Here is a 95792-nt window from a genome sequence, read left to right as displayed (position 1 = left end):
GTAGAAGCTCTCCTTGACGAAGGCATAACATGTGGTAACCAACCCACGGATAGCAGCGTGCCAACCGTCGCTCGCATATGGACCCCCGCGCTTAGAGCTTAGGGCAAAATCGCAGCATTTTTGTGTTGGGCTTGACTAAAACGTTCATAGCAACGATCTCAGATGAGCTTATTTGCATGATTCTGAGTCGTTTGAAATTCTAACGATCCCCAGAGAGCTTATTTGGGTCAAAATGGAGGAAATTGTATTATTTTTATAATAAATGATTGAAATAAGGTTCCCTGAGATCGTTAGAAAATAAAATGGGTGAATACGTGCCAAATAAGGCTTCTCATGATCGTTAAAAATTTTACCACTTTGAATACATGGGGAGTAGCGCTGAATAATGCTGCTTCGTCAAAACTGCGTAAGATCGTAGATCGGGTTAATAGAATGTACGACGGTTGCGTGGATGAGCTGGGTTGATGGTACGATGTTGGGTTGATGGTACGATGTTGGGTTGATGGTACGATGCTTGGATTGAGGGAGTCAGGTGGATAAGTAGGGTTATGGCCGCTGCAACGTATCCAGATTGGTGTTACGTCAGACAAAGGGTGTTAATGAGGTTGCTAGCTTTATAAGTTCGTCGAACATCCAAAAGGAGCCTGCCATGATCTCGATGGGGCTCCTTTTGGATATATTTATACTATAATGTGGTGAACATTTAAACGTTTATGCTTTTGTTTGTATGATCATACCGTGCTGGTTTGTTTACATCATATTCCTCACAGTGCGTCGATGATATCTCCTGCCATCAAGGAAGACGGATCACCGCGTAGCAGTGCTGCTCGTTCGGCAGCCTGTCCGTGCAGGTATACACCGAACGCGGCGGCTTGCTCCGCGTCTAGCCCTTGGGCAAGCAGACCGGCGATGATGCCGGTCAACACGTCTCCGGCGCCGCCCGTTGCCATGCCGGCGTGGCCCGTGGTGTTGATGTACGCCTCGCCGGAAGGCGTTGCAATGACCGTTCGTGCTCCTTTGAGCACAAGGGTCACGCCCTGCTCGCGGGCGTACCGTGCAGCGTGTCCAATTCGGTCACGCTGCACTTCGGGGGTCGACATGCGCAGCAGTCGGCCCATCTCGCCAGGGTGCGGCGTCAGTATCGTCGCCGCACTGCGCTGGCCCCAGATGCGTGGCCCATCCGGGCCTGCATCTGCCAGCATGTTGAGGGCGTCCGCGTCGATGACGAGCGGACGATCCGTCTGTTGCCACAGACGGCGCAGCCAGTCGGTGTCGCCTTTGAAGCGGCCGAGGCCAGGGCCGGTCGCAAGCACGTCGCGGCTTTGCGCAAGGCGCAGCACCGCTGCGGCGGAAGCCGCGTTCCATTCGCCGCTGTCGCCATCGGCTGCAGCGGCGAGCATAAGCTCGGGCACAGTGCCGATGACATGCGGCAGCAGTGCCGCGGGCAGTGCCCATGTGGCAAGCCCGCAGCCTGCGCGCAGCGCAGCTTTGGCCGAGAGCAGGCCAGCGCCGCTCATCGGCATGCTTCCTGCGGCCAGTAACACATGGCCGTAGGTGCCTTTATGGCCGTCCGGTGCCCGGCGACGGCCTGTGTCCACGCGCAGCGCATCCCGCAGCACCTCGTCCGTCAGCAGACGGACCGAGGGGCCATGCTCGGGCGCAAGCCGCGCGGGAATGCCGATGGCGCGCACGACGATGCGCCCCGCGGCAGAAGCGCCAGGGTACTGCACCAGCCCGCGCTTCAGCAGCGCAAGACACACAGTCACCCGGGCTTCAATGCACGGCTCGTACACCTCACCGGTGTCTGCGTCCAGCCCGCTTGGCACATCGGCAGACACGACCGGCTTACCGCTGTCGTTCGCCGCGCGAATCAACGCCGCGTACGCTCCACGCGGCGCTCCACGGGAGCCGGTGCCCAGCAGTGCATCGACGATGCCTGTGCACCGGCTAAAGTCCACGGCTTCGCACCCGTGCACAACGGCAGGCATGCCGAGCTTCGCAGCGGCATCCCGTTGCACTGCGGCTTCACCTTGCAGTGCCTCAGGGGCATCGGCGTAGACTAACGTCACGCCCAGCCCCGCTTCAACCAAATGGCGCGCCGCCACCAGCCCGTCGCCGCCATTGTTGCCCTTGCCGATCAGCATGTACCAATGCTGATCCCCTGGATGCGCCATCACCAGCGCCGGATCGGCGAGGATGTCGCTCCCGTAACACGCATGATCGCTCGGCCCCGTGTGTGCCCGCCATGCCTCTTTCCGCTGGCCATGATCAGGCCAGCCGTAACCCCCAACATCGCCCTTCCCCTGACCGTTTCCGTGCGGAATTCCATCGCCTTCGCCCTGACTGCCTGCACCCTGAGCTTCCCGGCACAGCTTGATGACTTCCTCGGCGATCGCTCTGCCTGCGTTCTCCATCAGACTGACCGCAGGAATGCCCAGCTGCCGGATCGTATACTCGTCTACAGCCCGCATCTGATCAGCGGTTACGATAAACAACACTCATCCCTCCCCGGTCGCTTTATGAATAGCAATCCTTATAACATCAAACTCACAGGCTTTCCATGCTTATTCGTTTTTGATCATTCATGCCGCATGTGTTTTACGTTCATTCATATATCGTTAATTATCATTGCACTCATGATTTATCCCGTTCCATGTTCTGCCTTTAGAGATACATCGTCTTACCTACTCTGCGCTGAGAACATGTCTATCTATGTGTTAAAATATAATATTTCCTATACTAACCTACGATCCCACTTACCTATATATCCTGATCTACCTCACTTGCCATGACATACGGTCTAATCACAATTTCCACATTAATTGTCCACACAGATCACGTATGCTTAATACCCCACCGTAAACCGTGCTTGAACAAACTGCGGATCATCCAGCTCATCGACCAAGGCTGCGGCAAAATCACCAACAGAGATGCTGCTTTCACCCAGATCATCTGTAATGACACGATTCATGCCAATCCGGAATTGACCTGTTCTCCGCCCTGTCGTGATTGTTGCTGCCGGACTCATATACGTCCAGTGAATATTGGATTCTTCCAGAAGCCCATAAGCATCCGCATGAGCCTGTGCAAGAGGTTTGATTTCCTCCGGGAATCCAGGAGTATCCATCAGCATCTCACCCGAATCTGTCAACAGACTGCCTGCTCCGCCAACAACAAGCAGACGCCCGGCATTGGCACGGCGCACGCCCTCAATCAGTGAACGTGTTACTTCAAGCAGTTCTTCCTCCTCACCAAACTTTGGCCCATAAGCACTCACGACCGCTTCTTGACCTGCTGAAAAATCAGCAACCTGATCCGGGTTCAGCACATCTCCCTGCTCTACACGCAGGCGTTCATGCACCATCTCGACTTTGGAAGGGTTACGCACCACGGCCGTGACCTCATGCCCACGGTCCATCAATTCCCACAGAATCGTCTTGCCAATCGCTCCAGTTGCTCCGAAAATCGCTACCTTCATATCCGAATCCCTCTTTTCTATTGATGTCATCTCATCCGCTATACCGTTATTTTAATACTTAATCCTATTGTTATATACCTTAAACGGCTCACGCCATCTTAAACCGGATAAACTGACTTGTAAACTCGAATCTTCATTAACGTTACCAACACCTCAGCCGAGCACCCCCAGTCAATCACGCATGACAGATTTCTTCACAGAGTTTCTTTCCAAGTTTCTTCCTGTTCTCTACCTCAGATCTGTTCTCTAATTCCTTTATTAACCCCCGCTCTACTCCCTCTAGTCCACTTCTCTCTTCCCTTATCTAAAAGAATAGCTCCACGCACGCCAAAAAAGCCGCATCGGCGGCTTCAATAGATCATCCTGTCTATCTCGGTTACTTATTCTTCTTACCTTCGTTGCCTTTCTTAATCGCTTACCCTGGCTGAGTCACCCTGTTTCGGGTTAAAAAAAGAACTGACTGTTCCGCCCAGATTCGCTCCGCATAAACCTCATGTTGCAGCTCATCAATGATATGAAGCTCAAGTTGCCTGTCGGTCACCTCTGCAGACTCCTCCCGATACAATATCTCCCGATACAAGTGCTCCGTCTGTTCCACCGGGCAAAGCTGATCGTTCCGGCCGTGAATGAGCTGTAGATTCACCTCGCGCAACGCAGATGCGTAGGTTAACGGACTTCTCTCCCGCAGTGCAGATTCATCCTGTAGCAATCCTCCAATCTCCGTCTGCAAAAATGATCTTAGCTTCGCCCCACCACCCGCATACAAGCTGCTCAGATCCGTAAAGGGCGCACAAGCTACAACGGCGCTCCACAGCTTCGGATTCCTTCCTGCAGCTAACAGTGCCAGATAAGCTCCATAACTGACGCCGTACAATGAAACTGCTGAATAGGAGCCTAATACCTGCTCCCGAATAAGCCGAATAACATCCGCATCCACGCCGCCCCAATCATTCTGAATACGTTGCTTATACTCAGAACCAAACCCCGAGCTGCCCGGATAATTCAGCCCAATTACCCTTACCCCAGCCTCACACAAACGTGAAATAACCGGGCTGTAACTGTCTAACAGGCAATTATGCGGCCCTCCATGAAGATAAATCACTGCCTGTTCCTGACCTGTTGGGTGAATGTCCATATAAGGAATGAACCCGTTACCGTAACACAGTTGCCTGTATTTTATCTCCGGCGGTTGCACAAGATCACTCACCATTGCCTCTCCATGCCTCACCGAAAGTGGAGCAATCGTACCAAACGACCCCGATGTCCTACACTTGGCGGGCACCGGGGCAGTCACAATGGACTCGAACTTACCAATGAGACTCTGCTTGTCCCTGCTGTGAACCGCTTGTGTTAACGTCCCCGGATAATCACACAGCCCCAATGCGGGTTCTCCATCCAGCGTATACTGAACATATTGCCACTTACCATGCAATATTCCCTCGCATAAGATATGCTGCTGATCCACATCCAGCTGGATACGAATTAGCTCAGAGAATGGCTCTCCTTGTTCCAAACATTCATAAACAACCTCTTCCTGAACACTCGTCCAGCCAGGCCGAAAGCCCTGTTCCACTGGAATGCACACAGCAATTCGATCACCCTGCTTGTCCATCACCGGATAAGCATATTCTCGATACGGGATATCCACAGATGATCCGAGATCTTGCCCGTAGGAATACACTCTGCCGACTCCACCCACATTAACACCAATTTCTCGCTCAGGCTTCGCCCAGAATACAAATTGCGGATGATGCAGTTCTGGAGTAACCCATTCGGCTTTTTCTTTTTCCGGTTCAAAAATCCCGATTTGCACCATCCCTGAACGATGCCTAACCGCAAAAAGCAGTTGGAGCCGTTCGTCTTGACAGGCCACCTGCATCACCGGAAACGGTAGCTTTAGAGAGAGCGTTTGAATCAGCCTGATGTGCTCCCGTTCCTTCTCGAATACATGAATCCATCTCTCCGTCTTCTCCCGGGTGATTGCGGCCACTTGGGCTGTACCGATGAATTGAACATGCTGCACAGTCTGACCCCGTGCTGTCCAATCATCGGAAAGAGCGTGTATACCTTGAACATCGCCAGCCTCGTCAAGCTCACACCAGTTACATGTCTGGTCGTCATAACACAGGATCATGCTTGTCCGATCCCGGTTCACACTCATTCGGTTCAGGAATGGATTGCCCAACCGGATTCCCTCCCCTCATGCCAGTGTTTGAACTGCTCCCAGGAATCAAGCTGCAATTCCAGCTTGAGCGTAAGCTGCTGCAGTGTCGCCGTTGCTGCTGGACTTTCTGTTCCCAAACCACTTAACGATTGCCGGATCAAACGAATTTGCTTCAGGCTGGCTGCTGGCAAGCCCGCGATCAAAAGGCGATAAACCTCCGCTGCCCGTTTCTCTTCCCCCTGCCGGATCAAGTCCCCGGCCAATTCAATTGAACGTTGCAGCAATTTGGAAGGAATTGAGCCCGTCTTCATCCGCAGCACCTGAATTAACATATTGTATTCTAACTCCTGTTCGCCGAGCTGCTGATATACCGACATTTTGAATTGGAGTATATGCCCCAGCCATCCCGAGTACACACCTGTACAGAGCTTCTCGGCAGCTATTAGTGTCGTTTCAGCATCCATGAGAAGTCCTGCCCGGATTTGCAGCCCTGCAATGTTTAAAGCCGTCTGAATCTGAAACACATGCCGGTCAGGACCAGGAGGAAGCTGGCGAATGCGCATGCCCGCACGCTTCTCCAGTTCAATGGCACGTGAGATATGGCCTTCTTGCAGCTCCACCAATGCTTCACCATTATCCAGTGCGGCTTCCTTTCCTATGCGATAGACTTCATTTAATTCCTCATGCTCCAGAACGGCACGAGCTTGGGCATAACATTCTCTTGCCGTGGCATATTCATCCCCATTTTTGGTTAATAGCTGACCCAGTTCAAACCATAGAATAGCCTGCTGGGCTGACGACAATCGTTGGAATAAGGAATTGCGATGAAAAAAATGAAAACAAGCCTTGTACCGGAGAGGATTATCCGATTTGCACAACAAAATCCAGGCCAACCTGTTGTAAAGCGCGAGTGCTTTGCGTTGAATTCTATGTTGGGATTTGCCTTGGACGTTATCTTGGATTTTATCTTGGACGTTATCTTGAGTTTTACTTCGGACTTCTTCGACAGGTTGCACTGCCGCTTGCGCTTCCCCTCGCCTCATCTCCTCTTCTGCCCCATCGTCCCTACCAGCCATTCGTAACTGTTCATTTAACAAACGCCGGGTCTGTTCGGGTGTATCTCTCACCAGAGAAATGGCCAGCATTGGCACATTTTGCGAAGGGCTAACTCTCACGGGATATTGATGAAAAAACAACACTACGCTAACGTCCTTTAGTTTCTGACGATAGAGCAGATGATGAATGGCTCCAAGGTCTGCAGCGTGCAGACCGGAGACCACCTCGATCAGAATCCATTTGCGCGGCCCCGGGGCCCAGCCTGCCCGTTGAAATCGGAGCAATGCATTTTTGCAGGCCACAAGATCATCAATAGGATGAACCGGGTTCAACTGATAAATGAGCGGCAGCGTATGGTACGTATCATCAAGCAGAAGGCGAAGCGCCTGATCCTGCCAATGCATACTTAACTTTTGAAGCTCATGCCGCACGATATCCGAACGTCCTTCAATCACAAATAATCCTGGCTCGTGGCTTGCACGAAACCATTGGCTTCTCAGATCGTGATAGTCTGTACTTTCCAGCAATACAGGTTTCATGAGGATTCCCCCTCTTTCCTGATCCGGCATACATGTATAGGCTCAGGCACCTGCTGTAACGGCAATGCACTCATCAAGCGATAGCTGCTTTGGTTGTTAGCATCAAGAGAAGCTTTGATTCGCTGTTGCGGATTGGAACTACACTGATGGAGACCATAGGCAACAAGCCACCGTGCCCAGCCCTTGCGTTTTACCGCAGGTATGGTGAATATATGTGATAGAAGTATGCTACCAAACTCATCACTTAACAGACAGCCTCCGATGTTCATTCCTTCCAGCTCCACAAGTCCCGATCCCTTCAGCAAACGTCCATATACCCCCTCATAGATATCATTCACCGCTTGGCGAGCAGCTTGTATTCCAGGACACGTTGGATCACTGCTCTGAAGCAAATGGGCCATTATTTCCTCCCGTCCTTCTGCCGGCAACCACTTTCCAGCATAATTCGGCATAACCGGAACAGAAATTTGCTTCAGATCACCGTGGAACCGATATCGCCGGGCAAGCACATCTGCTTTATACCCGAGCCTTTCCCATGGAAACGAGGCAGGTGCAGTTACATATATAGAGGAATAGGGCAACATGTCCAGCAAAGACATGATCCGCCCTTCCCAATATGCATAAGATGTAGCGTCACTCCACAAGTCAATCATATATTGACCTGCACCATGGTCGATCACCAGAATCGAAGAGCTCTCTTCTCTTTTTTCAGGCTCACTTGCATAGTAACGATCCCCGGCCTTTCCAGGTTCATGCTTACATTGCGGCAAGATATCAGCTATGCATGCCTGCATCATCCACCTGCACCTCCCTGGTCTGGTCGAAGCCTGAATACACCATTGGCTCAAAAGAAACCGCAGGATAAAATCGACGAAGCAGAAAAGAGTAAATCCCCATGTAGCCTGTCATATAGTCCGGGGAGAATGATTCCATATCCTCTAGTGGCCACATCCACGAATCTTCCTGACCATCACTGCGAAGCACGTATAGACTCCGTGTATACTCCTTCAGTTTGGCTTCGTATCTGCCAGGGAAGCACCGATTCGCCATGATCAAAAAGTCTCCATTACCCGCGATCCCGTGACACTGGCTGAAAGAAGCAAAAATAGTTGACCGGGCTACCGCATCTGCTGCCTGCTGACCAAGTCTGAAGCATACCGGATCTTGGAGAACCTCGGCTGCGGTCAGTAGAAACCGTCCTATACCCGCTGAACCATTGCACCAATGAACCCAGAGAGCATCCGGCTTTTCAGGAGAAGCGGGCCATAATCGTTCACCGTTCTCTCCTTCATAACTCGTACGTTCCAGCGTGTACACAATGCGCTTCACCGCCGAATAATACTTGTCTTTCCCCGTCAGCTTCGCTAAGGCAAGCAAGAAATAACCGATTCCTGCAATACCATGTGAAAACCCATACGAGTGATGGCTTTGTTTACCCGACTTCTCCTTCACTTCCCACATACTCAGCCCATCTTCTGTTTGCTTTTCCTGGTGCAAAATCATATCACCGAGCTCATCAGCTCTTGTCAAAAGCTCGGTGCAGCCTCCAAGATGGTTTACCTCCAGCAGCATTAACCCCAAACCTGCCGCGCCATGACTGATATTGGTTTGAACTGGGTCCTGCCTCGTGATCTCCAAGGCAAGATTTTCAGCAATGCAAAGTAACGGTTTATCATCCAGCGCAGCCGCTGTCTGTGCCAGCGCCCAAGGAACAGCACCATACCCGAAATAAAGGCTCACTGGCGTTGCTTCATGAACATACGGCGTATAATTTAATATCCATTCCAGCACTTCACGTGCATACTGATGATACTGTCTATTCTGCGTGAGCTGACCAATTTGATGAAAACCGTAAGCCAGCCCCGTCCAACCAAAATTGAAATTGGCCGGGTGGAACATCTTGCTCAACCTATTTTCGGGATAAAGTTCGTGAGCATGGTTGAAATCAAGGGCTTGATACAACTTGTTAGCCATACGTTCGGCTTGATGAAGCACTTCTTCTGCCGTCATGCCCGCTTCACTCATACGTAAGGATCGCTCGCTCCCTGTTAAATCGGCCTGCTCCTGTTCACTCATACGCATTAGCTGTTCACGTATCTCGAGTGAATCGTTATATCGTCCAGACATGATCTCGATCCCCAGACTTCCCAGCCTAAGAAGCTGTCTATGATTGAGATTGTCCAAGTATGCTTGTCCAGCAGACAGATGCGACTGTCTGTATTTCAGATAAGGGTCCATGGAGGTTGCCATGTAATAATAAACGGCTCCCAGCGCGTAGAGATCATCCACGTATTCCGATCGCTGGCTATGCTCTCTTCCCCGAAGCACATAACCAGGCGTGTGCCCTGTTAATGGTTTTACCTGACTTTTGCTATCTTTCACATAAGCTAACTCCAGATCAATCAATCGCACACTTCCATCAAGCAATACCACAAGGTTGTTCGGCGTGAGGTCATTGATGACAATACCTCTATCGTGAAACTGCTGTACAATATCCAGAATATTCAAGCCGATGCGTTGTAATTCTGCCTGATTGTAATCAGCAGCTACATGTCTGCGATGGATGTACTCGCGCAAGCTGACGCTCTCGAAATATTCCAGAATAAGATACCGATTCCGTTCAGCGCTGAACAGATCAATTGGACGAGGAGTATGCCCCGTATCCTTCATCAGATCAAGCACATGATACTCGTTATCCAGATAATCATGGGCAGAACGTCCGGCACCATCCACACGCATGAGATGAACCGCTTCTTTCATGACAGCTTGCGCATGCCGGGATGTGGAGACAAGAAATACGCCTCCCTTACCTGACTTTTTGAGCACCCGCCTCACACGAATTTTACGTATTCCAAATTCATTGTTACTAGAATCAGATGCAGTACCTGCCGCTTCATTTTCATTCTTCCACCCGGTCTGTATGCTCACCAGTTCTTCCGGCTCATCTACCCATTCGGGTTTATATCTGCCAGGTGTTCTTCGGTCCTCCTCCAGTTCACCTTTTGCATTCTGGATGGCATATACTTTTGCGCCAGAGTAACGATCATAATAGAACCGGTCGACAAATGCGCCATAGCGATAGAATACACATGAACTTCCCCGATAAGCCCGATCCGTAGGGATTGCCGGGCCCTTTAGATCACCCGTACATGCATACATCTCCTCAAGTAACTGCATAAACTGCTCATCATTGCGTGCATAGATGGTTACACACTTCCCCGTCTGAGGCAGCGGATTAGAACCATTGGATGCTTCAATTAATTTGAGTCCACTGCTCACCGCTTTCCACATCACACCATGCGTTGTCAGAATGGGCGTAATTCGGCGCAGCAATTCAGTTCCCTCCACAGGTATAACCGATAAATGAATCTTCCAGCCCTGTGCAGGAAGCGTTAATTGCTTCGGTTTAAAACAAATCCAATGGCCGTCATTCGACCATTGGATGGATTCGGGTAAAGCCCGGATTATATTTTGCAAAGCGTTCTCATAGGCGTCCTTCTTTTCAATCAGTCTTGCTGATTTCAATGAGAATCACTCCTTTTTGAAGTAGAGTAAGAGGGGGAGGTACAATTATTTTAGTTTAGTAATACGAAATCAAAGACTTATCTTAAGAATCATTCAGTGGTCCGAGACGATGAAGAGTTCTAAGCCTCTACAACGATCGTTTGTGAGCTTGTCCAGCTACACACGGTACACAAGCTAGTTTCTTCGAACATGTTGTTATCCTCTTCAACCTCCAGAGCCATCAAATCCTGTACAGATAAAATTTCCTTGTTTTCCATGATAAATTACCTCCCATTTGTCTCCCCCTCTTAATAAACCAAATTCTACATAAAATTTTAATTTCCTTCTTTTTAATTGAAATTTTTTACATAAATTATTCATTAAATCCATATATAGTTACAACTCCTGCCTTAACCCTTGTTTTTCCCTTAAAAAAAGGGGGAATCTGACATCAAATTTCAGACGAAATCGAGGATTTCCTGTGTAAGGTATGTCCTGCTCGATCTTCTCGAAAAGGTCTGACGAACAGGCTTGCCGTGCCCATAAAAATAACAAACATGCCGATTCCCATGTAAACCCAGGATGGACTATAGGCTTCAATGAACCATCCTCCGAGTAACAAGCCCAGCGGGTTGCTAACACCACTCATAAGTACGCCCATACTGTTCATAACACGTCCTCTTTTTTCTTCCGGTGTAGATAGCAGAATGGAAGTGACTAGCGGTACATTCACAAGAGCAAGTCCCAGCATTAACAGGAAAGAGCAGACGATGGCAAAGTACAAGTTAGGATACATCGGCATCAACAGCAAGCTTGCACCCGAGGTAAGATAACTGACCAGAAACCAATGGGCGAGCGACAGACGCTTGGCATATTTTCCACTAAGCAGAGAACCGACGATACTACCGGCGGCAAAGGCCGATTGAAGTAAGCCGTATCCTTGTGGCCCGGCCTCAAGCACCATATTGGCAAAAATCGGTGTGAAGATATGCAACGGTGCACCCGCAAAATTGATAATGGCTCCAAAGATAATACAGCAGGCCAGAACTTTGTTTGAGAATAAAAAGGTGATGCCCTGCATGCTGTCTTTGACAAAACCTGAAAATCCTTTTTGTTTGACCACTTTGGTCACAGGGATTCGAATAAAAGCGATCGCAAGCGCGGATAACAGAAAAGTGATCGCATAGATGAACAGGATGGACTGTAAGGAGATGAAGGCAATTAAAATCCCCCCTAAGGCATAACCCAGCAGTTCAATCGTTTTGGAGGAAGAGTTCAATAGCGCATTGGCTGGAGCGAGCTGCTCTGCCGGTTTGGGCAGAATCGCCGGAATCACCGTCTGAGTGGCAGGGTTGAACATGAATCCGAGAATCGCAATCAACAGATTGGCGGCATAGATATGCCATGGAAGCATGCTATCAGTCAGAAATAGAATCGCAAGAATACAGGCAATCACGGCTCGCCATATGTCTGTCCAGATCAGCAATTGTTTCTTTGGCAAGCGGTCACTGATCGTAGCCAGCGGGATGCCCAGGAAAGCATAGATCAAGTATGGAAGCATTGGAATTAAAGCAGCAGCAAGCGCGGATTCAGTTAATTGAAGGATGTACCACATCGTGGCCATGGAAAATAAAATCTGACCTGCACCTGAGACAAGCCTGCCCAGAAGTAGCACTGTAAAGGAAGGTATTCGTAGCACGGCAAGGTAGCCGCCTTCGCCACTCTTATTCGTTTTATTTGTTGCTTTCTGGTTCACTTCCATCGCCTCCAATCGGAATCTCTCCACGTTCACCCGCTTGTTTTAATTGAGCAACTAGGCCCGATTCTTGTAATCTTCGCTGCATTTTGGCTTTGACTTGTTCCAGTTCTGCCGTGTACTCCTGCATCTCGTGAAATAACGTCTGGTGAGTGCGAATCCCTTCGCGAATCAGCATCGCTGTCGCATCCGAACGGTTTTTGGCAAGTTCCAAAAAAACCATCTGGTCGATCACATCAATCTCCTCCTGACTTAATCGAACGGAAACCACGCCCTTGGTACCGGAAAGATTTTTGGCAGCCTGCTCGATGGATCGCTCCACCATTTGATTGAACTGTATTTTTTGATTTTTGTTCATCATACATCCTCCATTCTCGTTGTAGATTGCTGGCATAGATCATGAACGACTATACGGTAGCTTTGTAGTACGTAGTTTAAGCAGTTGAACTCGCATGCAGAATTCGTATTATGTAATTCGTAATTCGTAAATTGTATTTATTTTACATTATCATGTAAAAATATGGTTGTAAAGCAAATAACCTTTGGTTTCCCAAAGGTTTGCGGCGGTTCTTATATAACATCTTCTGTTGTGTTCAAGGGACATGAGCTTAAATTCTACTCCCCCTGTCTCCACCACATGCCTTCCGATCTCGGGCTCGTGTATTCAAAGCCAAATTGAGCATACAGTCGATCCGCAGGAACATCAGCCAATAGACTGACCAAGCCCCTCGCAGGTACAGCTTCACGCAGATAGTTCATGATTTCAATCATGATCAGTTTCCCGTATCCCTTTCCCTGAAGATCAGGATGTACTGCGATATCGACGACTTGAAAAAAACAACCCCCATCGCCAATGACACGTCCCATCCCGACGAGAACATCGGATTCTCGCAAACATACCGCAAATAAGCTGCGAGGTAGCCCTATCTCAGCCCCCTCCCGGCTCATCGGGCTAAGTCCGGCTATTTGCCGCAGCGCCAAATATTCAACCGCAGCCGGCGGTGCATGTTCAATTTTCACCTCGTGCATCGGTTACTCCCCCTCTCTGCTAAAATCCTCTAGAACCAGAAATCATTCTAAGCCTTTGTTCGTAATCCTTCATAACCTATTCCATTATTGCTGATTATTTGATCACATGCCAGAATTCCTTGTAATAATCCAGCTTCATTTTCCATCACCCGGTGATCATCGTTTTCCCTTGATGCACAAGTTCTCTCGCATCGTCATAGCTATCCACTTGTCCTTTGTTGCGTTACATCTCTTTCATCTCTCCATTACAATCAGAAGCAAGCTCATTTTTCTCAATCTAACGATTCGACTGCTTGAATTCATCGACTTCCTGTGTAATAGTGAGAGAAAGCTTGCGTAAAGCGTGTCTCAGATACGGCAAGTTGGTTGTAAAGGAGGAAAAGTTGTGTTTCAACATTGGTTGAATGACCTATCATTGTATCCCGACACTACGTTTATACTACTAGGTGTGCTTGGCTTGCTTCTGGCAGTTTATCTATGGTCGGCCACTGAAATTCGGCGCAGCCATGCACGACGCATGCAGAGTTTACGAGATACATTATACATAAGCACAGGACTCTTGGGACAGCTCGCCATTTGGGAGCAAAGGAACCATGAATCCAACCAACAGGAACATAACGAATTGTTAAAAGCAATGCATGCCTGCAAATCAGCCTCATATCTCTCCCCGCAGCTTCAGGATCAGATTCGTGACTGCATCAAAGACCACGATACCGCCAGAATTGCCCTGATGCATAAAGCATTGGAACGTGAATGCACCGCACTGTCAGAGGAACTTAGCCGGAGTAGTCATTCGTTACACTGGGGAAGATCACTCTGGACCATTATTCGCCCAGCCGCAGAACCTGTCGCACTCGCAGCCACAGCACTACTGCTCGGCCGTCTCGTCAACAGGCTTCAGAGAGAAGGTATACATCTGGATTCCTGGCAAGGGCTTCTACCCTGGATACAATCCGTGTCCCTCATGCTTACAATCGTATACGGCTATCTGCTCTGGGCCAGCACAAGGCGCGGTACATCCGGCACATTGATCAAATGGCTGTCGCTGCTCATTGCGCTGTGTTCGCTGCTTCATCTGATCGGACTTGAGGCAGCTCCTTATGTTCTTGCCTTGCAGTTGATTCTGTTTGCCTCTGGCTTCAGCTTAACTGGATCACGTTCCCGCAGTGAACGCCCCTATGCCGGACATACCGATAGCGAGGATATCAGCAGCGTTAATGAAATCCACTCCACAATCGAACCTGCGGAAGAGGAAAAAGGTTACCCAGACAGCACTCACAGAGCCGGTTCCGACAAGTCACATGCTTGAGTTCAAACGACCGGAGCTGGCTCATTCTCAGCTCAACGTATCATAACCGAAGCTTCGGCTGGGCTTGGGTTACATCCTTGAGTTCAAGCTCCGGTTTTGCTCGATTAAAGCCAACACTACAAGGGCTGTGCCAAGGTCAAAACGTATACGTTCAGCATCTGGACGCACAAAAAAGCTGTCCTCTAGCCACATCTGTGACTTTCAAGGACAGCCTTTTATTATGCGTATCATGTCTGGTATGTCACTACGTCTGTTATATCTGCTACGCTTGGTACATGGTCTACACTATTCATTTCATACATCAAACGCATATTTGACTACCCTTTGGCACTCGCGTTTGATCCACGAACGGAACGGGCGGAGCTGCTTCTAGCTGTATTGCCGGATTTGGAGGCGCTGCCTGAGGACGTATTTTCAAAACGCTTGCGCTCGGTTCGCTCCATCTGCACAATCTGTCCCTCATGTACCACGATGTGCAATGAACCAAATTCCATGTCATCCAGCTGCCCGGCAATTCGGTTTAACCATACCTCATCCACTTTTAACGGCTTAGCCACTTGAGCCGCCTCCTCTTCTCGGGCTATCACCCGTTATTATCCTGTACGCACCTGTATTTCAAGCGTTGAATTATAATTCATTCTTATCCAACCTATATACTTGGTTTATACAATATCAGGGCTTCCAGCAGCTGTCAATTGATATTTTACTCCACACTATGCCTTTTCCGAAACAGCTTTATGACCAAGCCAGCTCTTGAGCAGCAGCGTAGCCAAAGCCAAGATTAACAGCAGCGAAGCAACGGCAAATGAGGCCGAAAACTGATATTCGTTATACAGAATCTCGACATGCAGCGGCAAGGTATTGGTCTCTCCCCGGATATGCCCGGACACCACTGACACTGCTCCAAATTCCCCCATCGCGCGTGCGTTACACAGAATAATGCCATATAACAGACCCCACTTAATGTTAGGCAATGTCACACTCCAGAAGATACGCCACCCGGAGGCTCCAAGCGTTACAGCCGCTTCTTCTTCCCGCGTGCCCTGATCCTCCATCAGCGGAATGAGCTCTCTCGCCACAAAAGGAAAGGTAATAAACAACGTCGCAATCACGATGCCCGGCAATGCAAAAATGATTTTGATATCCTGCTCGGCTAGCCAGGGGCCAAACCATCCGTTTGAGCCAAACACCAGGACAAAGATCAGACCGCCCACAACAGGCGAGATCGAAAAAGGCAGATCTATCAGTGTAATGAACAGCCCTTTACCCTTAAACTGGAACTTGGTGATGACCCAAGCTGCTGCCACGCCAAAAATCGTATTGAGCGGAACGGTTATTGCGGCAACCAGCAGGGTCAGCTTCAGTGCAGACAAGGCATCCGGCTCCGTCAACGCAGCGATATAGACACCCCAGCCCTGTTTCAAGGCTTCCATGAGCACGATAACCAGCGGCAGGATCAGCAGCCAGATCAGGACAAGGCTCGCCAGTCCGATGAGCAGCCATTTTACCCATGGCGCTTCTGTGGTTGCACGGTTTGTACTTCGGCCCGCTTTTACAGGTGGAGCTGAACTCGGACCTAGAGGAACTGCACCTGCCATAACATACACCTCCTTCGGTTTGGGTGAGTGTGCCGCGGAGCGGCGGTATATCCCGTCCGGGATGCCTTGAGTAGACAAGCCGCTAAGCGGGACGTGAGGTTATAGTGAAACCCTTTTTCCCTAAGCTTCGCTTCGCTGCTCTGCTCTGCTTTTCTTCTCACCGGATCCCCTGCCTTAATCACACTCTCCCCGCCTTACGACTCCAGCGCTGGAGAGAGTTGATGATGAGCAGCAGGATAAACGAGATCAACAAGAGCAGTAGAGCAACAGCCGTAGCTCCTGCATAATCAAACTGCTCCAGCTTGGACATGATGAGCAGCGGTGCGATTTCCGTTTTCATCGGCATATTGCCCGAAATAAACACAACCGAGCCATACTCCCCAATGCCTCTGGCAAAAGCCAGTGCAAAGCCGGTCAGCAGCGGCGGGATCAGATCAGGCAGCAGAATTGTACGAAAAATCCTCCATCGCCCCGCACCCAGCGTTGCCGCGGCTTCTTCCACCTCAGCCTCAAGCTCTTCCAGCACCGGCTGTACCGTACGCACCACAAAGGGGATGCCGATAAACATAAGCGCGAGTGTAATCCCCACCTGTGAGTATGCCAGCTTAATGCCTAGCGGCTCTACAAATTGTCCGATCCAGCCATTCCCGGCATAGATAGCTGTTAGAGCCACCCCGGCAACTGCTGTCGGCAGCGCAAACGGAAGATCAATGACCGCATCAAACAATCTTTTGCCGGGAAATTCATACCGAACCAGCACCCAGGCCAAGAGCAGGCCCAGGAACAGATCAATGAGCGCCGCCGCACCAGCTGTCAGGAAGCTGACCTGGAATGAAGCCAGCACCCTTGGATTGGTAGCTACCTCCAGCATCGTTGCCCAGGTCAAGCCCGTAGAGTTAAACAGCAGTGCGGTCAGTGGAATCAATACGACCAGACTCAGATACAGCACGCTATACCCCATCGTTAACCCGAATCCCGGTAATGTACGTCCCGCCGCCCGGACCGCAATTGCCTTGCTCATGCTTATCCATCCTCTCTGCCGTCAGCCGGTCAGGCTGGTTGGCCGCGTACAGCCTAATGTCTGATTTGATTAGCTGCCCGGCACGTAAATCTGGTCGAAGATACCTCCGTCATTAAAGTGTTTGGCTTGGGTATCCCGCCAAGTACCAAATACATCTTTTAACGTAAACAGCTCCAGCTTCGGAAACTGATCTTTGAATTTCTCCTTCACGCTGTCTAGCGTAGGACGGTAGTAATTTTCGGCAGCAATCGTCTGGCCTTCTTCGCTGTATAGGTATTTGAGATAAGCATCCGCCACGTCGCGGGTGCCTTTTTTGTCTACATTTTTATCCACGATCGCTACAGGAGGTTCAGCCAAAATGCTGATGGAAGGCACGACAATATCGAATTTGTCTGGCCCTAACTCCTTTACGGAAAGGAACGCCTCATTCTCCCAAGCCAGCAGTACATCGCCAATGCCGCGTTCCACAAATGTCGTTGTCGCACCACGGGCACCCGAGTCAAGCACCGGGGCATGTTTGAACAGCTCTGCTATAAACTGCTTTGCCTTCTCTTCGTCGTTGTTGTTATGCTTCAGCGCATAGCCCCAGGCTGCCAAATAGTTCCACCGCGCTCCGCCTGATGTCTTCGGGTTCGGCGTTATGACCTGCGTATCTCCTTTGATCAGATCATCCCAATCCTTGATGCCTTTCGGATTACCTTTGCGCACCAGAAACACAATTGTAGAGGTGTACGGCGAGCTGTTATGCTCGTATTTATCCTGCCAGCCTGCGTTAATCAGACCTTTATCTTCAATCGCATCAATGTCATATCCAAGGGCCAGCGTCACCACATCTGCATCCAATCCGTCAATTACGGAACGACTCTGTTTACCCGAACCTCCGTGAGATTGTTTAATGGTCACTTCCTGACCTTTCTCCTTCAACCAATGTGCGGCGAATGCCTTGTTATATTCCTCATAAAGCTCCCTTGTCGGGTCATAGGAGACATTGAGCAGTTCAACCGCTTTGCTGCCTTCCTTATTCCCATCGGTCCCTGTCCCTGTTCCTGTTGCTGCACCTGCTGCACCCGACCCGCTGTTATCTGATCCGCAAGCCGCCAGCACCCCCGTTAATACCAATGCCAGCCCAACCAGAATTCCTTTGTGAACTCTCTTTCTCATCCTCTTACACTCCCCCCGATATAAACTTGCATGATCAACTACAGGTCGGTAGAACAGCGAAACGCCCCGGAAAAAGCAAAAGACAGAGGAACCCCTGCACGCTCCCTCCTTATCAAGTCATGCCGACCCCAAGGCCGTGTATGCTTCATCCGGTAAGATACGCTGCGGTGTTCCTCCGTCCATACGGTGAGAACGTTACGCTGTTCAATTGTTCGAATACATCATCTGTCTGTCATGACCGAATTCACAAAAGCTCAATCATTTTTAATTATTCCTACCTGTTTAGTAAGTTATATACGTATAATAAAGGCAGTCTATGGGACTGTCAAACCTTTTTTTCCGCTTTTTACCGAATATCTATTTGAAAAAGCTTGCTATGATTGCTCTCTTTCGAGCAAATCACAGGAAATACTGCTTTCGCAAGAGCATAGGAAGCCCGAAATTCAAGTAACAATGTTAAGCACAAACTTTACACACCAATTTCTAACGATCCGCCTTCCCAGACCCAGCCCCAAATCCGTCCCCAGCCCGGCGGAAATCCCAATGATTGTCGGGTACATGCTCGGTCTGCTTGCCTATGGACCTTATGCCTCTGGCGCAGATAACGGTGTCATGAGCAGTAAACAGACAGAAGAGCATTCCGTGCAGTATATGCTGGAGCGCCTGGAGAGCGGGGTGACACTCAAGGAGCTTGCGGCTCAAAATCCAGCATTCCTGCCGATATCTCGATTTTACAGACTGGACCGTCAAGCAGATCAGCTCCGAGTTGGGGTTCAGTGACCCGTATTATTTTTCAAGACTGTTCAGCAAAATGATGGGACGCTCACCAACCGATTATCGAAATCAATCCAAAGGCTAATGTAAAGGAAAATTCAAGCAACCTTTTGTGCAGAAGGGTCGTCTATAGGTTCAAATCACTTTAAAACAAAGGGAAAAGAACTTCCCTGGAAAAGCGAGGCGACACCGACATGAAGAAAAATATTATTGCTGCTCTCACCGCAGGAGCTCTGCTCTCACTCACATTAAGTGGAGGGCCTCTCCATGCTGCGCCATCCAAGTTTACCGATATTCAGGGCTTACCGGGTGCAGACAAAATTGAATCCCTCCATCAGGATGGATTGATCAAGGGGGTTAGTGAGCATTTGTTTAAGCCTGAGGAGCAGTTGAATACAGCTCAAGGGGTTCAACTCATTGTGGACGGACTGGATCTCAACCTGAATGCGATTCGTTTTATCAAAATGCCTGTGCCCAGCGATTATTTCAAGTCAGTCAAAGATGGTGTATGGTACAGCGATGCTTTTATTCGTGCACAGTACAACAGCATCAAGCTGCCACAAGATATTGATCCATCCAAACCGATGACGCGGGAACAATATACCCTCTTCCTGATGCAAGCGATTGAGGCTAAAGGGGGGCTGCCTATGATCAAAATTCAGCCAGTAGACATTGCGGATGAGAAAGAGCTCACACCCGAGTACCAAGGTGCCGTACAGCGCTCTCTTGTGCTGAAGATCAGCGCATTGGATTCGAAAGGACAGTTCAATCCGAAACAAGCCATCACCCGCGCTGAAGCTGCGGTAATGATGTATAACGCGATTGAGCATATGAATTCCTTCACGACACCTAAGATTCCAGAAACGCCGGAGAAATAAACCGTACACGTAAAAAAGCGGATGGTTTCTGTACAGAGACCATCCGCTTTTTATGTATAGCTTATCGGTTTGTATCACTATGCATGTCTACAAACCATCTCAACAGCCCCTCTTACAGCTTCTCGTTCCATGACGGTTAAAGCTATTACATATAACACAAAGAAACCGTCTCGTTTCAAATGGTCGTATCACTTCCATTTTACTAAGGAACGGTTTCTTTGATTTTATTGCAATCCTGCTATGGGCAGGCTTAGAAAGAACCTTTTACAACCACTTCGGACAGTGGGAAACGGCCTGACGGACGAGCCGGCTCAGCAGCTTTACCTACTGTGATCAGCAATGTTGGCACAAAACGTGCAGGAATGTTGAATGCTTCGATCAACTGCTGCGGATTGTATCCACCCATTGGGCAAGTATCGTAACCGAGGGAACGTGCCGCGAGCATGATGTTCTGGGATGCAAAGGATGCGTTGCGAATCGCTTCATCACGAGCAATTTGCGGGTTTTGGTAAGCACCGTTAATTTGACCCACCAATCCATCACGAACTTCAGCAGGCAGTGCGCCAGCTTCAACAGCTTGATCATAGATGAATGTATTGCGGTTTGCTTCCAGGTCACCCAGAACGGCAATCGTTACAGAGCTGTCAGCTACTTGTGTTTGACCGTAAGCAATCGGAAGCAATTTGGCTTTGTCTGCCTCGGATTCAATCACAAGGAATCTCCAGTGCTGCAGATTCCATGAAGAAGGAGCTTCGGATGCTGCTGTCAGAATGGCATTCAGGTCTGCCTCAGGCATTACAAATCCTTTTTCATACTTTTTAACCGCGTGGCGTTCGCTGATGACGCGAAGTGTTTCATTTTTTTCAATAACCGACATGTGTTCCACTCCTTAATTCTGTTTGGTTTATATATTTTTTTACGTTCGCAAAGCACGCCTTGAAAGCCAATACGCTCCAAGCACAGGCCTTCCGAAAATAACATCAGCGCAGACGAACGCTCCTCATCTGTGTTCACGTTATGCCCGGAATGACCGCCATTCAAATTCACCTTATACCGAGCAAACGCCTGTCCTACAAATCAATTATAGAAATGACCTTGGGCAGGATCAGCTACCATCCACATTGTTCCCTTAATATGTGAGTCCAACCTCAACTTGTCATGACTTCTCTTGCTCTTGCTTTTGCTCTGAACATGCCTTCATGGACAACGGACTTTCTCCACGCTCAATGCTTTGCTGCACGTCAAAAATTGAAATGCGGTCGAAATAAGCACTCAGCGCTTCTTCCCCTCCATCGTATATAGCACCCATGACCCCTTGCATATTGGAGGACACTTTACACGGTGAACCCGATTCACCTGAACACCAGCTCGGACCAAGAGAACCGCCAGCTACGAGCCTGTACAGCTCCCCAAGCTTGATCTCCTCGCTCGGACGGCTGAGCAAGTATCCACCATGAGCACCTTCCTTTGTTGTCAGGTAACCATGCTTACGCAGAACACTAAGTACCTTGCGGACTCTGGCGGGATGTGTACCCACACTCTGAGACAGATCTTCACTGTTGGCCATGCACTCGCTTCTCATGGATAGAAAAACAAGACAATGCACCGCAATGGTAAATTCGCTGTTCATAACTTACTCCCTTCCCGGCCTGCTGCACCGATAAACTTCAATCCAAGGTAAGTATAACTGTCATTATAGGAGTAACAGTTATGTTTGTCAACTCCTGCACCCAGATATGCTTCAGGCATGAATATGCCTGATATATCAATACTTACAGCCTCCCTGCGATCTGCTCGAAACTGCTGAAAACTTCCTCCAGATTGCTGCGCTGGGAGGCTCTTTACACAAAAAAGTGAGCCTTCCGCTACGCGAAGGGCTCCAATAAGATAGACATATGAAAGGGCTTACGTGATTATTATAATCGGTAAATCAGATTTTGAAAACGCTTTTTTTGTAAAGCGTGAATTTATTCTGTTTTGACGCATGGATGAGCTCATTTTATACGCATCGGCAAGATTTCGAACAATCTCCAGCAATGCTGAAATGAGATGATCATCCGTAAAATCAGGTTCTTGGAGATCGTTAGTCGCCGGAGCACAGATGCATCACCGAATAAACCCTCACTGCGCGGGAACAATAATACATATTTTTCAAATCACAAGTAGGCTTGTGAACAACCCTTCAATCAGAAGATATACATTCTAGCGGGCACAGAGGTTTGTGCTATAATAGGAACTGAAAAATCCGGTTAAACCAAACACATTGAGAGTTCCGGATTCCCGAATAAACATCTCATTCCAGAAAGAGGGCGTTTACGTGGCTCAAATCTCTCCGTTTTATCTGCAAATCGGAGCGACCGTTGGCATGCTTGTTATGGCTCTGCTGGCCATCTTCATCCGTATGAAAGCCAGCCACAGGCCGGTCACGATCCGTAAAATATTGATTCCACCGCTCGGCATGAGCACAGGCTTTTTTATGTTCGTTGTACCCGAGACCCATGTTCCGCTATTATGGGCACTCATCGCATTGCTGGTGGGCTGGTTTATTTTCTCGTATCCGCTCATTCGCAGCACCCGGTTTGAGCGCGTAGGTGAAGAGATTTTTGCGACGCGCTCCCGCAGCTTTGCCTTTATATTGCTGGGACTGCTGGCTGTAAGGCTCATCCTGCATGAAGTCATCCAGCAGTATGTCACCATTCCGCAAACGGGCGGCTTGTTCTTCCTGCTGGCCTTTGGCATGATTGTGCGCTGGCGTGTATATATGTACAAGCACTACAAGGAAGTGCTGGCTGTTCAGTCATAGACACATATACAGATGCTTTCCAAACGACTGACAGATGCGTGAAGCTTCAGATGCATACAGCAAGAGCTACAAATAAAGACACGTCCGCCGCACCCGCCGTGCGCATAGAACGTGTCTTTTTTCCTGTTGCTTATAGCTTTTTATCACATTTTCAGGTTGAGGATTTGCACTCTAACTGTCTGCAACTTAGAGCATTTGCACTGTTCTGTGCGCGCCTACGAGCCGACATTCAGAGTCTCCTTCGCTCCCCATCTCTACTCTGGATCAGCAACCTTCACCAGCTGCTTACCCAGATTGTCGCCTGAGAAAAGACCCATGAAGGCTTCCGGGGTGCGTTCGAAGCCTTCCACAATATTTTCCTCATATTGCAGCTTGCCTTCCTTGATCCATTTCCCCAGCTTCGCCCGGCCTTCCTTGAAGGATTTCGTGTAATCTCCCAGCAGAAAACCTTTCATCAGCGCCGTGTTGGTTAACAGTAGCGTTTGCGGACGCATGCCGATATCCGGCTTTTCCAGATTGTAAGACGAAATCTGCCCGCATAACGGAATACGCGCATTACGATTAATATGGCGCAGCACCGCATCCGAGATGTCGCCGCCAACGTTGTCGAAATACACATCAACCCCGTTGGGGCAAGCTTTTTCAATCGCTGCCGACATATCGTGCTCCGTTTTGTAGTTCAGTACAACGTCGAAGCCCAGCTTTTCTTTTAGATAAGCACATTTTTCATCCGATCCTGCGATACCGACTACACGCGCGCCGACAATTTTGCCAATCTGCCCCGCAATCATACCCACGGCGCCAGCCGCACCGGAGACTACAACCGTCTCGCCATCTTTGGGCTTGCCGATATCCTCCATGCCGAAATATGCAGTCAGCCCCGTCAGCCCCAGGGCACCCAGATAAGCCGTAATCGGAGCCTCATCTGTATCAATCAACGCCAGATCACATGTATTCACAGCAGCATATTGCTGCCAGCCCCACATGCCTGAAACCAGATCTCCTTTACGCAGGTTGGGCTCGGATGATTCCACCACCTGACCAATCGTTCCACCTTTGATCACTTCGTTCAGCGCATATGGCGGAGCATAGGATTTCGTATCCTTCATTCGTCCCCGCATGTACGGGTCAACCGACAAATATAGTGTACGCACCAGCACTTGTCCGGCTTCCGGCTCAGGAAGCGGCGCTTCTACGAAGTTAAAGTTCTCTCGGGTAGGAGCACCTTCCGGGCGGGACGCCAGCACGATCTGTTTGTTTACTGTCATCAAAAACAACCTCCTGATTACCCAGCGGTCCTATGTCAGCTTAATCAAGCTGTCATACAACAACGTACCGCTGGCTCGATGTCTAACCTGCATTGTTCAAATTTCAAACCTTCATAATAGTTTAAACCGAAACAGGCGGATCACAAACGTGGGCCGCCCGGAAATATGAAAATATCATCACATTATCGCTTTTTTCAAACCTCTTAAACAATCCCTGGCTTATTGTGCTGTCAAAATAACAGGCCCCTCTGCCGTGATCGCAATCGTATGCTCATATTGAGCAGAAAGACTTCCATCCAGCGTACGCGCAGTCCATCCATCTGGATCGAGCTTGCTGCGGAATGTTCCGATGTTCAGCATCGGCTCAATCGTAATGACCATGCCTTCCTTGAGACGTGGTCCGCGATGCGGCGGGCCGTAATGAGGCACCTGAGGCTCTTCATGCATCTTCTCCCCGATCCCGTGGCCGATAAATTCACGAACAACAGACAGTCCCTCCCCTTCAGCATATACCTGAATGGCATTGGAGATATCTCCGATCCGATTGCCCACAACGGCAAGCTCAATGCCTTTATACAGAGCGTTTTTGGTCACATCCAGCAGATGCTGCGCTTCCGGGGATACATTACCTACCGCATACGACCAAGCTGAGTCAGCCAGCCAGCCGTTCAGGTTAACGACCATGTCGATGGTAACGATATCGCCGTCTTTCAGCACGTATTTTCCCGGAAAGCCGTGACAGATCACGTCATTAACCGACGCACATGTCGCATAAGGATAGCCGTTATATCCCTTTTGTTCCGGCGTGGCGCCATGTTTCTTCATAAATGCTTCGGCAAACTGATCAATTTCCTGTGTTGTAATCCCCGGACGAATCATTTTGGCAATTTCACGATGGCATGCAGCCAGAATCTCGCCAGCTTTTCTCATATGTTCAATCTGTTCGTTCGTCTTAATAATAATCATTCCAACTACTCCTTGTCCGTTATGATCATATCCTGTCTTCTATTGTAACGCGAAACGCTGAAAATAAAAAATTCAGTGGATGAAGCAAGCATCCTATTATACGCCAAGCTGCCCATGGATGAATACTCTTTTCTCATCAAAAACACGAAACCCCGCCAAGACAAACTGCGTATTAGCCTAAAACAGCTGAAGACGAAAGGATGAACACTCATGTTCAAGAAGATCATAGGCAAACTTATGGACTCCAAATCCTCTTCTCACCATAAACGCTACAGCTCCTCAGATAGACGCTCTTACAAAAAATACAGCAGCTCCTCCGGGAAACGTTCCTACAGGCGCTACTCCTCTTCAGACATGAAATACAGGGATCAGCGCCACGGTTCCGGTTATTACAAGAGCAGGAAGTACAGCTCCAGCTAAACAAGATCAAGACATGCTCCTATGAAAAAAAAACATCTCCTGCTCGTGGTCCTGTCACTCACACTCAGACACAACAAAGGAGTGTCCCCTGCACCGTCTACATACGGTCAGCGGAACACTCCTTTTGATAATCACCGCACATACTTCGTATCGTGCATGGCTGTGTCACAAGCAGATCGCAACGTGCTCTCCGTTCACCTTCAAGCACGCTGCTTCACTCCATGATGATGCCGGAGCACACTTGAATCCTCTGTGTGACCACTCACTTACAGGAGCAGCCTCAAACGCTCCAATTCGCACTGCAGCTCTTCTGCTCCCCCCTCATAAGGGGGACGCAACCCGAGGAGCCGCTCCAACAGCTCTAATAAAGCAGGTGTAAGCTGAAGCTCCTCCTGCCAGCTGGCTGGCTCATGGCCTTTCTGCGGTTCATACGATGAATATAACAAAAAAAGCAGAAAATGACCGATATCCTGCAAATCCTGATCCGGTGTAGCTTGCTCATCTTCGGGCTCAAGCACATCCTTGATCCGACGTTTCAGTTCCGGCAACAACGGCTCCCCCAAGCGTCTTGCCAGGCCAAAGTCGATCAGGTGCACCTGCCCCTCCCGTAAAATAACGTTAGGAATCCGTACATCCCCGTGAATGTATCCCCGTGAATGCACATGGGCCACCGGGGCCAGCAACTGAAGGGCAAGCTCTACACATTCCCGTTCTGTATATTGCTGCTCCTGCTCAAAAATCAACTGCTCCAGCGTCTGTCCACGGACAACCTCGGTCACCATATAATACCGTCTTCGGACTGTGAACGTGTGCAGCAGCTCGGGAATTGCGGGATGCTGTAGATGCCTGAGCACATCCGCTTCCCGATGTAGCAGCCGTACAGCAAGCTTCCCCTTGCTCGGCTTCGCTTCCTTCAGAGCCACTTCCCCTCCCGTCTGTATATCCGTACACCGATAGGTTAGCCCATAACTCCCCATGCCAAGCAGTTCCTGTATCACATAACGGTTTCCTACTATCGTTCCCTGACGACCAGGACGGTCTGTCCATAGGCCAATCCACCTTTGCCAGCCTCGACGCAACTCCACATTGCCTCCCACGCCAGCTTGCGAACTCTGTTCCCTTTTCTGTACTTGTATACGAATCAGGGGCTGGACTTCATGTTGTATTGGAGCCATTATATCAGGCTGGGCAAGGAATATCACGATGAACAATGAATAGTGCCTGACACCCGTTTTCTTCTACCTGCTTATGCTTCCTTATGTTTTTTGGGCAGCAGTCCAAATAACATGCGAAGGGAGGAGATTTTGGACTTTCGCTTCCTGCCCTGATAACTGCGCAGATTGGTCACAAGCTCGCGATCCCGCTCCTCCTCCAGCTTGTCGTTCATCCACTGGCGCTGCTTCTCCATCTGCTCCTGAAGCGCAAGATGGGTTTCGGCAAGATGCTGAAGGGTCAGCTCCAGTTCATCTACCCGATGCTGCAACAGTTGCATACGATCGTCCTGTTTGGGTTCTACGGCACCATAGGTGACTTCGCTTACAAGCTGACCGAGCCCTTCGTAGGATCGAAGCTGTGCAAGCTGATCCAATCCTGACGGAGCTAACATATCTGACGAGATGGTTGCTGACGGTTCCGACACCGAGCCCTGCGAAGGTGTTGCCACAGGAGGCAGATCACTGGCGGCTGCACACTCCTGCTCCGATCCTGCCCCCAGAACTTGCTCAGATGCCCCCTCCTTCTTCCCTTCTGCCGGAGACAGCACAGTGACCACCGCATCCACCAGCGGCAGATTATGCTCTCTAAGCTCTGTCATTAGACGTTCAATACACTCGATATCATCGGATTTGAATAATCTGGATTTATTCGCAGACCGTTCGAAGCGATACCCCTGCTCCTCCAGTGCTGCCGCATATTTACGAAGAGTGCTGGCGCCTATTCCCAGGCTCTTGGCCGTTTCCGTTGTTGCTCCTGCTTCTTCAATCATCAATAATTCCCTCCCGTAATGAAGTGTTTGGGCCTGCTTCCCTGCAACGAACTGTCATCGGATCGGGTGACCTTTCTCTTTCACACGAATTGACTTGGGTTCATCGAATTTCCCGCCATCCATACGTGCAATTCTCTTGCATGTCGGTATGTATTCGTTAATTCACCTGCAGAACCCTTTGACGGTTTAGTTCTATTTCTGCGGATTGGTAAGAACTTTTGTCAGGTATATATTTCGCACAAAAAGCTCTTCATCCGACAAACTGCAGGAATGCTGTCATGTCGAAAAGGGGCTATGCAAATGCCGTCTAAATTTCAGTGCATGTATTTGATGTCAATATTGTTAACCTCAACACTCCAACACGCTCCCGCGACAGAGGAATTCATTGCTGTATTGCTTTTCCCTGTGTTATCTTATGTAACGTAGAATTGAATATCAGCATAAAATAAAGGACTATACTTAACATAATAATGATCAAGTAACGGATAAAAACCAATGTAAACGGAGGCTGAAGGCAGTGTTAGGCAAATCAGGTAAAGTAGCGGTGATCGGGGCGGGGCTTGTCGGTTCAAGTTGTGCATATTCAATGATTAATCAATCCATCTGCAGAGAAATTATGATGGTTGATCGGACGTATGACCGGGCTGTTGCACAGGCTCTGGACTTTTCCCATTGCATGGACTTCACCCATAATCGAACCAAGGTGTACGCGGGCACGTATGCTGATTGCGGCAGCATGGACGTTATTATCATGACCGCAGGGGCTAATCCGAAGCCGGGACAGACGAGACTGGATGTTCTGGAGGAAGCAGAATCCATTGCTAAAGATATCGTGGTTCCCATTATGGACAGTGGCTTCAATGGTATCTTTGTGATCGCCGCCAATCCTGTGGACATCGTGACGTATATGGTATGGAAATTATCCGGGCTGCCGCGTGAACGTGTGATTGGAACCGGAACCTCCATTGACTCCTCACGGCTTAAAACACTGCTCTCAGAGGTATTCTCCATTGATCCACGAAGTGTGCACGGGTACGCACTCGGGGAACACGGGGAGTCCCAGTTCGTGGCCTGGTCCCATGTGACGATCGGCGGAAAACCCATCCTGCACATTCTTGAGCAGCACAAGGAGCGCTTCAAACATCTCGATCTGGAGGATATCGCCAAAAAAACAAAGGATGCCGGCTGGGAGATTTTTACCCGCAAGGGCTCCACGCAATTCGGCATTGGTAATGCCCTCGCCCATATTACACGCTCCATCCTGAACGATGAGCATAAGATCATTGCCGTATCCGCGATTCTGGAGGGGGAGTATGGACAACGCAATGTCTGTGCAGGTGTTCCAGCCATCATTGGCGAAGGCGGCATTCAGGAGATTATTGAACTGAATCTCGATGGGGCGGAATATGAGAAGTTTAATCGCTCCTGTGAAATTTTATCGGGAAATATCAACCGCCTGACCATCGCCTGATTCCTTCCACTTCCAGCCTGAATGCCGAAAAAGAAACTGGCTAATCGCCTGGGATGTATCTCTGATTAACCTTCTGCTATCCGGGATTGGCGTAGGTTCACATCCAAGCTATCGCCCTTTTGGGGCACACACCAAAAACAACCTCAATATTCACTAACACCGTTAGTGGATACTGAGGTTGTTTTATTACTCTTATCAATTCGGAGCAAGCCGCGGTTCATCAGAAGGGCCCCATTGCTGCAGGACACGCTTCAACTCACTGAGCATTACCGGCTTGCTGATAAAATCACGCATACCGATTTCCAGACAAGCCTCCTTGTCTTCGCGTTTCGTATTGCCCGTTACGGCGATAATCGGTGGAATCCGATCCTCCGGAATCAGTCGGTGTAATAGATTCGTGGCCTTGAGTCCATCCATTACAGGCATATGAATATCCATCAGTACGATATCATAAGCATTCTGCGAGATGGCGTCAATGGCTTCTACACCGTTGGTGCACACATCGGCCTGATAACCCAGCTTCTCCAGATATTCCTGCAAAATCTTCCGATTGACCGGATGGTCCTCCGCCACAAGAATGCGCATGGCGACCTTGTCACTTTGACGTGTACGGTCATGATAGAACTCACTTGCCGATTTCTCTCCAGAGGCTTCGACCTGAGCGGCCGGAATGGCGAATCGGAAAACAGAACCTTCTCCCTCTGTGCTCTCCACAGTGATCGTTCCGCCCATAATCTCCACAAGTCTTTTGGAAATCACCAGGCCCAGACCTGTACCGCCATACTTGCGGTTAATGACCGGATGCAGCTGGGAGAATGATTGGAACAGCTGATCCAGCTTGTCCGCAGGAATCCCGATGCCCGTATCCTCCACAGCAAAATCCAGCACCGTATCCTCTGGTCTACCGCCCTTGATCATATCCACGGTCACATCAATACTTCCCTGATCGGTGAACTTGAGCGCATTGCCAACCAGGTTCACCAGGATCTGGCGAATTCGCATTGCATCCCCTGCCATGTAGTCAGGAATGCTTGGATTCAGACGGAAACGAATCTCCAGATGTTTCTCATCTGCTCGCGGCTTGAACAGCTCTGCAACCTGCTCCAGCATCTTGCGCAGCGAGAACGGCTCATAGGCCAGCGCCATTTTACCAGACTCCAGCTTACTGAAGTCAAGAATATCATTCAGAATGTTCAGCAATGCATCGCCACTCTCCTGAATGATCTGTGCGTACTCGCGCTGCTCCTCAGACAAATCGGTGCCTACCAGCAGCTCGGTCATACCCACGATGCCGTTCATCGGTGTCCGAATCTCATGACTGACAAGTGAAAGGAATTCCGATTTCGCCTGTGCAGCCAGCTCGGCTGTCTCCTTGGCACGAACAATCTCACGCTCTCCTGTCACGTCATTGAATACAACAACTGCACCGCGAATCTGTCCCTCATCAATGATCGGAGTGACCTGATATTGAACAAGGAAGCTGCTGCCGTCTTTACGCCAGAACACATCCTCCGTCACTGAACGTGCATGCCCATCCAGCACCGTCATATGGATCGGACATTCCTCTTTTGGGAAATAGCTTCCATCGGCACGGGAGTGATGAATAATGGGGTGTGAGCTTTTTCCAATAAACTCATGGGCTTCATATCCAAACATCGAAGCTGCTGCCGGATTCATAAACATCGTAATGCCATCTGCATCCAGGCCATAGATTCCCTCCGTAACCGTGTTCAGAATCAGCTCATGCTGCTTGCTCAGCTCCTGAATACGCTCCGTATACTCCTTGCGCTCTGTAATATCGGATACTATGCCGTAGACACCCACCATTTCCTTATCTACAATAATCGGTACATTGGTTACCGACACTTCAATCTTGCGGCCGCTTGAATTCACAACCCGAGTCTCGTAATATTGAGGCTCTCCCTGCTTCACAAGCTCAAAGCAGGCCTCTCCTTTATTCATCTCACTCTTGTCCAGATTCAACAAGAACGATTGTCCGATCAGCTTGTGACGTGCGATATCAAGCATCCGCACCATATTGCTGTTCACCGCACTGTACTCCCCTTTGAGGTTCAGAGAGTACACTGCAGCGGGGTTATACTCGAACAATGACTTATATCTTTGGCGGCTTTCGCGAAGACGTCGGTCTGCATCCTTATGCTGGGTGATATCCCGGCTGATGCTGACAATCTGATTCACCTCGCCCTTCTCTCCGGCTACCGGCTTCGCCAGTGTCTCCATCCAGATATAATGCCCATCCTTATGCAGCACTCTCATCTTGCATCCATTTCCAATACTCGAAAGCGCCAACGGATCAGGATAATCTCCCGGATAACAGTAGGACTTAAACGATTTTCCCGTAACTTCCTCCGGCTCGTACCCAAGCAACGTATACACCGAAGGAGATACATATAACAACGTACCGTCCGTGGTACAGGTTGTAATCAGGTCTTGTGCATGTTCTGCCAGCACCTGATACTTCTCCTGTGTCTCCTGCAGTTCCTGCTCGATTTTCACCTTGTCCGTCACATCCTTGGCTATGCCGTAAATGCCGACAACCTCTTGACCTTCGGTGATGGGTATATAGGTAACCTGTGCATGCTTCACAGAACCGTCTTTATGATAAAACGCCATCGGCTCACTGACTGAAATTCCAGCCAGCACCTTTTTAATGAATTGCTCTCGTCGTGTCTCACTTTCAGGCGGGCTGATGCGATCCCGACTCACCCCTGCAAGCTCTCCGATCTTGTAGCCGGATAACCGTTCAAATGAAGGGTTTGCATCCATATGGTTCCCTTCAATGTCCATGACATAGATGGCATCCGGGTGGTTAAAAAACAATGATCGGTAAGAGCTTCCCTCAGAAATAATTCGTTTCAGGGTTTCCGTTTTATTATATTCCAAAGGCCTACCCCTCTTTTCTCAGCCAAATCTTCTTCACCTTCACTTCAATATGCGCCACTCTTGGCTGTAACAGGCTTACCCTCGAATAACCATGTAAGACTCACTAGAAACAGCTTTTTTCATTTTACCAGATTCTTGTCTCATTTTACCTATATCATATGATAAAATTCATAGCCACAATGGATGAAAAAGATGGAATTGGTCGGATAGCCCTTAAATTAAAAAATCTCCCGAGATCGCTGGCAACCGATTACCGATGCCGCAGTCCCGAGAGAGGGTATTGAATTTATTTATACTTCCTTTTTGGAAAAATAGATCATGCCCATGGCAATAATCAGTACCGCACTGCCCCCAACAACCGACAAAAGTGTACTTAGCGGAACATTGTATGCTCCAAATCCAGCTCCCTCGATCGGAACCATCAGAATCATCGGCTGAGCCCATGGATAATAAGGTCCGTACGTAGCCGAGTTCACCACCAGAATGTTCGGAATGGTCAGCGCAAAATTCAATGCCAGTGGAGCGGCGAAGCTGCTCCAGATCAGAGAAACAAACATCTGCAATGCAGCCAGTGGTACACATGCTACAAGCCCGAGGAATAATCGGCCCAGAAGGAATCCCCATGGCACTGGTCCTGCCATCCCCTGAACCATGCCTGTCAGCAAAATGCTACCGAGAAGCAGCAGCTGTGTTCCTGCCACCAGCGTCATTACAATGGTGAATTTGCCCCAATATACACCTGCTCGTGTGAGCGGGAGAACCAATAACTGTTTCCAGCCACCCCCTGCATGCTCGAATCGGCATACAAACGAAGTGAAGACACCTGTCAGCATCGGAAGCAGCAGCAGACCGTGCAGCGTAACCATCACTGACATCAAACCATTCCAATCCTTCGTAGAGGACAACAGACCGATTAGCAAGGAAATGAGGGGGCTGATCAGTACGAGTAGCCACACAGGCGATTTGGCCATTTTCAACCGTTCAGCAGAAAGAATACGAAAGTATGTCATCGTAAAGCTCATGTCAGGCCACATCCTTTCTACTGAAGTGCATCATGCCCGTCAGCATAATCAGAATGCCCAGACCTGCGCCCATGCCCGCGTACAAGTACGGATTCGGTGAGCTCCACGCCATCTGAGCCCAAGCCAGTGGAAAGTTGGGAGAGAGGGTCAAGGAGAACATGCCTGTAATGGCAAGAATAATGCCAAATGTAACTGGAAGCGCCTGATTTTTCGATACCAGGGTGAACCATAATTCAATGGACAATACCGGGAGCGCCCCTGCCAGCGGCATCAGCCCGAGCTTTAGCGCCTGTGCCCACGGTATCTCTCTGGCATCGAAGCCAAGCACAAGGCCCAGTCCAATGATACCCGCAGTCAGGAGCAGACAAGAGATCATAAGCAGTAGACAGGCCAGCAGGAACTTCGCCAGATAAACGGCTGGTCTTGAGATGGGCATCGCCAGCAATTGCTTCCACGAGCCCTGCTCATGCTCAATTCCGGCAATCATAGAACTGAGGATGGTCGCGCCCAGCATGATAGCAAGCGGTACAAAAATAATCACGTTGCCCAGCAAGCCGCCCCACAGATTGTCCGCATACTGCTGCTTCAAATCATCCAGCCGCAATCCGAAATTCAGTGCCTGCATGGCCGTTAATCCGAGCGGGGCCAGAAATACGAGAAACCAGATACCTTTGCCACGTATCTTGAGCCAATCCGCCGATAATGCACGCCCCGTCATACAGAAGCCCCCTCGCCAATAACACGCAGGAACAGATCCTCCAGAGACTGACGATGCTCCTCCACCCGATAGATGTCATGATCCTGCTCAATCAGGCGGCGAATCAGAAGTGCAACGGCACTGTTATCCATATAAGGGAACGTTAACGCCGTACCTTGCTGCTGACCGAATTGCCCCTGTTCACGAGCCAGCCTCATCGCAGCCTCCGGCTCGGACACCATAAGTCTGATCGAGCTTCCAGTTTGACTGTGCAGACTTGCGATGGTGTCCTGCAGCACCATTTTGCCATCACGAATAATGCCAACACGGCTGGCCATCTGTTCCACCTCACTCAGCAAGTGACTGGAGACCAGTACGGTAATGCCATGCTCCAGCGGCATATGCTTGATAAGCTCCCGAATTTCCTGAATGCCCGCCGGATCGAGTCCGTTGGTCGGCTCATCCAGTATGAGCAATTCGGGATCACCCAGCAGTGCACTGGCAATACCCAGTCGCTGCTTCATCCCCAGAGAGTAGCCTTTAACCGCCCGTTTGGCGTCTTTGGTCAGATCGACAATAGACAGCACCTCGTCAATTCTAGACTTGGGCACATCAATAATACGGCGCAGCACTTCGAGATTTTCCACGGCGTTCAGATGTCCATAGTAGGAAGGGTATTCAACAAGAGAACCTACACGGCGTAAAATAGTCATGCGATCCTTGCGAATATCCTTGTCAAAGACCCGGATAACCCCCTTGCTTGGCTTGATCAAGCCGAGCAGCATACGAATGGTTGTTGTTTTACCGGCACCATTCGGACCGAGGAAGCCGTAGATATCTCCCTTTTTAATATGCAGATCAAGCTCACGGACCGCTGCACGGTCCTTGTAAGTTTTCCATAAATTCGCGGTTTGAATAACATTTTCGCTCACTGTTTATCACCTCGGAACTATCGTAACCCTCCAAGGTTAAGGCAAGCATACGTCCAAGTTTAAATTTGGTTTAAAAAAGGAGCACACCCCGACCTCCATCCGAACTCACAGCATTGGCTTGCGTCCATATTCAGAACTGCCTACCCTTCTTTACTACTGTAAAGATAGGTACGGACACCCGCATCGGAGCTGTCCACCCGTTTGCGCAGATCCATCTCCCGAATCAGCAAATCTACGATCGACAGACCAAGCCCTGTGCCCTTGGTTCCCGAATCGGGCTGTATTCCCGGACCGTGATCCTCGATAACCACGGCGGTTTTACCCTGAAGCTGCTCGGTGGAGATGCGGATATATCTGCCACTCGCGGCGTGACGAACTACATTTTGGAACAGATTATCCAGCACACGCCTCATGCCCTGCTCGTCCACATCCCACATTAACGGAGCTTCCGGCAGATCAATATCAATCTCAAACTGCTCTTTCTCCCACACGGGATACCATGACGCCGCAGCTTCCCTGACCATACGCAGCACATCCTTCTGCTCCAGCTTCAGCGTGTATCTTCCACTCGTCAGCAGATTATAAGACAGCATATTATCTATAAGCTCACTGAGGTCCTGCATCTTGCTTTCCATACGATTGAGTGCATGAATCCCCTGCTCACTAAGCGTTTCTTTGTGCAATGCATGCATATGACCACGAATCACCGTCAGGGGGGTGCGCAGGTCGTGAGAGAGCCCGGCAACCAGCCGTTTGCGAAGCTGCTCCTCCTCCCGCTCCCGCTGGAGGCTGTCCGTTAACCGATACACCATCTGATTAAAGGATTCCTCCAGATGCCCGATCTCATCCGATCTGCGGATATGCACGGGATTTGGAATTCCCTCTGTACCCGGTGCTACCATGGCCATTTGAAGATGAACAAGCCGCTTGCGGATTTTGGCGAAAAAAAGAACAGACAACAAGATGAAAATAACAAAAACAACAACCATTACAATAGCGAGATATATAAATTCACGCAGTCCGTTGTTTTGGGTTCTTTCGAGCATCTTTCGATTCACCTCGAGGACCATAAAGCCCTGCCCCTTGTCCTCGTTCCCTCCCCCTATATAAGAAACAACAGTAAGCGGATCACGATATAACGCTTTTTTCATGAACTGTATCGCGTAGTTGGCTGTCCACACGGCAGGAATGCGCGTTTCCTTGATCTCCCCTGACTTCACTGTCCACTGAATTGTAGTATCCGATGGCGCAGAATTATATTTCACCTTCGCTTCCTCACCCGCGAGCACAAGCAACGTTCTACCTTCTGCATTGACATGGTACATGGCTGATCGGGGGTACTTCTTCTGTATCTCTCTCATCTGTGTATCTATGGCTTGATCGGATGCTCCGTTCAGCTTTTTAGATTCGCGCAGCCACATGTTCGTCATTTCTGTAGCATCCCCATAGGGTGCTGCTTCGCTTGAAATTGCATTGTTGGTGAACACCACGTAGCCAATAAACGTAAGCGGCACGATGACAGGTACGAATAATACCGCCGCCAGAATAAGCAAAATATATCTCGACATCAGAGATCGCCCGAACTTCATTTTGGGCCGATTGGGCGGCTGTGATATTGTATGGCGCTCAGCTCTCTTTGCTTTTCGTTCCCGGAACCAGCCCATCATGGCTTCTTCACCCGGTATCCCACTCCGCGCACCGTTTGAATAATAACCGGGTTCGCCGGATCAAGCTCCAGCTTCTCCCGCAGATGCCGGATATGCACCATTAGTGTCTTGTCTCCATCCAGATAGGATTCGTTCCATACCGCCTCATAGATCTGCTCTTTGGTACGAATCATGCCCATATGCCGGAGCAAATACGCGAAAATATGAAACTGTTTGCCCGATAGAATGACCTCTTCTCCCGTCTGCTCGTTAACGATCCGGTTATCCTGCTCATAGATTGCCAGATGGTCCAGCTTCAAGACGTTATCACTGGATACCGCCGCACCTGCCTTGCGGAGCTGTACCTCAATTCGAGCAGCAAGCTCGTCTGGATGAAAGGGCTTGGTCACATAGTCGTCGGCAAAATCAAGCCCGTACAGCTTGTCATCAATCGACGTTCTGGCCGAGAGCATGACGATGGGCACAGCCGGATATTCCTTTTTCAATCGCTGACCTACTGTAAATCCGTCCAGCCCCGGCAGCATGACGTCCAGTATCACCAGAGAACAGCCAGCCGCCGCCTCAAGCGCACCCTCTCCACTTCCCAGCCACATGACCTCATACCCCCGATCCTCCAGATCCTCTCTTACCCACGCTGCAATTTCTATATCGTCTTCGATATATAACAATTTGTTTTTCATCTATGTACTCGTTTCCTTTCGTTCCCCTTTGGGTTAATGATATATCTGAGCGGATTGCTATATTTGCGGGACTACTTCACAACAGATGTCCTGCCTTCTCGGTTATTATAACGCAATCTGGATTGACGTAATATTAACGGAATCATTCAGCTTTACAATAGTCTAAGAAGAATTACATATACCACACTTGCATCTGCATATCCTATACAGATCTGACGGGAGGAATTTCACATGCTGCTCGAAGCCATCTTTCACCAACCGAAACGGAACTGGGCCTATGCCTACGACCAGGATACTATTCACCTGCGGCTGCGTGCCAAGAAGAATGACTTGACCGAGGTGTATGCCCTGACCGGGGATAAATATGCCTGGGAGGAAACACGGGATATGGTGCCGCTGACCAAATTCACGTCCGATTCCATGTTTGATTACTACGAGGGGGAAGTGAAACCTCCGTATCGTCGATTGAAGTACGCTTTCCTGCTCAAAAATGGAGAGGAACAGATCTGGATGACCGAAACAGACTTTCAGAGAGAAGAGCCGGATGATCCGGGCCGAATGTTCCAGTTCCCTTATATTCATCCAGGGGCTGTATTTACACCCCCTGCGTGGGTGAAGGATGCGGTGTTTTATCAAATTTTCCCAGAGCGGTTTGCGAATGGAAACCCTGCGCTTAATCCCGATAAAGTTGAGCCGTGGGGCGGTGAACCTACACCGTTTAATTTTTTTGGCGGCGACCTTCAAGGAGTGATTGACCACCTGGATTACCTTACCGAACTGGGGATCAACGCAATCTATTTCACTCCGATCTTCGAGGCAACCACCAATCATAAATACGATACCGAGGACTATCTGCGCGTGGATCGTCATTTTGGCGATGCAGATACAGTGAAACGTCTGGTCAAGCTCTGTCATGAACGCGGGATTCGAGTGCTGCTGGATGCGGTATTTAATCATTCCGGCAAAACGTTTGCCCCATTCCTCGACGTGCAGAAGCACGGTGCGGCATCCAAGTATAAAGACTGGTTTCATATTCACGAGTTTCCGCTGAACGTGAAGGACGGGATTCCAACCTATGAGACGTTTGGCTTTGAAGCACATATGCCCAAGCTGAATACTGAACACCCGGATGTGAAGGCCTATCTGCTAGAAGTAGCTGAATACTGGATCAAGGAAGTCGGCACAGACGGCTGGCGTCTGGATGTAGCTGATGAGGTGGACAATGCTTTCTGGCGTGATTTCCGCCGCGTTGTTAAGGCTGCAAACCCGGATGCGTACATTCTGGGAGAGATATGGAACGAGTCCTCCTCCTGGCTGCAGGGCGACCAGTTTGATGCCTCGATGAATTATCCGTTTACTGATGCGGTCAATGGTTTCTTCGTGCAACATCGGATGCATGCCGAACAATTCGCCCATGCGATCGGACGCCAGCTGTCCCGTTATGCCCTTCAGGCAAGCGAGGTCGCCTTCAATCTGCTGGACAGTCATGACACCCCGCGCCTGCTCACTCTCTGTGAGGGAGATCATCGGAAGATGAAGCTGGCTGCGCTGTTCCAATTCAGTTATATGGGAGCACCATGCATCTATTATGGTGACGAGATAGGTTTGGACGGTGATCATGATCCGGGATGCCGCAAATGCATGGAGTGGGATGAAGCGAAGCAGGACCGGGAATTGCTGAGCTTTTATCAGAAGCTGATCGCCCTGCGTCATGCACATCCGGCATTGCGAGCCGAAGGCACGGTTCGCTTTCTGCAAGCTCGTGCAGGCGGCAGTCAGCTTGTCATGGAGCGCAAGAGTGATACCGAAAGCATTCTGGTGCTGTTCAACCGCTCGGAGGAAACCGCCATTGTTGAGCTTGAGGCAGGCGACCAGCCTTGGACCGAGCTGTTTGAACGCAATCACCGTACGGCTCTGGAAAATAGTGTGCTTGCTGTTGAGCTTCCCGCCTATGGATATGCCGTTATGCGTACGGAACTGGTGGGGAACTAAGCTTTAACCCGATTCAGCGCCTGACTGGGATAAATATGTTCAGCTGACACTACAGATTGACAAACGATGCAGACAGTAAATATAAAAAGCGTCCTTCACAGCCTGAATGCAGCTGGATGGACGCTTTCTTTGTCTTGCTTTTTCCAGTGTTGTCTTATTGTTCCGTAATGTATTTATCGCTACTCTGCCTGTTTCCCTTGGGGAGAACCCGCCTCCGTATACATCTCAGCATCCGCTCCTGTGATTTCGGATTTGTCTTCCGGCTCTGCCCGCTTGGCTTTGGGCTTCGCCAGCTTCTCCATCATTTTACGGCCTGTTGGGGTCTGGGCCAGCCCGCCTTGCGCCGTCTCACGATGACGACTAGGCATCGCACTGCCTACCTCCAGCATAACATCGATCACTTCGTCAGAAGGAATGGCGCTGCGCACACCTGCCAGAGCCATATCTGCCGCAGCCAGCGCAGTAACAGCGCCAAGTCCGTTACGCACGATGCACGGAATCTCTACCAGGCCAGCCACCGGATCACAGATGAGGCCCAGCGTATTTTTCAAAGCCAGTCCGACAGCATGCACGACCTGCTCCGGCGTGCCGCCACGCAGCTCCACCATCGCACCCGCAGCCATACCGATTGCAGACCCAACCTCGGCCTGACAGCCACCCTCTGCACCTGAGATAAATGAGTTGTTCGCAATAACATATCCAATCGCACCAGCACAGAACAGCCCATTCACCAGATGCTCATCCGTCCAGCCAAAACGTTCCTGCGAACTGATGAATACACCCGGAATAATACCGCAGGAGCCTGCCGTTGGTGTAGCTACGATACGCCCCATAGAAGCATTCACTTCAGATACACACAGTGCATAAGCCATGGCAAGAGCAGAAGCGTCGCCAGAGCAGGCTTCCCCTTGGCGAATGTATTGGGCCATCTTTTTCCCGTCTCCACCCGTCAGTCCGCTACGCGAGGTTGTATCCTCAGTCAGCCCCTTGCGCACCGCTTCCTTCATCACCTGGTAATACTCCGACATCTGCTTCACCACATCCGCTTCGGGGGTGTTCGTCTCTTGTACCTGCTCCTCAATCATCAGCTGTGCAATGGTTTTGGACTCGGCGGTGCAGATTGCGTTTAATTCATGCAAATGCTTAAATCGCATTCGGGTCAACCCCTCTCTTCAGATCAATGACACGAATGTCCAGCACATGATCCAGCGAACGCAGCTTGTTCAGAACCTCTTCACTCGGAGGAGCATCCATCTCCATCGCCGTCAGCGCCTCTCCATCACGCGCCTTTCGATCCACCTGCATATACCCGATGTTCACTCCAGAAGAGCTAATCGTTGAGGTGACCGAGGCCAGCACACCTGCTTTATCCGCATGCCGTAACACTAAAGTCGGAAATTCCCCACTGATCTGCACTCGAAAATCATTCAGCGCATGCACGGACACACTGCCGCCCCCGATGGAAGCCCCCATTAATGAGCATTGCCGTTCACCATGCCAAAGTTCAATCTTAACCGTGTTAGGATGGGGAGCAGGCAGACCGCTCGTGTAAAATTCAACCTCCATGCCCGCTTCGGCTGCATATCGCTCTGCATCCGGTATCCGCGGATCATCCGTAACATAATCGAGCAGGCCGCCAATGAGCGCCAGGTCGGTCCCGTGTCCCTGGTACGTATCTGCAAAAGAGCCGTACAGTGTAAGGCGCGCACGTTCCGGTGTGCATCCCAGCCACTGACGGGCGATGCGCCCCAGCCTTGCAGCGCCTGCTGTATGTGAACTCGATGGTCCCGTCATCGACGGACCTATAATTGAAAAAACATCTTTAAATCGCACGTTGTAACCCTCCAATTGATTTCGTCATCGTTATCCAGACAAGCTCGCCATAATATCCCTGATTTACTGAATGATGACATTAAAAAAGGACAGGAGAAGGCCGTTAGCCCTCTCTCTGTCCTTGATACCTGAGAGTTTCATGATCACAGCGTCAAGAAGAACAAGCTCAAGTACATTTCAGTACAAGTATGTTCACCGGGCTGAGCAATCATATACCCCTTGGGTGGCGCTTCTTCTGCGCACTCTCCAGAGCTGCGTCCAACGATGGTACATTTACCTGAGAGATTAACTGTTATGCCGGGTGCACAGCAGCTTGCTCCTTCGGTGCCTGAACCCGGCCTGTACATTATGTACAGGCCGCTCAGGTCTCTCCCGCTCGTTATCATTCGCTGACATATCATTAAATTTTATTAAAATATGGAATGCTGAATTGACGAAACATCTATAAGAATAGAGTAATGTACAGTATTGGATATGTCAACAAAAGTGACGTGTTTCATATAACCGGACGTTAACTTTAACTGAAGGCAATAGCATTGATATTTCTCACTTCCGCTGAAGCGCTGGTGACGCTTGTGGTTGCAAGAAATACTATGCTTATTGTATATACGTTGGTAGTTGTGGCAGTTGCAGTATCCACATAAGTGTTGGAAGAAAGAAACCTCAGGGTACCTGAAGAGTTACCCGTTCTGGAGAGCTGCAATTGGTTAATTAAAACTCCGTTCACTCTCAGGTTAATGTTATAAGCGACGGTCCAGTTAGACCCTACAACAACTGCGACTTGCGTACTATTGTCGATTTTGACCCTCTGACCCGTCACGACAGGTACATTGAGTGTCTGAATTGTCGTTTCAGCCACTAACGAAAGAGCTAATGATGATGTCTGGCTGTCAGCAAACAAAGAAGAATTCGCCGGAGCAGAAGCTGCTGTAGAACCTGTTGCTCCAGTGACACCCGTGGCTCCCGTATCGCCTATCGCCCCTGTCACACCCGTTACTCCAGTGGCTCCCGTATCACCTGTTGCTCCGGTGGCTCCTGACGTTCCCGCTGTTCCCGTGGCTCCAGTGACACCAATGACTCCTGTTGCACCTGTCGCCCCTGTCACACCCGTTACTCCGGTGGCTCCCGTATCACCTGTCGCACCTGTTGCTCCGGTGGCTCCTGACGTTCCTGTTGTTCCCGTGGCTCCAGTGACACCAATGGCTCCTGTTGCACCTGTCGCCCCTGTCACACCCGTTACTCCGGCGGCTCCTGACGTTCCCGCTGTTCCCGTGGCTCCAGTGACACCAATGGCTCCTGTTGCACCTGTCGCCCCTGTCACACCCGTTACTCCGGTGGCTCCTGACGTTCCCGCTGTTCCCGTGGCTCCAGTGACACCAATGACTCCTGTTGCACCTGTCGCCCCTGTCACACCCGTTACTCCGGTGGCTCCTGACGTTCCCGCTGTTCCCGTGGCTCCAGTGACACCAATGGCTCCTGTTGCACCTGTCGCCCCTGTCACACCCGTTACTCCGGCGGCTCCTGACGTTCCCGCTGTTCCCGTGGCTCCAGTGACACCAATGGCTCCTGTTGCACCTGTCGCCCCTGTCACACCCGTTACTCCGGTGGCTCCTGACGTTCCCGCTGTTCCCGTGGCTCCAGTAACACCCGTGGCTCCCGTATCGCCTATCGCCCCTGTCACACCCGTTACTCCGGTGGCTCCCGTATCACCTGTCGCACCTGTTGCTCCGGTGGCTCCTGACGTTCCCGCTGTTCCCGTGGCTCCAGTGACCCCAGTTGCTCCCGTATCACCTGTCACACCCGTTGCTCCGGTGGCTCCTGACGTTCCCGCTGTTCCCGTGGCTCCAGTGACACCCGTGGCTCCTGTATCACCTGTCGCCCCTGTCACACCCGTTACTCCGGTGGCTCCTGACGTTCCCGCTGTTCCCGTGGCTCCAGTGACACCCGTGGCTCCTGTATCACCTGTGGCCCCTGTCACACCCGTTACTCCGGTGGCTCCTGACGTTCCCGCTGTTCCCGTGGCTCCAGTGACACCAATGGCTCCTGTTGCACCTGTCACACCCGTTACTCCGGCGGCTCCTGACGTTCCCGCTGTTCCCGTGGCTCCAGTGACACCCGTGGCTCCTGTATCACCTACCGCCCCTGTGTCGCCAGTAACTCCGGTTGCCCCAGTCACGCCTGTCGCACCTGTGGCTCCAGTTATACCTGAAATAGCACTTTCTGCTCCAAGTAATTCATCGGATACGAGACGATGGGCAGTAACCAGTGCTCCATTCTGGTCTTTACCCCAGACTGAAATCTGAACTTCGTCCACGGCCGCATCACCCATCGTAAACACAAATTCAAACCCGTCCAGATCCGCATAAAAATCTTTGGTTATTACCTGATTGGGCAGAACATTGAACAGCTCTTCAACATATAAGGTACGTACGCCTGCCAAAGAATACCCTTGAACCAGCACTGTATAAATACTGGTTGTATTACGATTATCCAGTCTTACCGTAATTCTGCGGGTTGGACGTCCGCTTCCCGGGACAATATTATTTTCAATGGGCCCCGTAGATAAAACAGCCATGGACTTATGTCTCCTTTTTTCCTTTTCTTTTCCAGCCAGAACGAATTTATCTTATAAAGATATGCTTTCCGTATGGCAATCGTGAATTTTCACTCTCACTAAGGAATGGAGATTGGAAGACAGCCTAATTAAGTCGATGGTATCCACATACTTGCGCATCAAGACGGATCAGGCAACCTCAGTTTCTCTGCCCATGCTTGAAGCTTTTCGATCGTCCAGGCATCATTTTCCCCCATAATCGAATATCGCAGACCTGCCTCGCTCCATGACAAATTGCGAATTATGGACATGTACGAGCCTTCCGTATCACGGATGGTTACTTTCTTTTCCTCTGGCAGCAGCTTTTCATCTACATTTTCCTTAGGTGCCTGGAATACGGTTATACTGATCTCGGGCTTGTTATCCTTCACATAATATAACGTCACCTCATCCCGGCTATGTTCACCTATGGACGAGGTCATCTCAATTCTCGACAATTCCAGATCCTTCCCCGCATATTGCAGGAACGGCTGACCCACCGCTTTCTCTGCTTCTTCCAGCGTGATCTCCTTGTTATTCATCACATCATTCATCTTTTTGATCTCAACGTCTGCAGGGAGGTCTAGCGTAAACGTCTTGGCCGTGAATTTAGGATTGTAATCAATTAGGTCATACAGTACCTCCGATTTGTTATCCCCGTGCGTAGTGGTCGCTTTAATAACCATCCACTTCTTGGGGTCTATCCAATATTCGGACGACATCGACAGCGATTTCTCATCCTTGGGTGTTAGTTCAATGTGGATTACCTCATGACCTTCTAGCGTTTCCTGGCCCAGCATCTTCACGTTGTGGGAATCACGCATCCGTTCCAGTTGATCCACCAGCATTTGCTTTTGGGTTTGGTTAGGCTCTTGCTGAAGTGATGAGGAGTCCATTGAAAAAGCGGTCTTGGCCTCTTGCTCATAGATCAGAATCTCTGATCCGTTATGAACCGCATAACTTACATTTCCATCTTCCTCTGTCTCAATCCGCTTCTGTCCTGTATTCCCGTTTACCCATTCCTTCACCTTTACCGTATTCGTGATTTCACCATCCGTCCACATCTTCAAAAGACCTTCCGCATAGTAGGAGGCCGGCTCCGACTCGGCCGTAATAATCTTCTCAATCATGTCATCCCCTGACATGCCGAGCACCTCCTTTTCCGAACACCCTGCTAACAGTGAAGTGGCAATCAAGGCAGCTCCGAGCAGCTTCCACCCTTTGTTCATCATAAACGATCATCCTTCCTTCTTTAATTTCTGTGTATCATTACAGTTCCGGCAATCGGCACACAGCCGCAGTCCCGTATTGTTCCGAAGACCACATGCGCATATCCCCTCCGTGCTTTAATGCAATCCTTCTGGCTATGCTTAATCCCAAGCCGGAGCCTCCTGCAAAGCCGTGCCTCTCCTGCTTGTGATATTGAACATACGGCTCGAAAATTCGCTCCAGCTGCTCTGGCGGAATTGCAGCACCTTCATTCTGGACAACCATGATCGTTGCCCCGGTTCTGTAAGGATCAAGCTCCGCTCTGAGTATTGGATTCATCCATTCGGGAAGTTCCTCCACTGAATCAATTACGGCGAGTCCAATTCTACCTTCGGAAGGAGTATAACGAAGTGCATTATGCACCAGGTTATCGGTCAGGCGCATTAAAGATTCAGGATGAATCCGGTAGAGATGCTTCGTGCGTACAGACACCAGCATGTTGTAATGATCACGTTCCCCAAGTCCTTCGTAACTACCCAGCAGCATCTCGAAAAACTCTTCCCCTTCCACCTCAACCATAGCGAGTTCCGAATCACTGGAGCCAAGCGCTGTATACATCTCAAGCTCACCGATCATCTGTTTCATGCGTTCCACATTTCTCGCAATAACATCTCTATACCCTTGCCTCTCCAATCGTTCCGAACGGGAGTCCATGCTGATGGCCTCCGCATAAGCACTGATGGACATCAACGGTGTTTTCAGGTCATGAGACAGAGACGCTACAATCATCTCCTTTTCTTTTTGCTGCTTCTCCACCTCCGCCTGAGTCTGCCTGACCGTTTGCTGCATCGCATCGAACTGCTGTAGAAGGGTACCCATCTCATCGTTCCGAATGTTTGCCCGTACACCATCCTGTTTTTCTCCACGGGCAAACGCATGCATCCTGTCCATCAAAACTCTCATGGGGGAGAAAAGCTTCCGGGATAGCAGCCACAGCACCGTCCCATACAACAGTACAAAGAATAATGCCGCTCCGCTGACAACCCAGGTTGTTCGATTCGATATGCCTTCAAGCCAATCCTGACGCAGCATCGTTATCTCATAAATGCCCGCCAGTTCTCCATGATTCCAGACCGGCTTCTTCAGCGAAAATGTACGGTGACGAATCTGCAGGTTGTACAGGTTCCGGTATAATTCAGAGCTTCTCACCGTGTATCCGCCTGATGACCAGGTATTCCCGCCAGAACTGTACACCCGAATGCCAGAGGGCAGATACAGATTGAAACTCACCTGTTCACTGGCAAGCTCAGGGAGAATTGGATGATGCTCAGGAGAATGCAGCTGGTACAGCTTTGGATGATCCAGCGCCTTCTCTATAGGAGCAAAACGTCCGGATAACTCCACGTATTCAGCTACTGCACGTTGATTTTCGTAATAGCTATACAAGGAAAACAATGCCCAGCCCGCAGCCACAGGCAGTAGCATGACAATCAGGAACGCAAGCATCAGCCAATATTTCAGCTTCATTCAATCCGCTCCCCAATAAAGCGGTAGCCACTGCCCCATACCGTTTGAATCCAGAGCGGCTGATGAGGCTCATCTCCCAGCTTTGCCCGCAGACTTTTCACGTGTACAGTGACTGTGCTTGAGCTTCCCTCTGCCGGCTGGCCCCACACATGTTCATAAATTTCCGTTTTCGTGAATGCCCGGCCTTGATGCGAAGCCAGCAGCATAAGCAGCGCTCCTTCTTTTCCCGTCAGCTGCAGCTCGGTACCATTCAGCATCACCTGCTGATTCAACGGGTGGATGGACAATCCGTCATTGTATTTCTGGAGAACAGAACTGGATGAAGAACCGGATTGACTCCCCTGATATCTGCGATATCTGCTCAGGTGGGCTTCTATCCGCGCTGTAAGCTCAGCAAGGCTGAAGGGTTTCGTGATATAATCATCCGCACCCAGGCCGAGCCCCTTCAGTTTGCTTTCCTCCTGATGACGTGCACTCATGATTAATACGGGAACATCACTGATTAACCTGACATGTTTACATACGGTAAATCCATCCATCTCCGGCAGCATCAGATCAAGCAGAACAAGCTGATACTCCCCCCTTCCTGAAGTCCTCCCAGCTCTCAAGTCCACTTGATGCCCAGGTTACTGCATACCCTTCACGGCGCAGATGATCCAGCAGAATACGAGCTATTTCCGGGTCATCCTCTACCAGCAGTATGTTATCCTTGTCTGTCATTGCGCTTCCATCCTCCCATGCCTAAAGTGTAGCGAAGAATCCGAAAGATTCTGTAAAGTTAATACTTTCTTTATAAATGTCAATTACGCAAAGCTTTAGAAGGAAAATAACCCCATTACAATGCTTCAAGCCTCGCATTTTTATTCTGTCAGGTCAAATTCCATGATAGATGTTACCCCATATGCTGGAAAATAGATTGTTGAATTCAGACACATGTGGTGTTAAGATGAATTAAACGACGTTTTAAACATTGTTTTAAAACAAAAAGGAGGGAGCAAGAAGCTTTGGACAAGAACAATGAAACCAAAGGAATCATTCTTCAAACTGCGCTTGAGATGATCAAACAGGAAGGATTCGAGAAGATCACCATCCGCGGCATTGCTCAACGTTCGAATACAAACGTAGCACTGGTGAATTATTACTTCGGCTCCAAGGATAAGCTGATTAGCGAAGTAATACGAATCCTGCTATCGGGTTTTCAGGAATCTTTTGAGGTACTGGATGACCTTTCTCTGCCACCTGAGCAGCGCTTGAAGCGTTTTCTGCTGCATTATGTACAAGGAATAGAGCAGTATCCTGAACTGTTGTCGCGAGTGATTACCATGGGAGCCAACTTATTTGCGTCACAGCAGGAGTACGGGGAGTTTATGCGGGTTATCGGATTTGACAAGATCAAAAGTCTGCTCAAGGAGCTGACCCATGAACAGGATCAAGACATTCTAATGATGATGGTGATGCAGGTCTTTGGTGCCGTGTTCATGCCAGCACTAATGAAACAGACTCTTGAGGCGGGCTCTGGCATCGAAGTGAAGCCTGTGGAACGACAAATTGATCTGCTGCTGGAGCGTTATTTTTCAAACAAGAAGATGTGAGGAGAGATTACTCATGAATATGATGCGTAAATACTGGCCTGATCTGGGGATGCTGGTGGCTGCGGTAACGGCAATCGGCATGGTTCTGAATTATCATTCCATGTCCGAACTGAGCATGATCTTGTGGCTTAGCTTCATTGCTATTCTGGTGCATCAATTTGAAGAGTATCGCTGGCCTGGCTATTTTGGCGGTTTATTCAACATTGTTATATTCAAAAGTGCTCAACCCAAGCATTATCCTCTGAATCCGCAGTCGGCCATGGTCATTAATCTGATCATCGCCTATGTTTTTTATCTTCTACCCGTCTTTTTCCCAACCCTCATTTGGCTGGCACTGGCCCCAATCTTTATGGGCTTTTTCCAGTTTATCTGGCATGGCATATTCGCCAACATCAAAGCCAAAACATGGTATAATCCCGGCCTGTTCGCCGTGCTGGTTCTCCATTTCCCAATCGGGGGATGGTATCTGTATTACATCATAGAGCACAAGCTGGCAAGCACCACCGACTGGATCATCGGATTTGCATACTTTGCCATCGCTGTGTATCTCCTCATCATTAAAGGCAATATGTGGATGAAGGACATCCAATCGCCATTTCATTTCTCTGACAAACAAATGGGACCTTATTACAAGTGACCATATCCTGGATAGAAATACGTGTTCAAAAAAAATACCCCATAGAGAGACGAATACACAAGTCTGCTCTATAAGGTATCTTGTAGATTAATTTCATTCCGAATTTTCATCATCCCGCCAAACAACAGTTAACCAAAACGACCCATAATGTATTCCTGTGTCAGACGGTTATCCGGGTTGGTGAAAATATGCTCCGTATCCCCATGCTCCACCAGGCTACCCAGATAAAAATAAGCCGTATAATCCGAGATACGCGCAGCCTGCTGCATATTATGTGTCACAATGACAATGCGCAGCTCCTGCTTGAGCTCAGAGATCAATTCCTCCACCTTGCCTGTGGATACCGGGTCAAGCGCAGATGCCGGCTCATCGAGCAGCAGAATCTGCGGATCTACGGATAACGCCCGGGCGATACAAAGACGCTGCTGCTGACCACCCGACAGTGCCAGAGCCGAGTCATGCAGCCTGTCTTTTACTTCATCCCACAGAGCGGCGCGGCGCAAGCTTTTTTCCACAATCTCATCCAGTGCTTTTTTACTCTTTGTACCACGGTAGCGGGGGCCAAACGCGATATTGTTGTAGATGGATTTATGAAAAGGGTTCGGCTTCTGCCACACCATACCAATCTTCTGCCGAAGCTTGATAACGTCTGTGCCCGGTTCATTCAGGTCGTTGCCATCCATCCAGATATGTCCCTCTGTACGAGAGCCGGCAATCTCATCATTCATCCGGTTCAATGAACGCAGGAAGGTGGATTTACCGCAGCCCGAAGGGCCGATCAATGCGGTTACACTGGACTCCGGGAAGGTAAGGCTAATCTGTTTGACCGCCTGGAAATGCCCATAATATATGCTTAACTGTTCCGTACCAAAAGGTATGGCCATGTCGGTTCCTCCTTATTTCGAAGCTGTCATCCGGCGGTATAGAACACGGCCGATCCAGCGTGCACTCAGATTAAACGCAAGCACCAGAATAACCAATACGGCCGATGCACCTGCTGCGATTTCTTTGGAATCGGGTCCAATGCCCTCGCTGTTCACTTTCCAGATATGCACAGCCAAGGTTTCGGCAGGGCGTAGCGGGTTAATTGGCGATCTTGGGCTGGTCGGATTCCAATCCGTGAAGTCCAGCGGCGGGCTGCTCATTCCGGCAGTGAACATCAGAGCGGCAGCTTCACCGAAGATCCGGCCAGAGGCCAGAATCGTTCCCGTGATCAAGCTTGGCAGTGCTACTGGCAGCAGAATGGACGTAATGATTTTCCATTTGGACAAACCAAGAGCCAGGCCTGCTTCCTTCTGCTCTTTGGGAACAGCACGGAAGGCTTGCTCCGTCGTACGCACCATCAGCGGCAGGTTGAAAACAGCCAGCGCCATAGCACCCGATAAGAGTGAGAAACCAAGACCAAATGTATTAACAATCAATAATAGTCCGAACAAACCGATGACGATGGACGGGAATGAAGACAATACTTCAACAACCAGACGAATGAAGCTTGTGATCCGTCCCGGCTTGGCGTATTCCGCCATATAAATACCGCCGCCCCAGCCGAGCGGGATCGTAATAATTAACGTCAACACAAGCAAAAATATTGAGTTGAACAATTGCGGGCCAATCCCCCCGCCGCCTTTAAGCAGTTGTGGTGCACTCGTCAGGAAGTGCCAGTTGATCTGGCCAATTCCTCGGAAAAGAATGAAGCCGAGTAACCCGAGCAGAAGCACAACGATGAAAAGAGCCAGTACAACAATGACACCTGTTGCAATTTTATCAACTGTTTTTGCCTTTAATTTCATACCCGGTTTCTCCTTTCAAGCAGGCGAACCAGAATGACAAAGACAAAGGTCATGACCAGAAGTACAAGCGCCATACTCCAAAGTGCATTGTTATGGACAGAGCCCATCGTGGTGTTACCCATACTCAACGTAATTACGCTTGTTAACGTTGAAGCCGATTCCAGCAGGGAGGTCGGTACATGCGGAGCATTACCAATAACCATCTGTACCGCAAGTGCTTCACCGAAGGCACGGGCCATGCCCAGAACAATGCCTGTAAGCAGTGCCGGCAGAACGGTCGGAATAATAACCCGATAGATTGTTTGCCAGCGCGTTGCACCCAGTGCATAGGACGATTCACGAAGCCCTTTAGGAAGCGCGGACAGGGCATCTGCCATAATACTGGTCACGGTCGGCAGAATCATAACGGACAACACAAGGCATCCGGCTGCAATCCCGACACCTGCACCGCCGAACATGCTGCGCAGCAAAGGCACGATAACACTAAGACCAATAAAGCCGTAAACAACCGAAGGAATACCAGACAAAAGCTCGATCGCAGGCTGCAGTATTTTTTTACCTTTGCCCGGTACGATCTCCGTCATGAAGAGTGCTGCACACAGGCTAAGCGGACTTGCAATCAATGCGGCCAGAAAAGTTGTAATAAACGAACCTGTGATAAACGGCAGCGCGCCATAGGCCGCAGGTTCTCCTGTTGGATTCCATGTTTTTCCCGTCAGAAAATCACTCAAGCTTATGCCATTCTGGAAAAATGTTGACAGCCCTTTGGAGGCTACAAAATATACAATGGAAAACATGACAACGATCAGGAAAACAACACAAATCGACGTATAGATTCGTCCTGTCCACTCTTCCCAGTAGTGCTTCTCTCTCAAGGGTCGGCGTGACTTCGCCTTGCTATTCATTACCGTTCCCCCTCCGGTCTGTTCCATAACAACCATCCTTCTATAGTGGAATTGATGCAAAATATGGGATATTTTCAGAGCAAACTGCGTAAAGAGGCAGGACCTGAGTCCGCCTCTCTCGCTGTATGCGCAAGTTTAGAGATTATTTCGTCACGTTACCTGCTGCATCGCGTTTAACTTTCATACCAGACACTGGAATGTAGCCCAGCTCTGTTACATCTTTTTGTTGAATCTCATCACTCAGGATGTAGTCAAGGAACGCTTTAGTTGCAGCATCTGGCTCACCTTTAGTGTACATATGCTCGTAAGCCCACACGGGATAAGCACCGGATTCTACGTTTTCTACAGTCGCTTCTACACCTTCATATTTCAGAACTTGCAGACTATCGTCCAGGTAAGACAGAGCCAGGTAACCAATTGCGCCTGGAGTCTCAGCTACAAGCTTCTTAACAGTACCGGAGGAATCCTCTTGAATCGAACCTTGGATATCTTCAACTTTGGTACCCAGAGCGAATTTTTCAAATGTTGCACGTGTACCAGAGCTGCCTGGACGGTTTACGATAACGATCGCTTGATCTTTACCGCCAACTTCTTTCCAGTTTTTCACTTTACCAGAGAAAATGTCGATCAGTTGTTGTTTGGTCAGATCCGTTACGCCTGCATCTTTGTTGCTCACAGGAGCAATAGCAACTACAGCCACCTGATGATCCTTCAACTCACTTACTTTAGCAGCATCATCCATTTTCTCTTCTGCAAACACGTCAGAGTTACCGATTGTTGCTTGTCCGTCAGATACTTGAGTCAGGCCTGTACCACTACCGCCGCCTTGCACTTGTACAGTCACTTTTTTATATTGATCAACTGCCATAAATTTTTGCCCGGCTTGCTCTACCAGAGGCTGAAGTGCTGTTGAACCAACAGCCAAAATGTTACCGCTGAGTTCAGCAGCAGCACCTTCTCCTGATCCATTGCTTGCGGCACCAGTTGTAGTACCTGCGTCGTTTTTCGATCCGCATGCTGCAAGCACCAGTACGAACGTTAAGGTCATCAAAATAAACGGCAACTTTTTAAACATGTTTTGTTTTCCTCCCCCAATGTAGTGATGGCGTTTTGTGAATTTGTGTGATCACCATCAACTCTTTAATCATTGTAGTTTTGATATGTCATCCGAAAATCAATGTTTTGTAAACGCAATGTTAAAAATTCGAGTTGTGTATGAATGGAGTTGGACTAGTATAATGCGTTTAAAATAGAACTCTGTGCAGTCGTTCCGGCTACGGATCGTTCTTCCGATCGCTGTTGTCTCCAAATTTTTATTGATTTTATTTTCTAAATGTAAACATTCGGAGACAAAGGCGACCGCTTCGCTTTTCCACAATCGTTCCGTTCCCTTCGCTACTTCGGCGCTGGCTGCGCTCAGATCGCTATAAGAAGAAATGATTGGCTTCTTCTATATAAGAGTCTTCTATGTCAGGCAGATAAGGACAAAAAAATAATTCAATAAACAGCAAAAAAGACTGTCTCACCTGAATGTGCATGGCACATCTGGTGAAACAGCCTTTTAACAGAATCATATGTCCGCTTTTAGTGTTTGATATGCTCAACGCATCTCTTTTACCCTAGAAGCCATAGCCAAAGTGCTAGTCCTGCCAAAGTAATCAGTAGCGTTGGAACGGTCAGGATGATACCTGCCTTGAAATAGTATCCCCACGTGATCTTCACACCTTTGCGGGACAATACATGCAGCCAGAGCAACGTTGCTAATGATCCAATCGGTGTCATTTTCGGTCCGAGATCGGAACCGATGACATTGGCATAGATCATCGCTTCACGCACAATACCTTCGGTGTGTGCTCCTTGAATGGCAAGCAGGTTAATCAATACGGTTGGCAGGTTGTTCATTACCGATGATAATATAGCGGCGATAATCCCCATGCCCAATGATGCTGCCAGCAGACCGTAATCCGCTATAGCATCCAGCCAGCCGCTCAGATAATGGGTTAATCCGGCATTACGCAAGCCATACACAACGATATACATCCCCACTGAGAATACAACGATGGACCATGGTGCTTCCTTGATTACCCGCTTCAGATCAACCGCTTCGCTTTTGCGTGCAAGAATACCGAACAGTAGTGCTACCGCCCCTACAATAACGGAGACAGGAATCGGCAGAAACTCACTGGATGCATATGCAACAAGCAATAGCCCCAGCATAAACCAGGCGATTTTGAACACACGCGGATCACGGATCGCTTCCTTCGGATCACGAGCAGCCGTGACATCGTACGTAAGTGGAATGCTTTTACGATAAAACAAAAACAGCATCGCCGTACTCGCCGCAATGGAGAACAGATTGGGCACGATCATGCGCACCGCATATTCTACAAATGTAATACCGAAGAAATCGGCAGAAACGATGTTTACCAAATTGCTGACCACCAGTGGCAGTGAAGTTGTATCTGCAATGAAACCACTCGCCATGACAAAAGCCAGCACCATACGCTCATCAAATTTCAATGCACGTACCATCGCCAGTACAATTGGTGTCAGAATAAGCGCCGCCCCATCATTCGCAAACAAGGCAGATACAGCAGCTCCAAGCAAAATAGAGTACAGAAACAGTCTGCGTCCGTTGCCTCCTGCCAGCCGGGCCATGTGGAGAGCAGCCCACTCGAAGAATCCGGTTTCGTCCAGAATCAAAGAAATCATAATGATGCCGACAAAGGCAAGCGTCGCATTCCACACAATCGAAGCCACATCCGAAGCATCATTCAAACTGACGACACCCGCTGCGAGGGCAACAATAGCCCCTCCTGAGGCACTCCAGCCAATGCCGATTCCACGTGGCTGCCAAATGACCATTGTAATTGTCAAAACAAAAATCAGTATCGCTATATATACCATAGTTCCTCCTGCTGCTATCCTGACTCGATATGCTTCATGCTCTGTTATTAAGAATACACTTCTCACTGGCTTGTAAGAACCAGACGATATATTTATACAGGGCATCAGGAGGAATGTCTATCTTTATTTTCTGCTATCTTATGAAAAAATGTACTGGGCCTGCATTCATCAGGACTTGCCGCTGTCTTTGGCTTTGTCATCATTCATCTTGAACATGCCCAACAAACCTTGCAGCTGCTCTGCCATGCTGTTTAAATGTGCGGAGGATGAAGCAATCTCTTCCACGGAAGCAAGCTGCTCCTGTGAAGATGCCGAGACGGACTCGGTACTTGCTGCTGATTCCTGAGTGACATTTGATATGTCGGTCATCGTTTGCACAACATGAGAAGCACCTATCTCCAATTGCTTTGTCGTCGCTGACAGCTCATCCAGGGTGTGAACCGCATCCTCAACCGCTTCACGAATTTGAGCAAAAGATTGTCCGGATGTATTCACAGCCTGTAATCCTTCATCAACCCGACTTTGAGTCGTATTCATCGCTGTAAGAGCTGCATCCATATCCCGGCGAATGTTATGTACAAGCTCGCCGATCTGCGCCGCAGAGCTGCCCGATTCTTCAGCCAATTTACGAACCTCGCCAGCAACGACAGCAAAGCCACGTCCTGCATCCCCTGCTCTGGCTGCTTCTATAGAAGCATTCAATGCAAGCAGGTTGGTCTGCTTCGAGATCGAAGCAATGACATCCACCATACTGCCAATTTCAATCGAGCGGTCATGAAGATTGTGCACAACTTGACCCAATTGCTGGACAGTCTCCTGAATGATATTCATCTGTTCCACAGCTTGTCCCGCTGCTTCATTTCCTGAAAAAGCTGCTCCGGATGTATCTCTCATTGAAGTTGTAATGGATTGTACCCGCTCCGACATCAGTCTCACATCATCTGCCATACGCTCCATCTCTTCAGAGCCTTCCTTCACACTGCTTACCTGTTGCTCTGCTCCCTCGGCAAGCTCCTGCATAGCCACCGTTGAATGCTCAATAGCTTTTGTCGTTTGGTCCGCACTCGCAGACAATTCCTGTGAGGATGCAGATACCTGCTCCGCAGTTTCCTGAACACCCAGAATCATCATTCGTAAATTATCCACCATACGCTCAAAATACTTCGCCAGTTCACCGACTTCATCCTTGCGTCTACTGTCCATCTTCACAGTGAGATCACCCTTGCTGACGGCTCGGGCATTTTCCTGAAGCCGTTTGATCGGACGAATCATTGAACCAGTGAACCAAAAAATGTACAGGGTAGCCAGAAGAACAGAAGCAAGCAGCACAATAAGCGTAGCCAAACGAATCTCCTTGCTTGCATCGGTCACTTCACTTTTGAACATCGTACCTGCTATTTTCCAGCCTGTCGCTTCATTTGTTGTGAAAATCATCATTTTGGGACGTCCTTCGAATATGTACTCGAACTGACCTTCCTTACTCTCATACATCTGATTCATTACACCACTAGTATCTTTTGTGCCTACCTCTTTTACTGGAGACACGACATAATTCTGATTGCCATCCTCAATAATGACATATCCTTCGCTACCTACCTTCGCTTGAGCCTGATCGCGAAGATCCGTCAAGTCGAGTGACAAACCAATGACAGCCGATTGATCCTTTAACGTTTTGGAGATAAATACCACCGGCAAGCCTTCGGTATTTTTCGTGACCGGGGAGACCGCAACTGTGCCCGGCTTATTCATCGCCAGCTTGTACCATTCCCGCTCTCTTGGATCAAAGGCTTCTCCGCGCAGGCTGCTTGCTGTGGGCTTCCCGCGGACCATGACTCCTTCTGTCGATCCGACAAAGATATTCACCACATCGGGATGTAAGCCCAAATACTGAACAAATTTCTTCTGAAGTTCTGTACTATCCTCTTCTCCTTTAACAAGAGCTGGATCGAGTGAGTCCGAGAAAAAGTTAATATCAAAAATTTTGCTATTTACATGGCTCTCTACAATTTTATTCACAGTTGTTACACTCTGCATCGCACTATCGCTCAACTGCTCTTGTACGGTATCCTCGGATATCGTTAAAGTCACGAAGCTAACCGCCAAACTTGGCAGGATCAGCACACATAGAAAAGAAAGAAGCAGCTTGTATCGTATACTCCAGACAAATGCTTTTTTCTTACTCTTCTTTTTATTTTTCCCTGGTGATAATTTGGTCTCTTTACCTTCTTTCCCTGTCTCGTGATGCTGGATGTGATTCATTTGCATTTCCCCCTTATGATTTCAAAGCCAACTTTTCTCTCTATGTATGAATTAACTTATGGCTTATACTCTATATCGGCTAACAACGAGGTTTATTTGATAAAAAATTCACGCCAAGCAGGCCCTTCCATAAGAAAGCGACCAGCTTGGCGTTACGGGATGTGACAAAATAATTATTTTGCTGCTCTGTAGGAAGGTCCCAGGTAAGGACCATCTGGAGGATACGCTGCGGGTTTACCAAAATAATAGCCCTGAGCCAGCTCAATTCCGACGGAACGGCAGAAATCAAACTCTTCAATTCGTTCAATACCCTCAGCAAGAACTTTACCACCAAATTGGCTTGCTACCTGCACTATATTCAGAATCTTCTGTTGCTTTGCTCGATCCTGATCACAATGATCAATTAGACTGCGATCAATTTTAACAAAATCCGGCTCTAATCGACTCATTAAATCAATCGTGGAATATCCGGCGCCGACATCATCCAATGCAACGGACATGCCGTTAGAGCGATATACTTGAAAAATATGCTGCAATGTCGACAGATGCTGGATCTGTTCGGTCTCAACGACTTCAAAAACAAAATCCTTTGGGTCCAGCGAAAGGCGTTCAATGGCTTCGAATGTATGTGTCAAACAATACTCAGGATTGTAGATAGAGGAGGGCAGAAAATTCACAAAACGTTTAACACCTTGAGGCAGGTATCTGGCACTGGTTTCTATCGCCTTAATACGAGCAGTTCGGTCCAAAAATGAATGTAGTCCTGTTTCTCGAGCCGCTTCAAACAATTCATATGAGCTAAATGGTCTCCCATGTTCACACGGACGAAGTAAAAATTCAAATCCGATAATTTGCTCTGAGGCATCTACGATCGGTTGCATATAGCTGCTGAATTGCCGCTCCAATATAGTAGAAACGATATCCGCATGTTTGATTCTGGAATGCTGCATGGACAAACTGATCCACTCACCCTCAGCATCACTCAACCGTCCTTCTGTAGCAGATTTCAACTGAACGCTCAAAGCAATTGATAGCGTTTTCTCCATTTCCATAATCTCTTCTAACCGATCCAGCAGCTCTTGACTGTCGGAAAAATGAAACCAGAACATTTGCTCAGAATAATCATCATGCCTTCCCTTGGTTTGCAGCGCTTCCAGCAAAGCAGGGTAGACGGGGCGCAGGTACAGCGTACCCTGACCCTCGATCGGATAGATTGGACTGCAGCCACTGCAATTCATGTAGAACCCCCTTGCCAGTTTATCAAGCTGTGTCATTAATGTTACCAAGTTTATACCCAAAGTTTGTAAATAGTATATCATGGGTCTTGAAATTAATCTCTATTGTTTTGATGACTTCCTAATTTGGCAGTTACAGAAACAGATGTATGCACTCTCTCCGCAAAAAAGACCAGCAGTCTGATGACTGCCAGTCTTCTCGTCTGGAAAGTTTATTAGACTCTATGAAGCAGGAATGACAATTTTCTGTCCAACTTTAAGATTATGCACATTTGTGATTTGATTGGTTTTGGCAAGCACACGCCAGTCCACACCATACTTCAAGCCGATGCGATACAGGTTGTCCCCTTTTTTCACAACATAAACCACTTTTGGATTAGCTGCCGGTTTCTCCGGCTGTGGTTTAGGTGCTGGTGCAGGTTTTGTCGTTGGTACAGGTGCTGGCTCCGGTTTAGGTGTTGGGGCCGGATTGGTTTCCGGTTTTGGCGCTGTGGCAGCCTCCCCTGTCAGTTTCAATCCGTATTCTGCAAACCCATCTTTATTCGTGCCGATAAAGGACATGGCCGGATTCGCTTCCACCAGCTCCTTCGCATCTGGAGAAGAAGCAAATACCACTTCAAGATCATTCAGCGCCGCAGCGGTTACACCAGCAGAAGGTTTGATTGGTGCAAGTGACCAGTTGCCATCTGCTGTTGGATTGATCGTTTTGTTCTCACGAATATAGTCGATGATGACTTGACGGTTCTCATCCGGTGCAGCCAGAACGATACGTTTACCGTCCGGGTTAGCCAATTTGGATGAAGACGCGCGATAGTTATTCGTAGCTACGATGAATTTTTGCTCTGGATCAATCGGCTTGCCTTTGAAGCTCAGGTCTTTGATACGACTTGCTGACGCGTTGACAACCGTTGCTTTGCTGTCGTATTTAGCTGGCTGTGTGACATCTATCTGGTAGGTTACACCGTCGATAACATCAAAGTTATACGTTGGGAAATCCATATTGATCAACTGTTGCTGACCGCCTTTTGCCGGATCAATCTGGTTAAACTGGCCTGCTGACCATTCCAGCCATTCTTTCAACTCGGCACCATTAACCATGACCGCATGCACCGTATTTGGATATACATACAGGTCCGCTACGTTTTTGATCGCAATTGTACCTTTAGGGATGTTCGTGTAATACGATGCACCTGAACGTCCACCTGCTTTGAACGGAGCTCCAGCTGACAATACCGGAATATTTTCATAATCTGTACCTTGCAGCTTCTTCTCCACGTACCATTTCTGTGCATTGGTTACGATCTGAATGGACGGGTCATCCTGCACGAGTGCAAAGAAACTGTTAATAGGTGCCGTCGTTTCGCCAACCGGACCACGAACATATTTCAGCGTACCCTCATGCTCATCATGTACAGCATCCACAATGGACTGATCTGCATCTACGAGTGGTTTTTTGTTGGCTGTATCGTAGATTGGGCGTGCTTCCGTTTTGGAATCAACCACTTTCCATTTGCCATCCACCTGCTCCAGATCCAGGTCAATAATACCGAGATGATCCCCCCAGAACCCTGGCTCTACCGCAGGAACACCGTTAATTGTACCCTTCTCCAGGTCTACACCCTTTTTGCCTTTAAAGTCTGCACTAGGGAATACTTTGTGGGCATGTCCAAACAGAATTGCGTTAATGCCCTCCACTTGGCTCAGATACAGCACAGAGTTCTCCATCAGATCCGTTTGAGGGATATCCTCAAAGCCGGAGTGAGGAATCGCAACGATAATATCCGCGCCCTCAGCCTTCATTTTTGGAATGAATTTCTTCGCGGTAGCAATAATATCCTTGGCAATGACCTTGCCTTGCAGGTTAGCGCTGTCCCATTGCATGATTTGCGGCGGTACAAAGCCGATCACACCTACTTTGATCGTATGCTCTTTGCCGCTTTCATCCGTTACTTTTTTGTCCAAAATTTTGTATGGTGTAAAATAGTTTTTGTCATTGGTTTCATCTTTATCACCATCATCTACATAGACATTAGCGTTGATATATGGGAAGTTAGCTCCCTCCAACGTCATGTCAAGGAAATCGAGACCATAGTTAAATTCGTGGTTACCGATATTACCTGCATCGTAATCGAGCAGATTCATCGCTTTATATACAGGGTGAGTTTCACCCTTTTTCAGAGGATCAATTTTCGCTACAAAATCACCCATCGGGTTGCCCTGAATCAGGTCACCATTGTCGAAAAGCAGGCTGTTCTTCGCTTCCTCACGGGCCTTCTTGATCAGTGTAGCTGTTTTGGCCAGACCGTATTGATCTGTCGCTTTGTCTGAATAATAGTCATAGTTGATCAGATTATCATGAATGTCCGTTGTTTCCATGATCCGCAATTTGACTTTGGCCGCATCTGCAGCCGAAACAGGTACTGGAAATACCGCAAGCACGTTTAATGCAACGAAAGCGGCAGTCAGGCTTGATAATACTTTTTTACTCTTCTTCAAAATAACCCCTCCCGGTTATGTACATCGAATCATGCCATATTAGCAAACAACAGGCACAGAAAATAATAGATTTCATGCGTTGTGCATGCTGATGATCAGATGAGCATTCATCCGTAATCTTCAGGTTAGTTTATCTCACATGAACATCTATTCATATCTGTGCGTGTTATTTACATTTCAAATCATAACGTAATGTTAAACGGTTGAAAAGCATTAATTTTTACATTATCCGTACATAGTTGAGTGACTTTATGATATCATGCGTAATTTCGACATTTTTCTCGGTTTTTTACCCCAAAAATAGGTAATTATTCATTCAAATTTCAAATATTACATAACTATAACACCAACACTGGATTGATCATAATCTGCACACCAAAAAACCGCGAGCGCCAATAAGGGCCACGGTTGAAAGGGTGGATTCGGTTCATCGTCTTACAACGAGACTTCACAACCATTATTTCCATTCGAAGTCGCTGTGAATTATTGCTGCCACACATGGTGCTCGTGGTCTTTGCCTGTATATTCGATGCGTGAAGGGGTAATATCCAGAATGACATAGTTGGGATCATTAGGTCCATCGAACCATGCTTTTAGTTCATCATTCCATACCTGCTCACGCAGGCCTTCATTTTTCGTCACTTCACATGTTCCCTCAATCTCCACAACTTCCTTGGAACCTCCCGCCTCGTAGCCAAGCAGCAGGCTGACATTCGGATTGTTCTTCAATTCCTCCACCTTGTGTGTACGGCGGTTGGTTGCAAGGTGAATATTCAGACCATCGTTAAACAGCGCCATATAACGGGATTTCGGTTTTCCGTTCTCCACGGTAGAGAAGCTGCAAAACGGATTATTTTCCAAAGCCTTTACAATGTTTTGCTCCAGATCATTCTGGTTCATGGGAGATGCTCCTTTCGGTTTTGGGGGATGTTTGAGGAATCGTGCAGAAGCGTTACAAAGGCGCAGCGTTCCTCCAATGGTATAAGCAACTCAAAGCCCAAAAAGCTATTAAACCATTCTGGGTTTAATGTTTTAATTGATATGTCTTATGAGCAGACATATCTCTTAGATGTATGCTATACAGCTGCCTGTTTGCAGAACAAGCAGCTGTACTTATAGTGTACCCGCCTCACCTATGTTGAATCCCCGAACCAGAATTTATACCTGAATCTCATGAACATTTATTTTTAGCAAGATGACTCTTAATTTAGATCCCCGAGGTAAATACGCGACTCTCCCTTGTTCACCAACAATTCACCGATCGTTTTGGGGTAGAGACGAATATCCTTCAGCGCTTCAAGCGAGACCCATTCTACAGCTACCTGATGATCGTCCGGGTTCGAGCCCTCAAAGACAGAAGCCTTCGGATTAATCAGACTGCATGCAAAATAGAATTCCACCTGATGGATATCCGCATCCCACTTGGCAAATTCATGATTCGCACCGATGTATTCACGGATATGCAGAAGCTCTCCCACATCCACCGCCTGTCCGATTTCTTCCAAGCATTCCCGCGCAACCGCATCCTTCAGTTCCTCGCCCTTCTCCTGCCCACCGCCAGGAAAAACAAAAGCATCGCCATACTGGTCTTTCAGACGAATCAGTAACAGTTGGCCCTCCTGAACGATCACTGCTTTGGCTGAATTTCGTATAGGTTTCATCGTATGCCATCCCTCCGTTTTTTCAGGTTTTTTCTGTCCCCTCTGTTAACGTGTCAATGAATCGTTCAGCTTATATAGCTCTGCCCTATCGCTTTCCAAACTTACGTTGCCTGATACGCTGTCACGTCTACACCCGCGGCTTCCAGGATTTCACGGATCGTTTGGGCAAACGTCAAGGCATGCTCACCATCCCCATGGATGCACACGGTATCTGCCCGAATAGGCACCTCAGTGCCATCCACAGCGATAACCTTGCCTTCCTTGACCATTCGCAGCACCTGTGCCAGAGCCGCTTCCGGCTGTTCTATCAGCGCTCCATGATGACTGCGTGGCGTCAGCCTGCCGTCTGAACAATAGGTGCGATCCGCGAACACTTCACTCACACCACGCACACCGGTTCGTTTCGCCGCCATCATCAGTTCGCTTCCTGCCAGGCCGTACAGATACAGCTCCGGCTCCACCTGATAGACAGCTTCGGCAATAGCTTGCGCAAGCTTGATGTCGGCTGCTGCCATATTATATAACGCTCCATGCGGCTTTACATGATGCAATTGCCCTCCACTAGCACGGACAAAAGCTTCCAGTGCACCAATCTGGTACACCACCATATCGTAGGCTTCGCGCGGTGTAATCTCCATAATTCTGCGTCCGAATCCTTGCAAGTCCGGCAGTCCGGGGTGAGCGCCGATGGCGACCTGATGCATCATGGCATGTTCCACAGTCAGCCGCATCGTTGCCGGATCACCCGCATGGAAGCCACAGGCAATATTGGCTGAAGTGATTAGCGGCAGGATCGCTTCATCGGACTTCATCATCGTGCGATAAGTCCCATAGCTCTCACCAAGATCACAATTAATATCCAGCGTATACGTTTGCATCTAACGTCCCTGCCCTTCTGCCATTTTGCTGCGGATCAGCTTATCCAGCAGCTGAAATTTCTGCTGCCTTTGTACATAGAGACAACGTGCTTCCTCATTGGTGATCTGCACAAAAGAAATCTGTGCCCCCGGCCGAAGCTGGGCCAATATGGGCAAATCCACGAAGGCAGCCTGTGCAATGACAGGATATCCCCCAATGGTCTGATGATCGGCCATCAGTATAATGGGCTGTCCATCTGGCGGTACCTGCACCGTACCATAGGTAACCGCTTCGGATAAACGAGACATCGGTTGCTCCAGCTCCAGCAGCGGACCCTGCATCCGATAACCCATGCGATCCGATTGAGAAGAGACAACATACGGCCGGGTATAGAATTGCTCAAGACTCTCCGAACGGAAACAGGAGCTGTCTTGACCATGCATGACCCGAATGACAGGTTGACCATAATAGTCCGGCCGCTCTCGCTCCGATAACAGCCACGACGGGGCTGCCATACATTGGTCTGCACCGAGCTGCATGGTCATATGGTATATCCACTGCTGCACTTCACCAGTGATATCCCCGGTTGCGAGCACATCCGATGTACGTAGAGCTCTTCCATGAAAGCCGCCTAGTACGGTTTTGAGGTCTGTACTTCGACTGCCCATCACTTGAGGCACATCAATGCCGCCAGCCAACGCCAGATATGCACGCAAGCCATGACGGCTTGCACCAAATTTCAATACACTGCCAGCCCGCAGCAGCACAGGACGCCACATAGGCACAGGCTGACGATCTACCGTAACGCTTAGATCCGCACCACAGATGGAGATCAACTGGTCTTTCAGCATGTGAAGCTCTGGCCCTGACATCGTAATCTCAAGCACAGCTTCATGCCGCGTATTGCCGACAAGCATGTTGGCCGCTCTTCCAGCAAACGTATCCATAATCCCGCCCACTGGAACACCGTAGCGGCGATATCCGATTCTTCCTTCATCCTGAACCAAGGTTAACAAGCCGGGACGAATGACTTCAAAGCCCATCATTCTCCCCCCTTCTGCGCCTGCTCCATGTATTCCTGCATAGTGATCGACTGGAATCGCACAATGTCACCGGCTCCAAGCAGACTTGGCGGATTCTCTTCCGGGCGAAACAGACGGACGGGTGTGCGACCGATACACTGCCACCCTCCAGGCGATATGACAGGATAAATGCCCGTCTGTGAGCCGCCAATACCTACTGTTCCTGCCTCCACGCGAAGCCTCGGTGTTGCCCGTCTGGGTGTGGCAATCCGCTCGGGTAATCCACCCAGATAGGGGAATCCCGGGGCAAATCCGATCATATGTACGAGGTAATCAGCGGATGTATGTATCGTAATGACTTCCTCCATCGTTAAGTGATTTTCCTCAGCTACGTGCTCCAGATCTGGCCCAAACGCTCCACCGTAACATACCGGGATAGTCACAATTCTGGACGGAGCCAACGCACCACCCGGTTCACCCGGTTTCAAGTCTTCAGACTTGCCAAGCTGACTGCATTCGCTGGACTGAGGCTGTTGATGTAATTGATTCGATGGACGCAGAAGCTGAAGCAGCAGGCCGCAGGTTTTCTCGTAGGACGATCTCAACGGATCGTAAAACAGGGTGACAGACAAATAAGACGGTACCCATTCCACCAGTGCTGTCAGCGATCTATTTTCCAACTTCTCCAACAAAGCACATACGCTCATCACTCTATGATGCACTTCTTCCGATACTACATCACCACAGCGAATTACAATGCCCTGCTCTCCGAGTGGAGACAGCATATCCTCCGTCCACGGATAGATGCTTGCACTCACGACTGCATGCCTCCCTTCTTGTCTTAATTTAATCGTCTCTACCGTTCAATGCTCTCAGCAATAACGAGCATGCCAGCGGGAACGGCTCAGCCTTCTGGTCTCGTATAACAAAATAAAGTGACTGCATAAACATTCTGATATTCAAGCTTAATTGACTAAATTGCTGAAGTGTTCTTCCTTCGTCCTCGTCTTCACTTCTCGCATCCTGAAGCAGCTTGACCCAGTCCTCCAGCTCTGCCTGCTCAAGCAGATTACGCCCTAGAATGGTCATAGCCGCCTGAGCCATACGTTGATCCTCGTCATAGATGTACACTTGATTGGACTCCATCACTTTAATGGATAAGGCATGCAGCAATTCCAGCAAGTCAGTGCGTGCGAGATATGGCGACTTTGCCAAATCCTCCACCGCATCTGCAGCATGGGCTGGCGCGTGCGCCCACCCCTTGTTCTCTACGTAACCACGGACATCCATCTCACCTCTCAGATAGGTGATTAAACGCTCTTTAATCCAATGGATTTCATCCCGATGCAAGAACGGACGCTGACGGTCCACTCCCAGAATGGGCGGCAGCATCAGCACAGAAAAGGCCCGAGTAAACACACTATCCGTTCCTTGTTCTCCGATTCTATAGAAAAGGTGCTCCTCATCCATTGCCAATAACAGCAAAGCCTTGAGCTGTTCATCCGAAAAAACATGCTGACCAATCCATTCAGCCATTGTAAAATAGATCAGCTCATCTCGCAGAACAGGGTCCGGGCTGCCGATATGATGCATCATATGAAGCGCGAGGTCATACGGCTGCTCAAGACCATATGCTGACAGGTTCACGGATGGAAGTTGCAGGAGCATCTGTTTTAATGCGAGGGCGTCCATTCACATCGTTCCTTTCCCTCGCTCCAGATGCGCGTTGCAATTGTACAACTCACAATGCCACGTTTGATCACGATGCACCATTCGAGTAATGGAGGTATTGCTCAGCTTCACACTGATATCCTGCTCCGGCACCAATGCCCGCAGGGTATTGCGAAGCACCGCCCCGTGACTCACCACAAGAACTCGTGCATTCGGGTGCTGACGAAGGATCTCTTCAAGCATCTCGGTTCCACGCGCAGCGCCTGAAGCCGGAGCTTCTTTACCCAAGTCGAGTGAACTCCAGTCCGAGCCCCATTTCGCAATGCGCTCCTCTTCTGTCGTTCCTTCGACCTGACCCCCACCCATCTCGCGTAATCTCGGGTCCAGATGAATCTCCTGAATGCCTAGCCGCTCACCGATAATACGAGCTGTCTCACTTGCCCGCTGCAGGTCACTGGCATAGATGGCATCCCAATGCTCCTCTGCCAGTCGTGCTGCCAGCAAAGCTGCCTGTTCCCTACCCTCCTGATCGAGCGGGTTGTCCGTTTGTCCCTGCGAACGCTTTTCTTTATTCCACGCGGTGCTTCCGTGACGTATCAATGCAATCTGCGTCATCGTTGGTTTTCCCTCTTTTCTCATTGAACTAAGCCCTCTTCTCATGAAACCTCTTCTCTATCGCAGCTCGTCCTCTGTAAAATGTTTTCGGGTCTTCGGCTTCGTAAACTTGCCCTCATTATAGCCGCTGGACCCGTTGCGCGGGATCGACAGAGTATCCCAGGCATCTTCTTTCAGCATTTTGGCGGTATGCACGATCTGCCCTACATGATAGGGATAATGAGCCAATTGGCGCATAATCGCCTCCATCACGGTATGCCCTTCATTACGAATGTATATGAGCTGAGACATATGATCCGGGGTCAGTGAACGCAGAGCAGTCAGCAAGCAGTCCCATCCCTCTTCCCATTTGGCAAGCAGCTCTTCCCTGGTATGAAAATCACTTACAAATTCGGCATCCCGTTCACGCCACGGCTTCTCGCCATCCGTTGTCAGTACATCTGTCCAGCGGGACAGCATATTCCCCCACAAATGTTTGACAATAACCGCAATGCTGTTCGTATCTTCATTCCACGTCTGAAACAATTGCTCTGTATCCAGCTGCTCCATCGCCCGTTCACCCAGCTGCTTGTAATACATAAACTGCTTCTCCGCCGTTTTCAGAAAAGACTGATTCATATCCATGTGCCCTGACCACCTTTCAGAAGTGATGAAATGGAAATGAGGCGTACATTAGGCCGGAAAAGAGAATGTACCATCCGCATTCGGTTCAAAAATCATAACCTTGCTCACAGCATCCAGATTTAATTCACCATAAATATGCGGAAAAAGCTCATTCAGCTCATACAGATCTTCATAGACCAGCTCCGCCTTCAAAGTCCGCTCCTCAATCCCAAGCAGCAGCAGGTCGGTACGGCCTGCATAATACTGTCCGGCTACCCATGGAATCTGCTCCGCAGTGGAGCAATGAATGAAGCCGTCCGTTTGCAGACTCTCGGGTGCATACGTGTCTCCTTTGGATACTTCCTCCCATAATGCTCGGGAAATAATGCTGTAGATCATAGATATCGTCCTCCTTCGCAGCTATCATACAGCCTGTCTTCTATAAAATATTATAGATCATCCCTAATGCGGGCGTACAATTTCTGATCCGTAAATACTCCTTTAATCTTTAACTGCTTGCGCAACAGCCCCTCCTGCACCATGCCCAGCTTTTCCATGACACGAGCTGAGCCGATATTGCCTGCATTACATTTCCCCTCGACCCGGTTACAATTCAACTGCTCGAAGCAATAATCCATAACAGGCTGCATCGCTTCCACCGCGAGCCCTTTGCCCCAGTACGTGCTACCGATGGCGTATCCCAGTTCACAGCTCTGCATGAATTCCTCCAGATGGAATACGCCTCCTCTGCCGATTAGCGTACCAGTCTCTTTGAGCACAAAAGCCCAGATGTATATCGTTTTTTGCTCATAGTTTCGCAGCACCCGCTCCAGATAACCAATGGAATCCTCCTTGGTCTGATGGCACTGCCACAAGCTCTGCTCACTTACTTTCGGGTCAGATGCAAACGCATAGTATTGATCGAGGTCATCCATCGTAAGGCGTCTGAGGTACAGCCGCTCTGTTTCAAATTCAGGTGATTCGCCAAAAAGCTTATCTATATCCACTTCCAATACCTCCTGTTATGAAATTTAAAGGCGCATGATCTTACTCAGGAAAAAGCGATCTATAAGATAGACACATCCAATACCGATCAGGTATCTGATCAGATCCATACAAAGAAACCCTCGCCCCAATAGGAGAGCCCCCCATAAAGTTGAACGCAACTCGATGAGCCAAGGGAACTGAAGCATCTGGGAGAATTCAACACACCAGCTGAATAGAACACTGATCCAGACGGCTCTCGCACGCCCCCACCGGATACACACCATACGTATACCAAAATAGATCATGCCAGCCCAAAGCGCATCCCCAAAATGTTCGTAAACGAAGTCTGGCAATACGGCTTTATATGTTCTGGAAGCCAGTCCAGCTGCCATCGTCATCATTACGGCAACCAGGTATAACCATCGTTGTCTGACTAACACCCTGCTTGCTCCATGTCAATGCACTCCTTAAAGAGTTATGTTTATAAGTTCGAAAAAAGGAGGCGTTCAACACGCCTCCTCATAGTATATATCATTGATCCGTGTAGAATTAACATGAATCAAGTCTGCCATAGAGCACTATCGCTTCATCGGCCTTTCATGTCCACAGAAGCCTACTTGCTTTTATTATTTAACCGTTACAGGTATCGTCACTTTTTTATTGCCCCACTTGGCTGTGATGCTTGTCTTGCCTTTGGAAACCGCGACGATGTTGCCATTGGTGACCTTGGCTACGCCTGGTTTGGAGCTGCTCCACACCACGTTGCTTGTCACCATCATTGTTTTTCCAGTGTCATACTGAGCCATCACACCCAACGTTGTACTGGATTGCGGAGACAGCACCAGACTCTTCTGGCCCATAACCAGCTTCTGGAGCGTAGGCACTACGCTCACTGCTACGGTTACCGTCTGATTCTGATATGTGCCTGTCAAGGTAGCCTGCCCTTCGGTCAGCGCTTTGACTGCACCATTCTTCACCGCGGCTACACTCGGATTGGACGAGGTCCAGACGATGGATTTGGATAGATTAACCGTCTTGCCGTTAGAGTACGTTCCGATCACTTTCAGAGCTTTGGACTTCTTGAGGCTAAGCTCCATCGTTGCCGGTGTAACCTCCATCTTGGTGACGATATCGGTCACGACGATAGGCACTTTAACGATAGTTGACCCGTATTTCCCCTGTAGCAGCACCCGACCTGGTGTGACACCTTTGATTTTTCCATTTTCGAGCACAGCCAGACTATTGGATACTGTCCACACAATGTCCGAGGTGACATCCTCTTCCTTGCCATTAGCACGTGTAATCGTTACCTTCGGAAGTGTGCCGTCATTGCCTTTTACAAATGTATAGGAATTAGGCGAAGCCTTGATGCTTTTGATTTTATCCTGCACCTGAACAGTAACCTGTGCTTTGACTCCGCTCACTTGTGCCATGATGACTGCTTCACCAGCCGCGTTTGCCTTGATTTTGCCCTTCGCAACCGTTACAACAGTCGCATTGCTGGTAGACCAGGTCACTCCCTCGGTAACATCCTGCTTGTTATCCAAACCTTCAACCGTAGCCATGACCTGATATGATGCAGTTTCACCTACACTCATCTTCTGTGAACTGCCGCCGATAATTTCAATTGAAATTACATCACCTGTCGCTGCCCAGGCAGACGATGGCACTGTCACGGTGAGTGCAAGGATCAGTGCAAGCATACCTTTTAAAACCCATTTCATTCTACTCATGTCCAGTCTCTCTCTCCTGTCATCCGTATTGTCCTTCTCTTACATCCAATATTTTACTACGACTATACCTTATATCGGATAAGAGGAGGTTAAAGTTAAATGACAAGCCAGGAAGGATGAGTATCCATGAGCTGTTGACCATATATTTGAATAAAGGAACCCACCACGAGCTCCTATATTCTTTATCTTGGGTCCTTCATCATTTTTTGTTCCTGACCCTGCTCACACACTGGCAAAATCAAGCGTTCGACCCCGCCCATATAAGGTCGCAGCGCTTTCGGAATATGAATGCTTCCATCGGCCTGCTGATGATTCTCCAGCAGTGGAATCAGAATACGCGGCGATGCCACCGCTGTATTGTTGAGCGTATGGCAGTAAACCAGCTTGCCTTGCTCATCAAGGCAGCGAATATTCGAACGGCGCGCCTGAAAATCATGCAGATTCGACGACGAATGAGTCTCGCCGTAGGCACCACGGCTTGGCATCCACGTCTCGATGTCATACTGTTTGTACGTTTTCTGCGACATATCCCCTGTACATACAGCCACCACACGGTAGGGCAGCTCAAGCTGCTGCAGCAGCTCCTCCGCATGTCCCGTAATCTCCTGCAGCATCCGTTCCGATTCCACTGCGTCCGGTGCACACAGAATCACCTGCTCCACCTTGGCAAACTGATGCACACGATACAATCCTCGCACATCCCGTCCACCCGAGCCTACTTCACTGCGGAAACAAGTCGATACCGCTGCCAGCTTGAACGGCTCTTTCACATCAATGACTTCATCTGCATAATACGAAACCAGTGGTACCTCGGATGTACCGACCAGCCACTTGTTCTGCCCCTGCAGCTCATACACCTGATCCCGGCCTGTTGGGAAAAACCCCGTGTTCACCAAGGCATCCTCTCTGACCATAAGCGGAACCTCCAGCGGTGTGAATCCGTGCTTCAGCAGCAGATCCAGCGCAAGCTGCTGTACGGCCCGGTGCAGCAGCAAACCTGCGCCCTTCAGCACGTAGCTTCGCGTTCCACCAATCTTCACACCGCGCGGAATATCAATCAGCGCATGCATCTCCCCAAGCTCGACATGATCCTTTGCTACATAGTCAAACTCCGGCGGTTCACCCACCCGTCGCAGCTCCACGTTATCTTCATCCGATAGACCCACAGGTGTATCCGGCGACACGATATTGGGCACCAGCCATTGCAGTCTGGTCACTTCCTCCTGAATCAACGCCAGCTCTGCCTCTTTCTGCTCCAACTGTTCATTCAGTTGTTTTACCTGTGCCCGCATCTTCTCAGCCTGCTCAGGCTCACCCGACTGCATCAGCTTCCCGATTTCCGCCGACAGTGTATTCCGCAGACGACGCGCCTCCTCCGTTTGCTGCAGGAGCGCTTTGCGCTCATCGTCCCGCTGGATTAACACCGCGATATCCACCTTGATCTTTTTCCCGTCCGCTGCCGCCTGAACCTCTTCTGCATGTGTCCGAATCCACTTCATAGCTAACATGGTCACCGTCTCCTTTGGCTAAAAAAATACAAAGAGCGCCCTCATCCCTTGGGACGAGGAGCGCTCTGCTCGCGGTGCCACCCAACTTGCCGAATCGGTTCAAATCTCCTGATTCAGCCTCTTGGTCCGCGATAACGGGCGGTTCCGGTTAACTTGGGAAAGTTTCTATTCGCTCCCTGGCGAAAACGCCTCAGAGTTGGATTCTCTTCAACGGCATGATCCGATCTGTAATTTTGTTTACCAGTATATACGAAGACAGATTACAATTGCAACCCCGCAAGCCCGATTTTAATGAGAGCAAGAAAAATCAGTTCTGATGCTCGTTGCAGCCTGAAAAAACAGGACCATCTTACGTATCTTTGCATGGTCAAAACAGATACAATTATAATCATATAAAGGAATTAAATGACTAATTTCCCACCTAAAAAAAATCCGTTCTTTTTCAGGAGGAAATACATGTTCTTCTTTGTAGTATTTCTAATTATTAGTATATCAGGATTTATATTTGGAGTGAGAGCCTTGCTGATCCCTGATTCTTGGCCGTTTAATCTGAATAAAAGAGAGCTTGATTTCAATGATCTAACCAACATTCGGTTCAGAGGAATTTTTCTGCTTGCTCTCTCCATTGTTTGTTTTACAGCTTCTCTTAGAGAACTTTAAACATAATCCTTGTCAGCGGAAAATGGATCATAACAAATTGCCCAGGAAATACTCATACTCCACTATTGTTCTAATAGAGACTCGCTCTAGTCAACTATTGACTCAAACAGATGCAGCTGTTGTCTCGTTCTTGAACATCCTGCTGAACATATAACGCACAAGCGGCCCTAACACGATGAGCTGTAGCGGTAACGCCAGACTAAAATTACGTACAATGGTGTGAAGATACAGGCCTAATACAGATATACCATTGAATTGATCCGTAAAATAGGCAGTCACGATGCCGAACAGAGACATGATCAGAACCATGCCGATGACCATCAACAAGGACATGGTGATGATGCCTTTTATTTTACTGGACTTGGCGAACGGAAGAGAAAAGGCTATTTTTCTCGCAACAGGTCCAACAATGAATGACTCCACCACAAAAGCGATAATTAAAGCGATCACGAATTGCAGCAGCATCTGCATCACAGACATCTGGTGTATCATTCCCGTCTGCCACAGGTTGAAGGTCATCATCACCAGGACCATTCCTGTACACATCATAACGCCAAAAATAACTTGTTCTTTTTTGCTTACTGGCACTATACTCACCCTCTCTATGACTTGGATCATTATAGACAATTGCACTCCCCTCACATAAGTGAACATTCTGTGAACATATTCGCGACTAGACACATAATCATCACTGGCCTATAATTACAGCTAGTAATGCCCGTAACTTCATAGTTTCCCAGGGGAGTCGGAATTGGCCGGCTGAGAGTGTATCCCATCAAGATACTAACCCTTAGACCTGATCTGGATCATGCCAGCGTAGGAATCGGAGTATATTTGCAAGAGGCACAGCTATAAGCTGAACGCCCTTCTCTCACGCCTGCACGCGTCCCGGATTACGGGGCGCTTTTTTTGTTTTCTTTTGGCACACAGAAACAGAAAAATGACGTCATCTGGATAACCCACGAGGTATAAATCAGCCGATTTATGCAAAGGGATTGGATATGAAGCCAAGGAGTACCCGTGCCACCCGGCCGGACAGATCGAAGGAGAGAGAACCGAATGAAATGGCGTAAAATGTTGGGAATGTTATTCATGTGTGTACTATTGGTTACTGTAACAGCATGTGGCGGTAAAGAGGCCGCACCCGCTGATCAGAATGGAAGTACCGGCACGGACAGTAAAAATGAAGGCAGCAGTGCACCACTGAAAGATGTCAAGGTTGTGCTCGACTGGACTCCAAATACCAATCATACGGGTCTGTATGTAGCCGTAGATCAGGGATTCTATAAAGCAGCAGGTCTGAATGTCGAGATTGTACAGCCGGGAGCTGGCGGTGCAGATACAATGGTTGCTTCTAACGAGGTACCGTTTGGTGTCAGCTACCAGGAGAGTGTCACTCAGGCCCGTACACAGGATGTGCCGCTCGTATCTATTGCGGCGGTGATTCAGCATAATACATCCGGTTTCGCGGCTCCAGTGGACCGCAAGATCAAATCACCGAAGGATTTTGAAGGCAAAACATATGGTGGCTGGGGCTCCCCGGTAGAGGAAGCCGTGATGCAATCCATTATGGAGGGCGAAGGTGCTGACGTCTCCAAAGTGAAAAACATTAATATGGGCGACGCCGACTTTTTTACAGCGGTCAAACGGGATATTGATTTTGCGTGGATTTTCTACGCCTGGACCGGGATTGAAGCACAGCTTCGCGGTGAACCCATCGACATGTTATATGTAAAAGATTATGCCAAAGCGCTGGACTATTACACCCCTGTACTCGTGACCAACGAGCAGACGATTCAGAAGGACCCTGAATTGGTGAAAGCTTTCCTGAAGGCCACTTCCGAAGGGTATCAATACGCAATTGACCATCCTGAAGAGGCCGCGAACATTCTAATCAAGGCTGTGCCTGATCTGGATAAGGAGTTGGTGCTGGCAAGCCAGAAATGGCTCAGCCCGAAATATAAGGACGACGCACCGCGCTGGGGCGAGCAGAAGGAAGAAGTGTGGAAGAACTACACCGACTGGATGTTCAGCAAGAAGCTGCTGGATAAAGAGATTGATGTAACCAAAGCGTACACAAACGAATTTTTACCGCAGTAAAATTAATCTATTCTGTAAAAAGGAGCTTTGATCCCTCATGGCAAGCACATTACTTAGCATTCAGGTGATTCCCAAAACGCCAAACGGCGAGAATTCATACCCTTACGTAGACCGCGCGATTGAAGTAATTCAGCAGTCCGGCCTGAAATATCAGGTCAATGCCCTTGACACCACAATGGAGGGCGAACTGGAGGAGCTGCTGCAGGTGGTCCGCAAAATGCACGAGGTGCTCGTGGAGGCTGGCAGTCCAAGCATCATCTCCCAGATCAAAATCGCACATAGTCCAGACGGATTCAGCATGGATACACTGACGGAGAAGTATCGCTAATGTCTGCTTATTTCAAAAGTGTATGGCCGCCCCTTGTGGCGGTTATTCTCTTTATTGCGATATGGCAAGGGGCGGTCTCCCTGTTCCATATTGAGAAATGGATGCTGCCTGCACCGTCCGACATCGCCCGTGAAGCAGCTTCACAGGCCGAGCGTCTCGGCATGCATGCCTCCGCTACGATACAGCTAACACTCATCGGCTTCGCGGCCGGGACAGCGGTTGGCCTGGTTATTGCGATGGTGCTGCATCTCATTCCTTTTCTCAAATCAGCCTTGTATCCTTTACTTATTCTCAGTCAAAATATTCCGACCATCGCGCTGGCCCCGCTCCTGCTGATCTGGTTTGGCTTTGGCCTGTTGCCCAAGCTGATTACGATTATTCTGGTCTGCTTCTTCCCGGTAGCAGTTGCCGCTATGGATGGACTGACACGCACCGATGCCGCGATGATGAACTACATGCGTATGGCGGGAGCGAAGCGACATCATATCTTCTGGAAGCTGGAGCTTCCCCATGCCCTTCCATCGGTATTCTCCGGCATTAAAATTGCTGCGACCTACAGCGTGATGGGTGCAATCATTGCCGAATGGATTGGTGCCGACAAGGGCATCGGCTATTATATGATGCTGCAGAAGTCTGCTTACCGAACAGATCGCCTCTTTGTGGCAATCATGATTATTGTAGCGCTCAGCCTGCTGCTGTTCCTGTTCATTGCCCTGCTGGAAAAGCTGCTTGTGCGCTGGCGACCACAGAAGCGATAAATGATAAATTCAATCTGTACCACAGTCTGTACTTAGGATGTGATCACCATATGAAACAGCTACAGGACAAACCCGGCTCTGTTGGGGAAACGAATCAAGCCTCCCCTGTTGCACCTGCGCTGGAGATCGTTGATGTGCACGTTTCCTTCAAGGAACGGCGGCGTAAGCTGCCTGTTCTGAATGGCTTGTCCCTGACGGTGGCCAAAGGGGAGTTCGTCGCCATCGTTGGCCCGTCCGGCTGCGGCAAAAGCACCCTGTTCCACATCATTGGCGGCTTGCTAAAGCCGCAGGCGGGAGAGGTGCTTATGAACGGCATACGGGTCACAGCGCAACGCGGGCATATCAGTTATATGCCTCAGCAGCCCGCCCTGTTCCCTTGGCGAACGATTGAAGAGAATGTGCTACTGGCGAGCGAGGTGGCCTCTACAGCAGCCTTTACTGCCTCCAATACTCAACCTGCTCCACGTCCCGAAGCGCTCGCCGAAGCAAGACAGTGGCTTGGCAGCGTTGGTCTTGCCGGATTCGAGCAGGCCTACCCGCATCAGCTATCCGGCGGAATGCAGCAGCGTGTTGCCTTTCTGCGCGCGCTGCTCAGCCCGCAGGAGCTGATGCTGCTGGATGAACCGTTCAGTGCGCTTGATGCTCTGACCCGAAGCGACATGCAGCGCTGGCTGCTAGATATCTGGGAACAGAACCGCCGCTCGGTGCTGTTCATCACGCATAATATTGAGGAAGCATTGCTGCTGGCGGATCGCGTGTATGTGTTATCGAACCGGCCTGCTGCTGTGCTGCATGAGGTTCAGGTTCCTTTTGACCGTCCGAGACGAGAGGAAATGACCGAAGATCCTGCTTTTCTCAAACGTAAACGGCAGATTGCCCAGTGGATGAAAGAAGAACAGCAGAAAGCCCGCCTATCTTGATAGCGGGCTTTTTAGTTATTTTTTCCTTAATTAGGTGATCCATGTGCCGGGAATTGGCGTTATATATGATGTAAACCGATACAAGGAGGAATTCCCTCATGCACTCTCAAGCCTTTGCACCATTAATCGACACTCATATTCATTTGGATAAATATACGCCAGAGGAACGGAATGAGCTGCTGCTCAGCTTGCCGAATCAGCAGGTGGAAGCCCTGATCGCAGTTTCTATGGATCTCGCTTCCGCTCAGGAGAACCTTGAGCTTGCCAAGCAGTATCCGCGCTATATTTATCCAGCCTTCGGATATCATCCCGAGCAGCCGCTACCCTCTGCAACCGATCAAGAGCAGCTCTTTCACTGGATTGAAGAACACATCGAACATGCTGTAGCCATTGGAGAGGTTGGCTTACCCTATTATAATCGTGAAGAAGCACGCCGAGCCGGCCTGGACTTTGATCAGAGTGGTTATGTCGATCTGCTGGAGCAGTTCATTAGGTTAGCCAAAAAGCACAATAAACCGATTGTTCTACACGCTGTGTATGAGGATGCAGAGATCGCCTGTGAGCTGCTCGAAAAGCATCAGTTTACACGGGCACATTTTCACTGGTTCAAAGGCGCAAGGCAGACCATCCGGCGCATGGCAAACAACGGATATTTTATCTCGTTCACACCAGATATCAGGTATGAAACAGAGATTCGTGAGCTGGCACGACAGTATCCCGCGGAGCAAGTGATGGCCGAAACGGACGGGCCCTGGCCCTTTGAAGGACCATTTCAGGGACGTATGACACATCCCGTCATGACACGTCAGGTGATTCAGGCCTGGAGCGAGATTACGGGGATGGGTACCGAGCGAGCAGCACGTCTGTTTTACCGAAATGCGAAGCGCTTCTACCGTCTGCCTGAATAACAGAAACGAAAATCCAGCAGCAGTGTAGCTATGTTATGGTAAATCAACATAAAGAGCCCGCCGACCTTATGCTGAACAGCACTCCGCTAGTCATAGCCGACTATCCTTGGAGATACCGTCCAGTCATGGCCGACTGGCTCTTTTCCATCTATACGCTGTCTTTACTCTGTTCCTGCTTCTGGTGTCTTTGCAGCCGTTTAAGCCTTAAAGGTAATCTCGCTTTATCGCTTCAGGAAACCTCTGCGCTCCAGAAATGCTCTTACTTGCAGACGTGCCGGTTCAGTTAGACGCTTTGCCATCAGTTCAGACCATGGGGTTGTGCGCTCACCATTCGTCCGCTCCTTCAAGTATTCCGTCGTTGTAATATCGTAATCCTGAACCCCTTGCAAACTCTGTTCAGGCTGATAACGATTATGGTGGAGCACAGCCTTGAGCGGCAGACGTGGACGAATGCCCGTCTCCTGATCCGCCACTCCGATGCACATGCCATATACCGGGTATACACCAACTGGTAATTCAAGCAATGCAGCCACTTCTTCAATACGGGTGCGAAGTCCGCCGATGTACACGATGCCGAAGCCAAGGGATTCCGCTGCAAGCGCGGCATTCTGGGATGCCAGTGCAGCATCAATTGTCGCGACCATGAAATTCTCGGTTGTATCTGCATAAGACTCCTTCTCGGGAAGGTGTCGTTTCGCCGCATCCTGCAGACGATACAGGTCAGCACACCATACGAGAAAGACCGGACATTCATTCACATAGGCCTGATTACCTGCGAGCTCAGCCAGCTTGGCCTTCTGCTCCTGATCCGTTACAGCAATCACCGAATACGCCTGTACATTGCTTGATGAGGATGCCATCTGTCCTGCTGCAACGATAGCAGCGAGCTGCTCCTCACTAACCGGGTCCGGCTTGAATTTGCGCACGGAGCGGTGTTTCATCATCAGTTCAATGGTTTCATTCATGGCTATTCACTCCTAATCCTCGAAGTACGAACTGAACCGTCTGTTTGGCAAGTTCCTCTGTGTTCATATCCTGATAATCGAAACCAAAACGTGAGTGCTTGGCCCGTTTGTGAGCAAGGGCCACTCCCATCACCTGAAGCATGGCATAAGAGGACGATTCAATCTTGAACAAGCCTTGATCTTTACCTTGCTGCAGGTATTCCTTCACTTTATTCCAGACCGGGTCCAAATATTGAAATACCGTGGCAGTCCGGTGAGTACGAAGCGTAATTTCCAACTGCACAATATCGCTCATCTCACGATCTGTCATCGTAAATCTTACGACTTCATCAACAATTTGGCGGATACCTTCTACTGGAGACATCGTATTAGCAGTCAACTTGCTCAGCATATGCTCGGGGAAGAAATGCTCAAATAACGCGTCAAACACCTTTTCTTTGCCGCCAAAGTGGTAAGAGACAAGCGACACATTCGCTCCTGCCTCATCACAGATTTGACGAACACTCGTCCCGTCATACCCCTGCTGTGCAAAAAGTTTCTTCGCTGACAGCAATATCCTCGTTTTAATATCCAATTCCGGTTCCGTCATTTGTTTCTCTCCCTCTTATCCGTTCAGTATCAGTTGCCCTAGCCCATCCGCTCGGCTACCAGCCCTCAGTTCATTCTATCTATTATATTACACCAAGCACCCCGATGAAAATCACCGGGGTGCTTGAGTGAACATAATGCGAGTATAACGGCGTCTGCACAGCTTAGCCGTTTGCCGTAGCAGGGCTTGGTGCAACCGCCGGTTTACGCCCTTTTTTCAGCAAGGTCACAACCAGAGACAGCGCAATAGCAACGAGCAGTACAATCACGATAGAACCTGCCGCAGATTGCACGCCCGGCCCACCAAGCTGAACACTCAGAATACCCTGAACCGCATAAGTTGCAGGCAGGTACTGACCAATACCGCTATAGAAGCTGTTCAGCAGCTCGCGCGGAACCATGGCACCGGAGGATACGAGCTGCAAGGACAAGGCAATGATGTTAAACAGACTTCCTGCCGGCCCGAAGCAGATCAGGAAAAATTGAGAGAAGAACATAAAGGTACACAGGAATAATGCCTGGAATAACCAGAATGCAATAAACCCTTGTTCAATCTGTCCACCAAGAGCCACAATGAGAGAAGAGCCTAGCAAGGAAACAACGAGTGCAGAGCTCACATTAATCACGACCCGTGCACCAAACAGCGTTAGACGGGAAAACATCGAAGATAACATCCCCATGGCAATCTGTAAATTCATGCCCATGATCATCGCGCCCACATACGATGCAAGCACCATCATCATCGGTACCATCTGATTATTCATGCCGTTCACGGGATTAATGGACGTTATTTTGCCTTCTACACGGTTCGTCAAACCTGCAGCTGCTTTGGCGGCCTGATCAGCAGAAGCACCCGAAGCAGTCAGAACGGTCTGTACCCCTTGTGCGGAAGCTTGCTTGTTAATCGTGTTGGTCACGCTCTGTGACACACCTTGCATCATGCTTTTGATCGTCACCGGATTGGCTTCATTAATGGTGTATTTGATCTCGGCAGTGGAGCCAGCCGTCTGAAGGGACTCATTGAAGCCAGCCGGAATATTCAATACCAAGTGCACCTGGTGATGCTTTAACTGATCCAGCGCCTCGGCTGCACTCAGATTGGCAACTGTGTGGAAGGGCAGTGTCTCTGCCAACCGATCAGCAATACCTTTGGATAATTCACCATCCTCGTTGACAATGGCTACGTTCAATTCATTCGTTCGGTCATTCACACCGGAATATGCAGTCATCCAGATCACGCTAAAGATAACCTGAAACATCAGTGCAGTAGCAATGCCTACAATCACTGGAGGTTTTTTGAACAATGTACGTAAAGCTAGCAGCATAAAGTGAATTCCTCCATCTTCAAAATAGTTCTAATTTGATTTAAACATCTGTTTGAATCAAACGATCGTTTAAATTTTATAGGCATATGTTTATATTGTCAATATTTTTTCATGAAATTCAGAAAAGAGAAATAAGTTTTCATGATTGAAGCTGGATTTATTTTCATATGAGCATATTTTCATCAAGACAAACAAGTCCCCACAATAAAACAGAATTGAAGTCAATACAATCTGACTCCTTTTCTGCTTTGCCTGTGAGGACTATTACTAACTTGGGCATAATTACCTTCTAACTTTTAATTCGATAACAAATTATTCAAATTCCTTATCATCTTTAACTAAAAATAAGACTCCCTTATTAATAATACTTTTTATCTGATATTGTATAATGAACCATATAATGAACAATAACATTATAGACTCGATAGCGAATACTAAAATGAATGCGTCCCACCGATTGAAGCAAATGATTATATTGAATATAAACGCTACAGTAAAGACAGTCCCAAATAGCTTAAAAAGAACTTGGCTATATATCTTCTTGATACTCTGATTAGAGTATCCAAATATTTTAAAAACACCAATATCTTTTTGTTGAGATTTCAAATAATTTCGGTAGGTTAACAAGATGTACATTGTACTGATTATTATCATGATTACTAATATTATATTGTAGAGAATATTCGACTTCCATAAATCCTCACTAAAGCTTTCAAAGGAATCAAACGCATATGAAACAAGAAAATTTGACTCTCGGTATTGCCCTACCAAATCCCCTAACGCTCCAATATCATCAACGTATAAAAGAACTTCTTCTACGTCAATATATTTATAAATGCTTGTTTCTTCGACATGATCCCCTTTCTTTTTATCCATGAACATGATATCTAAAATACCCTCTAGTGTTACTTGTGATGTAAACATCATAGGCAGATCATGAATTTTTCGAGAAAAAAAGTATGTCATATCTGAAGCATCAATCATATCGTAGATATTTCCAATTTGATACGTCTTCACTTCAGTAGAGTTGGACTGAACATCTCCTTGTTCCGTAAATTGGATATGAGGAATAATCATTTTTAGTTCTTTTGATGCTGTATCAGAATAGAGTACATCACTTTTCATCTGAAAAGGTCGGTTAACCATTTCTGGGAAATTGTCATCTAAACCGTACAGGATCATCCCTTTATTATCAGACGCGTCCATTATCCCACTAGATAATTTAAAAATCTGGGATAGTTTATACGACTGTCCACGCTCATTTAATACATCCTTTATTTGTTCAACATCCTCATGGTTTAACTTGTTTAAAGTATTATTATTCATCTTCCCTTCAATCCTGATAATATGTGCATTAGAATTGTTATAAAAGTTATCATTGTTTGATGACTGATTAAACATATAAAAAAATGAATAAGAAGAAATAATAAGAAGAATCAGGGACATGATTAAGATCATTCTATAATATGTTTTTTTTGATTTTTGAATTATATGCTTATAAATCTGACTTGGATTCATAGGTATCCTCCGTTGGCTTACTCACTATATCATTTGGAGTTTTAATGAGCACTTCGTAGTTTTTTTTCTTCTAACACTAGACGTTGTACCTGTCCCTTAAACACTATTTCACTATGACTCGAAATAATCACGGTTTTCTCATCTGACCAATGATTCTCAATATACGTTGCCATCTGCTGAATACTTACTTTATCTAGGTTAGCCACCGGTTCATCAAGTAGAATAACGTCGGAAGAATCACATGATATCAACAACACTTCTAATTTTCTTTTTTGTCCTCCTGATAAAGAGGAGACCTTCATGGTTAATAAATCTTCTGGTAGTCCAATTAATTTCATCTCTTGTAATAACATAGCTTTGCATTCTTCCAGATTCATTTCGTGATAGAGAGCGTATTTTAAACTGTAATTCTCAAGCACTGTTAAGTTAGAAAACAGCATTGTTTCTTGCATCATATAGGAAATAGATCCCGTTCTCTCCATTTCTCCTGTATCTGCATGCACAAAACCTTTAATTAAATTCAGTAAGGTTGTTTTCCCACTACCACTCTCTCCACTAATTAAGTAAATACCTTCAGTAAAATGGTAACTCAGACGCTCTAATACAACTTTCCCCCCAAATTTAAATTGAATGTCCCTTAAGGATATAGTCAACTGCGTTGCCCCCCAATATCCAAAGTAAACAAGCCATCCTCACAGTAAATAACAAGCGTGTTATCTATATTTTCAAAATTAACTGGTCTTTTGTAACGTCCCAGTTCCTCATTCGTTTCTGTATTCACTACAATGCAAACTAAATCTTGATTTGCATCTGGAAAGAATTGAACCAGTAAATGATCTACAAAAAAGTTTTCATCTTTTTTATTGAACGTTCGTTCATTATTGAATATTTTGTTTTCACTTGAAAAATATAACTCACCTTTAACATTATATAATTCACGTGTAGGAAGCCCTTCCTTGACTACCTTTACCTTCGCATTCATACCTTTTTCATCTAAAGAAAAAGAATACGCTGTGTAACTATCATTTTTTTGATCGTACGCTGTGTAATATAGCGTGGATTCAATAATAACTCCTGAAGTTATCATTTCGTTTGTGCTTAATAGAATTTCAATATTATTTTTATCATCCAATTTGAATATACTTCTCTTTATTTCATTTGCATTTTTTTCATCTTCATATAGAACGTAATAATAGTTCGACCCATCATCAGCTAACGGGAAAAAAATATCCTGATTATTCTTCATTCCCAAAATCTTAGTCATCTTCTTCTGATCTTCACTAACGGTTAACAACACAAAATTATTTTCGATACTATTACCACTTACAACAAATTTACTCGCGTTCCCAAATACATATTGAAATACATTTTCTTTCTCATACAGTGGCTTCCATTGAAATGTGGATTTGTTGTACGTGCCCATCTGTTGTTTCGCTAAATGATAAAGTAAAATCTCGTTTTCTCCGCTCACTTTATCTTGATATAAATTAGACTCTGCTTCACTTTTTTTATTACAAGCGGTTATTGTAATAATCAATAGAACTGCAGATAATATGATCACAATTTTCCTCATATTTCCTCCGAATCTCCCATCTGTTTAGACGAATAAAATCTACGCCCTGTTATAAAAACAGAGCGTAGATCTCGTAATTTGCATTCAGATACATTAATATAAGTTATAAACCGATTGACATGTAATTATCTTAAACACCTGATTGCAAGCTGTATGTTCTCGCATCGCCCTTTAATTTAACTTTAGACACATGAACAATACTTACCTCATTACCAGATAAATCGCCCACAGGTGATACTGCAAAGTTAGATTGCTCGTATGTAGCTTTTGCCCCATTGGAGTTGGTCCATGTTTTGGTAGGGGATTTAACGTTCTGCCATGTAGTAGATATTCCTGCAGAGATTGAACTTCCCTGTGTACCTAGAGTTGTGTTAAGCGTCATAGTCGCAGAACTTCTTAATTTTGCTGTCGTGTACCATTCTGAAGAAATCTTTTCCACGGTGGCATTACCTTCATATTTGGAATAAATGTAATAACGATATGTTTTTACATTCCCACTTGTTTCACCATACCTTTGTCTTTCTGCATGTGAATATAATTTCCCCTTGTCACTGGTTGAGACTGGCTTTGGATCAGAGAAATAATAATAATCATCAATAGCTTGTGGAGTAATAACCACATCATCAAAGCCTGTCGAACGCTGTCCTGTATCTTCTACGGAACCAGGTGCACTAGTGATAATGGAGTTATTGGTGTCTAAAATGTCCTCTGCTGCAAAAGCATGAAGCGGAAGACTGAGTAACATGGTGCTCATCGCTAGGCTAAACAATTTTTTCTTCATCAAAACATCTCTCCTTAATTAATTTATTATTCCACATTAACAACGTTACCATATATAACCATTAAAACAAACCTATATATTGATTATAAGTAAAAATAAGGATTTCGTCCTATGAAACATTTATATCTCCAAAAAATATATATAATTTTCACTTCATTAATACAATTACTATAAAAGCTCATAATTAGGCATCAATTGTATTAACAGCACGGAAGCACGAGCGAGACTATCAGACTAAAGTACTAGGAACTAAAAATCTGAAAACAGGCACTGAGGACGGAATGATTTTAGAGCGCTACAAATGTCTACCATCACAAATAGCAAAAATGCACGGTTCGCACAAAGCAAACCGCGCATCTTCTAATTTTTGATCCTTGCTTACCATAACCTCTGCTACACATCACACCATTTAAAGAATCATTTAAAGAATCATTTCATGATTCCTTCTTCAGCTTCATCCGCTGTAAACGCAGTGCGTTCAGCACAACGGACACCGAGCTGAACGCCATTGCAGCTCCTGCCAGCCATGGAGCCAGGAAACCTGCTGCCGCAATCGGTATGCCAATCACATTGTAGCCCAGCGCCCAGAACAGGTTTTGCTTGATATTGCCCATCGTTCGCCGGCTGATCTCAATCGCATCGGCAATGCTGTTCAGATCACCACGCATCAGCGTAATATCTGCCGCCTCCATCGCTACGTCCGTTCCCGTTCCAATTGCCATGCCGATATCCGCTGTAGCCAGTGCAGGAGCATCATTGATGCCGTCCCCGACCATCGCTATCTTGCGGCCGCTCTCCTGCAGCTTCTTCACTTCTGCGGCTTTGCCCTCCGGCAGCACTTCTGCCAAAACGCGATGAATACCCGCTTGTTCCGCGACAGCTCTAGCTGTTCGTTCATTGTCCCCTGTGATCATGATGACATCCATTCCCATAGCCTGGAGACGCCCGATGGCTTCGCGGGAAGTATCCTTGATCGTATCGGCTACAGCAACGATACCCGCCCATTGCCCTTGAACGGCAACAAGCATCGCTGTACGCCCCTGCTCCTCAAGCCGGTTCATCTTCTGCCGTATTTCCTCCGGCACTTCTACATTTGCATCAGCGAGCAGGCGGCGGGTTCCCACCAGAATTTCCTCATCGGAAACGATAGCACGCACGCCATATCCCGGCTTGTTCTCAAACGATTCTGCTGCATCAATAAGCAAACCTTTCTCCCGAATGCCGCTTACAATTGCCTCTGCTAACGGATGCTCCGAGCTATGCTCCGCCGCTCCGACACGTTTAAGCAGCTCTGTTTCTGTCCAATCTGGTGCGGTTATCACATCAGTTAATACAGGCTTACCTTGAGTAACGGTTCCTGTTTTGTCGAGCACGACCGTCTGAATCTGCTGGGCAGACTCCAGATGCTCACCACCCTTGAACAGAATACCGTATTCCGCTGCTCGGCCCGATCCAGCCATAATAGAGGTCGGTGTTGCCAGTCCGAGCGCACATGGACAGGCGATAACAAGGACAGCTATAGCTTTTTCCAATGATCCCGCGAAGTCTCCCTGGCTTGCAAACAGATACCAGATCACAAAGGTCAGTATCGCAATCCCCACCACAATGGGTACAAAAATACCCGAGATCACATCGGCAATCCGCTGAATGGGCGCTTTCGAGCCTTGAGCCTGCTCCACCACCTTGATAATCTGCGATAAAGCCGTGTCTGAGCCTACACGGGTAGCCCGAACGCGAAGAACACCGTTTTTGTTTAGTGTCGCCCCGGTGACGGAATCCCCAGACTTTTTATCCACAGGCAGACTTTCACCGCTCAGCATGGACTCATCTACAGACGATTGCCCCTCTTCTACAATCCCGTCCACCGGGATGCTATCTCCCGGCTTGACCAGAACCAGCTCGCCCACAGCTACATAGGCGGCCGGAACCAGCACTTCCTCTCCATCACGAATGACGCGTGCTTCACGCGGAGTCAATTCAACCAGGCTTTTGATCGCCTGTGAAGAGCGCCCCTTCGCCACAGCCTCAAACCATTTTCCGAGCAAAATCAACGTAATCAGAATAGCACTTGTCTCATAATACAGCTCAACCATCGGCATAGAAGCAGCAGTAGCGGCACCAACAGCGGTGCTCATATCCGCTCCCATTGCACCATGATTCATCCCCTGGCCCGTACTAACAGCAGGCAGATATCCGCTCGTTAACGTCAGATACAGACTGTAGAAATAGGCCGCACTGGTTCCAAGTGCAACGAGCACATCCATATTCGCACTGCCGTTGCGGAGCGCCTTGTATGCACCTACATAGAACTGCCATCCAATCACAAATTGCACCGGGGTTGCCAGCAGCAGTTGAAACCATGGATTCATAAACAGCTCTGGCACATATATTCCCGAGGTAAACGAGAAATGCCCTACCATAGCCCACAATAGCGGAACGGACAAGATCGCAGAGATGATCCACTTCCACTTCTTGCGCTGCAGCTCCTTCTCGCGAACCGAGGTCGATTCCTCCTGTGTCAACTGTAATTCTGCACCATAGCCGAGCTGCTTGATCTTGGCCGTAATATCGGAAGGTTTGAGCGCTCCGGCGGCATATTCGATATGTCCTGTCTCCAGTGCCAGATTCACGTTGGCCTGTGTCACACCCGGCAGCCTGGACAGTCCCTTCTCGATCCGTGCAGAGCAGGCCGCACAGGTCATGCCCGTTATATCCAGATCTACAGATTCCGTCACTGTACCGTACCCCAGCGCCGCAACCTTGTCTCTCAGGGCGTTTACGTTTGTCCTTCCGGGGTCATACGAGATTGTCGCCTGTTCGATGGCCAGATTTACATTAGCCTCATGCACACCTTCCATGCGGGAAAGGCCCTTCTCCACACGGGTTGAGCAGGCCGCACAGGTCATACCCGTGATATGCAGCGTTGTCTTCAGACCCGGCTGTACCGCAGGGGTGTGGGCAGGCTCTGCCTGTTCCGATACGTTTGTCATCATGTCCTCTCCTTTCATTAACTCCAAATTTCCGCATACCCCATAGGGGTATATATAAGACAGAAAATCAGGCTTAAACCGCCCTCAGATCATATGGCTTAAGCCTTTAACATCTACACATATTGGTTTTATCTTGGAATGATCCCTTGGGTCACCTTAAACAACGTCATATCCTTGATCTTCAATTGCAGCTTTGATCTGCTCTACCGTAACGGCTTGCTCATTGTATTCTACAGCTACCGTTCCGGCTGCCAGATCGACCTGACCACTCGCTCCCGCATTTTTCACCGCTTCTTCAACAGATTTCACGCAGTGATTACAAGACATTCCTTTGACATTCAACGTAACATTAGACATACTCTATTCCTCCCCGGATATGTTTGTATTTGATTTTACGGCTGTATCATCTGGTATCACCTGCAGGTTACTTCATCAGCTTCCTGACGGTAACCAGCAATTCATCCACAACCTCGTGCTCACCAGCCTGGATACGTTCCACAATACAGCTTTTCATATGCCCTTCCAGCAAAAGCTTGCCCACCGAATTCAGCGCAGACTGTGCTGCGGCAATCTGGGTTAACACATCATCACAATATGTGTCCTTCTCAATCAGACCCTTGATGCCGCGAATCTGTCCCTCCACCCGGTTCAATCGAGAGATCAGATTGCTCTTCATCTCCTGCGAATGGTGGCTCTGACGAACAGGCTTGCCGTCCTTGTCCAGATTCACCGCGTGGCATGAATCCGCCGCTTGTTGCTCAGACTTCTGTGCTGAATCTGCCTGATCATTGGAGGCAGAAATTCCACCTTCATGTGCATTCGTCTGCGCTCCTGTATCTGCCTGCATAACCTTGGCAGAACCCTCCGCAGCAACGAATAGAGGCTCTTCGGGATGGCTTTGATGTTCCATCATAACACCCCTTTTCATTCATTCTTTCTGTAGCTTAACATACCCCCATGGGGTATTCAAGAGTTTTCTGTTTTTTTAAAATGAACGTTCTGTGTATGTACTTACAATTCGTATTCCATTCTGCTGCTGCGCACCTTCAGCCCCATCTGCTCATAGAAGCTCTGCGCATGCGAGTTAAACGTTGAAACCGTTAACTCCAGATGGTCTGCCTTCAACTCCCGTCCCAGCTCCAGCATCGTTTGCATTAAGCGTTTACCTGTGCCATACCCCCTATGGGTAGAATCCACCACCAGTTCATGAATGTAGAGCATCTTGCGATCAGCAAAAAGAGAGTGCTCCCGAATCACGCTCAGCTGTGCACTGCTGAATCCGATCAGCTCCCTTGTCTCCGCATGCTCCGCGATATAACAATAGCGCTGCTCCATGGACAGCCAATCCGTATATTCCTGTTCTCCCAGCCTGGGCTGCAAAGGCTTGTATATGTCCGGCCTTGCCTGTACATGCATCTCATGCAGATCATCCAGCAGCCTTGACACACCGGTGTAATCCGCTAATTGCGCCTTTCGAATCTGCACTGCGTTATTCATCCTCTTCCCTCACCCTTTCACGATGTTTCCCCAACATTATACAAGGATGAAAAAGCAGATACCATCCTGCGGTACCTGCCCTGTTGATCAGTCTATTCGGATAGACCCTTATTTTTTGGCAGACGTATGGTTTTCTTCATTAAACGCAACCGGCGACGGCTTGGCTGCCCACTCATCTGCCTGCGGCTCAATGTCCACGCCGTTCATCATCTTCTTTTTTTCCATCAAGGAATCGCCGTCTTCGTCCATCTTGTTGCGAATCGCTGCTTCATCCTGAGGTTGATTGTTCTGTGTCATCGTGTGAGTCCTCCTTTTGCAGTTTCATGTTGGATTATGTTCCTGTATATCGTTACCCAATGATTTCAATATCATACGGAATACACCAAAGTGAACCTGTCGCTTTCTCTCCTTACAAGGGAAAAAATTATTTTTATGGACTTAGGCCCTGTGATGTGTCACAAAAGTACTTCCTCGAACTGTTATATAGATGGATAGACAAATCATTATACTTGGAGGTATTTATTGTGAGGTCACTCTACAACGTATTCAGTACCATGGCGTTAGCAGGAATCATCGCCACAATATCCGTCGCTCCATTCTCCCCTTCGGCAAGCGCTGCCAAAGCAAAGACCGAAGCATCCACCACCGTCTCCGCAGCAGCATCCAGCAAAACAACCCCGGCACCAGCAGCGGTTATCAAAAAAGTAGAACAAACGCTCAAAACGCTGACCCAAAAAACATACAAGCTGGATAAAGGCAGTTACCTCGACGGTATCGGTTGGGATTTTAATGTGCTTGGCACACCTTTCCCAAGCCAGCTACTGGTTGATCTGAAAGGTAATATTCACTCTGGATTCATTCAAGAGAATGAAATCTCCTTTTTCTTCGAAAAGAACAAACTCAGCTATACCCAAGAGAACGCGGCCATCGAGGACTTAGCCCCACAGGATATTGAAGCAGCCGAAGCGGTGTTTGGCAAACTCGATCTACCTATGGGGGAGCTGCAGGGTGTAGTGCTACAGCACAAAGGAAAGAAACATATTTACGAGTTTATGTATGCCACTGAAAAATACGGAACATGGATCGGGGTAGATCAATCCTCACATCAGGTTGTAGCTGTGAACGCAATTGGCCTCAGTGATGATATTTATAACAAGGGGCAAGAGGCCGTGGATGAATATTACAGAAAAATGAAGGCTATCACCGCCAGGCAGTTACAGGAGACCGGTGTGGCACAGGCCAAGCTTCTACTCGGCATAGATCTGAATGGCCATACGGTAAAAAAAGAGGCTTTCCCGTCGGATCGTGCCGTATTTACAAAAGAAGGTGCTCCTACCGTAGAAGGCCGCTTTAATTCGGATGGTGGCTTCTATTCCATTCATATCGTATACAACTAACCGACAATCTCTGCCCGTCAAAGGTAATCAACAAAAATAGCGTCCCTGACGGTTTATAACCGTAGGGGCGCTATTGTGTATGTCCTGTTCCATTATTGCTGTGCCTGATCCTGACGAGCAAGTGTAGCGAGCGCATGAAGCGCAGCTTCGATCTCGTGCTCCACGGCCTTAGCGACCGCATCCGTATGCGGATCATATTCCGCAGCCAGATCACTGTCTGCGAAGCCGTCGATCGCCACGATCGCTCCAGCCCGCGCACCGCGCAAGGTGCTTACGATATAGAGCGCTGCAATCTCCATCTCGGCAGCAAGCGCTCCGGCCTGCTTGTACTTGCGATGTGGAATGTCCTCCACACCTGTGAAGAACGCATCCAGCGTAACTGTAATGCCTGTGCCAACCTTGGGCGCATGGGCATTCACAGTAGAAGCCTCGTCCTCCGAAGCGACTTCACCACTACCCACTTCACGAGCGGCCGCAACCAATGCGCTGGTCACGTCGATATCTGCCACAGCCGGGAAACCGTCCGGTACAAGCTGACGAGTCAGCCCGTCCGAGCGAACAGCTGCCGTGCTTACAATTACGCTGCCTGCAGGATACTCGGCAGTATATGAACCTGCTGTACCTACACGAATCAGCGTGGTCACCCCGGCACGAATCAGTTCCTCGAAGCAGACGGCTGCCCCCGGTGATCCTACACCATGGCTGACAACAGCAAGCCGAGCACCTTCATACATTCCGACAAATGTACGATATTCGCGACTGAAGGCCAGTTCTCTGGCATCCTCAAGCTTGCGTGAAATCTTCTCCGCACGGGCAGGGTCACCACATACGATCGCATAGGCCGGCATATCCTCCGAATGAATCTGCAATATCGGCATCAGCATATTAATCAAACTCCTTCTTCGTCCACTCATCCTCAGGAATCGGCAGATCATCGCCCGAGAAGCGCTGCTCCTTGAACGGGTCAGCGAAATGGTGGAAACCATTGCTTTCCCAGAAGCCGTTGCGATCCTCTGTCATAAATTCCAGCCCACGCACCCACTTTGCACTTTTCCAGAAGTACAGCTGCGGCACAACCAGTCGCAGCGGGAAGCCATGCTTAGGCGTGAGCGGCTCACCGTTATATTTGAATGCAAGCAGCACATCCTCATGCATCAGCTCTTCGAGCGGCACATTCGTCTCATAATCATGATCCGCATGGATCATGACATACTTCGCTTCCGGCTTAACGCCAAGCAGCTTCACAAATTCCGAGAAGCGGATACCCTCCCACGGTGTATCAAACTTCGACCAGCGAGTAACACAGTGAATATCACTGACCATGTTCACCTGCGGCATCGCCTGAAGCTCGGCCAGAGAGAACACCTTCTCTTCTTCGACTTCACCAAAAATCTTCAAATCCCAAGTGGAGAGGTCATACTCCGGCACTTCCCCTTCATGCAAAATCGGGAATTTCTCCGTCAGCACCTGACCTGGAGGCAGCCGATCTCCGTAATCGACGCCTGCTTTTGGTGGCGGTGTTTTCGTTTTTTTCAAACGTTCAGCCTTGTTATGCATGTCTTGTGATTCCTCCTTATTAACGCGAGCTTCCGCCTGCTTTCAATGCATCCTGCGCATAGGTCCGGTCTTTGAAAAAGAACATCGCCACCAGTGTTACAATGTACGGCAGCATCATCGTGAAATGGGTCGGGAGAGAGAAGCCCTGCAGACGAATACTGAGTGCTTCCATGAAACCAAACAGCACACTGGACCCCATCACCCCAAGCGGATTGGCTTGTCCCAGCATCGTAGCAACCAGAGCGATAAAGCCGCGGCCCGCAGTCATGCCTTCGGTAAACATCGTGACCTGACCGAGTGACAGCTGCGCTCCAGCCAGTGCACATAGCACGCCGCACATCAGCACAGCGCCATATTGAATACCACGCACCTTGATGCCGATGCTCTGTGCTGCGATCGGATTCTCACCGACGGAGCGAAGACGGAAGCCGGACACACTTTTAAATAGATAGAACTGTAACGCAATGACAATAATGATACCGAGATAAACGAGCGGGCTGTGCCCCGAGAACACCGTACCGACCCAAGGGATATCCTTGATCAATGGAATGTCCCATTTCGGCAATCCCACCATATCCTTGTCGTAGTATGCACCCTTTACATCAAAGATCGCACGCAGGGCAAATGTCGTGAGTCCCGCCGCCAGAAAGTTCAGCGATATACCCACCACAATGGCATTGGCCTTCAAGTTGATGCTTATAAACGCGAAGAGCGCCGAGAATAACATTACAATGACGATCGAGAACAACACCGCCAGCAATACGTTGCCAAACAAATAGTTACCCACAATCGCAGAGAACGCGCCAATCAGCACAAGTCCCTCCAGACCCACGTTGAACAGACCGACACGCGAGCATAAAGCCCCGCCAAGAGCTGCCAGCAGAATCGGCGTCATGATACGCAGAGTTGAGCCAAACATGGCTGCATCAAACAGTTGTTGCATTGGACTTTTTCTCCTTTCTCCGCTTCAGGAAAGAGTAACCGATCTGTGCCGACACAAATAACGTCAAGACCGCCTGAATAACGCTACCGACCTCCAGCGGTACATCCGTGTTCCGCTCCATGCCCATCGCACCGGTCTGCAAAGCCGCCAGCAGAATCGCGGCAAAGGCTGTACCGAGCGGATGAGAGCGAGCAAGCAATGTTGCCATAATACCGCTCCATGCATAGCTGGCCGAGGATAACGAGCCATCCAGAAACCGGTACTGTGTTCCGAGCACTTCTCCTGCTCCTGCCAGACCCGCCAGACCACCGCTGATGACCATCGACAGCATCATCATGCGAATACGGCGCACACCGCCATATGCCGCAAAGGAAGGATTGCTACCCAGCATGCGAATCTCATAACCCGTCACCGTTTTGTGAGTAAACCAATAGATCAGAATCGCTGCCACCACGGCAATAATGAAGCCAGCGTGCAGACCCATGCCCTGAAACAGCTTGGGCAGCCAGATGCTCTGATCAATCATTGGTGTCTGTGCCATCGCCGCCGAGCCTGTCCGGTCTTTAAATGGATACGAAACCATGTACCCGCCAAAATAAGTTGCGATATAGTTAAGCAGCAATGTCGTAATTAACAGATTCATGCCAAAGCGCGCATCCAGCCAGCCTGCCAAAAGGGACCAGAGGCCGCCGACGAGAATGCCCGCAGCAATGGCCACAACGCAAACAAACCAGCCCGGCCCAGGCAGATAAAGCGCCGTGAGCGCCGCACTGAGTCCTCCAAGAATCATCTGACCTTCCGCACCCATGTTGAAAAATCCGGCGCGGAAGGCCAGTGCTACGCCAAGTCCAGCCAGAATAATCGGCGTGGCACGAGCCAGTGTATTCGTGAAGAAGTAGAAGTTGCCGAAGGCCCCCTTCCACATCTCTGCGTACGTATCTATTACGTTGCCGCCTACGACCAGAATGGCAATCGCACCGGCAAGCAAGCCGATCAGTACGGCAAGCAACGGCTGTACCAGTCCGCGAAGTGTTTCATTTACCCGATTCATACCCGCTCTTTCCCTCCTGCCATCAGCAAGCTGATCTGTTCTTCTGTCGCTTCCGCTGCTGCAAGTTCTCCGGCAATCTCACCTTCGTACATCACAATAATGCGATCCGATAATTGCAAAATCTCTGACAACTCCGATGAAATCAGCAGAATGCCCGCTCCCTCATTACGCTTGCGCAGCAATTCAGCATGTATCGTTTCCATCGCACCGATATCCACTCCGCGTGTCGGTTCAGCTGCAATTAAAAACGGCGTATCCTGTGCAAATTCACGGGCTGCAATCAGCTTCTGTAAATTACCACCTGACAGAAATTGAGCTTTCGTTTCCGCAGAGCCTGTCTTGATGCTGAACTGTTTAATCCAGCTCTCCACGAGAAGCTTGGCTGCTTTGGCCTTAATGATGCCTCGTCTCTGCAAGCGATGATGGTGTCCCATCAATCCGTTTTCCTTCACGCTGGCGTCCTTAGCCGCTCCCCACATGTAACGGTCCTCTGGAATATGTGCAAGTCCCTGCTCCCGTATCCGGCGAACCGGCCAGTTTGTCGTATCCTGCCCCGATAAAAGCACTCGCCCGCCATCGGGCTTCCGCAGCCCTGCAATCACCTGAATCAATTCAGATTGACCATTGCCGGAGATACCAGCAATGCCCACTACTTCGCCTTTTCGAACGTGCATATGAATATCCTTGAGTGCTGACCGATCTCTTGCACCCGACAGGTGCACACCTTCCACCTGAAGTACAGCTTCACCCGGTACAGACGGCTGCTTGTCCATACGAACCAGTTCACGTCCAACCATCAGACGTGACAATTCCTCCACATTCGTTTCCTTCGCTTCTAATATACCTGTGACTTGTCCATCCCGCAGCACAGTGATTCGATCCGCAACATCCATAACCTCTTGCAGCTTGTGTGTAATGATTACAAAGGTTTTGCCAAGCTTTGCAAGTGATCTCATGTTTGTCAGCAGCTCTTTCACTTCCAGCGGAGTGAGCACCGCCGACGGTTCATCCAGTATAATGATGTCTGCTCCCTGATGCAGCACCTTGAGGATTTCTACGCGCTGCTGCATGCCGAGCGGGCATTCAGCTACTTTTTTCCACGGGTCCACCGGCATTCCATATTGTCTGCCCAATTCGTCAACCTGAGCTGCAGCTTTTTTCCGATCAAATACCCCCGCTGCCGCAGGTTCACGCCCAATCACAATATTCTCAGCCACCGTAAAGGATGGAAACAGCATGAAATGCTGATGTACCATGCCGATCCCGCTGGCCATCGCCTGAGAAGGTGTTGCAAAGCTGACCTCGCGTCCACGAACCTTGATCGTGCCTGATGTGGGCTGCTCCATCCCATACAGCATACGCATCAGCGTTGTTTTTCCAGCTCCATTCTCCCCGACCAGTGCGTGAATCTCTCCCTCGCGCAGATTAAAATGGATCTCCCGGTTCGCCGTGAAGTTTCCATATTTCTTCGTAATCTGCTCCATCTCCAACAGCATATCTTGCGTTCGCTCCCCTCGGTTGATATAAGTTCAACATAAATGGTCACTGTTAACAGTAGCAAAACCGGCTGCCTGGTTGGGCAGCCGGCTAACTAGATTGATTACTCATCCATCTATGGATGGCTTTTCTTTCATATGAAATATTTCAGATCATATTCAAGAAGTGAATTTACAATCCATACTACTGTTGCAATGGGTCTTTCACTACAATTTTACCGGATACGATGTCATCTTTGATCGCTTTAACCTTGTCGATAACCTCTTGTCCAACAAATGCATTGAGTGGAGACTGACTGTCACGTGTAACGTAAGTCAGGCCTACACCGTCTTCTTTCAAGCCGTAGTTTACAGCACCTGCTTTGAATTTGCCTTCTGCAAAATCCTTCACAGTTTCATAAGCAACCGTATCTGTGGATTTCAACTGAGAAAGCACGATATGCTCCGGATCTTCTACTGTACGGTCTGTATCCTGACCCGAAGTATAGAAGCCTTTTTCTTTTGCAGCTTCGAACACGCCGAGATCACCTACAGCAGATGCACCCGCGATGAAGTCAGCCCCTTTACCGAATTGCACCAGTGCCAGCTCTTTCGCTTTGGCAGGGTCATTGAAGCCACCAACATAGTTTACAAGGAATTCTGCTTTGGGATTAACCGATTCCAGACCTGCTCTGAAACCTTCTGTATATTTCTTGATCAAAGGCACGTCCATTGCAGCAATCATGCCCACTTTATCTGTTTTAGTAGAAAGTCCGGCAGCAGCACCCAGCAGATACGCGCCTTCATACTCACGGAAACCAACGCTACGAACGTTAGGCAGATCAACTGTCGTATCTACAATTGCAAACGACTTGTTTGGATTCTCGGCAGCCACCTTTTTCAGTGCATCCTCTGCCTGGAATGTTGCTGTAATAATCAGATCATAGTTCTCGGCAACAGCTGCACGAAGGTTTTGCTCAAATGCAGCAGGGTCTGTTGATTCAATCGTTTTGGTATCTACCTTGAACTCCTTGCCTGCTTTTTTGAAGCCTTCATCCATCTGTACAAAGAAAGGGTTAACCCCGATTTTTTCAGGAAGTACAAGTGCCATCCGCAGGGATTTTTCAGAATTGCCGCCTTGAGCGGATTGTTCGTCTTTAGAAGCCGAATTCCCACAAGCAGCCAGCAAAATAGCGACCATTACAATTGATAAGACGAACGATAAACCTCTTTTCATTTTCGAAAATTCCCCTTTTCAATATTCTTTTTTTATATCCTAGCGGATAATGTCGATCCTTGTCAATACAACTTTCAGCGTATACACTCATATGGAACAAGTTCGTAAAATTTGGATTTCCAGCCTCTGGAAGCCCTGCCGTGATTGGTTTTTTTTCGTTGACATTTGGCGCGACGCCGTGCTAAAGTCAATCCAATTATTGTATTCTGATAGGTTTTGTCAGAATTATGTCATATTCCCCTATCATATTCAATTCATTCTAAGGAGGACTTTCTTTTGCAAAAATTCACAAAAATTACGCTGGCAGCTCTGCTAGCCGCTCCGGTAACGCTCGGCAGTCTCAGCTTCAGTCTGCCCGCTTCTGCTGCTACAGCAACCCCGGTTCCGGTTGCACCCAAGGCTCAACTGACTGTACAAGCACCCTCAACCAAACCAGCCGCTGTCTACAGCGAGAGCGCTGCAGATTTTGCTCAATTCCTGCAAGCCAAGTACGGTATCCAGTTGCCA

The 95792-nt window shown here is 48.7% G+C and carries 89 protein-coding genes and 3 riboswitches (1 of these 92 only partly in view); of the genes, 16 read left to right on the top strand and 73 right to left on the bottom strand.

The window, feature by feature from the left end; translation table 11 throughout:
* Positions 1–764: 764 nt before the first annotated feature.
* From DFQ00_RS19865 to DFQ00_RS19825, 10 genes are all read right to left on the bottom strand, one after another.
* Positions 765–2495 carry an NAD(P)H-hydrate dehydratase gene (locus DFQ00_RS19865; RefSeq protein WP_110898218.1) on the bottom strand — a complete coding sequence of 577 codons (1731 nt, stop codon included), beginning with the start codon at positions 2493–2495 and terminating at the stop codon, positions 765–767.
* A 350-nt stretch (positions 2496–2845) separates the two neighbouring features.
* Complete coding sequence (locus tag DFQ00_RS19860) at positions 2846–3478, bottom strand: NAD(P)-dependent oxidoreductase (protein ID WP_110898217.1); 633 nt, start codon at positions 3476–3478, stop codon at positions 2846–2848.
* Positions 3479–3893: 415 nt separating this feature from the next.
* A complete protein-coding gene (locus DFQ00_RS19855; protein WP_110898216.1) occupies positions 3894–5663 on the bottom strand; it encodes an alpha/beta hydrolase family protein in 1770 nt (589 codons plus the stop codon).
* Complete coding sequence (locus DFQ00_RS19850) at positions 5645–7237, bottom strand: hypothetical protein (RefSeq protein ID WP_110898215.1); 1593 nt, start codon at positions 7235–7237, stop codon at positions 5645–5647. The genes DFQ00_RS19855 and DFQ00_RS19850 overlap by 19 nt, the downstream gene beginning before the upstream one ends.
* Positions 7234–8034, bottom strand: a complete 801-nt coding sequence (locus DFQ00_RS19845; protein ID WP_110898214.1) for a hypothetical protein — start codon at positions 8032–8034, stop codon at positions 7234–7236. The genes DFQ00_RS19850 and DFQ00_RS19845 overlap by 4 nt, the downstream gene beginning before the upstream one ends.
* Complete coding sequence (locus DFQ00_RS19840) at positions 8012–10762, bottom strand: class III lanthionine synthetase LanKC N-terminal domain-containing protein (protein WP_110898213.1); 2751 nt, start codon at positions 10760–10762, stop codon at positions 8012–8014. The genes DFQ00_RS19845 and DFQ00_RS19840 overlap by 23 nt, the downstream gene beginning before the upstream one ends.
* A gap of 119 nt (positions 10763–10881) precedes the next feature.
* Positions 10882–11019: a hypothetical protein gene (locus tag DFQ00_RS29265; protein WP_161556981.1), complete on the bottom strand. Its 138-nt coding sequence runs from the start codon at positions 11017–11019 to the stop codon at positions 10882–10884.
* 173 nt (positions 11020–11192) lie between these two features.
* The gene (locus DFQ00_RS19835; RefSeq protein WP_167433783.1) at positions 11193–12497 is read right to left on the bottom strand and encodes an MFS transporter; all 1305 of its coding nucleotides are present in this window, start codon (positions 12495–12497) and stop codon (positions 11193–11195) included.
* Positions 12475–12855 carry a ribbon-helix-helix domain-containing protein gene (locus DFQ00_RS19830; RefSeq protein WP_110898211.1) on the bottom strand — a complete coding sequence of 127 codons (381 nt, stop codon included), beginning with the start codon at positions 12853–12855 and terminating at the stop codon, positions 12475–12477. Before DFQ00_RS19830 ends, DFQ00_RS19835 begins: the two co-directional genes overlap by 23 nt.
* Before the next feature lie 257 nt (positions 12856–13112).
* The gene (locus DFQ00_RS19825) at positions 13113–13526 is read right to left on the bottom strand and encodes a GNAT family N-acetyltransferase (RefSeq protein ID WP_110898210.1); all 414 of its coding nucleotides are present in this window, start codon (positions 13524–13526) and stop codon (positions 13113–13115) included.
* 385 nt (positions 13527–13911) lie between these two features.
* Here DFQ00_RS19825 and DFQ00_RS19820 point away from each other — a divergent pair, with 385 nt between their 5' ends.
* Complete coding sequence (locus DFQ00_RS19820) at positions 13912–14835, top strand: hypothetical protein (protein ID WP_110898209.1); 924 nt, start codon at positions 13912–13914, stop codon at positions 14833–14835.
* Positions 14836–15152: 317 nt separating this feature from the next.
* Here the strand turns inward: DFQ00_RS19820 and DFQ00_RS19815 are convergent, their stop codons facing one another.
* From DFQ00_RS19815 to DFQ00_RS19800, 4 genes are all read right to left on the bottom strand, one after another.
* Positions 15153–15392 carry a YezD family protein gene (locus DFQ00_RS19815; RefSeq protein ID WP_110898208.1) on the bottom strand — a complete coding sequence of 80 codons (240 nt, stop codon included), beginning with the start codon at positions 15390–15392 and terminating at the stop codon, positions 15153–15155.
* A gap of 156 nt (positions 15393–15548) precedes the next feature.
* Positions 15549–16433, bottom strand: a complete 885-nt coding sequence (gene cysW, locus DFQ00_RS19810; protein WP_110898207.1) for a sulfate ABC transporter permease subunit CysW — start codon at positions 16431–16433, stop codon at positions 15549–15551.
* 178 nt (positions 16434–16611) lie between these two features.
* Complete coding sequence (cysT, locus tag DFQ00_RS19805; protein ID WP_110898206.1) at positions 16612–17454, bottom strand: sulfate ABC transporter permease subunit CysT; 843 nt, start codon at positions 17452–17454, stop codon at positions 16612–16614.
* A gap of 69 nt (positions 17455–17523) precedes the next feature.
* A complete protein-coding gene (locus tag DFQ00_RS19800; protein ID WP_110898205.1) occupies positions 17524–18615 on the bottom strand; it encodes a sulfate ABC transporter substrate-binding protein in 1092 nt (363 codons plus the stop codon).
* Between the two features lie 543 nt (positions 18616–19158).
* On the opposite strand from DFQ00_RS19800, the gene DFQ00_RS29940 reads away from it, so the two are divergent.
* From DFQ00_RS29940 to DFQ00_RS19785, 3 genes are all read left to right on the top strand, one after another.
* Positions 19159–19395 carry a hypothetical protein gene (locus DFQ00_RS29940; RefSeq protein WP_244213929.1) on the top strand — a complete coding sequence of 79 codons (237 nt, stop codon included), beginning with the start codon at positions 19159–19161 and terminating at the stop codon, positions 19393–19395.
* Positions 19370–19474 carry a helix-turn-helix domain-containing protein gene (locus DFQ00_RS30340; protein WP_425271045.1) on the top strand — a complete coding sequence of 35 codons (105 nt, stop codon included), beginning with the start codon at positions 19370–19372 and terminating at the stop codon, positions 19472–19474. The genes DFQ00_RS29940 and DFQ00_RS30340 overlap by 26 nt, the downstream gene beginning before the upstream one ends.
* Before the next feature lie 109 nt (positions 19475–19583).
* The gene (locus DFQ00_RS19785; protein WP_110898202.1) at positions 19584–20267 is read left to right on the top strand and encodes an S-layer homology domain-containing protein; all 684 of its coding nucleotides are present in this window, start codon (positions 19584–19586) and stop codon (positions 20265–20267) included.
* 250 nt (positions 20268–20517) lie between these two features.
* On the opposite strand, the gene DFQ00_RS19780 is transcribed toward DFQ00_RS19785, so the two are convergent.
* Both DFQ00_RS19780 and DFQ00_RS19775 read right to left on the bottom strand, forming a co-directional pair.
* Entirely contained in the window at positions 20518–21144 is a 627-nt protein-coding gene (locus tag DFQ00_RS19780; RefSeq protein WP_110898201.1) for a nitroreductase family protein, read from the bottom strand.
* Positions 21145–21423: 279 nt separating this feature from the next.
* The gene (locus tag DFQ00_RS19775; RefSeq protein ID WP_110898200.1) at positions 21424–21897 is read right to left on the bottom strand and encodes an RrF2 family transcriptional regulator; all 474 of its coding nucleotides are present in this window, start codon (positions 21895–21897) and stop codon (positions 21424–21426) included.
* Positions 21898–22584: 687 nt separating this feature from the next.
* On the opposite strand from DFQ00_RS19775, the gene DFQ00_RS19770 reads away from it, so the two are divergent.
* Positions 22585–23070 (top strand): CcdC family protein, encoded by a 486-nt coding sequence (locus tag DFQ00_RS19770; protein WP_174812220.1) that lies wholly within the window; start codon positions 22585–22587, stop codon positions 23068–23070.
* Between the two features lie 254 nt (positions 23071–23324).
* Here the strand turns inward: DFQ00_RS19770 and DFQ00_RS19765 are convergent, their stop codons facing one another.
* The 4 genes from DFQ00_RS19765 to DFQ00_RS19745 form a co-directional block, all read right to left on the bottom strand.
* On the bottom strand, positions 23325–24338 hold the full coding sequence (locus tag DFQ00_RS19765) for an NADP-dependent oxidoreductase (protein WP_110898199.1): 1014 nt from the start codon (positions 24336–24338) through the stop codon (positions 23325–23327).
* A 219-nt stretch (positions 24339–24557) separates the two neighbouring features.
* Positions 24558–25304, bottom strand: a complete 747-nt coding sequence (gene map / locus DFQ00_RS19760; RefSeq protein WP_110898198.1) for a type I methionyl aminopeptidase — start codon at positions 25302–25304, stop codon at positions 24558–24560.
* 686 nt (positions 25305–25990) lie between these two features.
* A complete protein-coding gene (locus DFQ00_RS19750; protein ID WP_244213928.1) occupies positions 25991–26803 on the bottom strand; it encodes a serine/threonine protein kinase in 813 nt (270 codons plus the stop codon).
* Positions 26804–26970: 167 nt separating this feature from the next.
* Positions 26971–27708, bottom strand: coding sequence for a class II glutamine amidotransferase domain-containing protein (locus DFQ00_RS19745; RefSeq protein ID WP_110898196.1), 738 nt, complete (start codon positions 27706–27708; stop codon positions 26971–26973).
* 517 nt (positions 27709–28225) lie between these two features.
* Between DFQ00_RS19745 and DFQ00_RS19740 the strand changes: the two genes are divergently transcribed.
* Positions 28226–29179 carry an L-lactate dehydrogenase gene (locus tag DFQ00_RS19740; protein ID WP_110898195.1) on the top strand — a complete coding sequence of 318 codons (954 nt, stop codon included), beginning with the start codon at positions 28226–28228 and terminating at the stop codon, positions 29177–29179.
* Positions 29180–29374: 195 nt separating this feature from the next.
* Here DFQ00_RS19740 and DFQ00_RS19735 read toward each other — a convergent pair whose 3' ends face one another.
* From DFQ00_RS19735 to DFQ00_RS19710, 6 genes are all read right to left on the bottom strand, one after another.
* Positions 29375–32083, bottom strand: a complete 2709-nt coding sequence (locus DFQ00_RS19735; protein ID WP_110898194.1) for a PAS domain-containing hybrid sensor histidine kinase/response regulator — start codon at positions 32081–32083, stop codon at positions 29375–29377.
* 290 nt (positions 32084–32373) lie between these two features.
* Positions 32374–33105 carry an ABC transporter permease gene (locus tag DFQ00_RS19730; protein WP_110898193.1) on the bottom strand — a complete coding sequence of 244 codons (732 nt, stop codon included), beginning with the start codon at positions 33103–33105 and terminating at the stop codon, positions 32374–32376.
* Between the two features lies 1 nt (position 33106).
* Positions 33107–33823 (bottom strand): ABC transporter permease, encoded by a 717-nt coding sequence (locus DFQ00_RS19725; RefSeq protein WP_110898192.1) that lies wholly within the window; start codon positions 33821–33823, stop codon positions 33107–33109.
* Positions 33820–34734, bottom strand: coding sequence for an ABC transporter ATP-binding protein (locus DFQ00_RS19720; RefSeq protein WP_110898191.1), 915 nt, complete (start codon positions 34732–34734; stop codon positions 33820–33822). Before DFQ00_RS19720 ends, DFQ00_RS19725 begins: the two co-directional genes overlap by 4 nt.
* A 140-nt stretch (positions 34735–34874) precedes the next feature.
* Complete coding sequence (locus DFQ00_RS19715; protein ID WP_110898190.1) at positions 34875–36401, bottom strand: sensor histidine kinase; 1527 nt, start codon at positions 36399–36401, stop codon at positions 34875–34877.
* Positions 36398–37081 carry a response regulator transcription factor gene (locus DFQ00_RS19710; RefSeq protein ID WP_110898189.1) on the bottom strand — a complete coding sequence of 228 codons (684 nt, stop codon included), beginning with the start codon at positions 37079–37081 and terminating at the stop codon, positions 36398–36400. The genes DFQ00_RS19715 and DFQ00_RS19710 overlap by 4 nt, the downstream gene beginning before the upstream one ends.
* A 231-nt stretch (positions 37082–37312) precedes the next feature.
* Between DFQ00_RS19710 and DFQ00_RS19705 the strand changes: the two genes are divergently transcribed.
* Positions 37313–39073 (top strand): alpha-glycosidase, encoded by a 1761-nt coding sequence (locus DFQ00_RS19705; RefSeq protein WP_110898188.1) that lies wholly within the window; start codon positions 37313–37315, stop codon positions 39071–39073.
* A gap of 179 nt (positions 39074–39252) precedes the next feature.
* Here DFQ00_RS19705 and sdaAA read toward each other — a convergent pair whose 3' ends face one another.
* From sdaAA to DFQ00_RS30275, 7 genes are all read right to left on the bottom strand, one after another.
* Positions 39253–40227 carry an L-serine ammonia-lyase, iron-sulfur-dependent, subunit alpha gene (gene sdaAA, locus DFQ00_RS19700; RefSeq protein WP_110898187.1) on the bottom strand — a complete coding sequence of 325 codons (975 nt, stop codon included), beginning with the start codon at positions 40225–40227 and terminating at the stop codon, positions 39253–39255.
* Complete coding sequence (gene sdaAB / locus DFQ00_RS19695; RefSeq protein ID WP_110898186.1) at positions 40217–40906, bottom strand: L-serine ammonia-lyase, iron-sulfur-dependent subunit beta; 690 nt, start codon at positions 40904–40906, stop codon at positions 40217–40219. Before sdaAB ends, sdaAA begins: the two co-directional genes overlap by 11 nt.
* Positions 40907–41019: 113 nt before the next feature.
* A riboswitch (glycine riboswitch) is annotated at positions 41020–41158 on the bottom strand.
* Positions 41159–41162: 4 nt separating this feature from the next.
* Positions 41163–41291, bottom strand: a riboswitch (glycine riboswitch).
* A 132-nt stretch (positions 41292–41423) separates the two neighbouring features.
* A complete protein-coding gene (locus tag DFQ00_RS19690) occupies positions 41424–43481 on the bottom strand; it encodes a beta strand repeat-containing protein (protein WP_110898185.1) in 2058 nt (685 codons plus the stop codon).
* A gap of 158 nt (positions 43482–43639) precedes the next feature.
* A complete protein-coding gene (locus tag DFQ00_RS19685) occupies positions 43640–44728 on the bottom strand; it encodes a LolA family protein (protein ID WP_208643804.1) in 1089 nt (362 codons plus the stop codon).
* A gap of 40 nt (positions 44729–44768) precedes the next feature.
* Positions 44769–46235, bottom strand: a complete 1467-nt coding sequence (locus DFQ00_RS19680) for a sensor histidine kinase (protein WP_110898183.1) — start codon at positions 46233–46235, stop codon at positions 44769–44771.
* A complete protein-coding gene (locus DFQ00_RS19675; protein WP_341866276.1) occupies positions 46232–46786 on the bottom strand; it encodes a response regulator transcription factor in 555 nt (184 codons plus the stop codon). Before DFQ00_RS19675 ends, DFQ00_RS19680 begins: the two co-directional genes overlap by 4 nt.
* Positions 46787–46790: 4 nt before the next feature.
* Positions 46791–46955: a response regulator gene (locus DFQ00_RS30275; protein ID WP_341866275.1), complete on the bottom strand. Its 165-nt coding sequence runs from the start codon at positions 46953–46955 to the stop codon at positions 46791–46793.
* Positions 46956–47239: 284 nt separating this feature from the next.
* Between DFQ00_RS30275 and DFQ00_RS19670 the strand changes: the two genes are divergently transcribed.
* Positions 47240–47827 (top strand): TetR/AcrR family transcriptional regulator, encoded by a 588-nt coding sequence (locus tag DFQ00_RS19670; protein WP_279630423.1) that lies wholly within the window; start codon positions 47240–47242, stop codon positions 47825–47827.
* A gap of 13 nt (positions 47828–47840) precedes the next feature.
* Positions 47841–48464 (top strand): HXXEE domain-containing protein, encoded by a 624-nt coding sequence (locus DFQ00_RS19665; RefSeq protein WP_110898182.1) that lies wholly within the window; start codon positions 47841–47843, stop codon positions 48462–48464.
* 128 nt (positions 48465–48592) lie between these two features.
* Here the strand turns inward: DFQ00_RS19665 and pstB are convergent, their stop codons facing one another.
* The 22 genes from pstB to DFQ00_RS19550 form a co-directional block, all read right to left on the bottom strand.
* Positions 48593–49348: a phosphate ABC transporter ATP-binding protein PstB gene (pstB, locus tag DFQ00_RS19660; protein ID WP_110898181.1), complete on the bottom strand. Its 756-nt coding sequence runs from the start codon at positions 49346–49348 to the stop codon at positions 48593–48595.
* A gap of 12 nt (positions 49349–49360) precedes the next feature.
* A complete protein-coding gene (gene pstA / locus DFQ00_RS19655; protein ID WP_110898180.1) occupies positions 49361–50254 on the bottom strand; it encodes a phosphate ABC transporter permease PstA in 894 nt (297 codons plus the stop codon).
* A complete protein-coding gene (gene pstC, locus DFQ00_RS19650) occupies positions 50251–51186 on the bottom strand; it encodes a phosphate ABC transporter permease subunit PstC (RefSeq protein ID WP_110898179.1) in 936 nt (311 codons plus the stop codon). The genes pstA and pstC overlap by 4 nt, the downstream gene beginning before the upstream one ends.
* Positions 51187–51301: 115 nt before the next feature.
* Positions 51302–52234 carry a phosphate ABC transporter substrate-binding protein gene (locus tag DFQ00_RS19645; RefSeq protein ID WP_110898178.1) on the bottom strand — a complete coding sequence of 311 codons (933 nt, stop codon included), beginning with the start codon at positions 52232–52234 and terminating at the stop codon, positions 51302–51304.
* A 539-nt stretch (positions 52235–52773) separates the two neighbouring features.
* Positions 52774–54066 carry an arsenic transporter gene (locus DFQ00_RS19640; protein WP_110898177.1) on the bottom strand — a complete coding sequence of 431 codons (1293 nt, stop codon included), beginning with the start codon at positions 54064–54066 and terminating at the stop codon, positions 52774–52776.
* A 168-nt stretch (positions 54067–54234) separates the two neighbouring features.
* Positions 54235–56325: a methyl-accepting chemotaxis protein gene (locus DFQ00_RS19635; protein WP_110898176.1), complete on the bottom strand. Its 2091-nt coding sequence runs from the start codon at positions 56323–56325 to the stop codon at positions 54235–54237.
* 173 nt (positions 56326–56498) lie between these two features.
* Positions 56499–57563, bottom strand: a complete 1065-nt coding sequence (locus DFQ00_RS19630) for an EAL domain-containing protein (RefSeq protein WP_110898175.1) — start codon at positions 57561–57563, stop codon at positions 56499–56501.
* A 219-nt stretch (positions 57564–57782) separates the two neighbouring features.
* A complete protein-coding gene (locus DFQ00_RS19625; RefSeq protein WP_110898174.1) occupies positions 57783–60056 on the bottom strand; it encodes a bifunctional 2',3'-cyclic-nucleotide 2'-phosphodiesterase/3'-nucleotidase in 2274 nt (757 codons plus the stop codon).
* A gap of 483 nt (positions 60057–60539) precedes the next feature.
* Positions 60540–60956 carry a pyridoxamine 5'-phosphate oxidase family protein gene (locus tag DFQ00_RS19620; RefSeq protein WP_110898173.1) on the bottom strand — a complete coding sequence of 139 codons (417 nt, stop codon included), beginning with the start codon at positions 60954–60956 and terminating at the stop codon, positions 60540–60542.
* 302 nt (positions 60957–61258) lie between these two features.
* On the bottom strand, positions 61259–61717 hold the full coding sequence (locus DFQ00_RS19615) for an NUDIX domain-containing protein (RefSeq protein ID WP_110898172.1): 459 nt from the start codon (positions 61715–61717) through the stop codon (positions 61259–61261).
* Between the two features lie 101 nt (positions 61718–61818).
* On the bottom strand, positions 61819–62595 hold the full coding sequence (locus DFQ00_RS19610) for a LamB/YcsF family protein (protein WP_110898171.1): 777 nt from the start codon (positions 62593–62595) through the stop codon (positions 61819–61821).
* Positions 62596–63618, bottom strand: coding sequence for a 5-oxoprolinase subunit C family protein (locus tag DFQ00_RS19605; protein ID WP_110898170.1), 1023 nt, complete (start codon positions 63616–63618; stop codon positions 62596–62598).
* Positions 63618–64382 carry a 5-oxoprolinase subunit PxpB gene (gene pxpB, locus DFQ00_RS19600; RefSeq protein ID WP_110898228.1) on the bottom strand — a complete coding sequence of 255 codons (765 nt, stop codon included), beginning with the start codon at positions 64380–64382 and terminating at the stop codon, positions 63618–63620. The genes DFQ00_RS19605 and pxpB overlap by 1 nt, the downstream gene beginning before the upstream one ends.
* Positions 64383–64443: 61 nt before the next feature.
* Complete coding sequence (locus DFQ00_RS19595; RefSeq protein WP_208643803.1) at positions 64444–65244, bottom strand: DUF2785 domain-containing protein; 801 nt, start codon at positions 65242–65244, stop codon at positions 64444–64446.
* 45 nt (positions 65245–65289) lie between these two features.
* The gene (locus DFQ00_RS19590) at positions 65290–65883 is read right to left on the bottom strand and encodes a histidine phosphatase family protein (RefSeq protein ID WP_110898227.1); all 594 of its coding nucleotides are present in this window, start codon (positions 65881–65883) and stop codon (positions 65290–65292) included.
* Between the two features lie 57 nt (positions 65884–65940).
* On the bottom strand, positions 65941–66507 hold the full coding sequence (locus tag DFQ00_RS19585) for a DUF1572 family protein (protein ID WP_110898168.1): 567 nt from the start codon (positions 66505–66507) through the stop codon (positions 65941–65943).
* A gap of 48 nt (positions 66508–66555) precedes the next feature.
* Positions 66556–66885, bottom strand: a complete 330-nt coding sequence (locus DFQ00_RS19580) for a DUF952 domain-containing protein (protein ID WP_110898167.1) — start codon at positions 66883–66885, stop codon at positions 66556–66558.
* Between the two features lie 50 nt (positions 66886–66935).
* Complete coding sequence (locus DFQ00_RS19575) at positions 66936–67493, bottom strand: GNAT family N-acetyltransferase (RefSeq protein WP_110898166.1); 558 nt, start codon at positions 67491–67493, stop codon at positions 66936–66938.
* 24 nt (positions 67494–67517) lie between these two features.
* Positions 67518–67913 carry a ribosomal maturation YjgA family protein gene (locus DFQ00_RS19570; RefSeq protein WP_244213926.1) on the bottom strand — a complete coding sequence of 132 codons (396 nt, stop codon included), beginning with the start codon at positions 67911–67913 and terminating at the stop codon, positions 67518–67520.
* Between the two features lie 186 nt (positions 67914–68099).
* Complete coding sequence (locus tag DFQ00_RS19565; RefSeq protein WP_110898165.1) at positions 68100–69206, bottom strand: Ig-like domain-containing protein; 1107 nt, start codon at positions 69204–69206, stop codon at positions 68100–68102.
* Positions 69207–69388: 182 nt separating this feature from the next.
* On the bottom strand, positions 69389–70714 hold the full coding sequence (serS, locus tag DFQ00_RS19560; protein WP_110898164.1) for a serine--tRNA ligase: 1326 nt from the start codon (positions 70712–70714) through the stop codon (positions 69389–69391).
* Positions 70715–71476: 762 nt separating this feature from the next.
* Positions 71477–71971 (bottom strand): DUF2798 domain-containing protein, encoded by a 495-nt coding sequence (locus DFQ00_RS19550; RefSeq protein ID WP_244213925.1) that lies wholly within the window; start codon positions 71969–71971, stop codon positions 71477–71479.
* A 131-nt stretch (positions 71972–72102) separates the two neighbouring features.
* Positions 72103–72215, top strand: a riboswitch (TPP riboswitch).
* A gap of 218 nt (positions 72216–72433) precedes the next feature.
* Here DFQ00_RS19550 and DFQ00_RS19545 point away from each other — a divergent pair.
* The 5 genes from DFQ00_RS19545 (at position 72434) to DFQ00_RS19525 (ending at position 76388) form a co-directional block, all read left to right on the top strand.
* Positions 72434–73474 (top strand): ABC transporter substrate-binding protein, encoded by a 1041-nt coding sequence (locus DFQ00_RS19545; RefSeq protein WP_110898161.1) that lies wholly within the window; start codon positions 72434–72436, stop codon positions 73472–73474.
* A 37-nt stretch (positions 73475–73511) separates the two neighbouring features.
* Complete coding sequence (locus tag DFQ00_RS19540; RefSeq protein WP_110898160.1) at positions 73512–73802, top strand: thiamine-binding protein; 291 nt, start codon at positions 73512–73514, stop codon at positions 73800–73802.
* A complete protein-coding gene (locus DFQ00_RS19535; protein WP_110898159.1) occupies positions 73802–74560 on the top strand; it encodes an ABC transporter permease in 759 nt (252 codons plus the stop codon). The genes DFQ00_RS19540 and DFQ00_RS19535 overlap by 1 nt, the downstream gene beginning before the upstream one ends.
* 50 nt (positions 74561–74610) lie before the next feature.
* On the top strand, positions 74611–75480 hold the full coding sequence (locus DFQ00_RS19530) for an ABC transporter ATP-binding protein (RefSeq protein ID WP_110898158.1): 870 nt from the start codon (positions 74611–74613) through the stop codon (positions 75478–75480).
* Between the two features lie 98 nt (positions 75481–75578).
* Positions 75579–76388 (top strand): TatD family hydrolase, encoded by an 810-nt coding sequence (locus tag DFQ00_RS19525; RefSeq protein ID WP_110898157.1) that lies wholly within the window; start codon positions 75579–75581, stop codon positions 76386–76388.
* A gap of 221 nt (positions 76389–76609) precedes the next feature.
* Here the strand turns inward: DFQ00_RS19525 and nfsA are convergent, their stop codons facing one another.
* The 12 genes from nfsA to DFQ00_RS19465 form a co-directional block, all read right to left on the bottom strand.
* The gene (gene nfsA, locus DFQ00_RS19520) at positions 76610–77353 is read right to left on the bottom strand and encodes an oxygen-insensitive NADPH nitroreductase (protein WP_110898156.1); all 744 of its coding nucleotides are present in this window, start codon (positions 77351–77353) and stop codon (positions 76610–76612) included.
* On the bottom strand, positions 77346–77942 hold the full coding sequence (locus DFQ00_RS19515) for a TetR family transcriptional regulator (RefSeq protein ID WP_110898155.1): 597 nt from the start codon (positions 77940–77942) through the stop codon (positions 77346–77348). The genes nfsA and DFQ00_RS19515 overlap by 8 nt, the downstream gene beginning before the upstream one ends.
* Positions 77943–78105: 163 nt before the next feature.
* Positions 78106–79266 (bottom strand): YhgE/Pip domain-containing protein, encoded by a 1161-nt coding sequence (locus DFQ00_RS19510; protein WP_110898154.1) that lies wholly within the window; start codon positions 79264–79266, stop codon positions 78106–78108.
* A gap of 312 nt (positions 79267–79578) precedes the next feature.
* On the bottom strand, positions 79579–80784 hold the full coding sequence (locus DFQ00_RS19505; protein ID WP_110898153.1) for a hypothetical protein: 1206 nt from the start codon (positions 80782–80784) through the stop codon (positions 79579–79581).
* A gap of 41 nt (positions 80785–80825) precedes the next feature.
* Positions 80826–81437 carry an ABC transporter ATP-binding protein gene (locus tag DFQ00_RS19500; protein WP_110898152.1) on the bottom strand — a complete coding sequence of 204 codons (612 nt, stop codon included), beginning with the start codon at positions 81435–81437 and terminating at the stop codon, positions 80826–80828.
* Entirely contained in the window at positions 81434–82321 is an 888-nt protein-coding gene (locus DFQ00_RS19495) for a hypothetical protein (protein WP_174812217.1), read from the bottom strand. The genes DFQ00_RS19500 and DFQ00_RS19495 overlap by 4 nt, the downstream gene beginning before the upstream one ends.
* Before the next feature lie 166 nt (positions 82322–82487).
* Entirely contained in the window at positions 82488–83138 is a 651-nt protein-coding gene (locus DFQ00_RS19490) for a hypothetical protein (protein WP_110898150.1), read from the bottom strand.
* A gap of 434 nt (positions 83139–83572) precedes the next feature.
* Positions 83573–86128, bottom strand: coding sequence for a heavy metal translocating P-type ATPase (locus DFQ00_RS19485; RefSeq protein WP_174812323.1), 2556 nt, complete (start codon positions 86126–86128; stop codon positions 83573–83575).
* 156 nt (positions 86129–86284) lie between these two features.
* Positions 86285–86485, bottom strand: a complete 201-nt coding sequence (locus tag DFQ00_RS19480; RefSeq protein WP_110898149.1) for a copper ion binding protein — start codon at positions 86483–86485, stop codon at positions 86285–86287.
* A 67-nt stretch (positions 86486–86552) separates the two neighbouring features.
* Positions 86553–86975, bottom strand: coding sequence for a metal-sensitive transcriptional regulator (locus DFQ00_RS30185; RefSeq protein ID WP_110898224.1), 423 nt, complete (start codon positions 86973–86975; stop codon positions 86553–86555).
* A gap of 164 nt (positions 86976–87139) precedes the next feature.
* The gene (locus DFQ00_RS19470; RefSeq protein WP_110898148.1) at positions 87140–87625 is read right to left on the bottom strand and encodes a GNAT family N-acetyltransferase; all 486 of its coding nucleotides are present in this window, start codon (positions 87623–87625) and stop codon (positions 87140–87142) included.
* Positions 87626–87733: 108 nt separating this feature from the next.
* On the bottom strand, positions 87734–87922 hold the full coding sequence (locus DFQ00_RS19465) for a hypothetical protein (protein WP_110898147.1): 189 nt from the start codon (positions 87920–87922) through the stop codon (positions 87734–87736).
* 227 nt (positions 87923–88149) lie between these two features.
* Between DFQ00_RS19465 and DFQ00_RS19460 the strand changes: the two genes are divergently transcribed.
* Positions 88150–89022 (top strand): hypothetical protein, encoded by an 873-nt coding sequence (locus DFQ00_RS19460; protein ID WP_110898146.1) that lies wholly within the window; start codon positions 88150–88152, stop codon positions 89020–89022.
* Positions 89023–89114: 92 nt separating this feature from the next.
* On the opposite strand, the gene DFQ00_RS19455 is transcribed toward DFQ00_RS19460, so the two are convergent.
* From DFQ00_RS19455 to DFQ00_RS19430, 6 genes are all read right to left on the bottom strand, one after another.
* Positions 89115–89906 (bottom strand): nucleoside phosphorylase, encoded by a 792-nt coding sequence (locus tag DFQ00_RS19455; protein WP_110898145.1) that lies wholly within the window; start codon positions 89904–89906, stop codon positions 89115–89117.
* A gap of 1 nt (position 89907) precedes the next feature.
* The gene (locus tag DFQ00_RS19450) at positions 89908–90579 is read right to left on the bottom strand and encodes a sulfite oxidase-like oxidoreductase (RefSeq protein WP_110898144.1); all 672 of its coding nucleotides are present in this window, start codon (positions 90577–90579) and stop codon (positions 89908–89910) included.
* A 19-nt stretch (positions 90580–90598) separates the two neighbouring features.
* Positions 90599–91522, bottom strand: coding sequence for an ABC transporter permease (locus tag DFQ00_RS19445; RefSeq protein WP_110898143.1), 924 nt, complete (start codon positions 91520–91522; stop codon positions 90599–90601).
* Positions 91506–92573: an ABC transporter permease gene (locus DFQ00_RS19440; protein WP_110898142.1), complete on the bottom strand. Its 1068-nt coding sequence runs from the start codon at positions 92571–92573 to the stop codon at positions 91506–91508. Before DFQ00_RS19440 ends, DFQ00_RS19445 begins: the two co-directional genes overlap by 17 nt.
* The gene (locus tag DFQ00_RS19435; protein WP_110898141.1) at positions 92570–94069 is read right to left on the bottom strand and encodes an ABC transporter ATP-binding protein; all 1500 of its coding nucleotides are present in this window, start codon (positions 94067–94069) and stop codon (positions 92570–92572) included. Before DFQ00_RS19435 ends, DFQ00_RS19440 begins: the two co-directional genes overlap by 4 nt.
* A 184-nt stretch (positions 94070–94253) precedes the next feature.
* Entirely contained in the window at positions 94254–95285 is a 1032-nt protein-coding gene (locus DFQ00_RS19430) for a BMP family lipoprotein (protein ID WP_110898140.1), read from the bottom strand.
* Positions 95286–95561: 276 nt separating this feature from the next.
* On the opposite strand from DFQ00_RS19430, the gene DFQ00_RS19425 reads away from it, so the two are divergent.
* Positions 95562–95792, top strand: the start of a protein-coding gene (locus DFQ00_RS19425; protein ID WP_110898139.1) for a hypothetical protein. The gene runs 1209 nt beyond the window's last position; the window shows 231 of its 1440 coding nt (coding positions 1–231); it begins with the start codon at positions 95562–95564; the stop codon falls past the right edge of the window.

Source organism: Paenibacillus barcinonensis, from assembly GCF_003217495.1.
Taxonomy (GTDB): domain Bacteria; phylum Bacillota; class Bacilli; order Paenibacillales; family Paenibacillaceae; genus Paenibacillus; species Paenibacillus barcinonensis.
Note: the sequence above shows the minus strand (reverse complement) of the source record. Positions and strands in the feature narration are given on the sequence as shown.

Coding starts and splice junctions, on each gene's coding strand:
- DFQ00_RS19745 (WP_110898196.1), bottom strand. CDS start 27,708: ATGATTGAAGAAGCAGGAGCAACAACGGAAACGGCCAAGAGCCTGGGA.
- DFQ00_RS19435 (WP_110898141.1), bottom strand. CDS start 94,069: ATGCTGTTGGAGATGGAGCAGATTACGAAGAAATATGGAAACTTCACG.
- DFQ00_RS19825 (WP_110898210.1), bottom strand. CDS start 13,526: ATGCACGAGGTGAAAATTGAACATGCACCGCCGGCTGCGGTTGAATAT.
- DFQ00_RS19800 (WP_110898205.1), bottom strand. CDS start 18,615: ATGAGAAAGAGAGTTCACAAAGGAATTCTGGTTGGGCTGGCATTGGTA.
- pstB (WP_110898181.1), bottom strand. CDS start 49,348: ATGGCCATACCTTTTGGTACGGAACAGTTAAGCATATATTATGGGCAT.
- DFQ00_RS19635 (WP_110898176.1), bottom strand. CDS start 56,325: ATGAATCACATCCAGCATCACGAGACAGGGAAAGAAGGTAAAGAGACC.
- DFQ00_RS19610 (WP_110898171.1), bottom strand. CDS start 62,595: ATGCAAACGTATACGCTGGATATTAATTGTGATCTTGGTGAGAGCTAT.
- DFQ00_RS19785 (WP_110898202.1), top strand. CDS start 19,584: ATGAAGAAAAATATTATTGCTGCTCTCACCGCAGGAGCTCTGCTCTCA.
- map (WP_110898198.1), bottom strand. CDS start 25,304: ATGATTATTATTAAGACGAACGAACAGATTGAACATATGAGAAAAGCT.
- DFQ00_RS19535 (WP_110898159.1), top strand. CDS start 73,802: ATGTCTGCTTATTTCAAAAGTGTATGGCCGCCCCTTGTGGCGGTTATT.
- DFQ00_RS19515 (WP_110898155.1), bottom strand. CDS start 77,942: ATGACGGAACCGGAATTGGATATTAAAACGAGGATATTGCTGTCAGCG.
- DFQ00_RS19725 (WP_110898192.1), bottom strand. CDS start 33,823: ATGACGGGGCGTGCATTATCGGCGGATTGGCTCAAGATACGTGGCAAA.
- DFQ00_RS19585 (WP_110898168.1), bottom strand. CDS start 66,507: ATGGATATGAATCAGTCTTTTCTGAAAACGGCGGAGAAGCAGTTTATG.
- DFQ00_RS19445 (WP_110898143.1), bottom strand. CDS start 91,522: ATGCAACAACTGTTTGATGCAGCCATGTTTGGCTCAACTCTGCGTATC.
- sdaAA (WP_110898187.1), bottom strand. CDS start 40,227: ATGCGATTTAAGCATTTGCATGAATTAAACGCAATCTGCACCGCCGAG.
- DFQ00_RS19440 (WP_110898142.1), bottom strand. CDS start 92,573: ATGAATCGGGTAAATGAAACACTTCGCGGACTGGTACAGCCGTTGCTT.
- DFQ00_RS19615 (WP_110898172.1), bottom strand. CDS start 61,717: ATGAAACCTATACGAAATTCAGCCAAAGCAGTGATCGTTCAGGAGGGC.
- DFQ00_RS19590 (WP_110898227.1), bottom strand. CDS start 65,883: ATGACGCAGATTGCATTGATACGTCACGGAAGCACCGCGTGGAATAAA.
- pxpB (WP_110898228.1), bottom strand. CDS start 64,382: ATGCTGTCTCCACTCGGAGAGCAGGGCATTGTAATTCGCTGTGGTGAT.
- DFQ00_RS19605 (WP_110898170.1), bottom strand. CDS start 63,618: ATGGGCTTTGAAGTCATTCGTCCCGGCTTGTTAACCTTGGTTCAGGAT.
- DFQ00_RS19525 (WP_110898157.1), top strand. CDS start 75,579: ATGCACTCTCAAGCCTTTGCACCATTAATCGACACTCATATTCATTTG.
- DFQ00_RS19455 (WP_110898145.1), bottom strand. CDS start 89,906: ATGCTGATGCCGATATTGCAGATTCATTCGGAGGATATGCCGGCCTAT.
- DFQ00_RS19860 (WP_110898217.1), bottom strand. CDS start 3,478: ATGAAGGTAGCGATTTTCGGAGCAACTGGAGCGATTGGCAAGACGATT.
- pstC (WP_110898179.1), bottom strand. CDS start 51,186: ATGGAACAGACCGGAGGGGGAACGGTAATGAATAGCAAGGCGAAGTCA.
- DFQ00_RS19630 (WP_110898175.1), bottom strand. CDS start 57,563: ATGAATTGCAGTGGCTGCAGTCCAATCTATCCGATCGAGGGTCAGGGT.
- DFQ00_RS19850 (WP_110898215.1), bottom strand. CDS start 7,237: ATGAAACCTGTATTGCTGGAAAGTACAGACTATCACGATCTGAGAAGC.
- DFQ00_RS19645 (WP_110898178.1), bottom strand. CDS start 52,234: ATGTTTAAAAAGTTGCCGTTTATTTTGATGACCTTAACGTTCGTACTG.
- DFQ00_RS19705 (WP_110898188.1), top strand. CDS start 37,313: ATGCTGCTCGAAGCCATCTTTCACCAACCGAAACGGAACTGGGCCTAT.
- DFQ00_RS19690 (WP_110898185.1), bottom strand. CDS start 43,481: ATGGCTGTTTTATCTACGGGGCCCATTGAAAATAATATTGTCCCGGGA.
- DFQ00_RS19490 (WP_110898150.1), bottom strand. CDS start 83,138: ATGAAGAAAAAATTGTTTAGCCTAGCGATGAGCACCATGTTACTCAGT.
- pstA (WP_110898180.1), bottom strand. CDS start 50,254: ATGAAATTAAAGGCAAAAACAGTTGATAAAATTGCAACAGGTGTCATT.
- DFQ00_RS29265 (WP_161556981.1), bottom strand. CDS start 11,019: ATGGAAAACAAGGAAATTTTATCTGTACAGGATTTGATGGCTCTGGAG.
- nfsA (WP_110898156.1), bottom strand. CDS start 77,353: ATGAATGAAACCATTGAACTGATGATGAAACACCGCTCCGTGCGCAAA.
- DFQ00_RS19510 (WP_110898154.1), bottom strand. CDS start 79,266: ATGCTGCTAGCTTTACGTACATTGTTCAAAAAACCTCCAGTGATTGTA.
- DFQ00_RS19640 (WP_110898177.1), bottom strand. CDS start 54,066: ATGGTATATATAGCGATACTGATTTTTGTTTTGACAATTACAATGGTC.
- DFQ00_RS19530 (WP_110898158.1), top strand. CDS start 74,611: ATGAAACAGCTACAGGACAAACCCGGCTCTGTTGGGGAAACGAATCAA.
- DFQ00_RS19545 (WP_110898161.1), top strand. CDS start 72,434: ATGAAATGGCGTAAAATGTTGGGAATGTTATTCATGTGTGTACTATTG.
- DFQ00_RS19465 (WP_110898147.1), bottom strand. CDS start 87,922: ATGACACAGAACAATCAACCTCAGGATGAAGCAGCGATTCGCAACAAG.
- DFQ00_RS30185 (WP_110898224.1), bottom strand. CDS start 86,975: ATGCAGGCAGATACAGGAGCGCAGACGAATGCACATGAAGGTGGAATT.
- DFQ00_RS19685 (WP_208643804.1), bottom strand. CDS start 44,728: ATGAACAAAGGGTGGAAGCTGCTCGGAGCTGCCTTGATTGCCACTTCA.
- DFQ00_RS19730 (WP_110898193.1), bottom strand. CDS start 33,105: ATGAGCTTTACGATGACATACTTTCGTATTCTTTCTGCTGAACGGTTG.
- DFQ00_RS19430 (WP_110898140.1), bottom strand. CDS start 95,285: ATGAAAAGAGGTTTATCGTTCGTCTTATCAATTGTAATGGTCGCTATT.
- serS (WP_110898164.1), bottom strand. CDS start 70,714: ATGTTAGCTATGAAGTGGATTCGGACACATGCAGAAGAGGTTCAGGCG.
- DFQ00_RS19665 (WP_110898182.1), top strand. CDS start 47,841: ATGAATATGATGCGTAAATACTGGCCTGATCTGGGGATGCTGGTGGCT.
- DFQ00_RS19765 (WP_110898199.1), bottom strand. CDS start 24,338: ATGACAGTAAACAAACAGATCGTGCTGGCGTCCCGCCCGGAAGGTGCT.
- DFQ00_RS19580 (WP_110898167.1), bottom strand. CDS start 66,885: ATGATCTACAGCATTATTTCCCGAGCATTATGGGAGGAAGTATCCAAA.
- DFQ00_RS19845 (WP_110898214.1), bottom strand. CDS start 8,034: ATGATGCAGGCATGCATAGCTGATATCTTGCCGCAATGTAAGCATGAA.
- DFQ00_RS19780 (WP_110898201.1), bottom strand. CDS start 21,144: ATGTCGGTTATTGAAAAAAATGAAACACTTCGCGTCATCAGCGAACGC.
- cysW (WP_110898207.1), bottom strand. CDS start 16,433: ATGGCAGGTGCAGTTCCTCTAGGTCCGAGTTCAGCTCCACCTGTAAAA.
- DFQ00_RS19540 (WP_110898160.1), top strand. CDS start 73,512: ATGGCAAGCACATTACTTAGCATTCAGGTGATTCCCAAAACGCCAAAC.
- DFQ00_RS30275 (WP_341866275.1), bottom strand. CDS start 46,955: ATGACAGACAAGGATAACATACTGCTGGTAGAGGATGACCCGGAAATA.
- DFQ00_RS19710 (WP_110898189.1), bottom strand. CDS start 37,081: ATGAAAAACAAATTGTTATATATCGAAGACGATATAGAAATTGCAGCG.
- cysT (WP_110898206.1), bottom strand. CDS start 17,454: ATGAGCAAGGCAATTGCGGTCCGGGCGGCGGGACGTACATTACCGGGA.
- DFQ00_RS19450 (WP_110898144.1), bottom strand. CDS start 90,579: ATGCATAACAAGGCTGAACGTTTGAAAAAAACGAAAACACCGCCACCA.
- DFQ00_RS19680 (WP_110898183.1), bottom strand. CDS start 46,235: ATGAAGCTGAAATATTGGCTGATGCTTGCGTTCCTGATTGTCATGCTA.
- DFQ00_RS19675 (WP_341866276.1), bottom strand. CDS start 46,786: ATGCTGCCGGAGATGGATGGATTTACCGTATGTAAACATGTCAGGTTA.
- DFQ00_RS19830 (WP_110898211.1), bottom strand. CDS start 12,855: ATGAACAAAAATCAAAAAATACAGTTCAATCAAATGGTGGAGCGATCC.
- DFQ00_RS19470 (WP_110898148.1), bottom strand. CDS start 87,625: ATGAATAACGCAGTGCAGATTCGAAAGGCGCAATTAGCGGATTACACC.
- DFQ00_RS19565 (WP_110898165.1), bottom strand. CDS start 69,206: ATGAGTAGAATGAAATGGGTTTTAAAAGGTATGCTTGCACTGATCCTT.
- DFQ00_RS19775 (WP_110898200.1), bottom strand. CDS start 21,897: ATGAACAGCGAATTTACCATTGCGGTGCATTGTCTTGTTTTTCTATCC.
- DFQ00_RS19485 (WP_174812323.1), bottom strand. CDS start 86,128: ATGACAAACGTATCGGAACAGGCAGAGCCTGCCCACACCCCTGCGGTA.
- DFQ00_RS29940 (WP_244213929.1), top strand. CDS start 19,159: ATGATTGTCGGGTACATGCTCGGTCTGCTTGCCTATGGACCTTATGCC.
- DFQ00_RS19505 (WP_110898153.1), bottom strand. CDS start 80,784: ATGAATCCAAGTCAGATTTATAAGCATATAATTCAAAAATCAAAAAAA.
- DFQ00_RS19480 (WP_110898149.1), bottom strand. CDS start 86,485: ATGTCTAATGTTACGTTGAATGTCAAAGGAATGTCTTGTAATCACTGC.
- DFQ00_RS19715 (WP_110898190.1), bottom strand. CDS start 36,401: ATGATGGGCTGGTTCCGGGAACGAAAAGCAAAGAGAGCTGAGCGCCAT.
- DFQ00_RS19620 (WP_110898173.1), bottom strand. CDS start 60,956: ATGAACCAGAATGATCTGGAGCAAAACATTGTAAAGGCTTTGGAAAAT.